General features: G+C 68.5%; 104 protein-coding genes, 1 pseudogene and 1 riboswitch (1 of these 106 cut by a window edge). Of the genes and pseudogenes, 63 read left to right on the top strand and 42 right to left on the bottom strand.

Annotated elements, in window-relative coordinates; translation table 11 throughout:
- Positions 1-130, bottom strand: partial view of an ABC transporter ATP-binding protein gene (locus J3S89_RS18270; RefSeq protein ID WP_238482047.1) — the 5' end (the start) only. 1,607 nt of this gene lie to the left of the window's left edge; the window shows 130 of its 1,737 coding nt (coding positions 1-130); it begins with the start codon at positions 128-130; its stop codon lies beyond the left edge, outside the window.
- Positions 131-287: 157 nt separating this feature from the next.
- Positions 288-1,118, bottom strand: a complete 831-nt coding sequence (locus J3S89_RS18265) for an enoyl-CoA hydratase (protein WP_217929335.1) — start codon at positions 1,116-1,118, stop codon at positions 288-290.
- A 180-nt stretch (positions 1,119-1,298) separates the two neighbouring features.
- Here J3S89_RS18265 and cysE point away from each other — a divergent pair, with 180 nt between their 5' ends.
- Together cysE and J3S89_RS18255 are read left to right on the top strand one after the other, a co-directional pair.
- A complete protein-coding gene (cysE, locus tag J3S89_RS18260; RefSeq protein ID WP_217929334.1) occupies positions 1,299-2,123 on the top strand; it encodes a serine O-acetyltransferase in 825 nt (274 codons plus the stop codon).
- A 307-nt stretch (positions 2,124-2,430) separates the two neighbouring features.
- A complete protein-coding gene (locus J3S89_RS18255; RefSeq protein ID WP_217929331.1) occupies positions 2,431-2,643 on the top strand; it encodes a DUF3126 family protein in 213 nt (70 codons plus the stop codon).
- Positions 2,644-2,677: 34 nt separating this feature from the next.
- Here the strand turns inward: J3S89_RS18255 and J3S89_RS18250 are convergent, their stop codons facing one another.
- Entirely contained in the window at positions 2,678-3,352 is a 675-nt protein-coding gene (locus tag J3S89_RS18250) for a hypothetical protein (protein WP_217929329.1), read from the bottom strand.
- A 141-nt stretch (positions 3,353-3,493) separates the two neighbouring features.
- Here J3S89_RS18250 and J3S89_RS18245 point away from each other — a divergent pair, with 141 nt between their 5' ends.
- From J3S89_RS18245 to J3S89_RS18235, 3 genes are all read left to right on the top strand, one after another.
- On the top strand, positions 3,494-3,823 hold the full coding sequence (locus J3S89_RS18245; protein WP_217929327.1) for a DUF6949 family protein: 330 nt from the start codon (positions 3,494-3,496) through the stop codon (positions 3,821-3,823).
- A 175-nt stretch (positions 3,824-3,998) separates the two neighbouring features.
- Positions 3,999-5,375 (top strand): methyl-accepting chemotaxis protein, encoded by a 1,377-nt coding sequence (locus J3S89_RS18240; protein ID WP_217929326.1) that lies wholly within the window; start codon positions 3,999-4,001, stop codon positions 5,373-5,375.
- A gap of 93 nt (positions 5,376-5,468) precedes the next feature.
- On the top strand, positions 5,469-5,996 hold the full coding sequence (locus J3S89_RS18235; protein ID WP_217929324.1) for a gamma carbonic anhydrase family protein: 528 nt from the start codon (positions 5,469-5,471) through the stop codon (positions 5,994-5,996).
- Between the two features lie 406 nt (positions 5,997-6,402).
- Here the strand turns inward: J3S89_RS18235 and J3S89_RS18230 are convergent, their stop codons facing one another.
- Positions 6,403-7,017 (bottom strand): PilZ domain-containing protein, encoded by a 615-nt coding sequence (locus tag J3S89_RS18230; RefSeq protein WP_217929322.1) that lies wholly within the window; start codon positions 7,015-7,017, stop codon positions 6,403-6,405.
- An 87-nt stretch (positions 7,018-7,104) separates the two neighbouring features.
- Positions 7,105-7,764, bottom strand: coding sequence for a PAS domain-containing protein (locus J3S89_RS18225; RefSeq protein WP_217929321.1), 660 nt, complete (start codon positions 7,762-7,764; stop codon positions 7,105-7,107).
- 300 nt (positions 7,765-8,064) lie between these two features.
- Between J3S89_RS18225 and J3S89_RS18220 the strand changes: the two genes are divergently transcribed.
- Positions 8,065-8,778 (top strand): rhomboid family intramembrane serine protease, encoded by a 714-nt coding sequence (locus tag J3S89_RS18220; RefSeq protein WP_217929320.1) that lies wholly within the window; start codon positions 8,065-8,067, stop codon positions 8,776-8,778.
- 197 nt (positions 8,779-8,975) lie between these two features.
- On the top strand, positions 8,976-9,407 hold the full coding sequence (locus J3S89_RS18215) for a CBS domain-containing protein (RefSeq protein ID WP_217929319.1): 432 nt from the start codon (positions 8,976-8,978) through the stop codon (positions 9,405-9,407).
- 97 nt (positions 9,408-9,504) lie between these two features.
- Here J3S89_RS18215 and J3S89_RS18210 read toward each other — a convergent pair whose 3' ends face one another.
- The 6 genes from J3S89_RS18210 to yidD all read right to left on the bottom strand — a co-directional run bounded on the left by J3S89_RS18210 (position 9,505) and on the right by yidD (position 15,502).
- On the bottom strand, positions 9,505-10,479 hold the full coding sequence (locus J3S89_RS18210) for a patatin-like phospholipase family protein (protein ID WP_217929318.1): 975 nt from the start codon (positions 10,477-10,479) through the stop codon (positions 9,505-9,507).
- Positions 10,480-10,571: 92 nt separating this feature from the next.
- Positions 10,572-11,744, bottom strand: a complete 1,173-nt coding sequence (locus J3S89_RS18205) for an alpha-D-ribose 1-methylphosphonate 5-triphosphate diphosphatase (RefSeq protein WP_217929317.1) — start codon at positions 11,742-11,744, stop codon at positions 10,572-10,574.
- A gap of 67 nt (positions 11,745-11,811) precedes the next feature.
- A complete protein-coding gene (hisI, locus tag J3S89_RS18200) occupies positions 11,812-12,315 on the bottom strand; it encodes a phosphoribosyl-AMP cyclohydrolase (RefSeq protein WP_217929316.1) in 504 nt (167 codons plus the stop codon).
- Positions 12,316-12,388: 73 nt separating this feature from the next.
- The gene (locus J3S89_RS18195; RefSeq protein ID WP_217929315.1) at positions 12,389-12,796 is read right to left on the bottom strand and encodes a NifB/NifX family molybdenum-iron cluster-binding protein; all 408 of its coding nucleotides are present in this window, start codon (positions 12,794-12,796) and stop codon (positions 12,389-12,391) included.
- 239 nt (positions 12,797-13,035) lie between these two features.
- Complete coding sequence (gene thrS / locus J3S89_RS18190) at positions 13,036-15,024, bottom strand: threonine--tRNA ligase (protein ID WP_217929313.1); 1,989 nt, start codon at positions 15,022-15,024, stop codon at positions 13,036-13,038.
- Between the two features lie 70 nt (positions 15,025-15,094).
- Positions 15,095-15,502, bottom strand: a complete 408-nt coding sequence (gene yidD / locus J3S89_RS23215) for a membrane protein insertion efficiency factor YidD (protein ID WP_217929312.1) — start codon at positions 15,500-15,502, stop codon at positions 15,095-15,097.
- Positions 15,503-15,610: 108 nt separating this feature from the next.
- On the opposite strand from yidD, the gene J3S89_RS18180 reads away from it, so the two are divergent.
- The 3 genes from J3S89_RS18180 to J3S89_RS18170 all read left to right on the top strand — a co-directional run bounded on the left by J3S89_RS18180 (position 15,611) and on the right by J3S89_RS18170 (position 19,018).
- Positions 15,611-16,213, top strand: a complete 603-nt coding sequence (locus J3S89_RS18180; RefSeq protein WP_217929311.1) for an HD domain-containing protein — start codon at positions 15,611-15,613, stop codon at positions 16,211-16,213.
- A 140-nt stretch (positions 16,214-16,353) separates the two neighbouring features.
- Positions 16,354-18,414 (top strand): DNA topoisomerase IV subunit B, encoded by a 2,061-nt coding sequence (gene parE / locus J3S89_RS18175; RefSeq protein WP_217929394.1) that lies wholly within the window; start codon positions 16,354-16,356, stop codon positions 18,412-18,414.
- Positions 18,415-18,772: 358 nt separating this feature from the next.
- Positions 18,773-19,018, top strand: a complete 246-nt coding sequence (locus J3S89_RS18170) for a hypothetical protein (RefSeq protein ID WP_217929310.1) — start codon at positions 18,773-18,775, stop codon at positions 19,016-19,018.
- A gap of 60 nt (positions 19,019-19,078) precedes the next feature.
- On the opposite strand, the gene J3S89_RS18165 is transcribed toward J3S89_RS18170, so the two are convergent.
- The gene (locus J3S89_RS18165; RefSeq protein WP_217929309.1) at positions 19,079-19,519 is read right to left on the bottom strand and encodes an iron-sulfur cluster assembly scaffold protein; all 441 of its coding nucleotides are present in this window, start codon (positions 19,517-19,519) and stop codon (positions 19,079-19,081) included.
- Between the two features lie 212 nt (positions 19,520-19,731).
- Here J3S89_RS18165 and folE point away from each other — a divergent pair, with 212 nt between their 5' ends.
- Entirely contained in the window at positions 19,732-20,361 is a 630-nt protein-coding gene (folE, locus tag J3S89_RS18160; protein WP_217929308.1) for a GTP cyclohydrolase I FolE, read from the top strand.
- A 106-nt stretch (positions 20,362-20,467) separates the two neighbouring features.
- On the opposite strand, the gene J3S89_RS18155 is transcribed toward folE, so the two are convergent.
- The 3 genes from J3S89_RS18155 to J3S89_RS18145 all read right to left on the bottom strand — a co-directional run bounded on the left by J3S89_RS18155 (position 20,468) and on the right by J3S89_RS18145 (position 23,529).
- Positions 20,468-21,922, bottom strand: a complete 1,455-nt coding sequence (locus J3S89_RS18155; protein WP_217929307.1) for a catalase — start codon at positions 21,920-21,922, stop codon at positions 20,468-20,470.
- A gap of 93 nt (positions 21,923-22,015) precedes the next feature.
- Complete coding sequence (locus tag J3S89_RS18150) at positions 22,016-22,588, bottom strand: hypothetical protein (protein ID WP_217929306.1); 573 nt, start codon at positions 22,586-22,588, stop codon at positions 22,016-22,018.
- A 134-nt stretch (positions 22,589-22,722) separates the two neighbouring features.
- Entirely contained in the window at positions 22,723-23,529 is an 807-nt protein-coding gene (locus J3S89_RS18145) for an enoyl-CoA hydratase (protein WP_217929304.1), read from the bottom strand.
- A gap of 101 nt (positions 23,530-23,630) precedes the next feature.
- On the opposite strand from J3S89_RS18145, the gene J3S89_RS18140 reads away from it, so the two are divergent.
- The 3 genes from J3S89_RS18140 to rpsI all read left to right on the top strand — a co-directional run bounded on the left by J3S89_RS18140 (position 23,631) and on the right by rpsI (position 25,265).
- Complete coding sequence (locus J3S89_RS18140; protein WP_217929302.1) at positions 23,631-24,092, top strand: PaaI family thioesterase; 462 nt, start codon at positions 23,631-23,633, stop codon at positions 24,090-24,092.
- A 223-nt stretch (positions 24,093-24,315) separates the two neighbouring features.
- On the top strand, positions 24,316-24,777 hold the full coding sequence (rplM, locus tag J3S89_RS18135) for a 50S ribosomal protein L13 (protein WP_217929300.1): 462 nt from the start codon (positions 24,316-24,318) through the stop codon (positions 24,775-24,777).
- A gap of 2 nt (positions 24,778-24,779) precedes the next feature.
- Positions 24,780-25,265, top strand: a complete 486-nt coding sequence (gene rpsI / locus J3S89_RS18130) for a 30S ribosomal protein S9 (protein WP_217929299.1) — start codon at positions 24,780-24,782, stop codon at positions 25,263-25,265.
- 100 nt (positions 25,266-25,365) lie between these two features.
- Here rpsI and J3S89_RS18125 read toward each other — a convergent pair whose 3' ends face one another.
- Positions 25,366-25,665, bottom strand: a complete 300-nt coding sequence (locus J3S89_RS18125; RefSeq protein WP_217929298.1) for an SH3 domain-containing protein — start codon at positions 25,663-25,665, stop codon at positions 25,366-25,368.
- A 135-nt stretch (positions 25,666-25,800) separates the two neighbouring features.
- Between J3S89_RS18125 and speB the strand changes: the two genes are divergently transcribed.
- The 4 genes from speB to bluB all read left to right on the top strand — a co-directional run bounded on the left by speB (position 25,801) and on the right by bluB (position 30,800).
- Positions 25,801-26,787, top strand: coding sequence for an agmatinase (gene speB, locus J3S89_RS18120; protein ID WP_217929297.1), 987 nt, complete (start codon positions 25,801-25,803; stop codon positions 26,785-26,787).
- Positions 26,788-26,858: 71 nt separating this feature from the next.
- A complete protein-coding gene (gene argC / locus J3S89_RS18115; protein WP_217929296.1) occupies positions 26,859-27,902 on the top strand; it encodes an N-acetyl-gamma-glutamyl-phosphate reductase in 1,044 nt (347 codons plus the stop codon).
- A gap of 350 nt (positions 27,903-28,252) precedes the next feature.
- Positions 28,253-29,584 carry a dicarboxylate/amino acid:cation symporter gene (locus J3S89_RS18110; protein ID WP_420801348.1) on the top strand — a complete coding sequence of 444 codons (1,332 nt, stop codon included), beginning with the start codon at positions 28,253-28,255 and terminating at the stop codon, positions 29,582-29,584.
- A 101-nt stretch (positions 29,585-29,685) separates the two neighbouring features.
- Positions 29,686-29,881: riboswitch (cobalamin riboswitch) on the top strand.
- A gap of 88 nt (positions 29,882-29,969) precedes the next feature.
- Positions 29,970-30,800, top strand: a complete 831-nt coding sequence (gene bluB / locus J3S89_RS18105) for a 5,6-dimethylbenzimidazole synthase (RefSeq protein WP_217929392.1) — start codon at positions 29,970-29,972, stop codon at positions 30,798-30,800.
- Here bluB and J3S89_RS18100 read toward each other — a convergent pair.
- Positions 30,699-32,177, bottom strand: coding sequence for a hypothetical protein (locus J3S89_RS18100; protein ID WP_217929295.1), 1,479 nt, complete (start codon positions 32,175-32,177; stop codon positions 30,699-30,701). The genes bluB and J3S89_RS18100 overlap by 102 nt on opposite strands.
- A gap of 222 nt (positions 32,178-32,399) precedes the next feature.
- Positions 32,400-34,202 (bottom strand): class I poly(R)-hydroxyalkanoic acid synthase, encoded by a 1,803-nt coding sequence (gene phaC, locus J3S89_RS18095; protein WP_217929294.1) that lies wholly within the window; start codon positions 34,200-34,202, stop codon positions 32,400-32,402.
- A gap of 275 nt (positions 34,203-34,477) precedes the next feature.
- On the opposite strand from phaC, the gene J3S89_RS18090 reads away from it, so the two are divergent.
- From J3S89_RS18090 to J3S89_RS18065, 6 genes are all read left to right on the top strand, one after another.
- Positions 34,478-34,804, top strand: a complete 327-nt coding sequence (locus J3S89_RS18090; RefSeq protein ID WP_217929293.1) for a hypothetical protein — start codon at positions 34,478-34,480, stop codon at positions 34,802-34,804.
- A gap of 257 nt (positions 34,805-35,061) precedes the next feature.
- Positions 35,062-36,279 carry an LL-diaminopimelate aminotransferase gene (locus tag J3S89_RS18085; RefSeq protein WP_217929292.1) on the top strand — a complete coding sequence of 406 codons (1,218 nt, stop codon included), beginning with the start codon at positions 35,062-35,064 and terminating at the stop codon, positions 36,277-36,279.
- 95 nt (positions 36,280-36,374) lie between these two features.
- A complete protein-coding gene (locus J3S89_RS18080) occupies positions 36,375-37,700 on the top strand; it encodes a homoserine dehydrogenase (RefSeq protein WP_217929290.1) in 1,326 nt (441 codons plus the stop codon).
- Positions 37,701-37,742: 42 nt separating this feature from the next.
- On the top strand, positions 37,743-38,750 hold the full coding sequence (gene glpX, locus J3S89_RS18075; protein ID WP_217929289.1) for a class II fructose-bisphosphatase: 1,008 nt from the start codon (positions 37,743-37,745) through the stop codon (positions 38,748-38,750).
- A 74-nt stretch (positions 38,751-38,824) separates the two neighbouring features.
- Positions 38,825-40,648, top strand: coding sequence for a single-stranded-DNA-specific exonuclease RecJ (gene recJ, locus J3S89_RS18070; protein ID WP_217929288.1), 1,824 nt, complete (start codon positions 38,825-38,827; stop codon positions 40,646-40,648).
- Positions 40,649-40,749: 101 nt separating this feature from the next.
- On the top strand, positions 40,750-40,911 hold the full coding sequence (locus J3S89_RS18065) for a hypothetical protein (protein WP_217929287.1): 162 nt from the start codon (positions 40,750-40,752) through the stop codon (positions 40,909-40,911).
- Between the two features lie 111 nt (positions 40,912-41,022).
- On the opposite strand, the gene J3S89_RS18060 is transcribed toward J3S89_RS18065, so the two are convergent.
- A complete protein-coding gene (locus J3S89_RS18060) occupies positions 41,023-42,411 on the bottom strand; it encodes an aspartate aminotransferase family protein (RefSeq protein WP_217929286.1) in 1,389 nt (462 codons plus the stop codon).
- A gap of 371 nt (positions 42,412-42,782) precedes the next feature.
- Here J3S89_RS18060 and fliK point away from each other — a divergent pair, with 371 nt between their 5' ends.
- Genes fliK through J3S89_RS23670 form a run of 3 tightly spaced genes read left to right on the top strand, consistent with a single transcriptional unit; the run spans position 42,783 to position 46,327 of the window.
- Positions 42,783-45,332 carry a flagellar hook-length control protein FliK gene (gene fliK / locus J3S89_RS18055; RefSeq protein ID WP_217929285.1) on the top strand — a complete coding sequence of 850 codons (2,550 nt, stop codon included), beginning with the start codon at positions 42,783-42,785 and terminating at the stop codon, positions 45,330-45,332.
- An 8-nt stretch (positions 45,333-45,340) separates the two neighbouring features.
- Entirely contained in the window at positions 45,341-45,610 is a 270-nt protein-coding gene (locus J3S89_RS18050; RefSeq protein WP_217929284.1) for an EscU/YscU/HrcU family type III secretion system export apparatus switch protein, read from the top strand.
- A 60-nt stretch (positions 45,611-45,670) separates the two neighbouring features.
- Positions 45,671-46,327: an Lcl domain-containing protein gene (locus J3S89_RS23670; protein WP_217929283.1), complete on the top strand. Its 657-nt coding sequence runs from the start codon at positions 45,671-45,673 to the stop codon at positions 46,325-46,327.
- On the opposite strand, the gene argE is transcribed toward J3S89_RS23670, so the two are convergent.
- Positions 46,234-47,388 (bottom strand): acetylornithine deacetylase, encoded by a 1,155-nt coding sequence (argE, locus tag J3S89_RS18040; protein WP_217929282.1) that lies wholly within the window; start codon positions 47,386-47,388, stop codon positions 46,234-46,236. The two genes, J3S89_RS23670 and argE, sit on opposite strands and share 94 nt — an antisense overlap.
- Before the next feature lie 71 nt (positions 47,389-47,459).
- On the opposite strand from argE, the gene J3S89_RS18035 reads away from it, so the two are divergent.
- A complete protein-coding gene (locus J3S89_RS18035) occupies positions 47,460-48,197 on the top strand; it encodes a hypothetical protein (protein ID WP_217929281.1) in 738 nt (245 codons plus the stop codon).
- Positions 48,198-48,345: 148 nt separating this feature from the next.
- On the opposite strand, the gene J3S89_RS18030 is transcribed toward J3S89_RS18035, so the two are convergent.
- Entirely contained in the window at positions 48,346-50,760 is a 2,415-nt protein-coding gene (locus J3S89_RS18030) for a YfhO family protein (RefSeq protein ID WP_230489227.1), read from the bottom strand.
- Positions 50,747-51,787 (bottom strand): glycosyltransferase family 2 protein, encoded by a 1,041-nt coding sequence (locus J3S89_RS18025; protein WP_217929277.1) that lies wholly within the window; start codon positions 51,785-51,787, stop codon positions 50,747-50,749. Before J3S89_RS18025 ends, J3S89_RS18030 begins: the two co-directional genes overlap by 14 nt.
- A gap of 156 nt (positions 51,788-51,943) precedes the next feature.
- On the opposite strand from J3S89_RS18025, the gene J3S89_RS18020 reads away from it, so the two are divergent.
- Complete coding sequence (locus tag J3S89_RS18020) at positions 51,944-52,798, top strand: ChbG/HpnK family deacetylase (protein WP_217929275.1); 855 nt, start codon at positions 51,944-51,946, stop codon at positions 52,796-52,798.
- Here the strand turns inward: J3S89_RS18020 and J3S89_RS18015 are convergent, their stop codons facing one another.
- From J3S89_RS18015 to J3S89_RS18005, 3 genes are all read right to left on the bottom strand, one after another.
- Positions 52,799-54,109: a diguanylate cyclase domain-containing protein gene (locus tag J3S89_RS18015; protein ID WP_217929274.1), complete on the bottom strand. Its 1,311-nt coding sequence runs from the start codon at positions 54,107-54,109 to the stop codon at positions 52,799-52,801. It abuts the gene before it with no gap.
- 83 nt (positions 54,110-54,192) lie between these two features.
- The gene (locus tag J3S89_RS18010) at positions 54,193-55,899 is read right to left on the bottom strand and encodes an AMP-binding protein (RefSeq protein WP_217929273.1); all 1,707 of its coding nucleotides are present in this window, start codon (positions 55,897-55,899) and stop codon (positions 54,193-54,195) included.
- Positions 55,896-57,803, bottom strand: coding sequence for an extracellular solute-binding protein (locus J3S89_RS18005; protein ID WP_238483868.1), 1,908 nt, complete (start codon positions 57,801-57,803; stop codon positions 55,896-55,898). The genes J3S89_RS18010 and J3S89_RS18005 overlap by 4 nt, the downstream gene beginning before the upstream one ends.
- A 358-nt stretch (positions 57,804-58,161) precedes the next feature.
- Between J3S89_RS18005 and J3S89_RS18000 the strand changes: the two genes are divergently transcribed.
- Positions 58,162-58,908, top strand: a complete 747-nt coding sequence (locus J3S89_RS18000; protein WP_217929272.1) for an invasion associated locus B family protein — start codon at positions 58,162-58,164, stop codon at positions 58,906-58,908.
- A gap of 212 nt (positions 58,909-59,120) precedes the next feature.
- Positions 59,121-59,627, top strand: a complete 507-nt coding sequence (locus tag J3S89_RS17995; protein WP_217929271.1) for a DUF4405 domain-containing protein — start codon at positions 59,121-59,123, stop codon at positions 59,625-59,627.
- Between the two features lie 46 nt (positions 59,628-59,673).
- Here the strand turns inward: J3S89_RS17995 and urtE are convergent, their stop codons facing one another.
- The 5 genes from urtE to urtA all read right to left on the bottom strand — a co-directional run bounded on the left by urtE (position 59,674) and on the right by urtA (position 65,692).
- Entirely contained in the window at positions 59,674-60,369 is a 696-nt protein-coding gene (gene urtE, locus J3S89_RS17990; protein WP_217929270.1) for an urea ABC transporter ATP-binding subunit UrtE, read from the bottom strand.
- A gap of 3 nt (positions 60,370-60,372) precedes the next feature.
- Positions 60,373-61,134 carry an urea ABC transporter ATP-binding protein UrtD gene (gene urtD, locus J3S89_RS17985; RefSeq protein WP_217929269.1) on the bottom strand — a complete coding sequence of 254 codons (762 nt, stop codon included), beginning with the start codon at positions 61,132-61,134 and terminating at the stop codon, positions 60,373-60,375.
- Positions 61,135-61,477: 343 nt separating this feature from the next.
- Complete coding sequence (gene urtC, locus J3S89_RS17980) at positions 61,478-62,617, bottom strand: urea ABC transporter permease subunit UrtC (RefSeq protein ID WP_217929268.1); 1,140 nt, start codon at positions 62,615-62,617, stop codon at positions 61,478-61,480.
- Entirely contained in the window at positions 62,614-64,227 is a 1,614-nt protein-coding gene (gene urtB, locus J3S89_RS17975; protein WP_217929266.1) for an urea ABC transporter permease subunit UrtB, read from the bottom strand. The genes urtC and urtB overlap by 4 nt, the downstream gene beginning before the upstream one ends.
- A gap of 181 nt (positions 64,228-64,408) precedes the next feature.
- Positions 64,409-65,692 carry an urea ABC transporter substrate-binding protein gene (gene urtA / locus J3S89_RS17970; protein WP_217929264.1) on the bottom strand — a complete coding sequence of 428 codons (1,284 nt, stop codon included), beginning with the start codon at positions 65,690-65,692 and terminating at the stop codon, positions 64,409-64,411.
- A gap of 311 nt (positions 65,693-66,003) precedes the next feature.
- On the opposite strand from urtA, the gene J3S89_RS17965 reads away from it, so the two are divergent.
- The 7 genes from J3S89_RS17965 (at position 66,004) to J3S89_RS17935 (ending at position 75,245) form a co-directional block, all read left to right on the top strand.
- The gene (locus tag J3S89_RS17965) at positions 66,004-66,387 is read left to right on the top strand and encodes a methylglyoxal synthase (protein ID WP_217929262.1); all 384 of its coding nucleotides are present in this window, start codon (positions 66,004-66,006) and stop codon (positions 66,385-66,387) included.
- A 3-nt stretch (positions 66,388-66,390) separates the two neighbouring features.
- The gene (locus J3S89_RS17960) at positions 66,391-69,786 is read left to right on the top strand and encodes a hybrid sensor histidine kinase/response regulator (protein ID WP_217929260.1); all 3,396 of its coding nucleotides are present in this window, start codon (positions 66,391-66,393) and stop codon (positions 69,784-69,786) included.
- On the top strand, positions 69,773-70,687 hold the full coding sequence (locus J3S89_RS17955; RefSeq protein ID WP_217929259.1) for a response regulator: 915 nt from the start codon (positions 69,773-69,775) through the stop codon (positions 70,685-70,687). The genes J3S89_RS17960 and J3S89_RS17955 overlap by 14 nt, the downstream gene beginning before the upstream one ends.
- A 126-nt stretch (positions 70,688-70,813) precedes the next feature.
- Positions 70,814-71,383, top strand: a complete 570-nt coding sequence (locus tag J3S89_RS17950; protein ID WP_217929256.1) for a ferritin family protein — start codon at positions 70,814-70,816, stop codon at positions 71,381-71,383.
- Entirely contained in the window at positions 71,380-72,507 is a 1,128-nt protein-coding gene (locus tag J3S89_RS17945; RefSeq protein WP_217929255.1) for an NAD(P)/FAD-dependent oxidoreductase, read from the top strand. The genes J3S89_RS17950 and J3S89_RS17945 overlap by 4 nt, the downstream gene beginning before the upstream one ends.
- Before the next feature lie 208 nt (positions 72,508-72,715).
- The gene (locus J3S89_RS17940; RefSeq protein ID WP_217929254.1) at positions 72,716-74,119 is read left to right on the top strand and encodes a chloride channel protein; all 1,404 of its coding nucleotides are present in this window, start codon (positions 72,716-72,718) and stop codon (positions 74,117-74,119) included.
- Positions 74,120-74,231: 112 nt separating this feature from the next.
- The gene (locus tag J3S89_RS17935; protein WP_217929253.1) at positions 74,232-75,245 is read left to right on the top strand and encodes an SLAC1 family transporter; all 1,014 of its coding nucleotides are present in this window, start codon (positions 74,232-74,234) and stop codon (positions 75,243-75,245) included.
- 99 nt (positions 75,246-75,344) lie between these two features.
- On the opposite strand, the gene hspQ is transcribed toward J3S89_RS17935, so the two are convergent.
- Together hspQ and J3S89_RS17925 are read right to left on the bottom strand one after the other, a co-directional pair.
- Positions 75,345-75,707: a heat shock protein HspQ gene (gene hspQ / locus J3S89_RS17930; RefSeq protein ID WP_217929252.1), complete on the bottom strand. Its 363-nt coding sequence runs from the start codon at positions 75,705-75,707 to the stop codon at positions 75,345-75,347.
- Between the two features lie 199 nt (positions 75,708-75,906).
- A complete protein-coding gene (locus J3S89_RS17925) occupies positions 75,907-76,959 on the bottom strand; it encodes an HpcH/HpaI aldolase/citrate lyase family protein (protein ID WP_217929251.1) in 1,053 nt (350 codons plus the stop codon).
- A gap of 239 nt (positions 76,960-77,198) precedes the next feature.
- On the opposite strand from J3S89_RS17925, the gene J3S89_RS17920 reads away from it, so the two are divergent.
- Positions 77,199-78,161: an AEC family transporter gene (locus tag J3S89_RS17920; protein ID WP_217929250.1), complete on the top strand. Its 963-nt coding sequence runs from the start codon at positions 77,199-77,201 to the stop codon at positions 78,159-78,161.
- Between the two features lie 37 nt (positions 78,162-78,198).
- Entirely contained in the window at positions 78,199-79,350 is a 1,152-nt protein-coding gene (locus J3S89_RS17915; protein WP_217929248.1) for a CaiB/BaiF CoA transferase family protein, read from the top strand.
- Here the strand turns inward: J3S89_RS17915 and J3S89_RS17910 are convergent, their stop codons facing one another.
- Complete coding sequence (locus J3S89_RS17910) at positions 79,351-80,580, bottom strand: UbiH/UbiF family hydroxylase (RefSeq protein WP_217929246.1); 1,230 nt, start codon at positions 80,578-80,580, stop codon at positions 79,351-79,353. It abuts the gene before it with no gap.
- Between the two features lie 333 nt (positions 80,581-80,913).
- Here J3S89_RS17910 and J3S89_RS17905 point away from each other — a divergent pair, with 333 nt between their 5' ends.
- The 3 genes from J3S89_RS17905 to J3S89_RS17895 all read left to right on the top strand — a co-directional run bounded on the left by J3S89_RS17905 (position 80,914) and on the right by J3S89_RS17895 (position 83,151).
- A complete protein-coding gene (locus tag J3S89_RS17905) occupies positions 80,914-81,339 on the top strand; it encodes a YybH family protein (RefSeq protein ID WP_217929244.1) in 426 nt (141 codons plus the stop codon).
- Between the two features lie 186 nt (positions 81,340-81,525).
- Positions 81,526-82,356: a DUF2182 domain-containing protein gene (locus J3S89_RS17900; RefSeq protein WP_217929242.1), complete on the top strand. Its 831-nt coding sequence runs from the start codon at positions 81,526-81,528 to the stop codon at positions 82,354-82,356.
- 39 nt (positions 82,357-82,395) lie between these two features.
- A complete protein-coding gene (locus tag J3S89_RS17895) occupies positions 82,396-83,151 on the top strand; it encodes a TerC family protein (RefSeq protein WP_217929240.1) in 756 nt (251 codons plus the stop codon).
- Positions 83,152-83,352: 201 nt separating this feature from the next.
- Here the strand turns inward: J3S89_RS17895 and J3S89_RS17890 are convergent, their stop codons facing one another.
- On the bottom strand, positions 83,353-84,948 hold the full coding sequence (locus J3S89_RS17890; protein WP_217929238.1) for a SulP family inorganic anion transporter: 1,596 nt from the start codon (positions 84,946-84,948) through the stop codon (positions 83,353-83,355).
- A gap of 132 nt (positions 84,949-85,080) precedes the next feature.
- Here J3S89_RS17890 and J3S89_RS17885 point away from each other — a divergent pair, with 132 nt between their 5' ends.
- From J3S89_RS17885 to J3S89_RS17870, 4 genes are all read left to right on the top strand, one after another.
- Entirely contained in the window at positions 85,081-86,058 is a 978-nt protein-coding gene (locus J3S89_RS17885) for a quinone oxidoreductase family protein (protein ID WP_217929237.1), read from the top strand.
- 90 nt (positions 86,059-86,148) lie between these two features.
- Positions 86,149-86,733, top strand: a complete 585-nt coding sequence (locus J3S89_RS17880; RefSeq protein ID WP_217929236.1) for a TMEM175 family protein — start codon at positions 86,149-86,151, stop codon at positions 86,731-86,733.
- Positions 86,730-87,467 carry a helix-turn-helix transcriptional regulator gene (locus J3S89_RS17875; protein ID WP_217929235.1) on the top strand — a complete coding sequence of 246 codons (738 nt, stop codon included), beginning with the start codon at positions 86,730-86,732 and terminating at the stop codon, positions 87,465-87,467. The genes J3S89_RS17880 and J3S89_RS17875 overlap by 4 nt, the downstream gene beginning before the upstream one ends.
- Before the next feature lie 68 nt (positions 87,468-87,535).
- Positions 87,536-87,760 carry a hypothetical protein gene (locus J3S89_RS17870; protein WP_217929234.1) on the top strand — a complete coding sequence of 75 codons (225 nt, stop codon included), beginning with the start codon at positions 87,536-87,538 and terminating at the stop codon, positions 87,758-87,760.
- 6 nt (positions 87,761-87,766) lie between these two features.
- On the opposite strand, the gene rimO is transcribed toward J3S89_RS17870, so the two are convergent.
- The 4 genes from rimO to J3S89_RS17850 form a co-directional block, all read right to left on the bottom strand.
- On the bottom strand, positions 87,767-89,092 hold the full coding sequence (rimO, locus tag J3S89_RS17865) for a 30S ribosomal protein S12 methylthiotransferase RimO (protein ID WP_217929233.1): 1,326 nt from the start codon (positions 89,090-89,092) through the stop codon (positions 87,767-87,769).
- Positions 89,093-89,147: 55 nt separating this feature from the next.
- Positions 89,148-89,906, bottom strand: coding sequence for a sirohydrochlorin chelatase (locus J3S89_RS17860; RefSeq protein ID WP_217929232.1), 759 nt, complete (start codon positions 89,904-89,906; stop codon positions 89,148-89,150).
- 94 nt (positions 89,907-90,000) lie between these two features.
- Positions 90,001-91,557: a hypothetical protein gene (locus tag J3S89_RS17855; RefSeq protein ID WP_217929231.1), complete on the bottom strand. Its 1,557-nt coding sequence runs from the start codon at positions 91,555-91,557 to the stop codon at positions 90,001-90,003.
- A gap of 689 nt (positions 91,558-92,246) precedes the next feature.
- Positions 92,247-92,684, bottom strand: coding sequence for an Lrp/AsnC family transcriptional regulator (locus J3S89_RS17850; RefSeq protein ID WP_217929230.1), 438 nt, complete (start codon positions 92,682-92,684; stop codon positions 92,247-92,249).
- A gap of 131 nt (positions 92,685-92,815) precedes the next feature.
- Between J3S89_RS17850 and J3S89_RS17845 the strand changes: the two genes are divergently transcribed.
- Both J3S89_RS17845 and ctlX read left to right on the top strand, forming a co-directional pair.
- Entirely contained in the window at positions 92,816-93,880 is a 1,065-nt protein-coding gene (locus tag J3S89_RS17845; protein ID WP_217929228.1) for an ornithine cyclodeaminase, read from the top strand.
- Positions 93,877-94,803, top strand: coding sequence for a citrulline utilization hydrolase CtlX (gene ctlX, locus J3S89_RS17840; RefSeq protein ID WP_217929226.1), 927 nt, complete (start codon positions 93,877-93,879; stop codon positions 94,801-94,803). The genes J3S89_RS17845 and ctlX overlap by 4 nt, the downstream gene beginning before the upstream one ends.
- A gap of 45 nt (positions 94,804-94,848) precedes the next feature.
- On the opposite strand, the gene J3S89_RS17835 is transcribed toward ctlX, so the two are convergent.
- The gene (locus tag J3S89_RS17835; protein ID WP_217929224.1) at positions 94,849-95,721 is read right to left on the bottom strand and encodes a LysR family transcriptional regulator; all 873 of its coding nucleotides are present in this window, start codon (positions 95,719-95,721) and stop codon (positions 94,849-94,851) included.
- Between the two features lie 103 nt (positions 95,722-95,824).
- Between J3S89_RS17835 and J3S89_RS17830 the strand changes: the two genes are divergently transcribed.
- From J3S89_RS17830 to J3S89_RS23540, 6 genes and pseudogenes are all read left to right on the top strand, one after another.
- Complete coding sequence (locus tag J3S89_RS17830; RefSeq protein ID WP_217929390.1) at positions 95,825-96,907, top strand: alkene reductase; 1,083 nt, start codon at positions 95,825-95,827, stop codon at positions 96,905-96,907.
- Positions 96,904-97,740, top strand: a complete 837-nt coding sequence (locus J3S89_RS17825) for a pirin family protein (RefSeq protein ID WP_230489231.1) — start codon at positions 96,904-96,906, stop codon at positions 97,738-97,740. The genes J3S89_RS17830 and J3S89_RS17825 overlap by 4 nt, the downstream gene beginning before the upstream one ends.
- 62 nt (positions 97,741-97,802) lie before the next feature.
- A complete protein-coding gene (locus tag J3S89_RS17820) occupies positions 97,803-98,387 on the top strand; it encodes an isochorismatase family protein (RefSeq protein WP_217929223.1) in 585 nt (194 codons plus the stop codon).
- A gap of 194 nt (positions 98,388-98,581) precedes the next feature.
- Positions 98,582-99,499, top strand: coding sequence for a DMT family transporter (locus J3S89_RS17815; protein ID WP_217929222.1), 918 nt, complete (start codon positions 98,582-98,584; stop codon positions 99,497-99,499).
- A 43-nt stretch (positions 99,500-99,542) separates the two neighbouring features.
- A complete protein-coding gene (locus tag J3S89_RS17810) occupies positions 99,543-100,448 on the top strand; it encodes a DsbA family protein (RefSeq protein ID WP_217929221.1) in 906 nt (301 codons plus the stop codon).
- Positions 100,436-100,591 (top strand): annotated as a pseudogene (locus J3S89_RS23540) (recombinase zinc beta ribbon domain-containing protein); the annotation flags it as partial. The gene J3S89_RS17810 and the pseudogene J3S89_RS23540, both read left to right, overlap by 13 nt.
- Positions 100,592-100,733: 142 nt before the next feature.
- Here J3S89_RS23540 and J3S89_RS23210 read toward each other — a convergent pair.
- Entirely contained in the window at positions 100,734-101,423 is a 690-nt protein-coding gene (locus J3S89_RS23210) for a hypothetical protein (RefSeq protein ID WP_230489232.1), read from the bottom strand.
- A gap of 205 nt (positions 101,424-101,628) precedes the next feature.
- Between J3S89_RS23210 and J3S89_RS17800 the strand changes: the two genes are divergently transcribed.
- From J3S89_RS17800 to J3S89_RS17775, 6 genes are all read left to right on the top strand, one after another.
- A complete protein-coding gene (locus J3S89_RS17800) occupies positions 101,629-103,122 on the top strand; it encodes a recombinase family protein (RefSeq protein WP_217929387.1) in 1,494 nt (497 codons plus the stop codon).
- Positions 103,119-104,018, top strand: a complete 900-nt coding sequence (locus tag J3S89_RS17795) for a plasmid partitioning protein RepB C-terminal domain-containing protein (RefSeq protein ID WP_230489233.1) — start codon at positions 103,119-103,121, stop codon at positions 104,016-104,018. The genes J3S89_RS17800 and J3S89_RS17795 overlap by 4 nt, the downstream gene beginning before the upstream one ends.
- Entirely contained in the window at positions 104,015-104,932 is a 918-nt protein-coding gene (locus J3S89_RS17790; protein ID WP_217929219.1) for a plasmid partitioning protein RepB C-terminal domain-containing protein, read from the top strand. Before J3S89_RS17795 ends, J3S89_RS17790 begins: the two co-directional genes overlap by 4 nt.
- A gap of 661 nt (positions 104,933-105,593) precedes the next feature.
- Positions 105,594-107,600: a ParB/RepB/Spo0J family partition protein gene (locus J3S89_RS17785; RefSeq protein WP_217929218.1), complete on the top strand. Its 2,007-nt coding sequence runs from the start codon at positions 105,594-105,596 to the stop codon at positions 107,598-107,600.
- A gap of 529 nt (positions 107,601-108,129) precedes the next feature.
- The gene (locus tag J3S89_RS17780; RefSeq protein ID WP_217929217.1) at positions 108,130-108,438 is read left to right on the top strand and encodes a DUF736 domain-containing protein; all 309 of its coding nucleotides are present in this window, start codon (positions 108,130-108,132) and stop codon (positions 108,436-108,438) included.
- A 62-nt stretch (positions 108,439-108,500) separates the two neighbouring features.
- A complete protein-coding gene (locus J3S89_RS17775) occupies positions 108,501-108,845 on the top strand; it encodes a DUF2958 domain-containing protein (RefSeq protein ID WP_217929216.1) in 345 nt (114 codons plus the stop codon).
- A gap of 36 nt (positions 108,846-108,881) precedes the next feature.
- On the opposite strand, the gene J3S89_RS17770 is transcribed toward J3S89_RS17775, so the two are convergent.
- Complete coding sequence (locus J3S89_RS17770; RefSeq protein ID WP_217929385.1) at positions 108,882-110,102, bottom strand: ATP-binding protein; 1,221 nt, start codon at positions 110,100-110,102, stop codon at positions 108,882-108,884.
- A 572-nt stretch (positions 110,103-110,674) separates the two neighbouring features.
- Here J3S89_RS17770 and J3S89_RS17765 point away from each other — a divergent pair.
- Complete coding sequence (locus J3S89_RS17765; RefSeq protein WP_217929214.1) at positions 110,675-111,595, top strand: ArdC family protein; 921 nt, start codon at positions 110,675-110,677, stop codon at positions 111,593-111,595.
- A 309-nt stretch (positions 111,596-111,904) separates the two neighbouring features.
- Here the strand turns inward: J3S89_RS17765 and J3S89_RS17760 are convergent, their stop codons facing one another.
- The gene (locus tag J3S89_RS17760) at positions 111,905-112,126 is read right to left on the bottom strand and encodes a helix-turn-helix domain-containing protein (protein ID WP_217929212.1); all 222 of its coding nucleotides are present in this window, start codon (positions 112,124-112,126) and stop codon (positions 111,905-111,907) included.
- A 150-nt stretch (positions 112,127-112,276) separates the two neighbouring features.
- Between J3S89_RS17760 and J3S89_RS17755 the strand changes: the two genes are divergently transcribed.
- The gene (locus tag J3S89_RS17755; protein WP_274383278.1) at positions 112,277-112,555 is read left to right on the top strand and encodes a DNA -binding domain-containing protein; all 279 of its coding nucleotides are present in this window, start codon (positions 112,277-112,279) and stop codon (positions 112,553-112,555) included.
- Positions 112,556-112,831 lie beyond the last annotated feature (276 nt).

The raw sequence follows: 112,831 nt of genomic DNA, 5'->3' as shown, positions 1-112,831 counted from the left end.
GCCAGGCGGCGAGCGAGGTGGAGCCGGCGATGGCCGCCATGCAGACGAAGGCGACGACGTAACCCTTCCAGTGCCGGAGGCCCTGGTCGGCGACGAGGCGGCGGACGAGGGCGACGGTGCCGCCGGTCATCAGGCTGCCGATCTTGGGTTTCGACACGGACGAACTCCACATGACCGCGCCGCTCTCCCGGCAGCGCGATTTCCGGCCCTCAATGGACAAGATCGGCCGCGAAAGCAAGGTTCGCGGGCCGACGAGGGGGCGGCGCCGGCGGGAGGGGGGGGCGCCTTCAGCGGCCGTGGAACTTCGCCTCGCGCTTCTCCAGGAAGGCGGTGCGGCCCTCGGCGAAGTCGGCGGAGGCGAAACAGGCGTCGGTCAGCGCCACCAGCGTCTCGCGGCGCGTGGGGAGGGCGCCGTCGACGACCGCGTCGATCGCGGCCTTGGCGGCGCGGAGCGTCAGCGGCGCGTTGTGGGCGATGACGGTGGCGAGGTCGATCGCCTCGTTCTCCAGCGCCTCGACCGAGTGGACGGCGGCGAGGAGGCCGATCTCGAGTGCCTCGGCGGCGGTCATGCGACGGGCGGTGAAGAACATCTCCTTGGCGCGCTGGGGGCCGACGGCGGCGACCACGTCGGCGATGCAGTCGGGCGGATAGCCGACGCCGAGGCGGGCGGCGGGGATGCCGAAGACGGCGTCGTCGGCGGCGATGCGGATGTCGCAGGCGACCGCGAGCCCCATGCCGCCGCCGAGACAGAAGCCGCGAATCATCGCGATGGTCGGCTTGGTCGCGTGGCGCAGCGCCGAGAAGGCTTCGGCGTTGGAGGCCTCGTAGGCGCGGGCCGAGGCGGCGTCCTTGCGGACGGTGGCGAATTCGGAGATGTCGGCGCCGGAGACGAAGGCGAGATCGCCGTCGCCGCGCACCACGATCACGCGGACGTCGGGATGGGCGACGAGGGCGGCGACGGCGCCGGGGATCGCCTGCCACATGGCGAGCGAGACCGCGTTGCGGCGCTCCGGATTGGCGACGACGAGACGACCGACGGCGCCCTCGACCTCGATGCGGATGCGCGGGTCGGCGCTCTCCAGAGTGACGACGGCGGGGGTTTCGGAGGTCGAGGTCATGGGGCTGTCTTTCGAAAGGACGGGCGGAGAGGCGGGCGACGGCGCGGGCCGGTGTCGTCGGTCGCGGGGGGCTCGGTGATCACGAGACCGTCAAACCGGGGGTGGCGTCAATTGGATGTTGACCGGATTCGCCCTATGTTCGTCCCCCGACGATCGATCGTCGTCCCCGAGGAACGAGACATGGCCAAGACACGCAACACTCCCACGCCCTTCGCCGGCAGCGTCGATCCCATCTGGGACCGCGTGCGCGCCGAGGCGGCGGCGATGGCGGCGAGCGAACCGGCGTTGGCGAGCTTCATCTGGGAGTCGGTGCTCAATCACTCCCGTCTCGAGGACGCGATCGTCCACCGGGTGGCGGAGCGGCTCGGCCATCCCACCGTCAAGGAGGCGTTGATTCGCCAGACCTACGAGGAGGCGCTCGCCGACGAACCGTCGATCGGGTCGATCTTCCGGGTCGATCTCCAGGCGGTCAACGACCGCGATCCGGCCTGCGAGCGGATGATCGAGCCGATTCTCTACTTCAAGGGGTTCCACGCCATCCAGACCCACCGGCTCGCCAACTGGCTGTGGCGCAACGGCCGGCGCGACTTCGCGCTCTATCTCCAGAGCCGCGCCTCGGAGGTCTTCCAGACCGACATTCATCCGCAGGTGCCGCTCGGACGCGGCCTCTTCTTCGACCACGCGACCGGCATCGTCATCGGCGCCACCGCGGTGATCGACGACGACGTCTCTATCCTCCAGGGCGTCACCCTCGGCGGCACCGGCAAGGAGAGCGGCGATCGCCATCCCAAGATCCGCCAGGGCGTGCTGATCGGCGCCGGCGCCAAGGTGCTCGGCAACATCGTCGTGGGCAAGTGCGCGCGCGTGGCGGCGGGATCGGTGGTGCTCGCCGAGGTGCCGCCGCGCACCACCGTCGCCGGGGTGCCGGCGCGGGTGGTCGGCGAGGTCGCGTGCTCGGAGCCGTCGCGGGCGATGGACCAGATGCTCGACGACGATCGCGGCTGAGAGCGCGTCTCGAGAGGTCGGACGGGTCGGCTCGGCGGGTCTCTTCGCGCCTCGCGGCGTCGGCCATCTCTCGGACGTCTCGACATCGGCATCGATTCCCTCCGCGCGAGGCACGAAAATCCGGCACCGCTCCTCCGCCGCCGACTTTCGGGAGACGCTCCGAGGCGACGTCCGTTTTCCCCAGAATCGGCGCGAAAGGCCGTGTCCGCCTTTGACGCGCGCCGGGGGGCGTGCCACAAGCGGCGCCGAAAACGGCGGCCGCACGCAAGGTCGCCGCTTCGTTCCTTCATCAACCGGAGCCAAGCTCGTGGACAAGACCGAACTCGCCAAGCTGCAGGCCTATCTCCAGCGCAAGTTCGAGCTCGACACCATCAAGGTCGTCGCCCGCCCGAAGAAGAAGGACTCCGCCGAGGTGTTCATCGGTGACGAATTCATCGCCGTGATCTATCGCGACGACGAGGACGGCGAAGTCTCCTGGAACCTCCAGATGGCCATCCTCGAGATGGATCTCGACGACTGAGATCCTGAACGGCGACGGCGCCGGGTCGGCGCCGTCACGGCTCGCCGCGCGGCGCGCCCAGCCCCCATTGCGCGAGACGGGCGTCGAGACCGTCGCGGATCTCGCGCCAGCGCGCCAGACGGGCGCGCGGGAAGCGGCGCCCGACCATGACGCCGTCGACGATCTCCTCGTTGAGACAGGTCGTGACCGGACCGTTCGGCGCGAGCGGCCAGCAGCGCGCGACGAAGGGGTGGACCACCCCCGGCTCGAACCACACTTCCTCCCCGACATAGCCCGCCTCGGGTGAGAGATGCCGCCCGACGAGGCCGAGATCGGCGTCCGCCTCGAGCGGATCGCCGACGAAGAGGCGCGCGTAGACGGTGGCGAGGCGCGCGGCCTGATCCATCTCGGCGCCGGCGGGCGCCAGCGTCACCCAGATCACGTCGGCGCCGCCGCCGGTCTCGTCGAAGCGGTCGGCGTCGGCGGGCGTGCGGCCGGTCCATTCCGGAAACAGCAGGGCGAGGTCGAGCCGCTCCTGGGGACCGGGACGGCGTTGGGCGGGGAAGCGGATCGCGTTCATCGGCAGTTCGAGCCTGTGCCCGGCGAGGTCGACGGCGACCGGCAGGGGCGAGGTCTCGGCCGTCTCGCGACCGCTGCCGTCCCGCCACAACACCAGCGCGACGGCGAGAGCGGCGGCGAGGGTGGCGAGGATCCAGGTCGTCTTCGGCATCGTCGGCGGCTCCTCGGCGACACCGCCTCGCGCCCGTTAACCATCGAGCGAGAGACGGCATCCGAATCCCCATCGAGGGGGCGACGGGACGAGGGGGGCGTGATAGAAGTTAACGAAGAGTTAACGGGGTGTGGGTGCGTCATGTTGTTCGAGTTGGCGATCGCGGCCTATGCGACCGCCTGCGGCTTCGTCGCCGCGGGGGTCCTGTCGTCCTTCTACACCTTGGTGACCAACCGTCCGGTGCGGTTTTCGGTCGAATTGAACACCTTGTGGCGCGGGGCCGTGGACCTCGTCCTGTGCGCCTTCACCGGGCCCTTCATCATCATGCGCAACGCCATTCGCGGGCGGGTGCAGGAGCAGCGCCCGGTCGGTTGGCTGGTCGCCTCGACGGCCATCGCCGCCGGGTGGAGCCTGTGCTCGGGCATCGTCATGGTGCAGCTGGTGCTGGCGATGCGGCACGGCCTGATGTGAGGCGTGGGCGCCGAGGGGGCGGCGGTCCGCGTGGGCGCTTCGGGACACGATTTGGAAATAGATATTTTCATTGAAACTTCAATCGGTTGTGGTTTTTTCGATTGACCTTGGGTCAATTCAGATCCTGTTAAGCATGGCGTGAACAGGGTGCACTCGTCCCATCGGAGTGCATGCAATGTCCATGTTCGTTCGCCCGCGCAGAGTGGAAAGCGTCGTCGAAATCCCGTCCGAGGCGTCGCTCGACGTCACGCGGCTCACCGCCGCTCTGGCGGCGGTGGCGGCGCGCCAGACCCTGCCCGATCTCGACGGGGTGCCGGCGATGGTGCGCGAGGCGGTTCTCGCGCTGGACGCGGTCATCGGCGGCCGCGACGTCGAGGCGCTCGACGCGGCGGTCGGCTTCTCCATGAAGTCGAGCGCGGCGATGGCGGCGTCGGCCCACATCACCGGCGAGATCCGTCATGCCGCCGCCCGGGGGCAGGGCATGGCCGCCGGCGTCGAAGAACTCACCGCGTCGATCCGTCAGATCGCCTCGGCGGCCGGCGTCGTCTCCACGGCGATGCACGAGGCGGCGGAGGCGAGCGCGATCGGGGTCGAGGCGAGCGAGGCGGCGGCGGCGGCGAGCCGGTCGATCGGCGCCTCCTTCGGCCGGATGAACGCGGCCTCCGAACAGCTCGTTTCGGCGACGGGGCAGATCTCGACCTTCGTCGCGACGATCGAGGCACTGGCCAAACAGACCAATCTGCTCGCGCTCAACGCCACCATCGAGGCGGCGCGGGCGGGCGAGGCCGGTCGCGGCTTCGCGGTGGTGGCCTCCGAGGTGAAGAACCTCTCCGCGCAGACCCAGCGGGCGACCGACGACATCCGCGCGCGGATCGCTCGGCTCGAGGAGCAGGTGCACGAGCTCGCCTCGAGCATCGAGGACGTCGCCGGCCTGGTGCAGGACAGCACCGCCTCGTCGGAGACGGCGCGCGGCCGCATCGAGGATCTGCGTCTGGTGGTGCAGGAGAGCGCCGGCCGGATGAACGAGATCTCCGGCGTGCTCAACGAGCAGACGGTGGCGGTGGACGAGATCTCCGCCGGCGTCCACGCCATGGAGCGCCACACCCATCGCGCCTCGGACCACACCGCCGACGTCAATCGGGCGATCTCCAGCTGCGAGGAGATGGTGCAGCGGCAATTCGCGCTCAGCGACGGGCGCAACATCCGCGACGCCATCCTCTATCGCGCCAAGTCCGACCATCTCATGTGGAAGAAGAGCCTCGCCGAGGTCATGGTCGGCCTGAAGACCGTCGACGCCGGGGCGCTCTCCGATCACCATCAGTGCGGCTTCGGCCGTTGGTACGACCGTGTCGAGGACGAGAGCCTGCGCCGTCATCCCGACTTCGTGGCGCTGCTCGGGCCGCACGAGGCGGTGCATCGCAACGGCCGGCGGGTGGCCGAGGCGGTGGCGAGCGGCGATCTCGACGGGGCGCACGCCGCCTTCGTGGAAATGGACGCGGCGTCGGAGCGGGTCGTCGAGCATCTCGATCGGCTGATCCGGCGGCGGGGCTGAGGAGCGCGGGCGCGGCCTTCGGCATTTCGTCCCTCTTGCCGAGGGCGGCGCGATGACGATTGATGGACGGCGAAGCGACGAGGGAGATCAGGCATGACGATGTGGAAGCTCGACGGCATCGCCCCGGAACTGCCGGCCGACGGCTCGGCCTTCGTGGCGCCGACCGCCGATCTGATCGGCCGGGTGCGGCTCGGATCGGGCGCGAGCGTGTGGTTCGGGGCGGTGCTGCGCGGCGACAACGAGTGGATCGAGATCGGTGATCGCTCCAACGTCCAGGATCTCTCGGTGTTGCATACCGACATGGGCAGCCCGCTGACGATCGGTCCGGACTGCACCATCGGTCACAAGGTGACGCTGCACGGCTGCACCATCGGCGCCAATACGCTGGTCGGCATGGGCGCGACGATCCTCAACGGCGCCCGGATCGGCGCCAATTCGCTGGTCGGGGCGGGCGCGCTCGTCACCGAGAACAAGGAATTTCCCGACAATTCGCTGATCGTCGGGGTTCCGGCCAAGGCGATCCGCACCCTCGACGCGGCGGCGGTCGAGCGTCTCCGGAAATCGGCCGAGGGCTATGTCCGCAACGGCGCGCGCTTCGCGGCGAGCCTCGAGCGGATGTGAGATCGGCTCTTCCGGTCGAGCGCCGGGTAGAAACGAAACGGGCCGGCATCGGAGCGATGCCGGCCCGTTCGATTCGGACCCGGTCGTCTGGGGACGGGGAGGGTGGGGACGTGACCAGGCCCGCAAAGGCGAAATCTTCTCCTCCCGTCTCGTCGCCGGCGCGTTCCCCGGAGGGCGGCGCTCGTTCGACGGGACGAGAATGCACCTCCCGGCTTGCGCCGGACTGAAGGAATTCACTCGAGTTCGTCACGAATTGTCGCGATCGCCGGGCAAACGCCGAAAAGGGCCTCTCGGCGGGCGTTCCCGCGCCTGAAAGGTCTTTCCGATCAGATGCTTGCTTCCTTCTCCGCGACGGCGGCGGCGTCGGCGAGGTGTCGCCGACGTGGTGAAGGAAGCGTGAAGGCGGTCAGGAGAAGAAGTTGCGCAGCGTCTCGATCTCGTGGACGACCGAGAATTCGATCGCGACGCCCTCGTCGAAGTTGCGCACGACCCGGCCGCGCATGACGCCGAGGATGACGGGGGTGCCGATCTCGAGACGGCGATCGATGTGGACGGCGGCGCCCGACGGCGACACGTCGATGATCCGGCACTTGATCTCGGCTCCGTCGGCGAGAACCAGCTTGGAGAAGGGGTTGCGCGGGCTGAAACGGTCGTGGCGCCGGTCCTCGGGGAGGTTGAGGATGTGGCGATTGGCGAGCCAGGTCAGCTGATTGGCGAGCTTGTCGCGCTTGCGCGTCGACATCGCCAGCGACATCGCGAAGCCGCCCTCGATCAGGCGGACGATGCGTCCCTCGATCCGGCCGATGTGGTCGATGTAGGCGACGACGCGCTCACCGAGGCGAGCGACGGCGGGAATCATCACCGCGGCGCCGCCCGGCGACATGTCGACGATCTGGCAGGCGAATTCGCGCCGGTCCTCCAGCATGCAACGCCCGAGCAGGTTCACCTTGACCCGCTGATGCATGCGGCGGTCGGTCGCCGACGCAGTGTCGTTGCGGACGGGGGTGGTGGTTGGACGCATGTCGGCCTCGGCATGATCGGTGCTTCCGAGATTCTAGGTCGGTGATGGTTAACCGCGCGTTGCGTCCGGCCGAAAAACACGGGGGGTTCACGCTCCCGTCGATTTTCCTCCCTCGAGGACCACGAGATGACCGACACGGCGCTCGCCGAGACCGGGGACGACCGACATCGGCGCGGGACGGAAGACCGAGGGCGGGCGATCGGCGGCGGGCTCGGGGGCGGGAGCGTCGCCACGGCGCAGGAAGCTCGGACGTTCGTCGGGCCAGATCAGCCGGAGGCTGGAGACCGTCTGGGTCATCAGGGGGTGAATGCCGATCCAATAGGGATCGTCCATCGGCGCGAGGGAGCCGAGGATGCGGGTCCAGCCCTCGCCCTTCTGGCGGATCGGCAGCAGCAGGACCTCGCAGGGCAGGGTGCGGCGATGGGCGGAGACGCCCTCGTAGCCGAAGACGGCGGCGGCGGCGTCCTGCGACACGGCCGCGAGGAGGGTCGCCACGGCCTCGCGATCCTTGCCCTGCCAGAAGGAGAGGAAGTCCTTCCCCTTCAATTCGCGGCCATAGAGCGCGCAGACGCGGGTGCCGGCGAGGCGGAAGCGATACTCGTGACGGGAGGTCGCCTCGAGGATGAAGGTGTCGCCGAGAATGCGCCGGAGGTCGGAGGGTTCGATCTCGGTGCGGTCGGGGGCGGGACGATCGCCGCGCAATCGCTGCCAGTAGTCGTAGAGTTCGCGCGTGGCGGCATGCTTCATGGTTCCAAGTCCCCCTGTCGTCCCCATCAAGGGACGGCGCCTCGTTTCGAGACTCCCGTCCCGAGACGGCCCATCGGGGCGAGCCCTGCCCCGGTGGCCGATTTCCGTGCCGCGCCGATCCTTCGTCTCGTCCCGGCGCCACGAGCCGTGCCGAAATGGGACGAATGAGCGCCGCGTGCGTTCACGTCTCGTCAACACTTGCGAAGGTCGTGCCGGTTTTCGCCGCCTCGAAACGAAACGCGGTTGCCGCCTTCGGGGATCGGCTCCATATGCGAGGACGCGAGACGAGAGGGACGAGCGATGGTCGGTGACGCGAACGAGGGGAACAGAGGGCCGGGACGGCGTGGCGAGCCGGTCTTTCTCCTGCCGCCCGTCATCACCGTGATGGTGGCGATCCCGATCGCGATCGTCTTCGTCAGGGGGCTGCTGCCGACCCAATTCGACGTGCCGATCGACTATCTCTTCGGCTTCGTCCCCGATCGCTACATCCTCGACGGCGGCGCGCCGATCTATCCGGGCGGGTGGGGTGCGCTGGTCTGGACCTTCCTCACCTACGCGCTGCTGCACGACGGCTGGTCGCACGTCCTGCTCAATTCGGCGATGTTCGCGGCGCTGGCGCGTCCGGTGTCGGCGCGGCTCGGAACCGGGCGTTTCCTCGCCTTCTGCGCGGCGGCGACGGTGGCGGGGGCGGTGGTGCATCTGGTCGTCGCATGGGGGTCGCAGGCGCCGATGATCGGGGCCTCCGGCACGGTCTCGGGGCTCCTCGGGGCGTTGCTGCGCTTCGTGTTTCGGTCGCCGTGGGCGGAGACCGGGGGGATCGGCGACTCGCTGCGCGAACCGCGCGTGCGCGGCGCCATCGCGGCGCTGGTGATCATGAACGTGGTGCTGGTCTTCCTCGGATCCGGCCCCTTCGGCGGCAACGGCGGATCGATCGCCTGGGGCGCCCATCTCGGCGGCTTCCTGGCGGGTTTCCTCGGCTATTCCGCCTTCGAGCGGCGCCGCTCGGGCTGGTGAGCGCGGCAAGAAGTCGCGCGACTCCTCGGCGTGAAATTCTCGGAACGGACCGTTCGAACGGCTTGCGCGGGCGTTCGGGTGGCAGCATCATGACCACTCGCTTCCGACAGAACCAAGGATGCCCCCCGGCAGAGGGCGGCGTCGGAACCCGATCTAATCGGTTCGTATCCGAGCCGGAGTCTCAGGAGGAAAGTGCCATGACCGTTGCCGCCATTCTTTCGCAAAAGGGCCGCCAGGTCGTCACCATGGGTCCGAAGCAGACGTTGCGCGAGGTCTGCGAGACGCTCGCCACCCACAAGATCGGCGCGGTGGTGCTGATCGACGGACAGGGGCGCATCGCCGGCATTCTCTCCGAGCGCGACATCGTGCGCGCGCTCGCCGGCGAGGGCGCCGCGGCGCTCGACCGCGCCGCCGAGAGCCACATGTCGACCAAGGTGATGACCTGTGTCGAGAGCGAGACCACCGACAAGGTGCTGGGGCGCATGACCGCCGGCCGCTTCCGCCACATGCCGGTGGTGCGCGAGGACCGCCTGATCGGGGTGATCTCGATCGGCGACGTGGTGGCGCGGCGGATCGAGCTGGCCGAGCAGGAGGCCGCGCAGATGCGCGCCTACATCGCCACGGCGTGAGCGACGCCCCTCGGCACCGAGCGAAGGGCCGAGATCGAACGAACGGGCGCGGCGGCGAGGGCTTCCGCGCCCGTGGTCGTCTTCGCGGGGCGGCGGCTCAGCGTGTCAGTTCGGCGATCAGGGTGGTCACGTCGGGCAGGGCGCGATCGGTGGCGGCGAGGCCGATGGCGATCGCCTCCTCGGCGCGGTGGAAGTCGAAGAGGCCGATGTGGGAGAGACGCGGCGCGATCATCACGTCGGGCGGATCGCCGGCGAGGCGGGAACGGGTGATGCGGTCCTGGATGATGTTGAAGCTCTCCATCATCACGCCGGAGAGGCCGGGCTTGTCGCCGGTCCCGCCGAGCAGGCGCCGGAACAGGCTGGGAGCGAAGCCCTCGCGCGGGTCGGGGGCGAGGTCCTCGGCCGGTTCGGCCGGCAGCGACTGGACCACCGTGCCGTGGCCGACGGCGTCGGCGGAGACGTTGACGGCGATCACCAGTTCGGCGCCGAGGGCGCGGCAGACCGAGACCGGCACCGGATTGACCAGGGCGCCGTCGACCAACAGGCGGCGGCCGAGCCGGACCGGCTCGAAGATGCCGGGCAGGGCATAGGAGGCGCGCAGGGCGTCGACCAGCCGACCGGAGTTCAGCCAGATCTCGTGGCCGGTGGCGAGTTCCGTCGCCACCGCCGTGAAGGGCCGGTCGAGGTCCTCGATGCGAATGTCGTCGAGGTGGGAGACGATCAGGCGGGCGAGCCGGTCGCCGCCGACGAAGCCGGATCCGCCGAGACGCAGATCGAGCAGGGCGAAGACCCGGCGCGGCGTCAGTTCGGCGGCGAAGGCCTCCAGCCGATCGAGGCGGCCGGCGAGATCGCAGGCCCCGACCACGGCGCCCATCGAGGTGCCGGCGACGACGTCGGGGACGATCCCGGATTCGCGCAGGCGTCGCAGCACGCCGATCGCCGCCCAGCCGCGCGCGGCGCCGCCGCCGACCGCCAGGCCGATCTTCGGCCGGCGCGGCGGCTCCACCGCCGGGCCGCCGCCGTGACCGTCGCCGGTCGTCCCGAACAGTCGCCGCGTCACACCTTCGAGCATGGGACCCTCCTTCGGATCACGACTCGATTTGGAGACTGAAACGATTTGATTCAAGAAGAGTGAACGTGCGGCGGAATTTCAGGGCGCATGCGTCAGCCGATGCGGGCGCCGTCGGCGCAATGGGCGAGGCGGCCTTCGACGAAGGTGGCGACGACGCGGGGCGGACGGCCGGGGCGGGCCTCGACGGCGATCACGTCGGCGCGCAGGCCGTCGTCGAGGCGGCCGCGATCGTCGAGGCCGAAGGCGCGGGCGGGGTTGGCCGAGACGAGGTCCCAGGCGGTCTCGATCGGGCGGACGCCGTCGGCGGCGAGGCGGAACGGGGCGGCGGCGAGGGCGGGGTAGAAATAGTCCGAGGCGAGGATGGCGCAGAGATCCTTCGCCACCATGTCGGCGGCGGCGGGGCAGCCGGTGTGGCTGCCGCCGCGCACCACGTTGGGGGCGCCGAAGACGGTCGCCTCGCCCATCGCCACGGCCTCGCGGGCGGTCGGCTCGTCGATCGGGAATTCGGCGACGGCGACGCCGAGGCCGCGATACCAGCGGCGCATGTCCGGCGACATGTCGTCGTGGGAGAGCATGGGGATCGAGGCTTCCCGGGCGGCGGCGGCGAGGCGCTCGACCGAGGGCGCGACGGCGGGCTCGCGGGCGTGGACGTCCTCGACCAGGGCGAGGAAATCGCGCGGGTCGAGGCCCGAGCGCTCGATCATTTTGGCGAGTTTCTCCGGCTTGCCGCGATATTTGGCCATGCCGGTGGTGTGGTCGTTGAAGGCGAGGCAGCCGATGCGGCGCGCGGCGATCCATTCGAGGATCTCGGCCTCGCCGTCGAGATTGTAGGTCTCGTGGCGCAGGTGATAGCGGGTGTCGACGAGGAGGTCGGGGCCTAGCGTTTCCAGGGCGTCGAGCAGGGCGCGGGCGTTCTCGGCGCCGCGCAGGCCCGGTTCCCACGACCAGGTGACGCCATGAAAGGCGGTGGTGATGCCGTTCGCCAGCATCTGGCGATCGGTGTCGAAGAGCGCGGTGGCGAGGTCGAAGCCGACACCGGGGCGCGGCATCAGCTGGCGTTCGAAGGCGTCGCCGTGGACGTCGACGATGCCGGGCAGCACCAGGAGGTCGGTCGCGTCGAAGCGGCGGTCGGTGGCGCCGGCTCCGTCGGCGATGCGGCCCTCGGCGAGGGTGAGCGTCGCCGCGTCGAGCCGGCCGTCGGCGAGGACGCGCCCGCCGGCGAGCGACCAGGAGGGACGGCGAGCGGCGGGGGGCTGAGGCGACATGGGAGGCTCCGGGTCGAAGGGAACGTTCCGTTTCCTCCGCGACGATGAAGCCCCGATGACGGTCGCCTCACGCCTCGTCGTCGCAGCCGCAGCCGGGGCCATGGGCGTGGCCGGAGGCGGTGCCGTAGACCGCCTTCGGATCGAAGGCGGGATCACTCTCGACGAAGGCGAGGGGGGCGCCGGGGTGGCCTACCGGCACCTCACGATAGAAGCAGGAATGAAAGCCGCGATGGCACGAGGCGCCGTGGCCCTCGACCGCGACCTCGAGCACGACCGCGTCCTGATCGCAGTCGACGCGCAGGCGCTTCACCAGTTGGCGGTTGCCGGAGGTCTCGCCCTTGACCCAGAGCGATTTCCGCGAGCGGCTCCAATAGGTGGCGACGCCGGTTTCGATGGTCTTCGCCAGCGCCTCGGCGGTCATGTGGGCGAGCATCACGACGTCGCGGGTCGCGACGTCGACGACGACCGCCGTGACGAGGCCGTCGGCGCCGAAACGCGGCATCAGGGTCGTGCCCATCTCGAGGGCGTCGGCATCGCCGGCGGGGGCGGGGAAGAAGGCGGTTTCGGTCATGGGAGTCGATTAGGCGCCGCTCCCGCGCGGGTCAAGGCCGTGGTCGGTGCACGAGAGGAGAACCTCGGCCGGGTCAGCCGTGGTCGTGTCCCCCGCAACAGCCCGTTTCGCCGCCGCCGCCACAGCTGCGGTTCCGGGCGAAGGCGGGCAGTTCACCGGCCGCGAAGGCACGCGCGGCGTCGTCGACGTCGGCGCAGTCCTCGGCGAAATAGGGATCGATCCCGGCGTCCAGGAAGCCCATCCGCGGACGAACGCCCATGCCGCCGGTGACGATCGCCGAGACGCCGGCCTCGGCGAGCGCCGCCACGGGCGCGAGGCAACCGCCGTGGTCGTGGTCGGGTGGGGCGAGAAGCGAGGTTCCGAGGATCCGCCCGTCGTCGATCTCGACCAGGGTGAAGACGTCGCAATGGCCGAAATGCGCGGAGATCGAAGCGGTGAGGCCGCCGGGGGCGTCGGAGGGTATGGCGATGGTCCGGGTCACGGTTCGGATCCTCTCTTCGTGGGGCACGCTCGCGACGCGGAAGGCGGGCGAGACGGCGGGTGGTCGACGCATTCGATGCGCCGCGCCCCTCGGACTGACGGACCTTTGAACATATATGACAAGTCGAACTTTTTCGACGTCGCGTCTCGGCTCATCCGCGCGGCAGCGGGGCGCGAGGCCACCCTCGGATGCGACGAAGGGCGCCATCGGCGCCCTTCGGTTGGTTCGGATCGTTCGCCTCAGGCGTCTGCGCGCTCGCGCTTCACGTCGGGCGGCACCGCTTCCTCGGTCAGCTCGACGATCACCTCGGCGAGGGGCTTCACCGTGTTGGCCTGGGAGCCGAGACGGCGCACCGCGACGGTGCCCTCCTCGGCCTCGCGCTTGCCGCAGACCAGGATGACCGGGATCTTGGCGAGCGAGTGTTCGCGGACCTTGTAGTTGATCTTCTCGTTCCGGAGATCGACCTCGGCGCGGAAGCCGGCCTTGCGCAGCTTCTTGTGGACCTCGGCCGCATAGGCGTCGGCGTCGGAGGTGATGGTGGTCACCATCACCTGGGTCGGCGCCAGCCACAGCGGGAAGTGGCCCGCGTAGTTCTCGATCAGGATGCCGAGGAAACGCTCCATCGAGCCGCAGATGGCGCGATGGATCATCACCGGGGCCTTCTTCGATCCGTCGGCGTCGACGTAGAAGGCGCCGAAGCGCTCCGGCAGGTTGAAGTCGACCTGGGTGGTGCCGCACTGCCATTCGCGGCCGATCGCGTCGCGCAGGGTGTATTCGAACTTCGGGCCGTAGAAGGCGCCCTCGCCGGGGTTGATCGCGGTCTTGATGCGTCCGCCGGACTGGGCCGCGATCTCCTCCAGCACCTTGCCCATGACCTCCTCGGCGTGATCCCACAGCGCGTCGGAGCCGACGCGCTTGTCGGGCCGGGTCGAGAGCTTGACGGTGATCTCGTCGAAGCCGAAGTCGGAATAGACCGAGAGGATCAGGTCGTTGATCTTCATGCATTCCTCGGCCATCTGAGCCTCGGTGCAGAAGATGTGGGCGTCGTCCTGGGTGAAGCCGCGCACGCGCATCAGCCCGTGCATGGCGCCGGAGGCCTCGTAGCGATGGACGAGGCCGAATTCGGCCAATCGCATCGGCAGTTCGCGGTAGGACTTCAAGCCGTGCTTGAAGATCTGGAGATGGCCGGGGCAGTTCATCGGCTTCAGCGCGAAGATGCGCTTGTCCTCGGTCTCGTCACCGGCGGACTCCACCTGGAACATGCTCTCCTTGTACCAGCCCCAGTGACCGGAGGTCTCCCAGAGGACCTTGTCGAGCACCTGGGGGGCGTTGACCTCCTGGTAGTCCTCGACGAGACGCCGGCGCATGTAGGCGGTGAGGCTCTGGAACAGCGACCAGCCCTTGGAATGCCAGAAGACGACGCCCGGTCCTTCCTCTTGGAAGTGGAAGAGGTCCATCTCGCGGCCGAGGCGGCGATGATCGCGCTTCTCGGCCTCCTCGAGCATGGTGAGATAGGCGGCGAGGTCCTTGTCGTTCAGCCAGGCGGTGCCGTAGATGCGCGACAGCATCGGATTGTTCGCATCGCCGCGCCAATAGGCGCCGGCCACCTTCATCAGCTTGAAGGAGGTGCCGATGAAGCCGGTCGAGGGCAGATGGGGGCCACGGCAGAGGTCGAACCACTGGCCCTGGGTATAGATCTTGATCGGCTCGTCGCCGGGGATGGCGTCGATCAGCTCGACCTTGAAGGTCTCGCCCATGGCGGCGAAGCGGCGCTTGGCCTCCTCGCGCGGCATCACCTCCTTGGTGAAGGCGGCGTTGCGGGCGATGATCTCGCGCATCTTGGCCTCGATCGCCGGGAGATCGTCGACCGCGAAGGGCTTCGGAGCGCCGTCGGCGTCGACCCGGTAGAAGTCGTAATAGAAGCCGTTCTCGATCGACGGGCCGATGGTCACCTGGGTGCCGGGGAAGAGCTCCTGGACCGCTTCCGCCATCACGTGGGCGGCGTCGTGGCGGATCAGCTCGAGCGCTTGCGCGGTGTCGTCCTTGGTGATGAAGCGCAGGCGCGCGTCGCGGCTGATCGGATCGGAGAGGTCGGTCTCGACACCGTCGACCTCCATCGCGAGGCACTTCTTGGCGAGCGACTTGGCGATCGATTCTGCGACTTCGCGGCCGGTGACGCCGGCTTCGAAGGATCGGGACGCGCCATCGGGGAAGGTGATCGAGATCATGGGGCAGCAGCTCCTCGTGGGCTCACTCCCGGCAACAACCCGGGTAAGCGAGGGGGGATGTGACGCCTCCTCAGAGGCGTGTGGTGATGTGGTCGCCGGTCCAGCGGCCGTAGCGCCAGGGCATATACCAGCGCGAATCGGGAGGCAATTGCTCCGGAATCGGGTCGAGGCCGTTCGGACCCCAGGGGTGGCATCTGAGAATCCGGGCGAGCCCGATCCAGAAGCCGGCCCACAGACCGTAGGTGGCGATCGCCTCCTCCGTATATTCCGAACAGGTGGGGAAATAACGGCAGGTGCGGCCCATGAAGGCGGAAAACGTCAGCCGATAGGCGCGCACGAGCAGGCGCGCCAGAAGCACGTGCGGCCGCTTCCACGAGGCGGCGAGCGGTTCGAGCGGGCGCCCGCGCGGGGTCGCCGCCGCGCCGGAACGCTCGTCGGGAGAGGCATATCGCAAGGGAATGCGGCAGCGGAGGCACATGGCGGTTGCGTGATCGGGCCGATCGGGTCAGTTTCCGGTGCGATGCACCATGAGACCGAGACTTATCCCAAGTTTCGGCGCGATGCAGCCGAAACCCGAGATCCGCCCATGACGCCGCGCCCGACGAGCCCCGTTCCTCACGCCATCGCGCGGCTGAGCCATGCCGCGCATTGGGCGGCGAGGGCGCACAAGGATCAGCAGCGCAAGGGCATCGACGCCGAGCCCTACGTCAATCATCTGCTCGAGGTCGCCGAACTGGTGGCCCATGCCGACGAACCCGGCCCGATCGAGGTGGTGATCGCGGCGCTCCTCCACGACACGGTCGAGGACGTCGGCGTCACCGAGGCGCAGCTGGTGACGGAATTCGGGCCGCGCGTCGCCGAGCTGGTGATGTACGTCACCGACGACAAGACGCTCTCCAAGGACCGTCGCAAGGCGGCGCAGATCGAGCACGCGCCGGGCCTGCCGCACGACGCCAAGCTGATCAAGCTCGCCGACAAGACCTCCAATCTCCGCGCGCTGGTGCGCACGCCGCCGGTCGGCTGGACCGAGGCGCGGCTCCTCGACTACGTCGACTGGGCGGCGGCGGTGGTCGAAGCCTGCGGGCCGGTCGATCCGGGTCTCGAGCGCGTGTTCTGGGAAGCGCATGCGATCGCCGCTCGGGCCTATGGCCGCGGACGGGCGGCGGAGGCGGACGAAGCGTTGCCGTGAGGATTTCCGGCCGGCATGGGGGTGGATATGTGGAGGACGGAGGGAACGAGTCGTGAACACGGGTTTTCGCGGCGCGGAATTCCGTGACATGATGCCGAGTGATTCGTGACGCGAGGCGCGCGAGAGGGTATTTGGGCAGAATGATGGGCGACGACGATCTCTTCGGGGGAGCGGTTCCGGTGGCGCCGAAGCGCGAGACGGCGACCTCCAAGGCGGTCGCGGTCAAGGCGGCGCTGGCGACGGCCGCCAAGCGCGCCACGCTCGGCGAGAGCGACTACGACGCCTCGCACATCGAGGTGCTGGAGGGGCTCGAGCCGGTGCGCCGGCGGCCGGGCATGTACATCGGCGGCACCGACGAGAAGGCGCTGCACCATCTCTTCGCCGAAGTGATCGACAATTCGATGGACGAGGCGGTGGCGGGGCATGCCTCCTACATCGACGTCCGGCTCGACGCCGACGGCACGCTGACGATCACCGACAACGGGCGCGGCATCCCGGTCGATCCGCACCCCAAGTTTCCGGGGAAATCGGCGCTCGAAGTCATCATGACGATGCTCCATTCGGGCGGCAAGTTCGACGGCAAGGCCTACGAGACCTCGGGCGGTCTGCACGGCGTCGGCGTGTCGGTGGTCAACGCGCTCTCCGATTTCCTCGAGGTCGAGGTCGCCAAGAACCGCCATCTGTGGCGCCAGCGCTTCTCGCGGGGACAGCCGCAGGGCCCGCTCGAGGATCTCGGCGAGGTGATGAACCGGCGCGGCACGACCGTGCGGTTCCGGCCGGACCCGCAGATCTTCGGCGAGGGCGCCCGCTTCAAGGCGGAGCGCATCTTCAAGATGGCGCGGTCGAAGGCCTATCTCTTCGGCGGCGTCGAGATCCGCTGGTCGTGCGCGGCCGAGTGCATCGCCGCGAGCGATCCGGTTCCCGACAAGGCGGTCTTCCATTTCCCCGGCGGGCTCAAGGACTTTCTCGCCGAGCGGCTGAAGGACGAGCGGCTGGTCGTCGACGACGTCTTCGCCGGCAAGACCGCCAAGACCTCCGGTCACGGCGCGGTCGAATGGGCGGTGGCCTGGTTCGCGGGCGACGGTTTCGTCTCGTCCTACTGCAACACGGTGCCGACGCCGGAGGGCGGGACGCACGAGGCGGGGCTTCGGCTCGCGTTGCTGCGCGGGCTCAAGTCCTATGCCGATCTCGTCGGCAACAAGCGCGCGGCGCAGCTCACCACCGACGACGTGATGACCTCGGCCGGGGCGATGCTCTCGGTCTTCATCCGCGAGCCGGAATTCGTCGGCCAGACCAAGGACAAGCTCGCCACCGCCGAGGCGACGCGCATCGTCGACACGGCGATCAAGGACGCCTTCGATCATTTCATCGCGGCCTCGCCGGCCAACGCGGCGAAACTGCTCGAATGGACCATCGAGCGCGCCGAGGAGCGGCTGAAGCGGCGCCAGGAGAAGGAAGTCCAGCGCAAGACGGCGGTGCGCAAACTGCGCCTGCCGGGCAAGCTCGCGGACTGCTCCAATTCGGCGGCGCAGGGGTCGGAACTCTTCATCGTCGAGGGCGATTCGGCCGGCGGCTCGGCGAAACAGGCGCGCGACCGCGCCAATCAGGCGGTGCTGCCGCTCCGCGGCAAGATCCTCAACGTCGCCTCGGCGACCCGCGACAAGCTCCAGGCCAACCAGCAACTCGCCGATCTCGTCCAGGCGCTCGGTTGTGGGATGCGGACGCAGTATCGCGACGAGGATCTGCGCTACGACAAGATCATCGTGATGACCGACGCCGACGTCGACGGGGCGCACATCGCCTCGCTGCTCGTCACCTTCTTCTGGCGCGAGATGCCCAATCTGATCCGCCACGGCCATCTCTTCCTGGCGGTGCCGCCGCTCTATCGGCTGACCCACGGCGCCAAGACGGTCTATGCCCGCGACGAGGCGCATCGCGACGAGCTGATGCGGACGATCTTCAAGAACAAGAAGCCCGAACTCGGCCGCTTCAAGGGCCTCGGCGAGATGATGCCCAATCAGCTCAAGGAGACGACCATGAATCCGAAGACGCGCACTCTTCTGCGCGTCGACATCCTCGACGCCGACGAGACGCCGACGATGGATTCGGTCGAGCGGCTGATGGGCAACAAGCCCGAGGCGCGGTTCTCGTTCATCCAGGAACGCGCCGCCTTCGCCGACGAGGCGGCGCTGGACATCTGATCGGCACGGGCGCGTGCTCCTGCTCCGGGAGACGCCGTCCTGTCCGGACCCCGGCCGGGACGCGGCGCGGTTCCGACGAACGATGGACCCGACGGGCCATCGGCGCCGATGGACAAGACGGCATACGGGATATGCCGTAAGTCATGATATACCGTAGGTCATGGACGTGGTGCGTGTCCCGTGACCGACTCTCGGAGACCATCGATCCGGACGTCACGGCCGATGGTGCGGGCAGACCGCATCGATTTCGTCACTTCTCTTCCGGGTCGCCGTCGACACCTCGGGGCACCGGCCTGCAAGACGCGTTCGAACCGAACCGAGGTTCGGAGGGACGTTCGCCATCGAGGAGGGAGTGAAGATGCGCACATGGGTCGCGACGCTGATGATCGCCGGGACGACGCTGGTTTCGGTCTCGAGCACCGCTTGGGCGGACCGCATCTATTCGTCGATGGAGAAGTGCAACCGCAAGTGCCACGGCGTCTGCTTCATGGAAGCGGAAGGCGCGCACTGCTATTGGGGCGCCCTCAAACAACCCGGCAAGAAAGTCGTCGAGCCGAAGATGAAGCCGGTCCGTCCCGGGGACATCAAACCACCGCGCAACTGACCCCCCAGCCTCGAGGCGGCCGGTTCGGCGGATGCGTAGCGGCGGGCGGCGCGACCGTCGTCACTCGGCCGCGCTCTTCGCCTCGATCTCCTCGATCGCCTCCACCGTCGCCTCGAAGGGGAGCAGCGTCGAGGTGTGGCGGGCCTTGTAGTCGCGGACCGGCTTGAGCAGGGCGAGGTCGGCGAAACGGCCGGTGGGGTGAGGGCCGTTCTCCTTCAACATCGCCTTCAGGGCGTCGCGCGCCTCGCGGATCTCGGCGGTGGTCGCACCGATGACGTGGCGCGCCAGGATCGAGGCGGAGGACTGACCGAGCGCGCAGGCCTTGACCTCGTGGGCGTAGTCGGCGACCCGGTCGCCGTCGAGGACGAGGTCGACGGTGATCCGCGAGCCGCACAGACGCGAATGGTGGGTGACGCTCGCCTGGGGATGCTCGAGCCGGCCGATGCGCGGAATGTCGAGGGCGAGGGCCAGAATCTGCTTGTTGTAGATGTCGTCGATCATCGAACACACCATTGTGGAAAGCCGCGACGCCGTGGCCCTGTCGAAACCGGATCGAGTTATTATATACTGGGAAACCGCGATCGCCGCATGATGCCCCGAAACGGGAGCAGGAGAGCGTCGACACGCGGAGAGGGATCCCAGATCCGGTGATCCGCGCAACATGTGGAACCGTAGATTTGGGTGAAGTGCTCCACCAACGGGAGATACCAACCATGGATGCCGTCGTCGATGCCCGCCGTGAGGCGGGCGCCGCGAAGTTCGCGCCGGTCACGAGACCCAGCCGCGAAGACGCCGAGGCTGCCGTGCGTACCCTGCTCCTCTGGGCGGGTGACGATCCGAGCCGCGAGGGTCTGATCGACACGCCCAAGCGGGTGGTCAAGGCTTACGAGGAACTCTATCGCGGATACACCGAGGATGCGGGCGAGGTTCTCGACCGTGTGTTCGAGGAGGTCGAGGGATACGGATCGATCGTGCTGGTGCGCGACATTCCGTTCTTCTCGCATTGCGAACACCACATGGTTCCCTTCGTCGGCAAGGCGCACATCGCCTATTATCCGTCCAAGGGGGTCGTGGGCCTGTCGAAGCTCGCCCGTCTGGTCGACGTCTATGCGCGCCGGCTGCAGACCCAGGAGAGCCTCACCGCGCAGATCGTCAACGCCATCGAGGACTATCTCGGTCCGCGCGGCGTGGCGATCATGATCGAGGCGGAGCACATGTGCATGTCGATGCGCGGCGTCCAAAAGGCGGGCGTGTCGACCCTGACCACCGAATTCACCGGGGTCTTCCGCGAGGATCCGGCCGAACAGGCCCGGTTCATGATGATGGTCAAGGGCGCGCGCTGATCGCGACCGTCCTTCCCGACGCATTCGAAGGCCGCGGAGCGATCCGCGGCCTTCGTCGTTTCGGGGCGGAGCCGTCCTCGTCGACGCTCGCGTGAGGCCGTCGACCTCACTCCGCGGCGATCGTCGCTACGAGGGCGGCGCGGACGCCGGCGGCATAGTCCGGGTGCACCTTCTCGAAATGGGCGAGCTGGCGCTCGACGATCTCGCGCGGCACCCCGCCCATGGCGGCGGCGATGTTCGCATAGAGCCGGGCCTTCTCGCCGGCGTCGAAGAGGTCGAACAGGGCGCGCGGCTGGACGTAGTCGTCGTTGCCGGCGCGGTGGTCGTGACGGCTCATGGGGCCGGTCACGGCGAGCGGCGGTTCGGCGACGGAGGGATCCTGCTTCGGCCCGCCGAAGGAATTCGGCTCGTAATAGGCGTCGGCATTGCCGGTCGTGGAGCCGAAGAAGCGCATGGCGCCGTCCTTGTGGTAGTGGTGGACCGGGCACTTCGGGGCGTTCACCGGCAGCGCCTCGTAATGGGTGCCGAGCCGGTAACGATGGGCGTCCGCATAGGAGAAGATGCGGGCCTGGAGCATGCGGTCGGGCGAGGCGCCGATGCCGGGCACCATGTTCGACGGCGAGAAGGCGGCCTGCTCGATCTCGGCGAAATAGTTCTCCGGATTGCGGTTCAGCTCGATCACGCCGACGTCGATCAACGGCGCCAAGGCATGCGGCCACACCTTGGTGAGGTCGAAGGGATCGAAATCGAAGCGGGCGATCTCGGCCTCGGGCACGATCTGCACCTGCATCTTCCAGCGCGGGAAGTCGCCCTTCTCGATGGCGCCGTGGAACTCCTCTTGGAAGCTCTCGCGCGAGCGGGCGACGACCTGCGCCGCCTCGTCGTTGGTCCAGTGGCGGTGGCCCTGCATCGTCTTGAAGTGGAACTTGACCCAGAAGCGTTCGCCGGCCGCGTTCCAGAACGAATAGGTGTGGGAGCCGTAGCCGTTCATGTACTGCGGCGCGACCGGCAGGCCGCGATCGGAGAACAGGATCGTCACCTGATGCAGGCTCTCCGGCGACAGCGACCAGAAGTCCCACATCGCCGTCGGCGAGCGCAGGTTGGTGCGCGGGTGGCGCTTCTGGGTGTGGATGAAGTCGGGGAACTTGAGGGGATCGCGGATGAAGAACACCGGCGTGTTGTTGCCGACCAGATCCCAGTTGCCCTCCTCGGTGTAGAACTTGATCGCGAAGCCGCGCACGTCGCGTTCGGCGTCGGCGGCGCCCATCTCGCCGGCCACCGTCGACATGCGCATCAGCACGTCTGTGGTCTTGCCGACGGCGCCGAAGATCGCGGCGCGGGTGTAGGCGGTGACGTCGTTCGTCACGGTGAAGGTGCCGAAGGCGCCCCAGCCCTTGGCATGGACCACGCGCTCGGGGATGCGCTCGCGGTTCTGATGCGCCAGCTTCTCGATCAGCTGCCAATCCTGCAGGGCGATCGGCCCGGGATGGCCCATGGTCAGGCTGTTCTGATTGTCGGCGACGGGCGCGCCGGCGGTGGTGGTCATACGCGTGTCGGTCATGGTCTCGTCCTCTCGGGTGTCACTGGAGGGGACGATAGGTGTCGACAGATCATCGGTCCAATCGATGATCTGAAAAAGTTCCATAGATCTCCTCTATGAAAGTTCCTCGGTCTCACCGGCCCGGGCGCGGCGCCTGATGTCGCGGGCATCGGCGACGTCGACCAGCCCGAGGCCGGCGACGAAGACGAGGAGGAGGATCCCCCAGACGACCATCGCGACGAGGGCGAGGAAGCCGTCGACGACCGGATCGAGGCTCAGGAGCGCTCCGGGGAGGGCGTGGCGGTCGCGGATCAGCACGTCGAGGAGCACGCCGTAGAAGGCGGTGGTGCCGAGGGCGATCACGGCGGTGGTGAGGTCGATCGCGAGGCGGCGTAGGCGCGGGTGGCGCGCGGCCGAGATCGCCATCAGCATCAGGCATTGAACGGTCGTGGCGAGGCCGACGACGGCGAAGCCGACCAGCGCGACGGCGGCGCGTTGCTCGTTCGGACGCACCTCGCGCCCGTAGAGGAGCATCAGCACAACTGCCAGCAGGATCGTCGCCCAGGGCAGCACCCACAAGGGGCGCAGATAGAGGCGGTCGTCGACGGGGCCGGTCCGGAGATCGTCGGCGGGGAGCGGCTCGGTCGCGTCGGTCGAGGGCAGTCGGGTCGGGGGGGCGCTGGTCACGGGCGGGTCTCGCGCGGCACGCACGCCGGGTGGTGGCGCCGATCACACCGACCATGACTCGATCGACGACCGCCGTCGAGCGGCCGGCGCGACTGCGGTGACGAGCGTTGCATTCCGGCCGCAGCCGGGGCCGATCAGCGACCTTCCCAGACCGGCGTCCGCTTCTCGACGAAGGCGGAGATGCCTTCCTCGGCGTCGCGGATCAGCATGTTCTCGACCATGACGCGAGCGGTCAGTTCATAGGCGTCGGCGAGGCCCATCTCGGCCTGGGCGTAGAAGGCCTCCTTGCCGATCTTCAGGGTGAGCGGGGATTTCGAGGCGATCGCCCGGGCGAGGGTCTCGGTCTCGGCCGTCAGGGCCTCGCGGGCGACGACGCGATTGACGAGGCCGAGGCGGGCGGCCTCGGCGGCGGAGACCGGGGCGCCGGTCAGGAGCATCTCCATGGCGTGTTTGCGCGAGAGGTTGCGCGACAGCGCCACCATCGGCGTCGAGCAGAAGAGGCCGATGTGGACGCCGGGCGTGGCGAAGCTCGCGCCCTCGGCGGCGACGGCGAGGTCGCAGGAGGCGACCAACTGGCAGCCGGCGGCGGTGGCGACACCGGCGACCTCGGCGATCACCGGCTTCGGGCAGCGCACGATCGACAGCATGAGGTTCGCGCAGGTGCGCATGGTGGTGGTGAAGAAGCCGCGGCCGCGGTCGGCGTCGGCGCGCGCCGCGGTCAGCTCCTTCAGGTCGTGGCCGGCCGAGAAGGCGGGGCCCTCGGCGGCGACGATCACCACGCGTACCGCCGGATCGGCGCCGGCCGCCGCGATCGCCTCGGTGAGGGCGGTCATCATGCGCATCGAGAGCGCGTTGCGGCGCTTGGCGTCGACCAGGGTGATGCGACGCAGGCCATCGCCGTCGACGATCGTGATCGGGGCGATTTCAGCGATTTCCGACATGGCACTTCCTCTCCAATAGGGCTTCTTCTTTTCCTATTCGTCACGTTATTCTAACCGAAGAAGAGCGTCGGTCGAAACGCGAATTGGGGGACGGGGACGAGATGACGGGTGGTGGACGCGCGCGCGCGGCGATGACGGCGGAGGAGGTCACGGCCTTCATCGCCCGGGAGTTCCCTCAGGTGAGCGGAGGCATGGGCGCGCCGATCGTGGAGGCGGCGGACGCGCGGCACACGCGCGTGCGGCTCGTGGTCGACGGCCGTCACCTCCGGCCCGGTGGGACGGTCTCCGGGCCGGTCCAGTTCTATCTCGTCGATCTCGCCGCCTTCATCGCGGTGCTGGTGGCTGTCGGGCCGGTCGGGCTCGCGGTCACGACCTCGGCCAACATCAACTTTCTGAAGAAACCGGCGCCCACCGATCTCATCGCCGAGACGCGGATCTTGAAGCGCGGCAAGCGGCTCGTGGTGATCGATTGTCTCGTCACCTCGGACGGCGACACCGACCCGGTGGCGCACGCCGTCCTGACCTATTCGATCCCGCAGGTCGAAAAATCTGCGGTATCATGATACCAAGTTCTTCTTATTATGTTACCGCATAAGTCAAGCCGTTGTTTTCGTGTGGTTTAATCCTTTTTGAAGTGTCGCCCCGGTGCTTGACAGGGGGGGCGAACTTGCGTATCTCCAGCCGCGAGACGGCGGCCCTCGGGCCGTCATCGTCGTTTCCGGTGTCGAGCGCCCGTCGGGTGTGGGTTTCGCCGGATCGTTTCGACCGGCACGAGGTACGAAGAAAATGAAGACTTTTTCTGCCAAGCCGGCGGAGGTCGAAAAGAAGTGGGTGCTCATCGACGCCAAGGGGCTCGTCGTCGGGCGTCTGGCTTCGCTGATCGCCATGCGTCTGCGTGGCAAGCATCTGCCGACCTTCACGCCGCACGTCGATCTCGGTGACAACGTCATCGTCGTCAACGCCGACAAGGTTGTCCTCACCGGCAACAAGTACAACGACAAGGTCTACTACTGGCACACCGGCTACCCGGGCGGCATCAAGGAGCGCACCGCGCGCAAGATCCTCGAGGGTCGTTTCCCGGAGCGCGTGCTCGAGAAGGCCGTGCAGCGCATGCTGCCGCGCGGGCCGCTCGCCCGTCAGCAGCTGACGCACCTCAAGATCTATGCCGGCGAGACTCATCCGCACGAGGCCCAGCAGCCGGCGGTCATCGACGTCGCTGCTCTCAACCGTAAGAACGCGAGGGTCTGATCATGGCCGATATTCAGTCCTTCGAGGAACTGGGCGCCGCCGTCGGTGCCGTCAAGGCCGAGGCGGTCGCCGCCCCGGTTCACGAGCGCAAGGTCGATTCCTTCGGCCGTGCCTATGCCACCGGCAAGCGCAAGAACGCGATCGCTCGCGTCTGGCTGACCCGCGGCACCGGCAAGATCACCGTCGACGGCAAGGACTTCAGCGCCTATTTCGCGCGCCCGGTGCTGCAGATGCTGATCCTCCAGCCGATCCTCGCCGCCGATCGCGACGGCCAGTTCGACATCGTCGCCACCTGTGAGGGCGGCGGTCTGTCGGGCCAGGCGGGCGCTCTGCGTCACGGCATCTCCAAGGCGCTCACCTATTTCGAGCCCGAGCTGCGCGGCGTGCTGAAGCCCTACGGCTTCCTGACCCGCGACAGCCGCGTCGTCGAGCGCAAGAAGTACGGCAAGCGCAAGGCTCGTCGGTCCTTCCAGTTCTCCAAGCGCTGATCTCGGCGTTTCGGCAGAGCCGAATTCGAGAAGGGCGGTCCCGGCGGGGCCGCCCTTTTTCGTCGTCCGGACGCTCTCTTCGTGGTCCGGGCGGGCGCGATCACAGGCACTTCAGATAGGCGTCGAAGACCCAGCCGAGCGGGTCGCCGATGGTGCCGGCCATGTCGGAATCGTGGATATAGGCCCAGCTCTTGCCGCGCGCGGTGGTGCGGGTGCGCACCCAGACCCAGACGCCGTTGGCGATGGTGCCGACGATGCGGCCGTTCGGTTCCTCGCGCACGTTGAGGAGCGTGCCGGTCGGGTCGGAGACGACGCAGACCCGGTCGCTCAATTGCGCTTCGGCCGGCGCGGCGAGGGCGCAGAGGGCGACGGCGAGGGCCAGGGCCGAGAGTGTCTTCATCGTCGTCTCTCCCGATGTGGCGCCGTCGCGGAGCGATCGCGGGCGCGGTGGCGGTCGGCGATGGTGGCAATTCCGGCCGCCTCGGCTATGGTCTCACGACCCGCGAGGGCGGGAAAGAGGAGAGGAAACACGACCATGGCAGCCGGCACGGGTGACCCCTTGCGTCCGCGTCCGACCGACAACGCGGTCTTCGGCCCCGCCACCGGCGGCGCGGCCGAGCCGACCTACGGCGGCGCGCTCTCCTTCATGCGGCGGCGGTATTCGCGCGACCTCGACGGCGTCGACGTCGCGATCCTCGGCATTCCCTTCGACGCGGCGGTCTCCAACCGGACGGGGAGCCGATTCGGGCCGCAGGCGATCCGCCGCGCCTCGGCGATCCTCGACGGGGATCCGCAATATCCGTTTCATCAGGATCCGTTCGAGGTCCTGAAGGTGGTCGACTGGGGCGACGTCTCCTGGGACTACGCCAAGCCGTGGTTGGCGCACGACTGCATCCATGCTCAGGCCTCCGACATTCTCGCCTCCGGCGCCAAGCTGTTCTCGCTCGGCGGCGATCATTCGGTGACCTATCCCTTGCTGGTGGCGCATGCCGAAAAGCACGGGCCGCTCGCCATCGTCCATTTCGACGCCCATCAGGACACTTGGGGCGACGAAGGCGAGGCCGGGCCCGGCCATTGGACCGATCACGGGGCGTTCGTGCGGCGCGGGGTCGAGGCCGGGGTGATCGACGCTTCCCGCTCGATCCAGATCGGCATCCGGACGCACGCGCCGCGCGACTGCGGTCTCGAAATCGTCTGGGGCTGGGAGATCGAGACGCGGGGCATTCGCGATGTGGTCGAGCGGATCTACGCCCGGGTCGGGGAGGCGAAGACCTACATGACCTTCGACATCGACTGTCTCGACCCGGCCTTCGCGCCGGGGACGGGGACGCCGGTCGCCGGCGGGCTCACCTCGCGCGAGGCGCTGTGTATCCTGCGCGATCTCGGCCGGATCGACTTCGTCGGCGGCGACGTGGTCGAGGTGGCGCCGCCCTACGATCACGCCGACCTCACGGCGATCGCCGGGGCGGCGGTGGCGCAGACCTGGCTCGGGCTCGAGGCGGAGAAGCGACGAGAACGATGAGCGGAGGGGGCGTCTTCCCCTCGTCGTCGAAATCCGTCATACCGCTCGTCTCGCTTTCCCGAGGATCGATCATGTCCGAGACCATCAACGTCGCCATTCTGGGTGCCTCCGGCTATACCGGCGCGGAACTGCTGCGCTTTCTGCTCAATCACCCGAAGGTGCGCATCGCGGCGCTGACCGCCGACCGTAAGGCCGGCTCGACCATCGCCGAGGCCTTCCCGCAGTTCTTCGGGATCGATCTGCCGCGTCTGATCACCATCGCCGAAGTCGATTGGGACGGGATCGATCTGGTCTTCTGCGCCCTGCCGCACGCGACCACGCAGGCGGTGCTGAAGGAGGTGCCGAAGCGGATCAAGATCGTCGATCTCTCGGCCGACTTCCGTCTGTCGGATCCGACGGCCTACGAATATTGGTATGGCGGCGCCCATCAGGCGCTCGAGCTGCAGGCGGAGGCCGTCTACGGCATCACCGAATTCGCCCGCGAGGCGGTGGCGAAGGCGCGGCTCGTGGCCAATCCGGGCTGCTACACGACCTGTTCGCAGCTGCCGGTGATCCCGCTCCTGGAGGCGCAAGCGATCGATCCGGACGAGATCGTCATCGACGCCAAGTCGGGCGTCTCCGGCGCCGGGCGCTCGGCCAAGGAGGCGAACCTCTTCACCGAGGTCTCCGAGGGCTTCCATGCCTATGGCGTCGGACGCCACCGCCACATGGCCGAACTCGAGGAAGGCTTCAGCCGCGCTGCCGGCCGGCCGGTGATCCCCGCCTTCACGCCGCATCTGGTGCCGATGAACCGGGGCATGCTGGCGACGATCTACGTCAAGCCGGTGGGGGAGGCGACGCCGCGCTCGCTCCACGCGATCCTCGAGGCGCGCTTCGCCGGCGAGACCTTCGTGAAGGTGCTGCCCTTCGGCACGGTGCCGCAGACCCGCCACGTGCGCGGCTCGAACCGGACCTACATCTCGGTCTTCGAGGATCGGCGGCCGGGTCGGGCGATCATCATGTGCGTCCTCGACAATCTGGTCAAGGGCGCCTCGGGGCAGGCGATCCAGAACATGAACGTGATGATGGGTTGGGACGAGGCGCTCGGGCTCGAGGCGGTCGGCGTCTTCCCCTGATCGGATCGAACGGAAGCCCATGGACGAGGGGTGGCGGAGACGCCGCCCCTTTTCTTTTTCGCGGTGCGAGGTCGATCCGCGCCGTCCGTAGGATTGCGGAGGTGGAAAACCGCAGGTCTCGGCCATCTGCCATCAAGTCTTTGAAATCATTCCATCCCCGGTGAGGCCCCGGCGACGGCTGCGGAAAACCGCAATTGCCGCGATGCCGTCCCATCCCTTAGCGGAAGGGTCCAGCGCGGCATGCGGAGCAGACCTCCTGAAATGCATGCGTCATCGATATCGCAGAGCGAGACGACGGGCCGATCGGGGAGATCGGCGCGAACGGGGGAGACTTATCCATGCACGTCCACATGCCCGATCACGTCCTGCCGGAGATGCCGGCCGAAGTGAAGAAGAGCTGGCACCAGATCCTCTATGTCCAGGTGCTGATCGCCATCGTGCTCGGCGCCGTGGTCGGCTGGCTGTTCCCGCAGTTCGCCACCAACGAGTGGGTCAAGGCGATGGGCGACGGCTTCATCAAGCTGATCAAGATGGTGATCGCGCCGATCATCTTCTGCACGGTGGTGTCGGGCATCGCCCATATCGACGACGCCAAGAAGGTCGGCCGGGTCGGCGTCAAGGCGCTGGCCTATTTCGAGATCGTCTCGACCTTCGCGCTGGCGATCGGTCTGATCATCGGCAATCTGGTCGGGCCGGGCCACGGCTTCCAGGGCCATGCCGACGCGGCGGCGGTGGCGAAATACGTGGCGCCGGACAAGCAGATCAAGAGCGTCGACTTCGTGCTGCACATCATCCCCGACAGCGTCGTGGGCGCCTTCGCCAACGGCGACGTGCTGCAGGTGCTCCTGTTCTCGATCCTGTTCGGCTTCGCGCTGATGATGCTGGGCGAGAAGGGCAAGCCGGTGCGCACCCTGGTCGACGACGTGGCGCAGGGCGTGTTCGGGGTGATCGGCATCGTCATGAAGGCGGCCCCGATCGGTGCCTTCGGCGCGATGGCCTATACGATCGGCAAGTTCGGGCCGCAGGCGCTCGGCAATCTCGCCGGTCTGATCGCCACCTTCTACGTCACCGCCGCGCTGTTCGTGTTCGTGGTGCTCGGCACGATCGCCAAGATCGCCGGCTTCTCGATCGTCCGCTTCCTCGCCTACATCAAGGACGAGCTTCTCGTCGTGCTCGGCACCTCCTCCTCGGAGAGCGCGTTGCCGCAGCTGATGGCCAAGCTCGAGCGGGCCGGCTGTTCCAAGCCGGTGGTGGGTCTGGTGGTTCCGACCGGCTATTCGTTCAACCTCGACGGCACCAACATCTACATGACCCTGGCGACGCTCTTCATCGCCCAGGCGCTCGGGTTCGATCTCTCCTTCCAGCAACAGATCACCATCCTGGTGGTGGCGATGCTGACCTCCAAGGGCGCCTCGGGCGTCACCGGCGCCGGCTTCGTGACGCTCGCCGCGACGCTCGCTGTGGTCGATCCGCGCCTCGTGCCGGGGATGGCGATCGTGCTCGGCATCGACAAGTTCATGTCGGAATGCCGCGCGCTCACCAATCTCGTCGGCAACGGCGTCGCCACCGTGGTGGTGGCGTGGTGGGAAGGCGAGCTCGACCGCGAGAAGCTCGACGCGGCGCTGCATCCGGTGACGGTCGAGGCGACCACCGCGATCGGCGAGGTCTCGCCGGCGGAGTGATCGCCGCGCGCCACGTCGATCTCGGCCCGACCCGCCCGGAGCGATCCGGGCGGGCTTTTCGTGTCGGCCGCGACGGCTCTTTCCGGCGGCGCCGGTTCGTGGCATCCAGGGGGTGGTTCGGTGCCCGCGCGAGCGGGAGAATCGGGAACGCGGTGGAAGTCCGCGACGTGCCCAACACCGTGAAGGGGGACTGCCCCGGCACCCGCAGGACGCGGGACGAGCCACCGGCCACGGCCGGGAAGGCGCCGGGGCGGGAGGATCCTCAGTCGGGAGACCGGCCGAACCGAACGGACGGCGCGTCTGGTCGACGCGCGGTCGTGCCGACACGAGGGGATCGTCGATGTCGCACTCCAGTCCCAGTCCCGCCGGCGCGGGCGGTTCGCGCATGCCTTCGTCCTCGGCCTCGTCGCCGCCCCTCGAGGGGCCGGCTCTCGACCGGGTGACGGTCACGCCCTTCGCCGAGGCGGATCGCGCGGCGGTCTATCGGGCGATCGAGACGCGGCGCGACGTGCGCGCCGAATTCCTGCCCGATCCGATCGATCCGGCGCTTCTCAGGCGGTTGCTCGAGGCGGCGCATCGCGCGCCCTCGGTCGGTTTCATGCAGCCGTGGAACTTCGTGGTGGTGCGCGATCCGGCGACGCGGAGCCGGGTGCATGCCGCCTTCACCTCGGCCCATGCGGCGGAGGCGGCGCTGTTTCAGGGCGATCGGGCGGCGCGCTATCGGGCCTTGAAGCTCGAGGGCCTGCGCGAGGCGCCGGTCCACGTGGTCGTCACCTGCGATCGGGATCGCTGCGGGCCGGTGGTGCTGGGGCGCAGCGCCGATCCGGCGACCGATCTCTACTCTTGCGTCTGCGCGGTGCAGAACCTGTGGCTGGCGGCGCGGGCGGAAGGGATCGGCGTCGGCTGGGTGTCGATCCTCGACAAGGGGCGGGCGCGGGCGATCCTGGGGATCCCCGAGGCGATCGAGATCGTCGCCTATCTCTGTCTCGGCAAGGTCGACCAGGCCTTTGCCTCGCCGGAACTCGAGCAGCGCGGGTGGCGGGCCCGGCTGCCGCTCGACGATCTGATCTTCGAGGACGGATGGGGTCGGCCGGCGCCGGTCCCGCTCGGGCGATCAGCGCGGAGTTCGGACGTGGACGACGGCGTCGCTGTCGGCGTAGAGGCGCCTCCAGCCGGGCGTGCGGTCGAGCAGGCCGACGATCGGCAGACCGGGTGAGAGCAGGGTCCATCCGATGCGCGGATCGGCGAGGAGGCGGTCGAAGGCGTCGACCGTCTGGAGATTGACGCCGTCGCGATAGAGCGCGACCCGGTCGCCGCCGTAGAGCTCGGTGCGGCCGTCGATATAGGTCGGCACACCCCGCGAGATCAGCCAACCACCGAAGCTGTAGCCGTTCATCACTTCGCCGGGGATCCCGGCGGCGCGCACGGCCGCGAGCGCGGCGGCGGGGGCGTGATCGGTCGGCAGGGCCGGCGGGCGGACGACGACCAGGGCGGCGGCGACCAGTCCGATCAGGCCCCACAGCGCACCGACGCCGCGGGAGAGGGCGAAACGCGTCCGCGTTCCCGGCCCGGCGACGCGCGCCAGGGGCTCGATCAGCACCAGCGGGCCGAGGAGGCCGAGCAGCGCGCCGTGGCGGACATGCGCCAGCGCCATGTGGAGGAGCATCAGCACCACCGCGAGGCGCACCGCCGAGATGCGGGTGCGGGTGGTCGCCAGAAGCGCGATTCCCCCGAGAAGGAGGAGTTCCAAAGGGCCGATCCGGGCGAAGCTCTGCGGCTGCCATTCCATGATCAGCGACTGGATCCCCTCGAGGCCGATCACCGAGACGGCGGCCCGCCACACGCCCCAGCCATAGGGGTGGATCAGGGTGGCGGCGACGGCGGCGACGAGGAACGCCGCCCAGCCGAAGCCGAGACGGAAGCGATCGGCCGGGGCCGCGCGCAGGATCGCCTCGACCGCGAAGGCGGGGACGAGGGCGAGGCCGAGCAGGAACGAGCCGTGCAGATTGGTCCAGACGACCATGGCGAGGAGGACGAGGAGGGGCGGGCGCCGGGCCGTCTCGGCGGCATGGATCAGCGCCAGCGTCCAAACCACCATCGGCACCCAGGCGAGCGTGTGCGGCCGGGCGAGGACGGCGCCGGCGGCGAGCGGGTAGGCGAGGGCGATCAGAAGTCCCGCCGCCAGCGGCGACAGACGGGCGAAGGCCTCGCGAGCGATCACCGCGAAGGCGAGGGCGGCGGCGGCGATGGTCGTCAGCGCCACGGCCGGCCAGCCGCCGAGCCGGAAGGCGCCGGCGAGGATCACCTGCGACAGCCATTCCTTGGCGATCCAGGGGGCACCCGTCACCGTCCAGGACAGGGTGTCGGTGGTGGGGAAGCGGCCGGTGTCGAGGATCGTCCCGCCGACGAAGACGTGCCAGGGCGTATCGCCGTCGCCGAGCGTCGCGCGGGCGTCGAGGGCGAGGAGTACGACGGCGGCGGCGAAGGCGGCGACGGCGACGTCGAAGCCGACGGCCCGGCTCGGCGCCGCCGGCGGCAGGGTCAGGAGCGATCGGAGATAGGTGATCGTCGGGGAGCGGGGGGAGAGGGACACGGGGCGCGCGGATCTCGGAGGGCGCGGGGCGCCTCGACGCCGCCCGGGAGACGGCCGACGCGGACGCTCCCGCTCGCGGAAGGGCTCGGCCCCATCCTGTCACGGCGGTGCTTGCGATAGTCTCAACGGCCGGCGCGGCCGGCCCGGAGGGCGTCGCCGGGGCAATCGTGAAAGAGGGGCGCGGGAGACCGCGCCCGCTCTCGGGCTCGGGTTCGTTCAGGCTCAGGCGCGCGCGCGGACGTAGGAGCCGGGGGCGTCCTCGATCGGCTTCAGCTTCTTGCCGCCGGGGACCCGGGCCTTGACCATCTCGGGGGCGAGCGAGAACAGCCAGTCGCGCCAATGGGGCCACCAGGTGCCGGGATGCTCGGTGGCGTGGGCGAACCAGTCCTCGAGCGTGCCCTCGGGCTTGCCGCCGGTCCAATACTGATATTTCGGCTTGCCGGCCGGATTGACGACGCCGGCGATGTGACCGGAGCCGCCGACCACGTATTGGACCTCGCCACCGAAATATTTGCAGCCCTCGAACACGGACTTCGCCGGGGCGATGTGGTCCTCGCGGGCGGCGAGATTGTAGATCGGGATCGTCACCTTCGAGAGGTCTAGCCGGACCCCGGCCAATTCCATGCGGCCCTGGCTCAGATTGTTCTCGAGATAGCAGTTGCGCAGATACTGGCTGTGGTTGGCGGCCGGCATCCGCGTCGAGTCGGAGTTCCAATAGAGCAGGTCGAAGGGGAAGGGTTCCTTGCCCTTGAGGTAATTGTTGATGAAATAGGGCCAGATCAGGTCGTTCGAGCGCAGCATGTTGAAGGCCGAGGCCATCGAGCGGCCCTCGAGGAAGCCGCGATCGCGCATCTTCTCCTCGACGATGCCGATCTGCTCCTCGTCGACGAAGACCAGGAGCTCGCCGGCGTATTTGAAGTCGACCTGGGTGGTGAAGAGAGTCGCCGACTTGATGCGGTCGTCGCCGGTCGCCGCGCACCATGCCAGCGTCACCGACAGGAGCGTGCCGCCGACGCAATAGCCGATCGTGTCGACCTCGCGCTCGCCGGTGGCCTTCTCGATCACGTCGATCGACTCGAGAATGCCTTCCTTCATGTAGTGCTCGAAGGACTTCTGGGCCTGACGCGCGTCGGGGTTGACCCAGGAGATCACGAAGACCGTCAGCCCCTGCTCGACCGCCCAGCGGATGAAGCTCTTCTCGGGGTTGAGATCGAGAATGTAGAACTTGTTGATCCACGGCGGCACGATCAGCAGCGGGCGCTTGCGGACCGTCTCGGTGGTCGGGGTGTATTGGATCAGCTGGCAGACGTCGTTCTGCCAGATCACCTTGCCCGGGGTCATGGCGAGGTTCTCGCCGACCTTGAAGCGGCTGGAATCCGACTGACGGATCTTGAGGTCGCCACCGCCGGCGGCGATGTCCTCGGCGAGCATCTTCATGCCGCGCACGAGATTGTCGCCATTGGAGGACATGGTCTCGCGCAGCAGTTCCGGATTGGTCAGCAGGAAGTTCGACGGCGACAGCGCCGAGGTGATCTGCTTGACCCAGAAATCGGCCTTGGCGCGGGTGCGGTCGTCGAGTTCGGCGTCCTTGACCATCCCGTCGGCCCAGCGCGACGTGATCAGGTAGAACTGCTTCAGGAAGTCGAAGAAGGCGTTCTCCTGCCATTCCGGATCGGCGAAGCGTTTGTCCTTCGGATCGGGCAGGGCGACCGGCTCGCTCGCCTCGCCGGAGACGCGCTTCATGGTGGAGGACCACAGATCCATCCAGCCGCCGATCAGGCGCTGCTGCGCCTGGATGGTGCGGGCGGGGTCGGCCAGCCACCATTCGCCGACATGGGCGATGGTCTTGGTGACGACGGCCAGTTCGTCGGCGACGTCGGATTTGGCGTCGCCGGTCTCGCGCGGCTTGAGATAGGCGGCGGCGGCCTTGCCGGCCTGCTCGAACGCGCGGGCGAGGTTGGTGGCGAACTCGTCCGGGTTGTTCACCAGATAACGCAGCAGAGGGTTCTGCTCGGTCTCGGCCATGAACGTCTCTTTCCCTTCCGGCGGAATGATTTGCTCCCCGTGGTGCGGCCGTCGGAACCCCTCGTTCACCACGCTCGGGCCTCTGCGACTACAGGTTCTGGTGACAAGCTCTCCAGAACGCGTATGATCCGCGCGACCCATGTTCTCAGGGATGCTCGCAGGTCGTGACGAAACGGGCAACGAAGAATCACATAGCACAAAGACGAGTGCCAACCCTTGCACCCGCATCGGTTCTGATCCTCGCTCTTCTCACGGCATGTTCGGGCAACGACTACGTGACCAGCGCTCCGCCGGCCGCGCGGACGAGCCCGGTCGCGTCCGCGCCGGCGACGGCCTCGCTGGTCCAGCCCGCGGCGACCGGCGCCGACGGCTATCCCAACATCAACGTCGACACCGCGCGCCGTCTCGGCGGACGGACCCGCTCGACGGCCGATCAGGACCGTCTCGAAGCGGAACTGTTGGCGCTCGGCGCGCGCCAGAAGGCCGGCGCGGACGCCTCCGCCCCGGCTTCGGTGATCGGCGAGTTGCAGGACCTCGGACGTCGCTCCAAGCGCGATGCCGAACAGTTGATCGAGTCCGGCGCGACGCCTTCGCAACCGTGAGGGTCCGCGCGCGATGCTCCTCGCGATCCGCGAGGGGGCGGGGCGCGCGAACGGCGGGTGTCAAGTCGAGAGACTTCTGCTAAAAGGCGATCCCCTCGCACGGCACGGAGCCGCGCGGGGCTGCGGCGAATCGCTGGTCGCCCGCGTCGATCGATCCTCGGATCGGGACGCGGGAGAGCGGCGTCCTCGTCCGCGACGACGTGACTTCGTCGTCCCCCTCGGGCTCGGGACGACGCCGACGAGAAGGTCAGGACCCCATGGACGAATTCCACAAGATCCGGCGGCTGCCGGTTTACGTCTTCGAACAGGTCAACCGACTCAAGGCGCAGGCTCGAGCCAACGGCGCGGACATCATCGATCTCGGCATGGGCAACCCCGATCTGCCGACGCCGCGCTTCATCGAGGAGAAGCTGATCGAGACGATCGGCAAGCCGCGCACCAACCGCTATTCGACCTCCAAGGGCATTCCCGGCCTGCGCCGGGCCCAGGCCTCCTATTACGAGCGCCGCTTCGGCGTGAAGCTCAATCCCGACACCCAGATCGTCGCGACGCTCGGGTCGAAGGAGGGCTTCGCCAACATGGCCCAGGCGATCACCGCCCCGGGCGACGTGGTGCTCTGCCCCAATCCGAGCTACCCGATCCATGCCTTCGGCTTTCTGATGGTCGGCGGCGTGATCCGCTCGATCCCGATAGAGCCGGGTCCGGAGTTCTTCCACGCGATGGAGCGGGCGGTCGCCCATTCGATCCCGAAGCCGATCGCGGTGATCCTGTGCTACCCGTCGAACCCGACGGCGGTCACGGCCGATCTCGACTTCTACAAGGACGTGGTCGCCTTCGCGAAGAAGCACGAGCTGTTCGTGCTCTCCGATCTCGCCTATTCGGAGATCTATTTCGACGACGTGCCGCCGCCCTCGGTGCTGCAGGTGCCGGGCGCGATGGACGTGGCGGTCGAGTTCACCTCGATGTCGAAGTCGTTCTCGATGCCGGGCTGGCGAATGGGCTTCGCGGTCGGCAACGAGCGGCTGATCGCCGCGCTCGCCCGGGTCAAGTCCTACCTCGACTACGGCGCCTACACGCCGATCCAGGTCGCGGCGAGCCACGCGCTGAATTCCGGCGACGCCTGCATCGCCGAGATCCGTGAGGTCTACAAGAAGCGGCGCGACGTGATGGTCGAGGCGTTCTCCCATTCCGGCTTCCCGATTCCGGCGCCGAAGGCGTCGATGTTCGCCTGGGCGCGGATCCCGGAGAAGTTCCGTCACCTCGGCTCGGTGGAATTCTCCAAGCTCCTGATCGAGAAGGCCGACGTGGCGGTGGCGCCGGGCATCGGCTTCGGCGAGCAGGGCGACGAATACGTGCGTCTGGCGCTGGTGGAGAACGAGCAGCGGCTGCGGCAGGCGGCGCGCAACATCCGGCGCTTCTTCGACACCGCCGACAAGACGCTCCACAACGTGATCCCGCTCTCCGCCAACGGCTGATCGCGCTCTCGTCTCGTCCGATCTCTCGCGGTTCGGGCGGGGCGCGCCGGGGTCCCCCCTCGCACCTCGCTCGCCGCCTTCGATGGAAGTTCCCCATGCAGTCCACCCTCCGTCTGGGCATCGCCGGTCTCGGCGTCGTCGGTGCCTCCGTCGTCCGTGTTCTCTTGAAACACGCGGACGATCTCTCTCAGCGCTGCGGTCGCAAGATCGTCGTGCGCGCGGTCTCGGCGCGCGATCGCACCAAGGACCGCGGCGTCGACCTCTCGAACGTCAACTGGTTCCAGGATCCGGTGAAGCTCGCCGAAAGCCCGGACATCGACGTCTTCGTCGAGCTGATGGGCGGCGCCGGCGGCGCGGCCGAGGCCTCGGTGCGGGCGGCGCTGGCGAACGGCAAGCACGTGGTGACCGCCAACAAGGCGCTGCTCGCCCGTCACGGCGTCGAACTCGCCCGTCTCGCCGAGCAGAAGGGCGTCAGCCTCAACTTCGAGGCGGCGGTGGCCGGCGGCATCCCGATCATCAAGACGCTGCGCGAGAGCCTCGCCGGCAACTCGGTCACCCGCGTCTTCGGCATCCTCAACGGCACCTGCAACTACATCCTCACCCGGATGCAGAACGAGCGTCTCTCCTTCGACGTCTGTCTGAAGGAGGCGCAGCGGCTCGGCTATGCCGAGGCCGATCCGACCTTCGACGTCGGCGGGTTCGACACCGCCCACAAGCTGGCGCTGCTGACCTCGCTCGCCTTCGGCAGCCAGATCGACGTCGACGCGATCCGGATCGAGGGGATCTCCGAGATCACCCTCGACGACATCGAGAAGGCCGACGAGCTCGGCTACAAGATCAAGCTGCTCGGCATCGCCGAGCGGGCGCCGGGCGGCGGCATCGAGCAGCGGGTCCATCCGACCATGGTGCCGAAGTCCTCGGCGATCGCCCGCATCGACGGCGTGCTCAACGCGGTCGCGGTGGAGGCGGATTTCGTCGGTCAGCTGATGCTGGTCGGCCCCGGCGCCGGTGGCGACGCGACCGCCTCGTCGGTCGTCTCCGACATCGCCGACATCGCCCGCGGCACCGCGCTCTCGACCATGGGCAAGCCGTCCGAGCACATGTCGCCCTATCTGAAGTCGAACGGCGCCGGCCACAGCGGCGGCTACTACGTGCGGCTGATGGTGCACGACCGGCCCGGCGCCTTCGCGGCGATCGCGGCGCGCATGGCCGAGCGCGAGATCTCGCTGGAATCGATCGTGCAGCGGGCCCGGCGCCCGTCGGCGGACGCGCCCGGCGAGGTCAGCCCGCACGAGCCGCAGCCGGTGATCATGCTCACCTATCAGACCACCGAGACGGCGATCCGCGCCGCCCTCGCGGAAGTGGAGAAGGATGGACACGTCGCGAGCGCGCCGCGTTTCATCCGCATAGAGACCTTCTGAAGAAGGCAGGGCCGCCGAAACGTGCGGCAGAGGAGGCGAACGATGTCGTCGGCTCGGGCGAGAGCCCCAAAGGTGGAAGAGGGCGCGGCCCTCGATCGTATCCTGACGCTCGAATTGGCGCGGACGACCGAACGCACGGCCGTCGCCGCCGCCCGCCTCAGGGGGCGGGGCGACGAGATGGCGGCCGATCGGGTCGCGGTCGACGCGATGCGTTCCGAGCTGAACCGCCTGCCGATCGACGGCACGGTGGTGATCGGCGAGGGCGAGCGCGACGAGGCGCCGATGCTGTGGATCGGCGAGAAGGTCGGCAGCGGCCGGGGGCCGGCGGTCGACATCGCCGTGGTGCCACTCGAGGGCACGACGATCTGCGCCAAGAACCTGCCGAATTCGATTTCGGTGGTGGCGATCGCCGAGGCCGGCAGCCTTCTGGTCGCGCCCGACGTCTACATGGACAAGATCGCCATCGGGCCGGGCTATCCGGCCGGGCTGGTCGGGCTCGACCGCTCGCCGGAGGACAATCTGAAGGCGCTGGCCGCGGCCAAGGGCGTGCCGATCGAGGAGATCACCGCCTGCATCCTCGACCGGCCGCGCCATGCCCGGCTGATCGAGGCGGTGCGCTCGACCGGCGCGTCGATCCGGCTGATCGGCGACGGCGACGTCACCGGGGTGATCCACACGACCGAGCCGGACGAGACCGGGATCGACATCTACCTCGGCCTCGGTGGCGCGCCGGAGGGCGTTCTGGCGGCGGCGGCGTTGCGCTGCATCGGCGGCCAGATGGAGGGGCGGCTGATGATCGACCGTCCCGACAAGATGGAGCGGGCGCGGGCCTTCGGCATCACCGATCCGCGCCGGGTCTACCGGCTCGAGGACATGGTGCGCGGCGACGTCCTGTTCGCGGCGACCGGCGTCACCGACGGCAATTTCCTGCAAGGGGTGAAGTTCGGCCGCAATCAGATCACCACCAACACGGTGGTGATGCGGTCGTCGACCGGAACGGTGCGCTGGATCCGGGCGCGACACACTCATCTCGACAAGTTCGAGGGGTGACCGGCGCGTCGGGCCTCGTACCATGACGGACGGGAGGCCCGGTGCCGCCCGATTCGAAACGACGAGGAGACGACATGCGCCCGACCGGGTTCGCCGAAGAGACCGAGGACCGCGCGGTGCTCGGGGTGACGTCGTCGGCGTCGGGGCGGGTGTGGCGCGATCGGCTCGACGCGGCCGGCGCGACCCGGGCGCTGGGGCTCGCCCAACGGCTGGATCTGCCGGACATCGTCGCTCGCGTGCTCGCCGCGCGCGGCGTCGACGCGGACGAGGCGGCCGGCTTCCTCGATCCGACCATCAAGGCCCTGATGCCCGATCCGTCGGTCGTCACCGCCATGGACGTCGGCGTCGCGCGGCTCGCCGACGCGGTGGTGAACCGCGAGCCGATCGCCCTCTTCGCCGACTACGACGTCGACGGGGCGACCTCGGCGGCGCTGATGCGGCGTCATCTGGTGCGGCTCGGCGCCGATCCGATCGTCTATATTCCGGACCGGCTGATCGAGGGCTACGGGCCCAATCCGGAAGCGATCGAGGGCCTGCGCGCGCGCGGCGCGTCGCTCCTCGTCACGCTCGACTGCGGTTCGACCAGTCACGAGGCGCTGGCGCACGCCCGCCGGCTCGGGCTCGACACGGTGGTGATCGATCATCACGGCTGCGGTCTCGAGCTGCCGCCGGCGGTGGCGGTGATCAACCCCAACCGCCACGACGACCTCTCCGGCCTCGGTCACCTCTGCGCCTGCGGCGTGGCCTTCGTGACGCTGGTGGCGCTCAATCGGGAACTGCGCCGGCGTGGATTTTTCCTAGGCGGCAAAGAACCCGATCTCCTGGCGATGCTCGACCTCGTCGCGCTGGGCACGGTCGCCGACGTGGTGCCGCTCACCGGGCTCAACCGGGCCTTCGTGGTCAAGGGGCTGCAGGTGGCGCGGCGGCGCGGCAATGCCGGGCTCGCGGCACTGGCGGCGGTGGCGCGCGTCTCCGGGCCGATGTCGCCCTATCACCTCGGCTTCCTGATCGGTCCGCGCATCAATGCCGGCGGGCGGATCGGCGACGCCGGGCTCGGTTCGCGCCTCCTCGCCACCGATGATCCGGTCGAGGCGGAGAAGATCGCCGCCGAACTCGACCGGCTCAACAAGGAGCGGCAGGTGATGGAGGCGGCGATGGTCGAGGAGGCCGACGCCCAGGTCGTCGCCCGCTTCGGCACCGATCCCGGCCCGATCGTGGTGACCGCCTCGCCCGATTGGCACCCCGGCGTGGTCGGTCTGATCGCCTCGAGGCTGAAGGAGCGGTGGCATCGGTCGGCCCTGGCGGTCGCCTTCGATCGCGGGCCGCTCGGCACCGGATCCGGCCGATCGGTCCCCGGCGTCGACCTCGGCGCGGCGGTGCGGGCGGCGGTGGAGGCGGGGCTCATCCCCAAGGGCGGCGGGCACGCGATGGCGGCAGGCCTGACGGTCGCCGAGGACCGGCTCGACGCGGTGCGCGACTTCCTCGCCGAGCGTCTGGCGGAGGGCGTGGGGGCGGCCACGGCGCGGCGCGAGTTGGCGATCGACGGGGCGATGACCGCGACCGGGGCGACCGTGTCGCTGGTGGAGACGCTGGAGCGGGCCGGGCCCTACGGCTCCGGTCAGCCCGAACCGCTCTTCGCCTTTCCGGCTCATCGCGTCGCCTTCGCCGACGAGGTCGGCCAGGGTCACGTGCGCCTCTCGCTCGCCTCCGGAGACGGCACGACGTTGAAGGCGATCGCCTTCCGGGCCGCGTCCGAGCCGATCGGGCGCACCATCCTCGAGGCGAGGGGGCGCTCGCTGCACGTGGTGGGTGCGCTGGGGCTGGACCATTGGCAAGGTGATGCAAGAGTGCAACTGCGTGTCGTCGATGTCGCCGAACCGAGGATCGGGGGCTTGTGACGCCGTGGAAATTCCCTTTTTTGGGGCCAACGATTCACGCTTCGGTAATGTGAAGGATTCGATGCTTCGTGCGCGTAGTTTCGAGTCATTCGGGGGATTGCATGTCTGTCATCGGGGATAGCGCCACCATCGTCGGGGGCTCGCAGGGAGAAGTGACCGTGCGGGTGTCGCGTCGCGATCGTCGTCTGGTTCGGGCCGCTCTGGCCATCATCGCGGTTCTCGCGGTCACCGACGCGGTTCTCTATCTGAGCCAGCTGATCTGAGATCGGCGCTTCGGCGCCCTGGTCCCGCCATCGACGCCGCCGGTTTCCGGCGGCGTTTTCGTCGCCCGCTTCCCGGGGGACGATTCCTCGGGTGACGCGGATCTCTCACGCTCAGGCGACGACTTCGCCGAGGATCGCGTCGACGGCGTCGACGAGACGATCGACGTCCGCCCGCGTGGTCGTGGGCGCGATCAACATCATGTTGTGGAAGGGCGTGATCACGACGCCGCGCCGGATGAGCGCGAGCCTCAGCGCGCCCTCGATCTCGGCGTCCCCGATCAGGGCCGCCTCGCCGCCGTTCGCCGGCCGCGTCGGCGACAGCATGAATTCGACCCGGGCGCCGACCGACGTCACCACCCAGGGCAGGCGGCGGCGGGCGACGACGGCCTCGAGCGCGGCGGCGAGCCGGTCGGCGAGCGCGATCATGTGCGCGTAGGCCGCGTCGGTCATCACCTCGGTCAGGTTGGCGCGCATGGCGGCGATGGCGAGGGCGTTGGCGGTGAGCGTCGTGCCCATGCCGGAATAGCCGGGAGTGGCCTCGCGCGCGGCGGTCATCGCCTTCGCGACCGCCTCGGTGAAGCCCCAGACGGCGGCGGGCAGACCGCCGGCGATCGGCTTTCCCAAGACGAAGAAATCGGGCTCGAGGCCATGCAGGCGGGTATAGCCGCCGGGGCCGGACGAGATCGTGTGGGTCTCGTCGTGGGCGAGAAGCGTTCCCGCCGCGCGGGTGAGCCGGCGCAGGCCCTCGAGGAAGCCGGGGGCGGGCTGGACCATGCCGATGTTGGTCATCACCGGCTCGGTCAGGACGAGCGCCACGGTGCCGTCGGCGAGCGCGGCCTCGACCGCCGCGAGATCGTTGAAGGGGACGACGCGGGTGTGCTCGCGCAGATCCCAGACCTGGCCCATCAGGCCGGGCCGGAGGATCGGCGCGCCGTCCTTCAGGCGGACGTGGGTGTCGTCGACCGCGCCGTGATAGGCGCCGTCGAAGATCAGGATGTTCGGCCGCCCGGTCGCGGCGCGGGCCCAGCGGATCACCGAGCGGTTGGCGTCCGAGGCGGTCATGGTGATCTGCCAGAACGGCAGGCCGAAGCGGGCGGCGAGGAGGCGGCCGACCTCGGGCACCAGGGCGGAGGGCATCATCGCGGTCATGCCGCGCTTCGCCTGCGCCTCGATCGCGGCGACGACCGGCGCGGGGGCGTGGCCGAACATCGAGCCGGTGTCGCCGAGGCAGAAGTCGACATGGGTGTGACCGTCGACGTCGATCAGGGTCGAGCCGTGCGCCTCGGCCACGAAGAGCGGGAAGGGCAGGCCCCAATCGGTCATCCAGTGGAGCGGTACGCCGTCGTGCCAATGGGCGCGCGCCTCTTCCGCCAGCGCGGCGGAGCGGGGTCGCTCGGCGGCATAGGCGGCGCGCTCGCGGGTGATCAGCCGGGAGAGCCGGCCGACGTCGATCCCGTGGCGGGCGGGAGCGGTGGCGACGGGCGGTGGCGACAGGGTCATGGAGTGTCCTCGGCGATCGATCGGCGAACTGTGCGATCGCTCGAGGAGGAAGGCAAGACGGGGGCGCTCGCGGCATGCCGGGCGGGGAGGGGCGCCACCTTCAACGCAGCATCAGCGCGGCGCCGGTGAGGGCGGCGAGGCAGACGAGCAGCGTGGCGTCGAAGCCGCCGAGCGCGGGGAGGCGGCCGAGGAGGCGAGCGAACACGGACATGGAGTGATCCGAGGAGGAGCCGCGCGAGATTGCGCCGGTCATCATCGCCACGGCGTCGATGACGGTGTCGTGACGGCGCGGCGATCTTCCACGCCCCGCCGTTTTGCGTCTCGGTCGTGTCCGGCGTAGCATCACGGGACGCCGCTCGAGGAGACGTCCCATGGTGGTGGAGTCCCCCCTGACGATCGCCCCGCCGAAGGCCGTTCCGGCGACCGGGTTCGATCTGACCACGCTGACGGCGGGCCGCATCGTCGAGGCCCGCGTCACCGCGCTCGCCGGGCAGATGGCGACGCTGGCGAGCCGTCACGGGCCGCTCGAGGTCGACCTCGGCACGGCGCGGGCGGCGGTCGGCGACGTGCTGCGTTTCGAGGTGCGCTCGATCGCCGGCGAGGACGGTCAGACCACGCTGCAACTGGCGCTGTCGTCGGGAAGCGGCGAGGCGAAGACGGCCGCCGCCCAGACCACGGCCGTGGCCGATCCGGTCCAGCAGGCGCTCGGCCGGGCGGTCGCCAAGGCGGTGGTGAACCAGAGTGGGCTCGCGCCGCTCTACGCGACGCTCGCCGGGCTCGCCTCGGCGCCGGCCGGCGACGTTCCCGAGCCGATCCGCGCCCTGATCGGCCAATTGATGGGCGCGCGCCTCGCCGCCTCCGGCCCGCCGACGGCCAGGACGGTGGCGACGGCCTTCCGCGCCTCGGGCCTCTTTTCCGAATCACAGGCCGCGACGCCCGACGGCGAGACCGGCACCACGGATCTGAAGGCGACGTTGGCGAGCCTGCGCGGCGCGCTGACCCAATGGGTCGGCCCGGCGCGGCCGGGCGTCGCCGCGCCGGCCGGGAGAGGAGCCGCCCCGGCGGCGAACGTCACCGGGAGCGCGGCGGGCGCCTCGACGGATGCGGCGCCGGAGAGCGGTGCCGGGCCGTCGAGCGCCAGCGGATTGGCGGTTCGCGCCGCCTATGGCGCGGCGGGGAGCGCGGGGCGTGCCTCGCCGATGGAGCCGGGAACCGAGAGCGGGGCCGCGCGTCTCGCCGCCTTCGCCTATGGCGGCGCGGCGCTCTCGCGGGCGCCCGGTGCCGCGAGCGGCGGGGCCGTGACGTCCGGGGCCGTGACGGCCGGGGCAGTGGCGTCCGGGGCGACGGCGGTCGGGACCATGACGGCCGGGGCCGATGCCTCCGTCGTGGCGACGAGGGCGGGGCCGAGCGGGAGCGAAGCGTCGTCGTCGTCCCCGTCCGTCGTCGCCGCGACGGGCACGGGGGCGGTCCCCACGGCGCCGCCGGCCGATCGCGCTTCTTCGACCAGTGGCGCGGCGACGGCGGGATCCCCCGCGCCCGCCCCGGCCACGACCGCGCCGTCGGGTGCTTCCGCGGCGCCTGCGGCGGCGGCACCGGCCGTCGGGGGGGCCTCTCCCGCTTCGGGAGCGGCGTCGACCGCCGCGTCGGCCGAAGCGCGAACGGTGGACGTTCCGACACGGGCGGCGGCGACACCGGCCGCGACCACGGTCACCGCGACACCGGCGGCGGCGACACCGGCGACGGTCATCGCCCCCGCGAGCACGGCAGCAGCGACGGCCACCGCGAGCGCGACGCCGACGACGGTGGCGACGGGCGTGCCGTCCGCCGCTCCGGCGCCGAGCGCGGCCGGGGCCGTTTCCCCATCCGCTCCGGCCGGCGCCGAGGGGGGGCCCGCGACGTCGCCGTCGGCTCGGGAGGCGGCTTCCGGCGCCGGTCCCGCCGGGCCCGGCGCCTCGTCCGCGACCTCTTCGGCCGGTGCGGTCGACCGGCCCGGCGCGGCGGTCGCCGGGCGTCCGGCTTCCTCCGACGTGACGTCCGCCGACGGTCGCGGACCCGCGACCGCGTCCGTCACGATCGGCTCGGCACCTCCGGCCTCGGCCATCGCGACCCCGGCCGGGCCGACGGATCCCGCGACGGTGGTGACGCGCGGCCCCGTGCCGGGCGCCGTGCCTCAAGGGCCGGCCGCGAGCGCGCCGGGAACGGTGGTGCCGCCGCCGCTCGGGCGCGGCGAGGCAGGGCTTCTTTCTGGCGCCGGGCTCGATCCGGCGCTCGCCGCCGAGACGGGCGAGGCGATGATCGTCGCCGGGCGCACCGCCGCCGCGCGCGAGCGGGGGGCGAAGCCGCCGCCGCCGCGCAAGGGGCAGGCGCCGGTGGCGCAGGCGGCGGCGCCGACGGAGACCGCGTCGAGCGACGGTGTCGAGGGCCTCGGGCGGCGGGCGCTGGAGCGCACCGAGGGGGCGTTGCAGCGCATCCTGCTCGAGCAATACGTCGCGCTCGACACCCATGGCGACGAGCTCGCCGCCGGGGCCGCGCGGGGCAATCGCGAGTGGGCGGCGGAACTGCCGATGGCGACGCCGAACGGCACCTCGATCGTGCAGATGACGGTGGAACGCGACGGCGGCGGGGCGGGCGAGCGCGAGGGCGCGACGGCCGGCTGGCGGGTGCGCTTCGCGCTCGACGTCGAGCCGATCGGGCCGGTCCATGCGCAGATCGGCCTTTCCGGGGATCATCTCTCGGTCGGGCTGTGGATCGAGCGGCCGGAGATGGCGGCGCGTCTCGCCGAGGAGGTCGGGCAACTGACGGCGGCGCTGGCCGATTCGGCGATGACGGTCGAGCCGGTGCGGGTGCAGGTCGGCGCGCCGCCGGTGGGCCGCGCCGAGGCGGGGTCGCCGTCCGGCCATTTCATCGACGTCAGTCTCTAGGGGATGCGATGAGCGACGAGGGCGCGGAGAAGAAGGTGGCGGTCGCCCTCAAATGGGAGGGGGTGGGCGTGCCCACCGTCGTCGCCAAGGGCGAGGGACAGGTCGCCGAGACGATCGTCGCGACGGCGCGCGAGGCCGGGGTCGCGGTGGAGGAGAACCCGCTGCTCGCCAAGGCGCTGTCGGCGGTCGAACTCGATCGCCAGATCCCCGAACCGCTGTTCAAGGCGGTCGCCGAGGTGATCTCCTTCGTGTTGCGGGCCTCCGGCAAGATGAGGTGAGCGCGGCCGCGCAATCGCCTCGAGCGTCGTCTCGGATGGCGCGGCAACGGAGACCCGCCCATGCCGCGTCGATCGATCCTCCTCGGCCTCGCCCTGGCGCCGCTCCTCGCGGCCTCGGCCGGGGCCGCCTGTCGCACGCTCGACGGAGCCCCGCGTTTCGAAATCGAGCAAGGGGTCACCTTCGATCGCGCGAGCGGGCTCGAGTGGCGGCGCTGCGCGCTCGGGGCGTCTTCGAGGCGGGGCGGTGCGTCGGCGAGCCGCTCTACGCCGGGCTCGACCGGGCCGAGGCGGAGGCGGCACGGCTCCGGCGAGGGCTGGCGTCTGCCGGACGTCAAGGAGCTCTGGGAGCTTCTCGACGAGGGATGCGGCGAGCCGCCGATCGACCGGGCGGTCTTTCCCGATCTCGAGGGCGGGCCGGAGGGCGAGGGCGCGGCCTGGACGACCACCCCGATGGGGATGGCGGATCTGGTATTTCGTCGACCTCGGTCGCGGCCTCGCCGACGGGCACAGCCGGTCCCATTCGCTCACGGCACGCGTCGTGCGGCCGCGCGTGGCGCGGTGAGCGGCGGCACCGTCCGCCGCTCCGCTTCGTCCTTCGAGGCGAAAACTCCCTCGCTCGGCAATCAGCCGCGGCAATGGTCGATCAGGCGATCGACGAAACGGCCGCATTTCTCGAGTTCCGACTTCTCGATGAACTCGTCGGGGATATGGGCCTGACCGATCGAGCCGGGGCCGACGACGACGGTCGGCATGCGCCCCATGGTCACGAACAGACCGGCCTCGGTGCCGTAGGCGACCTTGGTGTGGTCGTTGCGGCCGGCGAGGCGCTTGGCGAGGACGGTCGCGTCGGCCTCGGGGGGCGTGTCGAAGCCGGGGAAGCCGTTGGCGAGGCGGATGTCGATGCCGGTCTCGGGATGGCGGGCCTTCATCCAGGGCTCGATCTTCTCGCGGACGTGGGCGCGCAGGCGGTCCTCGAAGGGCTGATGATCGACGCCGGCGAGCATGCGGAATTCGAACTCGAAGGTGCAGTGCTCGGGCACGATGTTGAGCGCGGTGCCGCCGCGAATGGTGCCGACGTGGGAGGTCGAGAAGGGCACGTCGTAGAGCGGATCGCGCGGGCCCACCGCCTCGAAGTCGCGGCCGATGGCGCGGATCTCGGCGATCACCTCGGCCGCCGCCTCGATGGCGTTGACGCCGGAGGGGGCGAGCGAGGAATGGCAGGCGTGGCCGTGAACCTCGACGACATAGGACCATTTGGCCTTGTGGGCGACGACCACCGCCATGCTGGTCGGTTCGCCGACGAAGGCGGCGAGCGGGGTCACCGGCGCGAGCTCGTCGATGCGGGCGAGCGCGTTGCGCACGCCGATGCAGCCGACTTCCTCGTCGTGGCTGAGGCAGAGGTGGATCGGCTGCTTCAGCGGCTTTTCCACCATCGCCGGCAGGCGCGACAGGCAGACGGCGGCGAAACCCTTCATGTCCGAGGTGCCGCGTCCGTAGAGGCGCGAGCCGACCTCGGTCAGGGTGAAGGGATCGGTCGCCCAGACCTGATCGTCGACGGGGACGACGTCGGTGTGGCCGGAGAGCACGTAGCCGGCGACGTCCTTGGGGCCGATCGTCGCCCACAGGCACGCCTTGGTCCCGGTCGGGTCATAGACCCGCTCGTAGGTGACGTCGAACTGGTCGAGATAGGCCTCGACCCATTCGATCAGCGGCAAGTTGGAGTTGCGGCTGGTCGTGTCGAAAGCGACGAGGCGGGCGAGGATCTCGGTTGCGGACATGATCTATGCTCGTGATAGTTTCGAAAGGTCGTGAGGAGTCTCGATGCGATTCATACACGAGGTTCGGCCCGATGTCGTATCCGCGCGAAAGTGTGCAGAAGTCTCTCTTGCGTCACCTGAAGGATGCCTGGCTCGTTCTGGTCGTCGGCTTTTTCGCCATGTCGGTCTGCTACGAGTATTTTTATGGCATAGCCATTTCTTCTCCGGTGTTCTTGTATTTCTCGAGTGCGGATTTCATCAAGGAAATGATGTTGTGGCTGCCATCTTATGTGGTGATGGTGGCATCATTTCCCGTCTTCGTCACATATTTCTGTATGAATTACGTGAAGGTGCAGCGCGTCACACGGATGTTTCTATTGATATCCTATGTCGTCCTGATCGGTGCTGCCGTGTATTATCTTCGTGATTTTTTGAGTTATTTTGGACTCGTGAAAGTCGACAGAATCATCGAAACGATACGGTATGACTACATCTATATGTCGATCATAATATTCTCTTCGATTCTTCTGAGCATTCATATCGTCTGGATCGATGTCGGAGTCGCGGATGCGGCCGAACGGTTCGACGTTCAGCTCGTATTCTTGTTTCTGATGCTGTTTTCGATTTGCCTCTACGGTTATGTCGACGGTCGCAGAGACGCCCGGAAGGTCGCGCCCATCACCGACATCGATCTCGGCGAGAAGAGAATGATCCACTCGGTCGTCTTTCGAATCATCGAGCGAGGCGTCATTTTTCACGACAAGGGGGCCGGGAAGATCGTCTTCGCGCCGTGGGACGGCATCAAGAAGATCGAACGGCACGGGCCTTGATCGGAGGGCCGATCGGCACTGCCTCACGGGTCTTCATCCTGATGGACGGAATCGACGGGTTCCGACGGCGCGAGCCGGCGGTCGGAGCGGACCTCCGGCGCGCGGCGACGCTTCGCGCCGGGGTCGATCTCGCCGCACGGGCCTTCGTTCACTCCGCCAATGTGCGGACGAGACCGGGGAAGTCCTTCCAGGCGCCGACGAAGGGGTGGAAGCTGAAGCGCAGGCGATGGCGGCCTTCGGGCACCTTCACCGCGCGAAACAAGAGGTTCGCGCGCTTCAGATCGGCCGGCTTGCCGTCGATCTCGACCCGCCACCAACGATGCCAGGCATCGTTCAGGACCAGCCAGCCGGCGCGGTCCATGGTGGCGTCGATCACCACCTCGGAATTGAGGTAGGAGACGATCTCGGCGCGGCCGGGCGGGGTCTCGGCAGGGGCGGCGGCGTCGAGCCGGCCTTCGACGGCGCCGTCGCCCTCGGCGGCGAGCAGGACCTCGCGACGCGGGTCGAAGCCGTCCGGCCAACGGCCCTCGGCGAGGATCTCGTCGAAGGCGACGAGGCGGGCGCGATCGACGAGGAGCACGCGCGGCAGCGCGCGCGGGTTCTCGTAGATCCAGGTCTCCGGGCGGCCGGGGGCCGGGTAGATCCCGGGGATCGCGTCGAAATGGGCGACCTCGACGAGGCGGCCGGGCTTCAGGGCGTGATCGATCTTCTCGATCGGCAGCGACGAGGCGATCCAGCGCAGGCCCAGCATGTCGTCGAGGACCGAATCGTAGCTCGGGTTCAGCGCCGAGAAGGTCTTCTGCTCGGGGATGGCGATGTGGTCGATGGCGCCGGTCGCCCGGGCATAGTCGGCCATGCGCAACGGGTTGTAGCCGAGCGTGTGCTCGAGCTCGTGGAGCATGCCGAGGTTCGGCCAATGGAAGCCGATGCCGACCAGTTCGACCCGGTCGCGCCGGGCGCCGCGATCGTTCTCCTCGACCTTCTTCTTCAGGAAACCGACCACGGGATCCTTGGTGTTGGTGGCGAGGGCGTCGAAGGTCGCGCTCGGATAGGCGGTCGATTCGTTGGGGGCGTTGTTCCAGGCGAGATCGATCGTGGTGAAGAGCGCGAGCAGGCCGACCGCGATGGCGCCGCCCCGGCCCGATCCGTCGCGGACGAAGGCACGGGCGGCGAGCAGCACGAGCCCGGCGAGGCCGGCGAAGGCGAGGCTCGTCGCCAGCGGCTTCCAGACCAGCGCGAGACGGTCGGCGTGGAGGCCGAAGACGACCGGCAGCACCGCGAAGACCGTGACCAGGATCGCCGCCTGGATCGCCTTGACGCCGAGCGGGGACGGGCCGGGACGCGGCTCGGTGAGGAGCCGGTGGGTCAACCAGCCGCCGAGCACGGCGATCGAGAAGCCGATCATGAAGGTGGCGTCGGCGGGGCGGCGATAGAGATCGACGCCGGGCATCAGGTCGTAGAAGACGCGGAAGGCGGGGGTGTACCAGCCGATCGTGTAGAGCACGAAGAAGACGGCGGCGATCGTCTGCCAGCCGATCTCCTTGGCGAAGAGCCGGCCGCGGCCGATACCGGCGACGAGGATGGTCAGGATCGGGATCGCGCCCGCATAGACCGCGCCCATGTTCTGGGCGAGATAGACGTCGGTGTAGCCGAAGGCGGGGCTCGGCGGGCCCCAATAGTCGACCGCCTGATCGCCCTGGCCGAAGAGGTCGGCGATCACGGTCGAGATCAGCGCCTCGGGGGGGAGCGAGCCCTTGCCGGCGCCGATGAAGTCGATCTCCGGCCGATTGGAATGTTCGGCGAGGAGGAGCGTCATGGTCACCGGCACGGCGACGACCAGGAGGCCGCCGACGATCACCGCGAGGCCGGGCAGAATGGTCGCGCCGAGATGGCGGACCGGCTTCTCGTGGGTGAAGATCTCCCACAGCACGTGGCCGGTCAGGTAGTAGAGCGAGAGCAGCGCGATCTGGTCGCGGCCGAGCGCCAGGAGGCCGGCGGCGATGCCGGTCCACAGGCCCCACCAGATCGAGCGGCGGTCGACCATCCGCTGGACGCAGAAGAGCACCACCGGCAGGAGCGCGAAGCTCATCACCTGTCCGGTGTGCTGCAGGCGCCACGCGGCCGAGCCGCCGAAGGCGAAGGCGAGGGCGGCGATCACACCGCCGCCGGCGTGCCAGCCGCGATCGCGGAACCACAGCGCCAGCGCCAGACCGCCGAGGGCGAGCTGGACGAAGACGGCGGCGTCCATCGCCTGGGCGGAGGGATCGGGATCGATCAGCGCCAGAACGAAGAAGACCGGCACGAAGATCAGCGACTGCGGATCGGAGATCTGCGGCCAGCCGGTGAAGATCCAGGGGTTCCAGGTGATGCCGCGCCCCTCGTGCAGCGAATGGGCGAGGAAGCCCAGTTGGGCGCGGAAATGAGCCTCCGCGTCCCAGGGCACGGTGAGGCCGCCGAAGAGCCACGGCCGCGTCAGCCACAGCCAGGCGAGGGCGAGCACGATGAGGACGACCGCGAGCGCCGGTTCTCCGGCGCGGCGGGCGCGGGCGTCAGCGTCCGTCACGGTTCGCCTCCGGCGCTGCGGCGCCATGGTTGGGCGGCAGGATCGAGACGGGGCGGTCGAAGCCGATCGCCTCGCGCACGAAATAGAGCGGGCGGCGCTTCACCTCGGAGAAGACGTGGCCGAGATATTCGCCGATGATGCCGAGGCCGACCAGCTGAATGCCCGAGAAGAACAGGATCGCCACCATCAGCGACGGGAAGCCGGGCGTGTCGGCGCCGAAGATCAGGGTCTTCAGGATGACGAAGAGGCCATAGGCCAGCGCCGACAACGAGACGAAGGTGCCGATCACCGCCCAGATCTTCAAGGGCAGGGTGCCGAAGGAGGTGATCGCGGCGATCGCCAGACGCAGGAGCTTGAAGAAGCCCCATTGCGAGGTGCCGGTCTGACGCTCCTCCATGGTCACGGGGATGGTGGTGGTGCGGAAGCCGGCCCAGGCGAAGAGGCCGCGATTGAAGCGGTTGCGTTCGGGCATGGCGAGGAAGGCGTCGACCACCTTGCGGTCGAAGGCGCCGAAGTCGCCGGTCTCGCGGTCGACGCGGATCTCGCTCATGTAGTCGAAGGCCTTGTAGAAGGCGGTCGAGAAGGCGTTGCGCAGCGGCGAGCCGCGATCGAGGTCGACGCGCCGGGCATAGACCGCGTCGTAATGACCGCACTGCCATTCGGCGAGCAGCTGCGGGATCGCCTCGGGCGGATGCTGGAGGTCGCTGTCCATCACCACGACGACGTCGCCGGAGGTGCGGGCGAGGCCGGCGGTGACGGCGATCTCCTTGCCGAAGTTGCGGGAGAAGGTGACGATCTTGAGGTTCGGCACCGTGGCGCGGGCCACCTTGAGGCGCTCGAACGTGTCGTCGCGCGAGCCGTCGTCGACCGTGACGATCTCGAAGGGCACTCCCAGCCCCTGCAGCACCGGCACGAGGCGGGCGAACAGGCGGTCCAATCCGTCGCGCTCGTTGTGCATGGGAAGGACGACGCTGACCATCGATGCTCGCAGGGTGTCCTGCGTCGAGGTCTCCGGAGCGGTCGTCATGGCGTGGGTCCTTTCAGGAAGGGTAGGGGTCGTGTATCCAATACGCGAGCGCATCGCGGGAAGACTTCGCCGGGATTCGACGAAGCGTCAATGGCGAAGCGGCGCGTCGCTTCGGGATGATGAAGAGGCCGGTCGGGACGGCCGTCGGAGATCGGGATGAGCAGGGATCGCGCCATCGTCTTGTGCGCCGACGACTTCGGCCTGTCGCGGGGGATCGACGACGGCATTCTGGCGCTGGCGGCGCGCGGGCGCCTCACCGCGACCGGCTGCATGGTGGCGGGGCCGGCCTTCGCGGCGGACGCGGGCGCAGTGACGGCGTTGGCCGATCGGATCGACATCGGTCTGCACTTCGCTCTGACGGATCTGGCGCCGCTCGGCCCGATCCCCTCGCTCGACGCGGAGGGCCGGGCCGCCTCGCTCGGCCGCGTGTTGTCGCGGTCGCTGACGGGGCGGATCGACTACGAGGAGATCGCGGCGGAGATCGGGCGACAGCTCGATCGTTTCAGGGCGGTGATCGGCCGGGATCCCGACTTCATCGACGGTCATCAGCACGTCCACGTCCTGCCCGGGGTGCGCCGCGCCTTGTTCTCGCTCTACGATCGCGGCGTGCTCGACGGGCGGCGGACGTGGCTGCGCGATTGCCGCGAGGCGCCGGCGACGATCTGGGCGCGCGGGGTGGAGGCGCCGAAGACGCTCTTCATCGCGGCGCTGGCGGCCGGGTTCGGCCGGGCGGCGCGGGCGCGCGGGATCACCGTCAACGCCGGGTTCGGCGGCATCACCGCCTTCGATCCCGCCCGTTTCGCCGCGACCTTCCCGCATTTCCTCGAACGCCTCGGGACGCGACCCCTGGTGATGTGTCACCCCGCCGATCCGGCGGCGGCGGCCGATCCGAGCGACCCGATCGATCGGGCGCGGCGGGCGGAATATGCGCATCTGGCGAGCGAGGCCTTCGAGCGAGATCTCGCCGCCGCCGGGGTGCGGCTGGCGCGGATGGGCGAGATCGCCGCCTGATCAGCCGAAGGCGCGGGCGAGGAGGGCGGTCTCGTCCTCGACGCCGTCGAATTCGACCACGCCGACGTCGATCGTCACCCACATCGGGCCGGTGGCGCCGGGCAGCGAGAAGGCGGTGGTCTCGAGGATGCCGGCGATGCGGTGGGCGACCGGGCGGGCGCTCTCGGTATCGGTGTCGGGCAGGAGCAGGGCGAGGCGATCGCCGCCGGCGCGCGCCGCGAGATCCTCGCCGCGGATCAGCCGCGCAATCAGCCGGCCGACCTGGGCGAGCAGCCGATCGCCGGCGGCCCACCCCCATTCGGCGTTGATCTCGGCCAGTTCGGCGATGCGGAAGCCGATCACCGCGAGCGGCGCGTCGCCGGCGCGGGCATCGTCGATCAGGGCGCCGAGATGTTCCATCAGGAAGGCGCGGCGGTAGAGGCCGGTGACGGAATCGAGCGTCTCGTCGTGGCGGGTGTCGCCATAGGCGGCCTTGAGGGCGAGGCGCAGGCGATGTTCGGTCATCGCCTGTTCGACCCGCTCGGCGAAGAGGGCCTCGCCCTCCTCGGCGAAGACGAGATCGGTCGCGCCGGCGTCGCGGGTCGCCTCGATCAGGCGCGGATCGGCCTCGCCGGTCAGCACCACGGCGGGGAGCGCGTGGGTGTCCGGGTTGCGGCGCAGGATCTCGAGAAAGTCGATCGCGTCCTCGAGCGGCAGATTGACCACCACGGCGTCGAAGGGGCGGCGTTCCAGATAGTCGACGGCGGTGTCGATGGTGAAGGCGCCGATCAGGGTCGAGCGTTTGGCGAGCGCGCGTTCGATGGTGAAGTAGCGGATGCCGGCGCCGACCACGAGGACGTGGGCGTCGAGGAGGCTCGCGCCGGTGTCGGGCTCGGCGCGCGACAGGCCGAAGCGGGCGGCGGTCTCGAGCCGGCGCCGCATCTCGGCGCGCATGGTGGCGAGGCGGGCGAGCGAGCCGAGCCGGGCGGAGACGTGGCCGACCGACCAGGGCGCCCGCAACACGTCGGCGATCCCGGCGGGGCGGGCATCGGGACGGAGGGTCTCGTCGACGGCGACCACCGGAGGCCGGCGCGGCCCGCGCTCGGCCGCCATGCGCAGGGCGGCGTCGAGATAGCGGTCGCGGTCGTCGTCGCCCTCGGTGCCGGCGAAGTTCAAGACCACCACGTCGGGATGGACGGCGTCGTGCTCGAGCGAACGGGCGAGCGGAAGGGCGCGCACGTCCCAGCCGTCGGCGCGGATCCCCTCCCACAGACGGCGGGTCTCGGCGCGCGGCGTTTCTTCGATGACGAGGACGCGTCCACGATAGGACATGACGGCAGGATCTCCCGAACGGGGAATCCTACCGCCGGCGCCGTTAACGCCGGCTTGACGGGACCCGTCTCGGTCGGCGGCCCTCAGCCGCGCGCCATCAGATGTTGCGCCATGCCGGCCCGCAGCACCCGGCCGGAGGGGCCGCGCGCGATCGCCGGCACGGTGAAGACCCGGGTCGGGATCTCGGCGAGGCCGACACGGGTGGCGGCGACGGCCTCGCGGAAGCTCGCCTCGTCGATGCGGTGGCCGGCGGAGGGCACCACGGCGGCGGCGATGGCGGGGCCGGTGTCGCCGCCGTCGACTAGGATCGCGGCGGCGTCGGCGATGCCGTCGATCGAGCGATAGAGGCCGTCGAGGACGCCGAGGTCGTAGAGCGCCTGGCCGATGCGCACCGAATCGTCGACGCGGCCGGCGAGTTCGAAGGTCGGCGGCTGGGCGGAGACGATGCGCGCGCCGATGCCGGAGGCCATCCAGCCCTCGGGGTCGCGCGGGCGGTGCTTTCGCTCCTGCGCGGTGGTCGGCCAGTTGAAATGCGGCACCATGGCGCCGCGCAGCTGGATCTCGCCGGCGAGCGGGCGGCCGGCGATCATCTGGCCGGCGCGCTGGGGGACCGCCTTGAGGCGGGTCTCGAGCAGGATCGGCGCGGTCGCGGCGTCGGCCGGCGCGCCGCAGGACCCGACCGGCAGCGGACGGGCGACGACCGGATCGAGCCGGCGGCGCGCCACCAGACCGTAGGCGCCGAGCGGCACCACGTCGACGATCGCGACTCCCTTGGGCATCGGGCGATCGTGCGGCTCGTCGTCTGCGATCGCCAGCAGCGTCGTCTCGAGACGGCGGGCGGCGAGGCGGTCGGCGAGACGGGCGGCGAAGCGCACGGGGATCGCCACATGGGTGGCGCCGGTGCGCTCGGCCTCGGCGGCGAGGGCGTCGGTGGCGCGCGGCAGGCCGATCACCAGGGTCGCGCCGGCGATCAGCCAGGGCACCAGGGCGACGCCGGTGCCGACGGCGCCGGACAGCGCGAAGGGGGTGAGCAGCACCGAATCGGCGCCGATCCCCGCCTCGAGCAGGGTCATCAGGCCGGTCGCGACCCAATGATTGTGCGAGCGCGGCAGCGGCAGATCGCGCGCGCCCTCGCCGGTCGCGGCGGCGCCGGCGGGATCCTCCGGCAGGGTGGCGATCTCGACGGTGAGGGCGTGGTCGGCCGGATTGCCCTTGCGGGCGACCTCGGGCGCGGCGCCGAGCGAGGCGGCCTCCTCGAACACCAGCCTGAGGTCGACCAGTCCGTCGGGAAGATCTCCCCCGGCGCCGAAGACGAAGCGGATCTGGAAGAGATCGGCGGCGACGTCGCGCAGGCGCTCGCCGTGGGTCTCGGTCTCGGTGCGGGCGACGGTGACGATCGCGCGGGCGCCGAGACGCCGGCAATGTTCGGTGACTTCGGCCTCGCGGGCGCCGAGCGGCAGCGGCGCGACGATCAGGCCGGCGCGCGAGCAGGCGAGGAAGGTCACGACCGCGTCGACGGTCGGCGGCATCTGGAAGGCGACGACGGTGTCGGTCTGGAGGCCGACCGCGGCGAAGAAGGCGGCGAGCGCCTCGATCCGGGTGTTGAGATCCTTCCAGGTGAGGGTTTCGCCCGCGCCGCCGGTCCACTCGGGGCGATCGGCGAAGTCGATCAGCGCCGGGTGGTCGGGGCGCGTCTCGGCGTTGCGCGCGGCGATCTGGTCGAGGGTGACGCGACCCCAGGCGCCGGTCGCGGCATGAGCGCGGGATTCGTCCTCGCGTGCGACGATCATGGGGTCCCCCCCTCCTTCTTCTCGTCCGGCCGGACCCACCATGCGGGCAACGTCCAACCGGATCCGGGAGTGTTGGCCGGATGTTCGATTCGCGTCCAGTGGGCGAGCCACTGTCCGGGCAGATGATAGAGCGGAACGACGTAGAATCCCGCCATCAGAACGCGATCGAGCAGGCGCGCGGCGGCGACGAGGTCGTCGCGGCTGCGCGCGCCGATCAGCGCGGTGATGGCGGCGTCGGCGACCGGGTTCTTCACGCCGGGCAGATTGAACGAGCCCTCCTGATCGGCTGCGCCGGTACTCCAGCGGTGGATCTGCTCGTTGCCGGGCGAGGCGGAGGCCGCCCACACCCACAGGGTCACGTCGAAATCGAAGGTTCTGCGGCGCGATTCGTATTGAGCGGCGTCGACGGTGCGGATCCGGGCGTCGATGCCGAGGGCGGCGAGGGTGCGTTGCCAGCCCATGGCGAGGCGTTCCTGCTCGCGGGTCTGGGTCAGGATCTCGAAGGAGAAGGGCGCGCCCGTCTGCGAGACGAGGCGGGCGCCGTCGAGCCGCCAGCCGGCGGCCTTCAGGAGCTCGAAGGCGGCCTTCAGCGCGGCGCGGTCGCGGCCGGAGCCGTCGGTCGTCGGCATCCGCCAGGAGCCGTCGAGGAAGGCGGGCGCGATCGCCCCGGGGAAGGGGGCGAGGAGGGCGCGCTCTCGGTCGTCGGCCGGACGGGCGTAGGCGGAGAGTTCCGACCCGTCGAAATAGCCGTGCTGACGCTCGTAGAGACCCCAGAACAGGTTGCGGTTGGCCCATTCGAAGTCGAACAGACGGGCCAGCGCCTCGCGGACGCGGACGTCGGCGAAGAGCGGGCGGCGGGTGTTGAGGGCGAAGCCGGTCATGCCGCGCGGCACGTCGAGCGGGATCGTCTCCTTGACCACCAGACCCTCGCGGGCGGCGGGGAAATCATAGGCCGTCGACCAGCGGCCGGGGTCGCTCTCCGACGTCAGGTCGACGAGGCCCTTCTTGAAGGACTCGATCATCGAATTGCGGTCGCGGTAGTAGTCCCAGCGCAACTCGTCGGCATTGTAGAGGCCGCGCCGCACCGGCCGGTCCTTGGCCCAATAGTCGGGATCGCGGGTGAGCACGAGGCGGGCGCCGGGCTCCACGGTGGTGACGCGATAGGGGCCGGAGCCGATCGGCGGGTCGATCCGGGTCGCCTCGAAGTCGCGATCCTTCCAATCGTGCGCCGGCAGGATCGGCATCAGGCCGAGGATCAGCGGCAGCTCGCGGTTCTCCGCCGACTTCAGGCGAAAACGGACGGTGCGGTCGTCGACCTTCTCCACGCCTTCGACGTCGCGATAATTGGCGCGCATGTAGGGCAGGCCCTTCTCGCGCAGGGTCTCGAAGGAGAAGACCACGTCCTCGGGCGTGACGGGCGTGCGATCGGAGAAGCGGGCGGCGGGGTCGAGCCGGAAAGTGACGGTGGAGAGATCGTCGGCGACGTCGATCGTCTCGGCGAGGAGGCCGTAGAGGGTGAAGGGCTCGTCGAGGCCGCGATCCATCAGGCTCTCGAAGACGTTCGAGCCCTCGGCGCCGCCGCGCAGGCCCGCCGCCGGATTGCCGCGGAAGACGAAGGGATTGAGCTGGTCGAAGGAACCGACGACGCCGAGGGTGATGCGCCCGCCCTTGGGCGCGGCCGGATCGGCCCAGGGGACGTGATCCCAGCCGGGCGTCAGACGCGGGGCGCCGTGCATGGCGATGGCCGGGCGCGGCTCGGCGGCGGCGGGGACGATCGAGGCGAGGCCGCCGCCGAGCGCCACGGCGAGCGCGAGGCCGAGCGGCAGGGCCCGGCCGAGGCGGCGGCCGAGGTCGCGCGCCGCCGCCACGACGGCACGGCCGATGATCGAGCCGCGTATCGGCATCCGTCGTCGCAACGATCGGGTCTCCTGTCGTCCGTGTCGGGGCGAATCTCGGGTGCGATGCTAGCACGGGACGGCGCCGGGGCGATCGCCGCTCCCCGAGGCGGTTGCGCGTGTCCCGGCGGAAAGACCGAAGCGAGGCTGGAAATCCCGGCGGCGAGAGGCTATGGATCGATGCCGCGCGGACGATCATGGTTTCGCCCAGATCGGACGGCAAAGCGCGGTTCGAACCTTCGGTCGTCGTGATCGCGGTCACGGGCGATTCGAGGCGATGTCGGAATTTCGTCGCGGACTTCCGTCTGGGGACACGGGATGCCTGTCTCGGATCGACGACGCGGTCTACTTCGAGGATGTGGTTTTCATGGCTGACAGCTCCCTTCGCCCGATGCTTCCGACGATCGAGAGCGGTCTCGGCCGCACGCTCCTCGCCGCCGTCGCGGCGCTCGCCTTCGTCGCCGCGCCGGTGATCGCCCAGGCGCAGACGCCGGCTCCGACCCCGCCGGCCAAGGCCGCGCCGAAGCCCGCCGCCGCCGCCAAGCCGGCCCCGGCCAAGGAAGAGGCCGCCGCCGAGGATCCGCTGCCCTGGGTCAAGATCTGCTCCAAGGACGCGGACAAGAAGAACGTCTGTCTGGTCGCCAAGGAAGTGCGCTCGGCCGAGGGCCAGCTCGTCGCCTCGGTCGCACTGCGCGACATCGAGGGCGACGCCAAGAAGGTGCTGCTGATCGCCGTGCCGCCGGTGGTGCTGATCCAGCCGGGCATGCGCGTCCAGGTCGACAAGGGCAAGCAGCAGGAGGCGAAGTACACGATCTGCTTCCCCAACGCCTGCTACGCCGAAATGGAGATGTCGGACGCGACCGTCGCCGAGATGAAGAAGGGCAAGGCGCTGATCGTCACCTCGCTCAACATTCAGCAGAAGCCGATGTCGTTCCCGTTCCTGCTGTCGACCTTCAAGACGGCGGCGGAAGGCCCGGGCATCGATCCCAACGCCGGCCAGCAGAGCCAGGAGCAGCTTCAGCAGGAACTGCAGAAGCGCGCCGAGGAAGCCGCCAAGAAGCTCGGCGGCGAGGCTCCGGCGCCCGCGCCCGCCCCGGCGGCGCCCAAGCCCTGATCGGCTCCGCCCGAGGGCGGATTCCTCGCCTGCGACGATCGGACGCGCGCACGAGTGATCGGCGCGCGTTTTTCGTGGCCGAGCCGCCTCTCGAAAGTTCGACGCGACGGCTACCTTTCTCGGAGTTAACTTGAGCGGCCTGCGGGCCGGGCGCATGGCTCGGGGCGTCGCCGGAGGAATGTCGGCGACGAACGTACCGCTCGGGGGTTCTCATGTTTCGCGACATCGTCAATCGCTACGCCACGCCCTTCGTCACGGGGCTCTTCGTGATCTCGCTGATCTCGGGGCTCTCGCTGTTCTTCCACGTCGGCACGGCCGCCTTCCGCGGCATGCACGAGTGGCTCAGCCTGGTGCTGATCGTGCCCTTCGCGCTGCACATCTGGAAGAACTGGCTGCCGATGACGAGCTATTTCAAGCGCGGCTGGCTGATGTGGCCGCTCGGCGTCTCGCTGGTGGCGGCTCTGGCCTTCGCCGTTCCCGGCGTGATGGAGCTCGGCGGCATCGGCGGCAATCCGCAGGCGGCGATGTACCGGGCGATGGGCGACGCGCGCATCGCCGATCTGGCGCCGGTGCTCAAGGTTTCCGAGGCGGAGATCGACAAGCGCCTGGAGCGGGTCGGGCTCAAGGGCGTCAGCCACGACACCTCGCTCTCCGCCGCCGCCAAGGCGGGCGGAAAGGAGGAGCGTCACGTGATCTTCTCGGTGATCCTGCCGCATTGACGGCCGGACGAGGGCCGAGCCGGCTCGCTCGCGAGCCGGGCCGGGCTCACACCGCGATCTTGGCGCGGACGGCTTCCGGATCGACCGTGTCCTTCGAGCCCTCGATCACCACCTCGCCGCGATCGAGCACCGTGTAGTGGTCGGCGAGGTCACGGGCGAAGTCGAAATACTGCTCGACCAGCACGATCGCCATGGTGCCCTTGCCGCGCAGATATTCGAGCGCGCGGCCGATGTCCTTGATGATCGAGGGCTGGATGCCCTCGGTCGGCTCGTCGAGGACGAGGAGTCGGGGCCGGGTGACCAGCGCGCGGCCGATCGCCAACTGCTGTTGCTGACCGCCGGAGAGGTCGCCGCCGCGCCGCCGCATCATGTCGGCGAGGACGGGGAAGAGCTCGAAGACCTCGTCGGGGATGGTGCGCTCGCCGCGCGGCAGGCAGGCGAAGCCCGACTGGAGGTTCTCCTCGACCGTCAGGAGCGGGAAGATCTCGCGGCCCTGGGGCACGAAGGCGATGCCGGCGCGGGCGCGATCGTAAGGCGGCATCCGGCCGAGATCCTTGCCCTCCCAGGTGATCGTGCCGCTCGAAATCGGCTGTTGGCCGACGATGGCGCGCATCAGCGAGGTCTTGCCGACGCCGTTGCGGCCGAGCACGCAGGTGATCTCGCCGATCTCGGCTTTCGTGGAGACGCCGCGCAGGGCCTGGGCGGCGCCGTAGAAGAGATCGATCTCGTCGACTTTCAGCATGTCTCAGCGCCCCAGATAGACTTCGATGACCTTGGGATCGTTGGCGACGTGATCGATGGTGCCCTCCGAGAGCACGCCGCCCTCGTGCAGCACCGTCACCTTGACGCCGAGCTCGCGGACGAAGGCCATGTCGTGCTCGACCACCACCACCGACTTGCCGGAGGCGTGGATCTCGCGCAGCAGCGCCGCCGTCTGCATGGTCTCGGCGTCGGTCATGCCGGCGACCGGCTCGTCGACCAGGAGGAGCTTCGGCTCCTGCGCCAGCAGCATGCCGATCTCCAGCCACTGCTTCTGGCCATGGGAGAGGTTCTTGGCGAGTTCGGCGCGGCGATCGATCAGTTTGACGGTCGCCAGGATCTCGTCGATGCGCTCGGCCTCGATCGCGCTCAGGCGATGGAACAGCGAGGCGAAGGGGCGGCGATCGGCCTTCAGCGCCAGATAGATGTTGTCCTCGACGGTGTGGCTCTCGAAGACGGTCGGCTTCTGGAACTTGCGGCCGATGCCGAGTTCGGCGATCGCCGCCTCGTCGAGGGTGGTGAGGTCGATCGAGCCGCGCTCGAACAGGACCTCGCCCTCGTCGGGGCGGGTCTTGCCGGTGATGCAGTCCATCATGGTGGTCTTGCCGGCGCCGTTGGGGCCGATGATGGCGCGCATCTCGCCCGGCTCGATGACGAGGCTGAGGCCCTTCAGCGCCTTGAAACCGTCGAACGACACCTTGACGTCGTCGAGATAGAGCAGGGAGTTGGCGGCGATCTCGAGGTTCATGATCGGCGGCTCCTGGGAAGGGTGAGAGTGTCGATGGCGGGCGGACGTCCGTCGCGCGATGCCGTGATTTCAGGCTGGGTCCCCGAAAGAGCGAAGGGGAACGAGGCCCGAACGGCGGATCGCTGGGAAACGTGGCCCGAGGGGGTCTCTTCCCGTTCGGCTTCACCCTGAGGTGCCCGGCCGAAGGACGGGCGTCGAAGGGCAAAGCCTCGACGCGCGGTGCCACACGGCCCTTCGTCCTTCGAGGCTCGCTCTGCTCGCACCTCTGGATGAAGGACCTCCGCGCGAGGCAGCAGCACGAGAGAAGCCGTTCCGGGAGCGATCGCCGTCTCAGCCATGACCGTCACTCCGCCGGAACCGGCGCGGGCGTCGGGTCGGAGGGCGGGGCGGCCTTGCGCTTCGCCCGCCAGTCGCTCCAGGTGCCGACGATGCCCTTGGGCAGGAACAGCGTCACCAGCACGAACAGGGCGCCGAGCGCGAACAGCCACAGCTCGGGCAGGACGCCGGTGAACCAGGTCTTGCCCCAGTTGACGGCCACGGCGCCGACGATCGGCCCGACCAGGGTGCCGCGTCCGCCGACGGCGACCCAGATCACCGCCTCGATCGAATTGGCGGGCGAGAATTCGCCCGGGTTGATGATGCCGACCTGCGGCACGTAGAGGGCGCCGGCGATACCGGCGAGCATCGCCGAGACCACGAAGACGAAGGTCTTGTAGGTCGCGACGCGGTAGCCGATGAAGCGGGTGCGGCTCTCCGCGTCGCGGATCGCCACCAGCACCTTGCCGAGCTTGGAATTGACGATTCCGCCGGAGATCAGCAGGCCCGCCGCCACCGTCAGGCAGGAGAGCGAGAACAGGACCGCGCGGGTGCCGTCGGCCTGGACGTTGAAGCCGAGGATGTCCTTGAAGTCGGTCAGGCCGTTGTTGCCGCCGAAGCCCATGTCGTTGCGGAAGAAGGCGAGCAACAGGGCGTAGGTCATCGCCTGGGTGATGATCGACAGATAGACGCCGGTGACGCGCGAGCGGAAGGCGAGGCCGCCGAAGACGAGCGCGAGCAGGCCCGGCACCAGCACCACCATCACCGCCGCGAAGGCGAAATGGTCGAAGCCCCACCAGTACCAGGGCAGTTCCTTCCAGTTCAGGAACACCATGAAATCGGGCAGGACGGGATCGCCGTAGACGCCGCGCGTGCCGATCTGGCGCATCAGATACATGCCCATGGCGTAGCCGCCGAGCGCGAAGAAGGCGCCGTGGCCGAGCGACAGGATCCCGCAATAGCCCCACACCAGATCGAGCGCGAGGGCGAGCGCGGCATAGGTCGCGTATTTGCCGAAGAGCGTCAGCAGGTAGTTCGGCAGATGGAAGGGGGACCCTTCCGGCACCACCAGATTGAGCACCGGCACGAGCACCGCGACGGCGAGGATCAGGAGGAGCGCGAGCGAGACGCGGCGATCGAGGCCCTTGAGGAAGAAGTGTGTGATCATGCTTCCACCGACCGGCCCTTGAGGGCGAAGAGGCCCCGCGGACGCTTCTGAATGAAGAGGATGATGAAGACGAGCACCAGGATCTTGCCGAGAACCGCGCCGGCGAAGGGCTCCAGGAACTTGTTGACGACACCGAGCGTCAGCGCGCCGACCAGCGTGCCCCAGAGATTGCCGACGCCGCCGAAGACCACGACCATGAAGCTGTCGATGATGTAGCTCTGGCCGAGGTTCGGGGAGACGTTGTCGATCTGGGAGAGCGCCACTCCGGCGATACCGGCGATGCCGCAGCCCAGCCCGAAGGTGAGCGCGTCGACCCAGGGGGTGCGGATGCCCATCGCGCTCGCCATCGAGCGGTTCTGGGTGACGGCGCGCATCTGGAGACCGGCGGCGGTCTTCTTGAGGATCAGCATCAGACCGACGAAGACGCAGAGCGCGAAGACGATGATCCACATGCGCCCCGTCGTCAGCGTCAGGTGGCCGAGTTCGATCGAGCCGGACATCCAGGTGGGGGCGCCGACCTCGCGGTTGTTGGCGCCGAAGAGGGTGCGGACCAACTGCTGGAGGATCAGCGACAGGCCCCAGGTGGCGAGCAGGGTCTCGAGCGGGCGGCCGTAGAGCCAGCGGATGACGGTGCGCTCGATGGCGACGCCGACGGCGCCGGAGACCAGGAAGGCGAGCGGCAGGGCGATCGCCAAGGACCAGTCGAAGAGGCCGGGCACATGGGTGCGGATCACTTCCTGCACCATGAAGGTTGTGTAGGCGCCGAGCATCACCAGTTCGCCGTGGGCCATGTTGATGATGCCCATGACGCCGAAGGTGATGGCGAGGCCGATCGCCGCGAGCAGCAGCACCGAGCCGAGCGAGAGGCCGTAGAGGGCGTTCTGGGCGGAGTTCCACAGGGCGAGCGAGGTCTCGATCGACTTGGCGCCGGCCTGGGCGGCGTCGCGGATCGCGGCGGGCGTGTCGGCGGGGAGCGAGCGCAACAGCGAGACCGCGTCCTGATCGCCGCGTTCGCGGATGGTCCGGGCGGCGGCGAGGCGGTCGGCCTCGGAGGCGCCGGTCTTGGCGAGGACGAGGGCGGCGCGCGCGGTCTGCAGCGCGGTGCGGGCGGCGGCGTCCTTCTCCTTGGCGAGCGCCGCCTCGAGCGCGGGCAGGGCGTCCTGATCTCGCGACTTGAAGACCGCCTCGGCGGCCTCGCGGCGCTTGGCGGGGTCCGGCGACATCAGCGTCAGCGCGCCCATGGCGGCGGCGATGGCGGAGCGGACCCGGTTGTTGACGCGGACCGGCGAGAGGCCGGCGGGCGGGGCGGCGATCGTCTCGCCGGTGGCGGCATCGACCACGCCCGAGCCGGCGCGGATCGCCACGGTCTTGGTCGCGGCGTCGAATTCGAGGGTCTTGTCCTGGATCGCCTGGACGATGACCGCGGCGCGTGGGTGACCGGAGGTCGCGAGGTCGGCGATCGCCTCGCCGGTGTCGGCGTAGCTGTCGGCGGTCAGCTTGGTCAGGGCGCCGGAAATGTCCTGGGCGAGGGCCGGTCGGGCGAGGAGGCCGGCGACCAGGGCGAGGACGAGGAACAGGTGACGGGCGAGGCGACTTGCCGAGATCTGCATGTGGCTCGATCCGTTGGAGTGCGGGGGGCGGCCTGCGGGGCGACCCGCGGCGGCTTCCCTTCGGCCCCATGCGGGGGAAGGGGGACCGGGCTCGGCCCGGAGCGAAGGGCACCCGGGCGAGCCCGGGTGCCGGTGTCGTCGGGCCGGCGTGGGGAACGTCACGACGGCCGGGTGGCGGGGATCAGCCGCACTTCTTGGTGACGGTGTTGTAGTTGCCGCACTTCAGCGTGACCCAGTCGGCCTCGAGGTCCTTGGAGCCGGGCAGATAGTCGGTCCAGGCGTCGCCGGGGACGAGGTCCTTGGTCTTCCACACCACGTCGAACTGGCCGTCGGCCTTGATCTCGCCGATCAGAACCGGCTTGGTGATGTGATGGTTCGGCAGGATCTTGGCGATGCCGCCGGTGAGGTTCGGGGTCTCGATGCCCGGCAGGGTGTCGATGACCTTGTCGGTGTCGACGGTGCCGGCCTTCTCGACCGCCTTGACCCAGGCGTTGAAGCCGATCACCGAGGCCTCCATCGGGTCGTTGGTGACGCGCTTCGGGTTCTTGGTGAACTCGCGCCACTTGGCGATGAAGGCCTCGTTCTCGGGGGTCTTCACGCTCTGGAAGTAGTTCCACGCGGCGAGATGGCCGACCAGCGGCTTGGTGTCGATGCCGGCGAGCTCTTCCTCACCGACCGAGAAGGCGACGACCGGGATGTCGGTCGCCTTGATCCCCTGGTTGCCGAGCTCCTTGTAGAAGGGCACGTTGGCGTCGCCGTTGATGGTCGACACGACGGCGGTCTTCTTGCCGGCCGAGCCGAATTTCTTGATGTCGGAGACGATCGTCTGCCAATCGGAATGACCGAACGGCGTGTAGTTGATCATGATGTCCTCGGCGGCGACGCCTTTGGACTTCAGATAGGCCTCGAGGATCTTGTTGGTGGTGCGCGGATAGACGTAGTCGGTGCCGGCGAGCACCCAACGCTTCACGTCGCCGCCGTCCTTCGACATGAGGTAGTCGACGGCCGGGATCGCCTGCTGGTTCGGAGCGGCGCCGGTGTAGAACACGTTGCGCTCGGACTCCTCACCCTCGTACTGGACGGGGTAGAACAGGATCGAGTTCAGCTCCTTGAAGACCGGCAGGACCGACTTACGCGACACCGAGGTCCAGCAGCCGAACACCACCGAGACCTTGTCCTTGGCGATCAGCTCGCGCGCCTTCTCGGCGAAGAGCGGCCAGTTGGAGGCCGGGTCGACCACGACCGCCTCGAGTTTCTTGCCGAGGACGCCGCCCTTCTTGTTCTGTTCGTCGATCATGAACAGGATGGTGTCCTTCAGCGTCGTCTCGGAGATGGCCATGGTGCCGGAGAGCGAGTGCAGGACGCCGACCTTGATGGTGTCCGCGGCGTCGGCGGCGGTGGCGAAGGCACCAGCCGAAATGGCGGCGCCGATGATCGCGCCCAACAGCTTCTCGTTCAGGTTCATTGGATTTTCCCCCGGGAGTTCGACCCATCGATCACGAAGCCGGCCCTCGGCTCCGTTGCATGGAGTTGAACGCGGGAGGCGTTCCGGTCCCATACGTCATCCGACGTAGTTTCTGCCCTCGACGTGGACCTGCCCGATATTCGAGCAAACCTGGCTCGAGGAAGCGGCAACCGCGCTCGAAACGTGCGGTTTTCGGCCGGTTTTCGCTTTCCGAGGAGAGGGATGAGCGGTTCGCCTTGGCGGTTCGCCGCATTCGGGCTATCGGGGATCTCCGGATCGTCTCCGCCGCCGTCTTCCAACCGAGGGCTCGCATGTCGCTCACCATCGCCGTCATCGCCCATGACGAGAAGAAGTCGTCGCTGGTCGAGTGGGTCGTCGACAACGCCGCCGCCCTGCGCCGCCATCGTCTGATCGGCACCGCCACCACCGGCAGCCGGGTGAAGGCGGCACTGCCGGACTTCGATCTGGCGCTGGTCAAGTCGGGGCCGCTCGGCGGCGACCAGCAGATCGGAGCGATGATCGCGGAAGGGGTGATCGACCTTCTGATCTTCTTCCCCGATCCGCTGACGCCGATGCCGCACGACGTCGACGTCAAGGCGCTCCTGCGCCTCGCGCTCGTCTACGACGTGCCCTGCGCCTTCAATCCGGCGACGGCGGACCTCCTCGTCCATTCGGGGCTTCTCGATCGAGGGTGAGGCATGGCCGGACGGCAACGCATTCTTCCCGTTCGGCGCGAGTACAATCGCTGGGTCGCCGACCAGACGCTCGAGGACTACGCGCTGCGCTTCACGGCCAAGAGCGCCCGGCGCTGGTCGGCGCCGCGCGTCGCCCAGACGGCGATCGGGGCGATCTCGTTCCTGGCGCTCGAGGCGATCGGCGGGGCGATCACGCTCGCGCATGGTTTCGTCAACGCCGCCGCCGCGATCGTCGTGGTCTCGCTCATTCTGCTCGTCACCGGCTGGCCGATCGCCCGCTCGGCGGCGAAATACGGGGTCGACATCGACCTTCTGACGCGCGGCGCCGGTTTCGGCTACATCGGCTCGACGGTGACCTCGCTGATCTACGCGAGCTTCACCTTCATCCTCTTCGCGATCGAGGCGTCGATCATGTCGTCGGCGCTCGAACTCGCCTTCGGCTGGCCGCTGTGGCTCTCCTACATCCTCTCCGCGCTCGCGGTGATCCCGCTCGTCGTCTACGGCATCACCGCGATCTCGCGGTTCCAGCTTTGGACACAGCCGTTCTGGATCGTGCTCAACATCCTGCCCTTCGTCTTCATCGCCTGGAAGGATCCGTCGCAGTTCCAGGCGTGGTGGCAGTTCGGCGGCGTCGGCCACGGCGGCCAGCCGGGGACGTTCTGGGAGAGCTTCGATCTCGTCCGCTTCGGTCTCGCCTCGTCGGTGATCCTCGGGCTGATGCCGCAGATCGGCGAGCAGGTCGATTTCCTGCGCTTCATGCCGGAGCGGATCGAGGGGGCGGGGCGGGCGCACCGGATCGGCACCTTCTTCGCCGGTCCGGGTTGGGTGGTGCTCGGAGCGCCGAAGCTCTTCGCAGGGTCGCTCTTGGCGGTGATCGCGTTGCGCTGGGGTGTGCCGGCGGATCATGCCGGCGAACCGGCGCAGATGTACGACGTCGCCTTCCGCTACATGATCCCGTCGGAGAAGGCTGCGCTGGTGCTCACCGCCGCCTTCGTGGTGGTCAGCCAACTCAAGATCAACGTGATGAACGCCTATGCGGGATCGCTGGCGTGGTCGAACTTCTTCTCCCGCGTCACCCATTCCCACCCCGGCCGGGTGGTGTGGTTGGTCTTCAACGTGGCGATCGCGCTGCTCCTGATGGAGCTCGGCATCTACGAGGCGCTCGAGAAGACGCTCGGGCTCTTCGCCATCGTCGCGGTGGCGTGGCTCGGGACGATCTGCGCCGATCTCGGCATCGCCAAGCCGCTCGGCCTGTCGCCGCCGGGGATCGAGTTCAAGCGGGCCCATCTGTTCGACGTCAATCCGGTCGGGGTCGGGGCGATGGGGCTCGCGACCGCGCTGGCGCTGATCGCCGCGACCGGCCATTTCGGGGTGGTGGCACAGGCCTTCGCGCCCTTCGTGGCGCTCGCGACGGCGCTGGTCGCGGTGCCGATCATCGCCTGGGCGACCGACGGGCGGTGGTATCTGGCGCGCAAACCGAAGGCCGACTGGGCGAGGCTCTCGACCATCCGCTGTTCGGTCTGCGAGCACGATTTCGAGCCCGAGGACAGCGCCCATTGTCCGGCCTATGACGCGCCGATCTGTTCGCTGTGCTGTTCGCTCGACGCGCGCTGCCGCGACCAGTGCAAGCCGGAGGGGCGGATCTCGGCGCAGGCCAAGGCCTGGACCATGTCGCTGCTGCCGAAGGCCCTGGCGCGGCGACTGAGCCCGCGGCTCCTCGAATACGTGGCGATCCTGTCGCTCATCACCACGGCGATCGGGCTGGTGCTTCTGGTGATCCATTTCCAGTCGGATCCGCGTGATCCGGCGATCGAGGCGGCGCTGACGCGGGCGTTGTGGTCGGCGTTCTTCGTGCTCTTGATCGTCGCCGGGGTGGTGGCGTGGTTCTTCGTCCTCGCCCACGAGAGCCGGCGCGTGGCGGAGGAGGAATCGGCGCGTCAGACCGGCCTGCTCCTCGACGAGATCGCCGCGCACGAGCGCACCGACGCCGAACTGCAGAAGGCCAAGGAGGCGGCCGAATCGGCCAATTCCGCCAAGAGCCGCTATCTGGTGGGGCTCAGTCATGAACTCAGGACGCCGCTCAACGCGGTGCTCGGCTATGCTCAGGTGTTGGAGCGCGACAGCGGGCTGACCAACGGGCGGGCCCATTCGGTCAAGGTGATCCGCCGCTCGGCGGAACATCTTTCCGGGCTGATCGATGGGCTTCTCGACATTTCCAAGATCGAGGCGGGGCGGCTCGAACTCGCCCGCGACGAGATCCGCTTCGCCGACTTTCTCGACAGTCTCGTCGAGATGTTTCGGCCGCAGGCGGAGGCCAAGGGGCTCGCCTTCCGCTTCACCCGGCCGACCAAGCTGCCCGAGGTGGTGGCGACCGACGAGAAGCGGCTCAGGCAGGTTCTGGTCAATCTCCTCACCAACGCGGTCAAGTTCACCACCGCCGGCGAGGTCCATCTCGACGTCGGCATGCGGCACGAGATCGCCACCTTCACGGTCACCGACACCGGCGTGGGGATCGAGGCGAAGGACCTCGGCCGGATCTTCGAGCCGTTCGAGCGTGGCGAGAGCGCCCGGCGCAAGCCCGGGCTCGGGCTCGGCCTGACCATCACCAAGATGATCACCACGCTGATGGGCGGCGACGTCAGGGTCGACAGCCGGCCGGGGCAGGGCTCGCGGTTCCGAGTCCGGATGCATCTCTCCGTGGTGGCGCGGCCGGTGGTGCCGGCGCCGGTGCCGGAGGCGCGCGCCTACGAAGGGGCGCGGCGGCGGATCCTGGTGGTCGACGACAACGCCGATCATCGCGATCTGGTGCGCGCGGTGTTGGAGCCGATCGGCTTCCTCGTCGACGCGGCCGAGGACGGCGCGGCCTGCCTCGAGCGGGTCGCGGCCGAGGCGCCGGATCTCATCCTGCTCGATCTCTCGATGCCCGGGACGAGCGGCTGGGAGGTGGCGCAGAGCCTGCGCGAGCGCGGCTACGGCGGCAAGATCGTGATCCTCTCGGCCAACGTCGGCGACACCCGGCCGCCGGACATGGAGATCGCTGCCCACGACGACGTGGTCGCCAAGCCGTTCGAGGTGGCGCGCCTGCTCGAACGGCTCCAGGTTCACCTCGGGCTGACCTGGTGCGCGGCGCCGGAGGCGGGATCGGCGGCGCGCGAGGCGGCGGCGAAGCCGGCGCCGCCCGACGATCGGCCGACGCCGACGGAGGCGAACGATCTCTTGCAATGGGCGCGGATCGGCTATGTTCGAGGCGTCGCCCAACGGCTGGCGGCGATCGAGGCGGAGATCACGGCGGCGGGGGGCGAGGCCGGCGCCCGGCTGGTCGAGCTGATCCGCGCCGCCGAAGCCTACGACATGACGCGACTGGTCGCGCTCCTGGAGGGACCCGATGCCGACGCCTGACGCCGCCCGTTCGCGCGACATCGTCCTCGTCGTCGACGACAACCCCGACACGCTCGGTTTCCTCACCGAGACGCTGGAGGCGCAGGGCGCGATGGTGCTGGTGGCGACCGGGGGCGAGGCGGCGCTGGCGATCGCCGAGCGGATCACGCCGGACGTCATCCTGATGGACGCGGTGATGCCGGGGATCGACGGCTTCGAGACCTGTCGCCGGCTGAAGCGCCTCGCGGCGACCGCCGACGTGCCGATCCTGTTCATGACCGGGCTCTCGGAGACCGAGCACATCGTCGAGGGCTTCGCCGCCGGCGGGGTCGACTACGTGACGAAGCCGATCGTGCTCGACGAGCTGACGGCGCGAATCCGGGTTCATCTCGCCAATGCCCGGCGCGAACGGTCGGCGCGGATGGCGCTCGACACCGCCGGGCGCTTCCTGCTCGCCACCGACGCGCGCGGCCGCATCGCCTGGGCGACGCCGCAGGCGGCGAAACTCCTGGCCGAGGTCGAGGCGAGCGGCGAGGGCCTGCCCGAGGCGGTCAGCGCGCTTCTGGTCGAGGCGATGGCCAATCCCTCGTCGGGGCCGATCGTGGTCGGCGAGAGCGAGGCGCGGCGGATCCAATTGACCGCGCTCGGCCGGGCCGGCGAGGACGAATGGCTGTGGCGGATGATGTGCGACGAGGCCGGCGGCGAGGAGGCGGCGCTCAGGAAGCGCTTCGGCCTCACCGCGCGCGAGGCGGAGGTCTGCCTGTGGGTGGCGCGCGGCAAGTCGAACCGCGACATCGGCGAGATCCTCGGCCTCAGCCCCCGCACCGTCAACAAGCACCTCGAGACCGTGTTCATGAAGCTCGGCGTGGAGAACCGCGCCTCGGCGGCGGTCATGGCGCTGAAGGCGATCGAGGCCGGATGAGCGCCGAAAAGCGCGCTTCCACCCCATCTGCGACCAAACATACATTGACCATATAACTTCATGCGCGTATCTCTCGATCGTGGGGAGACGGCCGCGTGCCGTCCTCGCGAGCCGGGAGTGAGCGAGATGACGGGTCGATCGCACGAGATCGCCGACGGGGAGGAGACCTGGACCCGCGCGTCGTCGGGGGCGGATCGTCGCCGACGGCGAATCGGATGCGCGATCTCGACGCCGAGCCGGCCGAAGCCGCTGACGTCGGAGGCGCTGGCGGCGGTGGCGACGGCGCTCGAGCGCGAGCGGCAGTCCCATGAATTCCATGCCGCGGTGCTGGCGCGGTTTCCGGGCGCGATGCCGTTCCGGCTGACGGTGGAGGCGGAGGCGCGCCACGCGGCGGCGCTCGAGGCCTTGTTGCGGCGGCGGGGACTGGCGGTGCCGGAGGCGCCGTCGCCCGAGGGCGCGACGATCGACCACACGGTGCCGGCGACTCTCGGGGCGGCCTGCCTCGAGGCGGTCACGGCCAAGGAGGACCGTATCCGCATCTTCGAGCGGGTCCTGCTGCCGCTGGTGGCGGGCTATCCGGACGTGGAGCGAGTGTTCGCGCGGATCGTCGAGGCGGCGCGAGAGCGTCATCTGCCGGCGCTGCGCCATTGGGCCGGCGACCATCATCGCGACGGCGAGGGAGGAGAGCGGATTTGAGCAACGTCACGGTTCTGGGGTCGGGTTTCGGCGCTCTGAGCACGGTGCGCCAATTGCGGCGCGCCGGGCATGCCGGGGAGATCACGGTGATCTCGCCGCGCGATCACCTGCACTATCTGCCGAGCACGATCTGGATCCCGACGCATCTCAGGAAGGGCGAGGATCTGAAGATCCCGCTCGCCCATTTCTTTCGCGAGCAGAAGGTGACCTACGTCCAGGCCTCGGTGACCGGGCTCGCCGACGGCGGGCGGACGGTGCTGACCGACGCGGGCTCTCACGCCAACGACCAGTTGGTGATCGCCACCGGCGGCCGCTTCATCCGCAAGCTGCCGGGCATCGAACACGCGTTGATCCCGTGTGAAGGGATCGCAGTCGGCGAGGAGATCGAGCGCCGGCTCGACGCGCTCTCGGGCGGCACCATCGCCGTCGGCTTCGCCACCAATCCCAACGAGCAGGGCGCCATGCGTGGCGGCCCGATGTTCGAATTCCTGTTCATCATCGAGACTGTGCTCAGGAAGCAGGGGCGGCGCGACAAATTCGAGATCGTCTTCTTCAATCCGGCGACGCGGCCGGGGCAGCGACTCGGGCCGAAGGCGGTCGACGGGCTCCTGGCGGAAATGGCCAAGCGCGGCATCCGCACCCATCTCGGCCACAAGATGGTGCGGCTCGAGGCGAACAAGGTCGTCACCGAGGGCGGCGAGATCGCGGCCGATCTGATCCTCTTCATGCCCGGGCTGACCGGCCCGGCGTGGCTTTCGAACGCCGATCTGCCGCTGTCGCCCGGCGGGATGATCGTCGCGGATACGAAGTGCCGGGTCGAGGGACGGCCGGGCGTCTGGGTGGTCGGCGACGCCGGCTCCTTCCCCGGACCGGACTGGATGCCGAAACAGGCCCATCAGGCCGATCTCCAGGCCAAGGCAGCGGCCGTCAACGTGGTGGCGACGCTCGCGGGACGGGCGCCGAGCGTCGACTTCAAGCCGGAACTGATCTGCATCGTCGACACGCTCGACGCCGGCATGGTGGTGTTCCGCAACGAGACGTTCAATTTCGTCGGGCCGAAGTCGATCGTGTTCCATTGGCTGAAGCGGATCTTCGAGGGGTACTACCTGCGCACCTTCCGGTGAGGGCAGGGGCAACCGCGCGCGGCGCGCGCGGGTCGGGCGCCGCGTGCGACACGGGGCGGAGGAGCGGCACGCGTTTTGGGGTTCAACGCGAGGTCGATCCTGTTATGGTCGTGACTTCGTCCGTTCTCTCCCCTTTCCGACCGAGCCGCAGTCCCGCCGCCGAGACGCGTGTCTCCGTCGCTTCGTCACCGGAAGACGCCGCGAGCCCATGAGAGACCCGAAGATCAATCGTCGCCGGCTGTCGGCTCGTTTCTTGTCCAAGCTGATGTGGCAGCGCCGGCTGGTCTTCTGGTTGGGCGCGCTCTTCGTCGGGCTGGCGAGCGTCGGCTTCGCGATGCTCTCCAATGCCGGGCAGAATCTGTTCCTGTTCGAGGAAGCGAAGATCTGGTGGCTGCCGCTCCTGGTGACGCCGCTCGGCTTCGCGGCGATCCGCTGGGGCACGCGCGCCCAGGCGCCGGCGGCGGCCGGCAGCGGCATTCCCCAGGCGATCGCCGCGCGCGATCTCAAGTCGACCGACGATCGGCTGACGTTGCTGTCGCCCCGGGTGATCCTGGCGAAGATCGCCTTCACCACCCTGGGACTGGCGAGCGGGGCCTCGATCGGCCGCGAGGGACCGACGGTGCAGATCGGCGCCGGCGTGATGCTGCAATTCGGCATCTGGGGCGGGGTGCAGCGCGAGAAGGCGCTGATCCTCGCCGGCTCGGCCGCCGGGATCGCCGGCGCCTTCAACACGCCGCTCGCCGGGATCGTCTTCGCCATCGAGGAGATGAGCCGCGCCTTCGAGCAACGCACCAACGGTCTGGTGCTCTACACGGTGATCATCGCCGGCCTCGCCTCGATGGCGCTGCTCGGCGACTACACTTATTTCGGCTCGGCCGAGGGGCGGGTCGCCACGGTCCACGACTGGCTGATGGTGGCGGTGTGCGGCATCGTCGGCGGCATCGTCGGCGGGCTCTTCTCGCGCTGGATGCTCACGGGCTCGCGCTGGATCCGGCGGTGGTGCGCCCCGGTCGGTCTCAGGCGCGAGGTCGTCGTGGCGCTGATCTGCGGCTTGACCGTCGCGGTGATCGGCGTCGCCAGCGGCGGCGTCACCTTCGGCACCGGCTACGAGCAGGCGCGCGGCGTGATCGAGGGCGGCGAGGCGGCGCCACTGTTCTGGATCGGCAAATTCGTCTCGACGCTCGCCTCCGCCGTGTCGGGCATTCCCGGCGGCATCTTCGCGCCGTCGCTTTCGGTCGGGGCGGGGCTCGGCAGCTGGATCGGCTGGATCTTCCACAGCGACCAGGCCGGGCTCGTCGCGGTGCTGGGCATGGCCGCCTATTTCGCCGGCGTGGTGCAGTCGCCGATGACCGCCTTCGTCATCATCATGGAGATGACCGACAACCACGGCAACGTCATCCCGCTGATGATCGCCGCCATGCTCGGCTTCGGTCTGTCGCGCATGGTGGCGCCGGAGCCGCTCTATCGCAGCCTCGCCGACGATTTCCTGGTCGATCTCGGCCGCAAGACCGGCCGCCCGGCGACATCGGAGCGGGACGGCGACGACCGCGACGACGAGGGTGGCGCCGGGGCGCGCGAGCCCGACACACTGCCGCCGGTGCGGGTGCGCTGACGCGTCTCGGGGCGCCTCGCTCGATGCGTGCCGCGACGCGCGGGACGCTCCCCTCGACGCGAGGGATCTGATATCAGGTCCTTCGAATATGTTTCGTCAGTCGAGGTTCGCGATGTCCGACAAGGCGCCGTCCGCAGCACCCTCCGCCCCCTTCGTCGCCCGGATCCCCGCCGCCTTCTTCGGCATGGTGCTGGGTCTCGGCGGGCTCTCCAACGGCTGGCGGGTGGTGGCGCGGCTGTGGGGCTGGCCGTCGGCGATCGCCGACGGGCTGGCGCTTCTCGCCTTCGCGGTCTGGGTGGGGCTTCTGATCCTGTTCGTGGCCAAGTGGATCGTCGCGCGGCCGGCTGCGGTGGGCGAGGCGAAGAACCCGATCGCCGGCGGTTTCATCGCCCTGGTGCCGCTCTCCGGCATGATCGCCGCGCTGGCGGCGATGCCGCTTCTCGGCGCCGTCGCGCGCGGGCTCCTGTGGGTCGAGATCTTCGCCCAGATCGGTTTCGCGCTGTGGTTCGTCGGCCGGCTCTGGACCGGCGGGCGGGCGGTGGAGGCGACGACCCCGGTGCTCTATCTGCCGACCGTCGGCGGCTCCTTCGTCGCGGCGATGTCGCTCGCCGCGCTCGGGGTCGGCGATGCCGCGACCATGGCCTTCGGCGTCGGCGCGCTCTCGTGGATCGTCATCGAGGCGCTCCTGTGGACGCGCCTCCTGACCCAGGCGCCGCTGCCCCTGCCGATCCGCGCCACGCTCGGTATCCACATGGCGCCGCCGGCGGTCGGGTTGGTCGCGTGGCTGTCGGTGACCTCCGGGGCGCCCGACACGGTCGCGCTCGCGCTGTTCGGCTACGGTCTGCTGCAGGCGGCGATCCTGGCGCGGCTGATCCCGTGGCTCAGGGAACAGCCCTTCGGCGCGCCCTATTGGGCCTACAGCTTCGCCATCGCGGCGCTGCCGCTCGGCGCGCTCAGGATGGTCGAGCGCGGCGCCGGGGGCACCGTGGCGATGCTGGCGCCGGTCCTGTTCGTGCTCGCCAATCTGATCATCGCCGGCTTCCTCGCCGGAACGGTGATGCGGCTGGCGCAGGGCAAATACGTGCCGCCGCTTCAGGCGCCGGCCCCGGCCTCCCCCGCGCCGTGACGGCGCGGGCGTCGTCGCGACGTCCGCTCGGACGCGCATGAAAAAAGGCCCGGGATCGCTCCGGGCCTTCGGTGACGTTCGTGGCGCGCGACCGTTTCGTCAGTTCACCGCGTGGTGACGCGCCACCAGGGAGCCGTCGTCGGCCTCGAGGAAGGCTTCCTCGATCTGGGGATGGCGCAGCGGTTCGCCGGTGTCGTCGGGCAGCAGGTTCTGCTCGGAGACATAGGCGACGTATTCGTTCTCCGCGTTCTCGGCGTAGAGATGGTAGAAGGGCTGATCCTTGTTCGGACGGACGTCCTCGGGGATCGCCTCCCACCATTCCTCGGTGTTGGAGAAGACCGGATCGACGTCGAAGACGACGCCACGGAACGGATAGACGCGGTGGCGGACGACCTGACCGATGCCGTATCTGGCGGCGCGGATCCTCGACTCTTGCGTCAACGCCCCACTCCTCAACACCATCGGCGAAACTCCCGAGAGAGTCGCCACCGGGCCCAACCCATCGGTCCGAGACGACCACGACGGCACTGCGAGAGTCAAGTTCGCAATGCAGCAAAACGACGCCTCGAATCGGTTCGCGCGACGTCTTTTTCTCTGAAATCGTAAAGATGTGGCCCCGTTCGCGGTCGAACGGGGCCACATCTCGCGAAAAATACGATCGTCAGAGCGCGTAGGCGGCGGCGAGGTCGGGGTCCTTGGAGGCGACCAGACGGGCGAGGTCGACGATGACCTTGGCCTGTTTCCAGGTGGCGTCGTCCTGCATCTTGCCGTCGATCATGACGGCGCCGGTGCCGTCGGGCATGGCGTCGAGGATCTTCTTGGCGAAGGCCACTTCACCGGGATCGGGCGAGAACACGCGCTTGGCGATGTCGATCTGGGTCGGGTGCAGCGACCAGGCGCCGAGGCAGCCCATCAGGAAGGCGTTGCGGAACTGTGCCTCGCAGGCGGCGAGGTCGGCGAAGTCGCCGAAGGGGCCGTAGAAGGCCTTGATTCCGGCCGACTGGCAGGCGTCGACCATCTTGGCGACCGTGTAGTGCCAGAGGTCCTGCTGGAAGCGGGTGCGGGGCGCGTCACCGTTCGCGTCCTGGAGCACCTGATACTCGGGATGACCGCCGCCGACGCGGGTGGTCTTCATGCCGCGCGAGGCGGCGAGATCGGCCGGGCCCAGGCTCATGCCGTGCATGCGGGGGGAGGCGGTGGCGATCGCCTCGACGTTCTTGACGCCTTCGGCGGTCTCGAGGATGGCGTGGATGAGGATCGGCTTCGTCACGCCGTGCTTCGCCTCGAGTTGGGCGAGGAGCTGGTCGAGGAAGTGGATGTCCCAGGGACCCTCGACCTTCGGCAGCATGATCACGTCGAGCTTGTCGCCGAGTTCTGCGACGATCTCGGTCACGTCGTCGAGCACCCAGGGGGAGTTCAGGCAGTTGATGCGGGTCCACAGGCCGGTGCCGAGGCTCGCGAAGTCGGTCGCCTTGCCCATCTCGATGAAGCCCTTGCGGGCGTTGATCTTCTGATCCGCCGGGATGGCGTCCTCGAGATTGCCGAGCACGACGTCGACCTTGGCGGCGAGTTCCGGCACCTTGGCGCGGACCTTCTCCATGTGCGGCGGCACGAAGTGGATCATGCGCTCGAGCGTCACCGGCAGCTCGCGGAAGGGCTCCGGCGCGCCGATGGCGAGGGGCTTGAAGAAGGCCTTGGGGGTCTTGGTGGTCATGGGAACCTCCTGGGCGGCGAACCGGCTGAAACGGGTCTCGGCGCGCATTGCAAAACGGTTGAAAGCTCGTAGATCGCCGGGGTGCGGTGCACAAGTGTCTGAAAGTCTGATGCTCGCCCCACGCATGGGTCGCGAGGTACGCCTTCGTTGACAGGCCGGCGGCCTTCCCCCCATCGTCGCGGCTCGTTCCCGGGCGCGATCCGGGCCCTTTCGCCTCGCCGTCCATCGCCCGGAGCCCCATGGAACAGGTTCTCAACCTCGCGCTGCCGTTCTTCGGGCTGATCTTCATCGGCTGGGCCTGCGGCAAATGGCGCAAGCTGCCGGCCGAGGGGCTGGTGTGGCTCAACTTCTTCATCGTCTACGTCTCGCTGCCGGCGCTGTTCTTCCAGCTCCTGTCGAAGACGCCGATCGAGCAGTTGACCAATTGGGCCTATGTGGCGACCACCACCTTCTCCACCTATGCGATGTTCGCCCTCGCGCTGGTGGCGGGCCTGATCTTCAATCACGGGTCCCTGCGCCCGGCGACGATCACGGCGGTGGCCGGCGCCTATTCCAACATCGGCTACATGGGCCCGGGCCTGACGCTCGCCACCCTCGGGCCGGCGGCGACGGTGCCGACGGCGCTGGTCTTCTGTTTCGACAACGCGCTCCTCTTCACGCTGGTGCCGCTCCTGATGGCGCTCTCGGGCGAGCGGCAGAGCCCCGCCTCGACCGCGATCATCATCTTGAAGCGCATCTTCCTCCATCCCTTCATCCTGGCGACGATCGTCGGGGTGGCGGCGGCGGCGGTGCAGTTCCATCCGCCGGTGATGGTCGACAAGATGCTGACCTCGCTGATGCAGGCGGCGGCGCCTTGCGCGCTCTTCGCCATGGGCGTGACGGTCGGGCTCCGGCCGGTCGAGAAGATCACCGCCGAGGTGCCGGTGGTGCTGGCGATCAAGCTGATCGTCCACCCCATTCTCGTCTTCGCGCTGCTGACCTGGATCGGCGGCTTCGACAAGGTGTGGTTGATGACGGCGCTGATGATGGCCTGTCTGCCGCCGGCGCTGAACGTCTACGTGCTGGCGCAGCAGTATCACACCCATGTCGCCCAGGCCTCGACGATCGTGCTGATCGGCACGCTGGTGTCGGTCGCGACCGTCACCGGCTTCCTGTGGTTGATCACCCACGATCTGTTGCCGACCTTCGCCGTCGCCCCTTAAGCTCGCGGTTCAGAACAACGAACCGTGAGGAATCGCCATGCCCGTCCCGTCCGCCCCCCGTCCGCTCGACGGGGTCGTCGTCGTCGACTTCTCGACCCTGCTGCCGGGGCCCCTCGCCAGTCTGATGCTGGCCGAGGCCGGCGCCCGGGTGATCAAGATCGAGCGGCCGGGCGGCGAGGACATGCGTCGCCACGGGCCGATGATGGGCGAGGGCGTGGCGGCGGTCTCGGCCTGGTGGGGCATGCTCAATCGCGGCAAGGAGGTCGTGACGATCGATCTCAAGGCGCCCGACGCCTTCGATCGGCTGGCGCCGCTCCTCGCCCGCGCCGACGTGGTGATCGAGCAGTTTCGACCCGGGGTGATGGAGCGGCTCGGCTTCGGCTACGAGCGGCTCGCCGCGCTCAATCCGCGTCTCGTCCATTGCTCGATCAGCGGCTTCGGCCAGAGCGGGCCGCTCGCGCCGCTCGCCGGCCACGACCTCGACTATCAGGCGGTGACCGGGTCGCTGTCGATCGGGCGGAACGCGCCGGGCGAACCGCAGATGCCGGGGCTTCTCGCCGCCGACATCGCCGGGGGGAGTTTCCCGGCAGTGATCAACATTCTGCTGGCGCTCCTCCTGCGCGAGAAGACCGGGCGCGGCACGACGATCGACGTCGCCATGACCGACGCGATGTTCACCTTCTCCTTCTTCGCCCAGGCGCAAGGGGCGGTCGAGGGGCGCTTCCCGGCGCCGGGCGAGCCGGTCTTCGTCGGCTCGCTGCCGCGCTATTCGCTCTATCGCACCGGCGACGACCGGCTGCTCGCGGTCGGCGCCTTGGAAGAGAAGTTCTGGCAGGCGTTCTGCGATCTGATCGATCTGCCGAAGGCGCTGCGGCGCGATCACGCCACCCCGGCGGAGACGCGCGCGGCGGTGGCGGCGGCGGTGGCGGCGCGGACCCATGCCGAATGGGGCGCGGTGCTGGCGGGGACGGATTTCTGCGTGATGCCGGTGGCGAGCCTTTCGGAGGCGCTCGCCGACCCGCATTTCGTCGCGCGCGGGCTCTTCGATCGCCGGGTCGATCTCGGGGCGGGGCGGGAGATTCCGGCCTGTGTCGTGCCGATCGCGCCGGGGTTCCGCGACCCGGCGCCGGTGGTGGCGGCGCCCGGCGAGGGCGATCTCGCCGCGATCCTCGCCGATCTCGGCGCCTGATCAGCCGCGCGGGAGGTCGAGCCCGCGCATCAGGCGGGGCGCGGCGAGGCTCGGGGTCAGGCCCTCGCGCATGATCAGCCGGCGCAAGGGGCCGATCCGTTCGGCGAGGAAAAAGCCGAAGGCGCGCGCCACCTGGACCGGCAGGAGGTCGGAGAGGAGCGCGCGATTGGCGAGGTCGACCCCGCGCGTGCGAGTCTCGACGTCGAGCCGGCGGGCGCGCTCGTATTTCGCCAGTGTCGCGGCGCCGCCGATGTCGTCGTGGCGCCCGCGGGCCTCGGTGACGATCTCGGCGAGCGAGGCGACGTCGCGCAGCGTCAGGTTCAGGCCCTGCGCGCCGATCGGCGGGAAGGTGTGGGCGGTCTCGCCGATCAGCGCGATGCGGGCGCGGCCGTAGCATTTGGCGATCAGGCTGGAGAGCGGCCACACCTGCCGGCCCGGCTCCACCGTCATGCGACCGAGCAGCGAATGGGCCCGGCGCTCCAGTTCGAGGCCGAGATCGGCGTCGGGGAGGGCGCGCAGGCGCTCGGCCTCCTCCGGCGTCTCGATCAGCACCACCGACGAGCGGTTCCCCGGCAGCGGCACCAGGACATAGGGGCCGGTCGGGGTGTGGAACTCGGTGGAGACGTCGTGATGCGGCACGTCGTGGGCGAGGTTCAGCACCAGCGCCGACTGGGGATGGGCCCAGGTGGTGGTGTCGATGCCGGCGGCGTCGCGCAGGCGCGAGCCCTTGCCGTCGGCGGCGATCGCCAGACGGGCGGAGACGGTGGCGCCGCTCGCGGTGACGAGGTCGATGCGGTCGGCGAGGGGAGCGACGGTCTCGACCGGCTCGGCGATGCGGGTGATGCCGGGTTCGGCGGCGATGGCCTCGTCGAGGATGCGGGTCAGGTCGCGGTTTACGATGTTGATGCCGAAGGCGGCGAGGCCGATCTCGCGGGCATGGAAATTGGCTTCCGGCGCGCGGACGAGGCGGCGCGTCACGTCGACGAGGCGCATGGTGGCGAGCGGCGCGCCGGCCGCCTCGATCGCCTCGTAGACGCCGAGCTGCTTCAGGAAGGGCACGGAGCCGCCGAGGAGCGCTGTGGTGCGGACGTCGTCGGGCCTCGTCGGCGGCGCGATCAGGGCGGTCGTGAAGCCGGATCGCGCGATCTGCAACGCTGCTGCGAGGCCGGCCGGTCCGGCACCGACCACGGCGACGTCGAACGAGGAGGGCAGGGCGGCGGGCTCGGTCATGGCGGGTCTCCCGGCGCGCGCCTCCCGGGGCGGACGCCGATGTCTTCTTAGCAGCGCCGGCGGCGGGAGGCGAGGCGCCGAACGGAGACCCGGGCGGTCGCTCGAACCACGACGGCCCTGTGAGGGGGGGGAGGCGAAGCGAGGCGCCCGGGGGTACTTCCCTTCTCCCCTCACGGGAGAAGGAAGAGGCTCCCCGACGGGAGACGGGAGACGGCCTCTCCGGGTCGCCGAAGAGCCGTGGACGCGGTCGAGCGATCGTCGTGGAACGGAAACGCGGCTTGCCGTCATGTCGTGTTCTCTATATGTTCGATCGGGAACACGGGAGAGGCATCGATGACGGCGAGCGACCGGGGCGAGGGCGGACACCGCGACGTGGGCGAACGGCCCGGCGAGGGCGAGCATCCGATCGTCGCGCTGGAACGGGCGGCGCTCGAGCGCTGGTGCCGGGGGGACCCCTCGGGGTTTCTCGAGATCTCCGACACGGAGGTCGGTTATTTCGAGCCCTTCGTCGCCGATCGGCTCGACGGGCTCGACGCGCTCACCCGCCACTACGAGGCGCTGCGAGGCAAGATCTTCGCGGACGATTTCGAGATGATCGCGCCGCGCGTCGTCGCCTTCGGCGAGGCGGCGGTGCTCTCCTACGGCTTCCGGTCGCGTTCGGCGGGCGGCGGCGAGACGCGGTGGCAGGCGAGCGAGGTGTGGCGGCGGCGCGCGACGGGGTGGCGCATCGTCCATACGCATTGGTCGTTGCCGCGCTGATCGCCGGCGGAGGCGAGAAACTCGCGCGGCGGGGCTTGCGCGCGGGCATCGGATCGACCATCTCCAGGGGCGATGACGACGACGGGCGCGGACCAGGGTGGAGATCGAGACGGGGATGCGGGGGAGCCGACGGCTTCCGCGTGGAGGCGCCGTCTTCTCTCGCCGCATCTCGCCGTCGCGGTCTTCGTGGCGGTCGCCTTCGTGCTCGGATGGGCATGGATGGGGGCGATGATCGCCGGCATGGTCGCCCGCACCGACATGGCGACGCTCGGCCCGGGCATGGGCATCTTCAATCGCATCAACGGGCTCGACGGCCTCTCTGCGGAAACGCGGGCGGCGCTGACGGTGCTGTGCGGGCCGGTCGGCGAGGTCTGGAGCCTCTCCGACTGGGCGATCGTCTTCGCCATGTGGGTGGCGATGGTGATGGCGATGATGGTGCCGACGGCGGTGCCGGTCTTCCGCGCCTATGCCGATCTCGGCGCCGAACGGCAGCTCCGCGGCGAGACGATCGTCTCGCCGGTGGCGCTGGCGCTCGGCTATCTCGCGGTCTGGATCGCCTTCTCGGTGGTGGCGACGGCGGCGCAGGGGCTCCTGACCCAGGCGCGGCTCCTGACGCCGGCCGGACTGCCGGCGAGTCAGGTGCTGGCCGCGACGACGATGATCGCCGCCGGGCTCTATCAGTTCTCGCCGCTCAAATGGACGTGTCTGGCGCGTTGCCGGACGCCCCGTCCCTTCTTCGCCGACAGCTGGACCAACCGCGTCCTCGGCGTCTTCCGTCAGGGCATCGCCCAGGGGCTCGACTGCATGGGCTGCTGTTGGGCGCTGATGGTGGTGATGTTCGCGGTGGGCGTCATGAACGTCGTCTGGATCGCCGTCCTCGGGGCGATCATGACCATCGAGAAGCTCTCACCCTCGTTCTGGGTGAGCCGGGTGATCGGTCTCGTCTTCATCGCCTGGGGCGCGGCTCTGCTGTGGGGATCGCCCGCCGGCACCGCCCTCGAGGCGCGTTTCTTCTGATCGCAATTTCGAACGGGCCATCTCCCGAAAGGACACGACATGGATTTCGTCGCGCTTCTCTCCGATCCCGCGATATGGGCGTCGCTGGTGACCCTGACCGCGCTCGAGATCGTGCTCGGCATCGACAACGTGGTGTTCCTGTCGGTGGCGACCAGCCATCTGCCGCCGGCCCAGGCGCAGAGGGCGCGCCGGCTCGGCATGGGGCTGGCGCTCCTCTTCCGCATCGCGCTCCTCTTCGCGATCTCGTGGATCGTGTCGCTGAAGGATCCGATCACGACGATTCTCGGCCATCCGCTGTCGGTGAAGGATCTGATCCTGATCGGCGGCGGCGCCTTCCTGATCTACAAGGCGGTCAACCACATCCACGAGGAGATCGAGGAACACGTGCCGGAGGAGATGGCGCGGACGGCCTCGAACGCCTTCTCGATGGTGGTCGGCCAGATCATCCTGATCGACATCGTGTTCTCGCTCGATTCGATCATCACCGCCGTCGGCCTCGCCCAGCAGGTCGAGGTGATGATCGCGGCCGTGATCATCGCCGTCGGCGTGATGTACGTGGCGGCCGGGCCGGTCTCCGACTTCGTCTCGGAGCATCCGACCACCAAGGTTCTGGCGCTCGCCTTCCTTCTGCTGATCGGCGTGGCGCTGGTCGCCGACGGCATGGGCGTCCATATCGATCGTGGCTACATCTACGCGGCGATGGGCTTCGCCGGCGCGGTCGAGGCGCTCAACATCACCGCCAAGAAGCGCAAGGAGCGCTCCCGGCAGGCGGCCGAGGCGGCGAAGGTGGAGTGATCCCCGGGCCGTGATTTCCGGGGCGGGGCCTCGACGCCCCTCGTCAGCCGGCGCGCGCGGGTCGCGGGCGCGTTGATCGCCCGGCCGAGGAGGGTGTCGCGCCGGGCGCGCTCCAGGGCGACCTCGATCGAGGGGGTGGTGGCGCCGGGACCTCCGGCCGCTTGATGCCGCAGCGCACCATGGCGCGACGCAGGGGGCGGCTCATCGTGGTGAGGATGACGCCGGTATACCGTGCCGGCTCGCCTCGTCGATCACCGTCTTCAGCGCGGTCGCGCCGGTGGTGTCGACCAAGGGAACCCCGTCGAAATCGAGCACCAGGACGCGCGGCCGGTCGCCGATGCGGCCGAGCGTCTGCGCCCGGCGGTTGGCGGCGCCGAAGAAGCACGGCCCGTGGATGCGACAGACGACCACGTCCTCGTCGAGGGCGCGTTCGTAGGCGGGGCGTGGCCCGGGCTCGTCGGGCCGGTCGCGCTCGAGCAGGTCGCGCTCGGGCAGAGTGCCGCCGTCATGGGCCTCGACCTCGACCGCCTCGGCCATGTCGTGCATGAACAGGATCGCCGAGAGCACCACGCCGACCCGAATCGCGACGGTGAGGTCGACGAAGACGGTCAGGAGCAGAGTCGTCACCAGAACCAGCCGTTCGCCCCAGCCGGCATGGCCGAGGAGGTGGGAGAGGGCGTGCACCTCGCTCATGTTCCAGGCGACGATGGCGAGGTTCACCGCCAGCGAGGCGAGCGGCACCCTGGCGGCGAGCGGGGCGGCGGCGATCACGAAGGCGGCCAGGAACCGCGCGTGCAGGATGCCGGAGACCGGCCCATTCGATCCGGAGCGGATGTTGGTGGCGGCGCGGGCAATGGCGCCGGTGGCGGGCAGGCCGCCGAAGATCGGCGAGACCACGTTGGCGATGCCTTGGGCCACCAGTTCGCGATTGGAGCGATGGCGGCGGCCGGTCATGCCGTCGGCGATGACGGCGGAGAGGAGCGACTCGAGGCCGGCGTGCAGCGTGATCGTCACCGCGTCGGGCAGGATCGCGACGAGTTTCTCCCAGGTCGGGATCGCCAGCGCCGGGGCCGGCGGCGTGCGCGGGATGCCGCCGTATTTCGAGCCGATGGTGGCGACGTCGAGCTGCAACAGCGCGACCGCCGCCGCCGCCGCGACCACGGCGAAGAGTAGGCCCGGCAGGCGCGGCTTCCACCGGCGCAGGCCGAGGATGACGCCGAAGGAGAGGAGCGCGATCGCGATCGTCGAGGGATCGAAGGTCGGCAGCGCCGCCGCCAGGGCCTCGATCTTGTGGACGAACTCGCCCGGCAGCCTGCCCGTCTTCAGGCCGAGGAGGTCGGCGAGCTGGGAGACGAAGATGGTGATGCCGATGTCGGCGGTGAAGCCGATCGTCACGGGGTGGGGGATGTATTTGACGCAGGTGCCGAGCCGGAGGAAGCCGAGCGCGGTCAGCATCAGGCCGGCGAGGAAGGTGGCGAGCGCCAGACCGTCGTAGCCCTGGGTCTCGACCACCCGGTAGACCACGACGATGAAGGCGGCGGTGGGGCCGCCGATCTGGAAGCGCGAGCCGCCGAGCGCGGAGATGATGGACCCGGCGACGATCGCGGTGGTGAGCCCGCGTTCCGGCTCGACGCCGGAGGCGATGGCGATGCCCATGGCGAGCGGCGGCGCGACGATGGCGACGGTGAGGCCGGCGACGACGTCGTCCATCAACCGGCGCCGGTCGTAACCCTCGCGCAGGACGGTGATCGGCTTCGGGGTGAAGAGATCGGCGAAACGCTCGGTGGCGGGGTGCATCGAGGGCGGGCTCGGCGACGACGGCGGTGGGGACCCGTGAGGCCAGCATGCTTGATCCGGTCCCTGACAAGGGAAATAGTGCACCCCCTAGGCGAGGCGGCCGATCCGTTCGGCGAAGGAAGGGACGATCCCATGGTGAAGGCGATCCGCGTGCACGAGACCGGCGGCCCCGAGGTGCTTCGGCTCGACGAGATCGAGGTCGGGCAGCCGGGACCGGGCGAGGCGCGGGTGCGCCACGGCGCGATCGGGCTCAATTTCATCGACTGCTATTTCCGCTCCGGCCTCTATCGGGCGCCGGCGGGCCTGCCCTTCGTGCCCGGCAACGAGGGCGCCGGCACCGTGGTGGCGGTGGGCGAGGGGGTGACGAGCGTCGCGGTCGGCGACCGGGTCGCCTATGTCGGGCCGCTCGGGTCCTATGCCGAGGAACGGCTGGTGCCGGCCGACCGGCTGGTGGCGCTGCCGGAGGGGATCTCCTTCGAGATCGGCGCCGCCGCCATGCTGAAGGGCATGACGGCGCGCTATCTGCTGCGGCGGACCTTCCGGGTCGGACCGGGCACGACGCTGCTCTTCCACGCGGCGGCGGGTGGCGTCGGCCAGATCGCCGGGCAGTGGGCGAAACACCTCGGCGCCACCGTGATCGGCACCGCCGGCGGCGCGGAGAAGGTCGCGCTGGCGAGGACGCGCGGCTACGACCACGTCATCGACTACCGCAAGGACGACTTCGTCGCGGCGGTGAAGGAGATCACCGGCGGCAAGGGCGTCGACGTGGTCTACGATTCGATCGGCAAGGACACGTTCCCGAAGTCTCTCGACTGTCTGAAGCCGCTCGGCATGTTCGTCTCCTTCGGCAACGCCTCCGGGCCGGTGCCGCCCTTCGCGATGCAGGAACTGGCGTCGCGCGGCTCGCTGTTCGCGACCCGGGCGACGCTCTTCACCTATGTCGCGGCGCGGGCCGATCTCGAGGAGACGGCGGCGGATCTCTTCTCGGTGGTCGGGTCCGGCGCGGTCGAGATCCCCCTGTCGAAGGTGTGGAAGCTCGAGCAGGCGGCCGAGGCGCATCGCGCCCTCGAGGCGCGCGCCACCACGGGATCGATGGTGTTCGTGCCGTGAGCCGGCGCCGGGTGAACAACCCGTGATCGCTTCAAGGTTGCATTGCCGATGGCGTTGGGGCAGGCTCGGCCGCGACGGATGGGGGGTGGAATGCACAAGGGTCGTCTCGAGGCCTTCAGCGACGGCGTGCTCGCGATCATCATCACCATCATGGTGCTGGAGATGAAGGTGCCGCACGGCACCGATCTCGCCGCCGTGGCGGGGTTGTGGCCGGTGTTCGTGTCCTATGTGCTGTCCTTCGTCTATGTCGGGATCTACTGGAACAACCACCATCACATGCTCCAGGCGGTCCATCGGGTCGACGGGGCGGTGTTGTGGGCAAACCTGCATCTCCTCTTCTGGTTGTCATTGTTTCCCTTCGTCACCGGATGGATGGGCGAGAACCATTTCGCGCCGGTGCCCGTCGCCTTCTACGGCGGGGTGCTGTTCGCGGCGGCGGTCGCCTATGCGATCCTGGTGGTGGCGTTGAGACGGCTGCACGGGCCGGAGACGACCTTCGCCAAGGCGATCGGGCGCGATCGCAAGGGCCGGCTGTCGGTGGTGGCCTATCTGACGGCGATCCCCTTCGCCTTCCTGTTCGAGCCGGTCTCGATGCTGCTCTACGTCGGGGTGGCGGCGATGTGGCTGGTTCCGGATCGCCGTTTCGAGCGCCTCATGGGGGGAGTGCCGGAATGAACGAGAAGGCTCCCCTCGCTCGCGCGTGGCGCCATGGTGCCTCCGCTCGCCTGGGACGGGCGACGTCCTGGGCCGAGGTGGGCGAGCGTCTCAGGGCCTTCACCGACGACGGCGAGGTCGACCGGGTCGTGCATTTCTCGTTGCGACCGGAGCCGCAGGGGCACGGCGGGTTGCTCCAGATCACCACCCTGGGGCTCGACGGGCAGGATCTTCTGACCCGCGGCGAGGCGATCGCCTTCGACGATCCACTCGCCGAACTCTGCGAGGCGCGCCAGCCGATGCTCTGGGACGAGCACTCGCACGGCGCGCGGCTCGACGTGTTGCTCGATCGCCTCGGGGCGGTCGGCCGCGAGGCGCGCAGCGGCATGGCGGTGCCGATCCTCGGTCCGGGTCTCATGCGCGGGCTCTTCACAGTGACCTCGGCGGAGGACGGGGAGACCTGGCGCGAGCACGGCCGGCTGTTGCAGCCGTGGCTGCAGATGTTCGGTTGGGAGTTCCATCGTTCGGTCGCGGTCCTCCTGGCGGAGGCCGACGGCGGCGGGGTCACCGTGCCGCCGCGCGAGGTGGCGGTGCTGAAATCGGCGGCGGCCGGGCGCACCGCCCACGACACGGCGCGCCTGCTCGGGCTTTCGGTCGACACGGTCGAGAGCTACGTGCGCGACGCGATCCGCCGGCTCGGCTGCATCAACAAGACCCACGCGGTGGCGGTCGCCGTGCGGCGCGGGCTGATCTGAACGGGCGGCCGGCCGATTTCGGAACCGAACGGCGTCTCGACGAGTTGTCTCCGAAAGAGGAGACCGCCATGACCCGCGACGACCGCAGGCTCGCCATGATGATCCCCCCGTTCCCGAGCGCTCAGGGGCCGCGTCCCCCGGCGACCGATCCCGGCCCGCCGGTGATCGACGATCCGCCGACCCCGGTCGATCCCGATCCGGGCATCGGCCCGGACGTCGTCGAGCCGAAGGACGTGCCGGTGCCGCCGCCGATCGATCTGCCGCCGCTCGCGCCCGAACCCGTGCCGATATGACCGGGCTCAGCCGACCGCCGTGCCGGCGAGATCGTAGGCGTCGGTCGCCTCGATCTTGACCGTGACGATCTCGCCGACGCGCAGCGGCCGGCGCGAGGCGACGTGGACGGCGCCGTCGATCTCCGGCGCGTCCCACTTGGTACGGCCCTTGGCGACGGTCGGTCCGACCTCGTCGATCAGGACCGGCACGCGGCGGCCGACGCGACCCTTCTGGATCTTCAGCGCGATTTCCTGCTGATGCGCCATCAGCCGGTTCCAGCGCTCCTGCTTGATCTCTTCCGGCACCGCGCCGGCGAGTTCGTTGGCGGCGGCGCCCTTCACCGCCTCGTATTTGAAGGCGCCGGCGCGATCGAGCTTCGCCTCGGTCATCCAATCGAGAAGCGCCTGGAAATCGGCCTCGGTCTCGCCGGGGAAGCCGACGATGAAGCTCGAGCGGATGGCGAGATCGGGCACCAGGCGGCGCCAGGCGGCGAAGCGGTCGAGGGTCTTCTCCTGCGCGGCCGGGCGCTTCATCGCCTTCAGGACCGGGGTCGCGGCGTGCTGGAGGGGGATGTCGAGATAGGGAAGGATCTTGCCTTCCGCCATCAAGGGCAGCACCTCGTCGACGTGCGGATAGGGGTAGACGTAGTGGAGGCGCACCCAGACGCCCATGTCACCGAGCTCGCGCGAGATGTCGACGAATTTGGCGCGGACCTCGCGGTCCTTCCAAGGGCTCGCGGCGTAGCGCAGGTCCTGGCCGTAGGCGGAGGTGTCCTGCGAGATCACCAGGATCTCCTTGACGCCGGCCTTCACCAGCTTCTCCGCCTCGCGCAGCACCTCGTTCGCCGGACGCGAGACGAGATCGCCGCGCAGATGCGGGATGATGCAGAAGGAGCAGCGGTTGGAGCAGCCCTCGGAGATCTTGAGATAGGCGTAGTGGCGCGGGGTGAAGCGCACGCCCTGCGGCGGCACCAGATCGACGAAGGGATCGTGGGCCGGCGGCACGGCGGAATGGACCGCCTCGATCACGCTCTCGTAGGCCTGCGGCTTGGTGATGGCGAGGAGGTTCGGATATTGCGCCTCGATCTCGCCGGGCTCGGCGCCCATGCAGCCGGTCACGACCACCTTGCCGTTCTCGGCCATGGCCTTGCCGATCGCCTCCAGGCTCTCCGCCTTGGCGCTGTCGAGGAAGCCGCAGGTGTTGACCACGACGACGTCGGCGCCGGCGTGGGACTTGGTCAGCTCGTAGCCTTCGGAGCGCAGGTGCGTGACGATGCGCTCGCTGTCGACGAGGGCCTTGGGGCAGCCGAGGCTGACGAAGGAGATCTTCGGGGCAGTGGTGGTGTCGTTCATGGCTCGTGCTTGTGGCGGCGCGGCGCCGCGAATGCAAGGCGCGTCGCGCCGAAAGTCACTCGATGAAGGCGGATTCCGCGGCGATCGCCCGTTCGACGAGGTCGGCGACCCCGGCGTCGCGGCCGATGGCGTCGACGTGATGGCGCACCGACGGGATCCGCGCGACATGGGCGGCGACGTCGTCGAGGGCGTGGGTGCCGGCGGAGACGAAGAGGCCGACGACGATCCCGGCGCGTTTCTCGACGATGACCCGATCGAAGAACGGTTCCTCCTCGATGAAGCCGAGGTGGATGTCGGCGCCGAGGCGGGCGCGCAGGGTGGCGGCGATCGCCTCGCTCGCCAGCCGGCTGCCGGCGTCGCCCGAGGCCGAGCCGTGGGCGATGAGGGCGATCGTCAGATCGGCCGGGGTGCGGCCGCCCTGCATCGAGGCGACGGCGCGCAGGCGATGCTCGATGAGATCGACGAGACCGGGGTCGAGGCCGAAGACCGGCAACATCGCCGTCTCGGTGAAACCGTTCTCGGCGAGGAGCTTCGGCAGTTTCACCCGCACGAAGAAGCCTTCGGCCATGAACAAGGGGTAGATCAGCACCGGGCCGAGGCCGTCGTCGCCGGCGCGGCCGAGGGCGGCGGCGAGGCGGGCGCGGGCCTCGGCGAAGGTGACCGGGCGCTTCAGCGTCGCCCAGTCGACGGGGACGTCGAGGCGGCGGGCGAGGCGCTCGGCGAGGAGGCGCACCGTCTCGTCGCGTGGATCCGATCCGCCGTCGCCATGGGCGACGACGAGGAGCGGGCGCGGGAGCGGGGCGGCTGGCGTCATCGACGGGCCTCGACGAGAGGGCGAAGGGTTCGAACGCACTCAGATGGGGTGCGTTCGGTATTCGTCCAGGGGGGATCGTCGACGCGGGCGATCGTCACAGTTTCGTGCCGCCTCCCTCGGGCTTCGCCGGGCTCTCGCCGGGGCCGCCCTTCTTCTTCGGCGTCGCCCCCTCGACCAGGGTGTGGCCGTTGACCGAAACGGCGGTGCCGTCGAAGTCGAAGCGCCACCAGAGGGCGCCGTCGCGGGCCTCGGCGAGGCTGATCGCCTGTTCGATCTCGGCGGCGGCCTTGGCGGCCTCCGGCCCGGCCTTGGGGTCGCGCAGGGCGTTGGCGGCGGCGTCGAGGCCGACCGCGCGGATCGTGATCGAGCCCGTGGCGCCGATCTCGCCGGCCGTGAGGTGGCCGTCGAGGGTCATGTCCCAACTCGAGGCGTGGATGCGATTGCCGGAGAAGTCGATCTCGAAGGTGCCCTGCGGCAGCAGGAGATCGCGGATCTCGGCCGAAGCCTCGTCGGAGAGCGGCTTCTCGGCGGCGAAGTCGGCCTTCTCCAGGAAGGCGGCGAGGGCGTTCTTCGCGTTCCAGCCGGAGGCGGTGGCGTGCAGGGTGACGTCGGTCGGGATCAGGCGCGCGGCCCAACCGGGGATGAACAGCGAATGCAGTTCGACGCCGGTCAGCGCCAGAGTGAAGTCGACCTTGCCAATTTCCGTCGCGCCGGCGGTGTCGAGCGAGATCGAGGCGCGGCCGATCGAGCCGAAGCCGACCGGGGTCTCGAACTCGATGCCGTCGGCGCTCGCGGTCTCGTGGAGATGTTCGAAGAGCGGTCCGAGATCGGCGATGCGCGCCTTCAGCGCGGCCTGACCGGCCTTGAAGTCCTCGGGGGCGTGATGGGCGACGAGATGGCGCCACATCGCGAGGAAGGGGTCGGTGCGGAAGCCGTCGATGTTCGCCTCGATCCGGGTCGAGGCGACCTTCAGCGTCGCCTCCATGTCGGGGATGCCCTGGGCGAGGCCCTCGCTCAGCGAGAAGGTTTCGGCGGTGGAGCGCGTGGTCTGGACGACGGTGGCGTCGACGCCGGCGCCGGAGGCGGCGGGGGCGGCCGAGGCGGTCAGGCGCACGCCCTCGTCGGTCTTGGCGATGGCGATGCGCGGGGTCTCGCCCTCGGGCGGGACCGTCTGCTCGCTGGCGATCCGGTCGATCGTCATCGTCTGCGTGCGGAAGGCGGCGAGGGCGGGATCGAAGATGCCCTCGGCATGGTAGCCCTGGAAGGCGAGGCGCCCGGTCTGGCCGGCGGCGCTCCAGCTCCAGGGGTCGAACGTGTCGCCGCGCCAGGCCCAGGTGCCGTCGGACCGGCGGGTGAGGCGCGAGACGTTGCGGCCGAGGCGGGCGTCGAGGCCGAGCGCCTTCAGCGGCGCGGTGAGGCGGTCGAGATCGACGGCGATCTCGTAGTCCTCGCCGACTTGGGTGACGGCGACGGCACTCGGCTCGCCCGCGGCGGGGTGGCCGACATAGGATTCGAGCATCGTCTTCAGCCGGTCGACCTCGGCGGGGTCGGCGGCGGCGGGGCCGCCGGCGAAGGGCAGGAGCACCGCCGGGACGAGCGCGAGGCGGGCGAACCGGGGAAGAGCGGAGGGTCGCGGATGGTGCGAGCGCATGAAAAACCCCTGAGGCCGAGGACCGATCGGGCGAGGATAGCGGTTTGCGCGAACGGCGACGAGGCGGTCCGGTGATGTTTCGCGATCGTGGCGGGATTCGTAACGCCGGCGCGGGGCGGGAACGTGGGGGCCGAGCGATCGGGCCGGAAAACGGGCCCGAATGCGACGAGGGGCCCGACGACGGCCGTCGGACCCCTCGAAGGAAACTGGCTCGGCGGGGCCGATGAAGCCGAGAAATACGAATTCGCCATGGCGCTACGCGGGGACGCGCCACAGTCGCGCCAAATGCGAAAACGTGACCGAGACCGTGCAAGAGCACTACGTCTCGACGGAGGGCGACCACTATCGTTGCGGGATCGAGCGGTTGCGCTCGTACGAGAGCGGGGCGAGGTACGCACCCGCGATTTCACCGAGATTGGCATTCCACGATGCTATCTCTCCAAAATGTGCGAGGAGGGACTGCTGGCGAAGGTCGGCTACGGGCGTTATCGCGCCACTGCGTTGAGGGCCGTCTGATCCTTGAGCTGTGCCATGTTTGCCATAGGCTCGGGTCGCTTCGACGACCTCGCCAACCCGCCTTTCGTGACTGGCGTCGATCGGACGTCAGCCGAATACACACAGGCTGGAAGCTAGTGCTTTCTGTCTTTCGCCACGGGCTGACAGGCCGCGCAACTCCGCGCCGCCGGTCCTCAGACGGTGCTGAGCAGAAGGCTCGTCTCGCTGTTCGACACTCCCTCGATGGTGCGCACCTCGCGCAGGACCCGGTCGAAGTCCGACAGGCTCCCGGCGCGGATGTCGGCGACGAGATCCCATTTGCCGTTGGTGGTGTGCAACGACTGGATCTCCGGGATGCCGCGCAACCGGCGAATGACCTGGGTCGTCGACTTGCCCACCACCTCGACCATCATCACCGCCCGGACGGTGCGGTCGTCGTAGTCGTCGCGCACCCGGATGGTGAAGCCGAGAAGCGTGCCCGTTTCGACGAGCCGGTCCAGCCGGTTCTGCACGGTGCCGCGCGCCACCCCCATCGCCGCCGCCAGCTTGGCCAGCGACGCGCGCCCGTCGGTGCGCAGATGGCCGATGATCCGGCGATCGAGTTCGTCGGGGATGTATTTCACGATGTCCATGTCGGTCTCTGACGTAATGTATGGTCAAGCTATACGTTTAGTCCAATTCGATATGCGAATCAGCACTGTTTTGCGATTTCGGCGAGCATCCCCGCGCATGTAGGCTTCTCCCTCGACAGAGGAAGCCCAGCATGCCGCAAGCACCGTCCGACCGCGCCCTGATCCCCTTCGTCAGCGTCGAGAACATGATGCGTCTCGTCCATCACGTCGGCATCGAGCCGGCACTGGTCGAGTTGACCGACGCGATCGAAGCCGACTTCCGGCGCTGGGAGAGCTTCGACAAGACGCCACGCGTCGCCTCGTACTCGCGCGAAGGCGTGATCGAACTGATGCCGACCTCGGATGGCGAGATCTACGGCTTCAAGTATGTCAACGGTCACCCCCGGAACATGGCCGAGGGCCTGCAGACGGTCACCGCCTTCGGGCTGCTGGCCGACGTCGCGACCGGCTATCCGCTGTTGCTCACCGAAATGACCCTGCTCACCGCCCTGCGCACGGCGGCGACCTCGGCCATGGCGGCGCGCCATCTGGCGCCGAGGGGCGCTCGGGTCATGGCGATGATCGGCAACGGCGCCCAAGCCGAGTTCCAGGCGCTCGCCATGAAGGCCGTCGTCGGGATCGAAACGGTACGCCTGTGGGACATCGATCCGAAGGCGACCGCCAAGACCGCCCGCAATCTCGCGGGCTCCGGTCTCGACGTCGTGTGCTGCCCTTCGTCGCAAGCCGCCGTCGAGGGGGCCGAGATCATCACCATCTGCACCGCCGACAAACAATATGCGACGATCCTCACCGACAACATGATCGGCGACGGCGTCCACATCAACGCCATCGGCGGCGACTGCCCGGGCAAGACGGAACTGGCGCGCGACATTCTCCTGCGCTCCGACATCTTCGTCGAATATCCGCCGCAGACGCGCATCGAAGGCGAAATCCAGCAGCTGGATGCCGACCATCCGGTCACCGAGCTCTGGCGCGTGGTGCGCGGCGAAGCGGCCGGACGGCGGGACGCGCGTCGGATCACCCTGTTCGACAGCGTCGGCTTCGCCGTCGAAGACTTCTCGGCGCTGCGCTGGGTCCGCGATCGCCTGCCGGGGACGGGCTTCCACCAACCCATCGACATCATCGCCGATCCCGACGACCCCCGCGACCTCTTCGGCATGCTCCGGCGCGCCGGTGAACGAGGAACTCGCCCATGAGGAAACACGCCCGTTCGATCCAGGCGCCGGCCGCCGTGGTGATGGTCCGCCCCCACCATTTCACGGTGAACACCGAGACCGTCGCCGACAACCGCTTCCAGTCTCACGCCGATACGGGAGAGGATCTCGCGGCGATCGCGCGCGACGAGATCACGCGGGCGGCTGCGACGCTGGAGAGCCTCGGCGTCACCGTGCACCTGTTCGAGGACGAGGGGCGCGAGACGCCCGACTCCGTCTTTCCCAACAACTGGTTCTCGACCCACGCCGGCGGGCACGTGGCGGTCTATCCGATGAAGGCGGAAAGCCGCCGCCGCGAGCGGCGCAACGACGTCCTGGAGATGCTGAAGCAGCGTTACCGGGTCCAGGACGTCATCGACTATTCGGGCCTGGAGCCCGATGGGCTCTTTCTCGAGGGCACCGGCGCCATGGTGCTCGACCACATCGATCGGATCGCCTATGCGGCCCGCTCCGATCGCACCGACCCGATCGCGCTCGAGCGTTTCGCCACCCATTTCAACTTCGAGCCGATGGTCTTCGACGCCCGCGACGAGAGCGGGGCGCCGATCTATCACACCAACGTGCTGATGTGCGTGGCGACGGACTTCGCCCTGATCGGTCTCGACATGATCGCCGACGCGGGCCGGCGGGCGGAGATCGTCGCCCGGCTCGAACGTTCCGGCCGCGACGTCGTGGCGCTGACCAACGATCAGATCCGCGCCTTCGCCGGCAATGCGCTCGAGCTTCAGGGCCGCGACGGCCGCATTCTCGCGCTGTCGCAGACCGCCCACGCCGCCCTCACGCCGGAGCAGATCGCCGTGATCGAGGAGAGCGCCCTGCCGATGCCGCTCGACATCCCGACGATCGAGAAGGCCGGCGGTTCGGTGCGCTGCACGCTCGCCGGCATTCACCTGGCGCCTCGATAGGTCCGCGAGGATGTGGAGGTGTTCTCCAAGGTCGAGTGGATGATCTCATCCGAGGCTTTCTCGCAAAAATTCGATGAATCGCTGCGTCTTCGCCGGCAGTAGACGGGTTTCGGTCACCGCCCAGACCGGTGCCGGCGGACAGTGCCAATCCGGTAGAATACGCCGCAGATTGCCTTCGGCGACGTCCTTGGCAGCGATTTCATCCGCCAGCATGGCAATCCCGAGGTCGAAGATCGCGAGCCGCTCGATCATGCCGACATTGTTCAAAAGGAAGCGCCCGCCGACAGCCACTTCGACGATTTGAGGGCCGTGGTGAAGCGTCCACGTTTCGGTCGCCGTGCGCATCCGCAAGCACTCGTGCCCCGACAGATCCCGGGGGTGGACCGGCTCGCCGTGAAGTTCGAGGTATCGCGGCGAGGCATAGAGATGGATGGGGATCAGCGCCAACTGCCGAGCGATGAGGTTCGAGTCCGGTAGCTCGCCCATCCGGATCGCCACGTCGAAGGGCTCGGCGACGAGATCGACGCGTCTCGGCGTGAGATCGAAGTCGAAGCTGATCCCAGGAAAGCGCCTTGCGAACTCCGCCATGCGGGGGGCGAGAAAAATGGTGGCGAAGTCCACCGGCAGGGAAGCGCGGACGACGCCGCTCGGCTGAGCCAACAATTCGCCGAGTTGCTCATGGGCGAGCCTTGCCTCTTCGACGATGCGCTTGCTGCGCTCGAAATAGAGCTGCCCGGCTTCGGTCAACTCGATCCGACGTGTCGTGCGGTTGAGAAGGCGCAGGCCGATCACCTTCTCCAACTCGCTGATCCGGCGCGACAGTGTCGAGTTCGGCATGCCCATCGTCTCGGCCGCACCGCGGAAGCTCTTGGCCTTCACGACTTCGACGAACAACGCCATGTCGTTCAGCGGGTTCATGGTGATTGCTCCATTATCGGATCAATGTTTCCAATATCCATGGATTTATCCAAAAATGAAAGTGGCTCATCGTCCCCTTCGTCATCACCGAGGAGGTCTTTCCATGAGCCGTCTGTTCACGCCCGCCCGCATCGGTTCCGCCGAAATCCCCAACCGCTTCATCATGGCGCCGATGACACGTTCGCGCGCCGACGATGTCGGCGTGCCGAGCGATCTGGTCGCCACCTACTATGCTCAGCGGGCCGGCGCCGGGCTCATCATCAGCGAGGGCGTTTTCCCGTCGGCGATGGGCAAGGGCTATGTGCGGACGCCGGGTATCGAGACCGATGCCCAAGTCGCAGCGTGGAAGCAGGTGACGGAGGCCGTTCACGCCGACGGTGGCCGAATCTTCATGCAGATCATGCATTGCGGCCGCATCTCTCACCCCTCGCTGCTGCCCGAGGGTGCGCTTCCGGTCGCCCCTTCGGCGATCAAGCCGGCCGGTCAGACCTGGACGGCGACTGGTCAGGTGGACTTCGTCACGCCCCGCGCCCTGAGCCTAGCGGAAATCGCCGAGGTGATCGCCGATTATCGCGCGGCGACGCGCCGTGCGCTGGCCGCCGGCTTCGACGGCGTCGAACTGCATGCCGCATCCGGCTATCTCCCCGAACAGTTCCTCTCCTCCGGCAGCAACACGCGTGAGGATGCCTATGGCGGTTCGATCGAAGGCCGTGCCCGCTTCGTGCTCGAAGTGCTCGACGCGATGGTGGCCGAGGCCGGCACCGGCCGGGTCGGCATCAAGATCTCACCGGAGATGAACTACAACGACATCGTCGACGAGAACCCGCAGGAGACCTACGCCTATCTGGTCGACCACTTGGCCGGGCGGGGTCTCGCCTATCTCCATGTCGCGCTCTTCGGCACCAAGGTCGACTACCACGCGCTGCTGCGGGCGCGCTTCGAGGGCGTCTACCTGGCCGGCGGCGGCCTCGACGCTGCGTCGGCGGAAGCCATGCTCGAGGCTGCGCGCGCGGACGCCGTGGTCTTCGGCAGTTCCTTCCTCGCCAATCCGGATCTGCCGGAACGCATCCGTCAGGGTGCGCCGCTGAACGCTCCGGACCACACGACCTACTTCACGCCGGGCGAGAAGGGCTACGTCGACTACCCCTTCATGAGCGGGACCGATGGCTCGGGGCCTTCGTCGTGAGCGGGTTCGCGATCGCGCGGCTTCAGCGGTCCAATCGCGGAAGCCACTTTCGCGCCCTCGGCCTCCATCCCGGCGAGATGGCCGGCCTGATCGATCCGTTTCTCGGTGTCGATCATTCGTGGATCAGCGGCCCGACCTTTCCGCCTCATCCGCACGCCGGCTTCTCGGCCGTGTCCTATCTGTTCCTCGACGCCGAGACCGGCATCGACAACCGGGACTCGCTGGGAACCCGAAATCTCATCCGACCCGGCGGCCTCCATTGGACCGCCGCCGGACGTGGGGTGGTGCACGAGGAGGTTCCGGCCGGGATCGGCAAGACGACGCACATGATGCAGATCTTCGTCAATCTCCCGTCCGTACGACAGGGTGATGCCCCTTTCACCCTGAGTCTGGCGCCGGAAGACGTGCCTGTCGGCAGCCGACCCGGCGTCCGCGTGCGGGTCCCACTCGGCGAATTCGCCGGCGCCCGCTCACCGCTGACGCCACCTACCGATGTGACCCTGCTCGACGTCTCGCTGGAGGCGGACGCCGAACGGATCGTGCTGGTGGAAGCCGAGCGCAATGCCTTCGTCATGCCGGTCCACGGCACGGTGATGGTCGATGGTGAGCCCTTCGACGGCGACGCGCCAAGGCTCCCGATCTTTCCGGCCCTCACCGAACCGCGAGCGATCGCGCTGCGGGCGGTGCAGGGCAACGCGAAGGTCGCGGTGTTTACGGGGCGCCCGCTTCGCCAGCCGGTCCATTGGCGTGGGCCGATGGCGATGGCCTCCGCCGACGCGTTGGCAAGGGCTCTCACCGCCTATCAGAACGGAGACTTCGGCGCGCTCGAGTGAGCCGAAGTCGCAACCGAATGCGTCGAACACGTTCAATCACACCGAAAACAGAGGAGAATTCCATGTCTTACGAGAAATTCGGCGCTGAGAACGCCGCCATGCTGCTGATCGATCACCAGATCGGGACGATGGGCTGGGTGAAGTCGATCTCCTTCGACGAGATGAAGCGCAATGCGCTGATGCTGGCGGAGACCGCCCGCATCTTGAAGCTTCCCGTGGTGCTGACCTCCAGCATGGAGGAATATGCGCAGGGTCCGCTGTTGAGCGAACTGGAGACCATCCTTCCGATCGAGTTCGCCGCCCGCATCAAGCGCTTCGGCATCGTCAACGCGATGGACGACGAGCACTTCGCTGCGGCGGTGAAGGCGACGGGTCGCAAGAAGCTGATCGTCGCCGGCGTGACCAACGACGTCTGCACGGTCTATCCCGCCCTCAGTCTGGTGCGCGACGGCTTCGAAGTGCAGGTGGTCGCCGACGCGGGCGGCTCGCCCACCACGATGGCCGACGACATCGCTCTGCGCCGGATGGAGCGTGGTGGCGTCACCTTGACCAGCACCAACCAGCTGATCTCCGAACTCGCCGGAAGCTGGGTCACCCCGGAAGGCGGCCAGCTCGTGCAGCTTCTGATCAAGGCGCTTCAATCCTGACGCCTCACCCGCCGGTTCACCGTCCCGGCCCCTGAATGGGGCCGGGATCGTGGTGCGGCCGACGATGGTCGGGGCATGAACGGGGCTCTCTTCTGATCCCGTTCCTGCGACCCACTCCGACCTCAGTTCGTCGAGCACTCGGCACTGCTTTCCGATGCTTCTTGGCCTCTCGCGCGAGGCCGCAATGTTCGACGATGAACGAGATCGAGGTGCGAATGAACAGGTTCAGACTGTTGGCCGCAGCGGCCACGATCCTCTGGGGGTTCACCTATGTGATCTCCTCGACGATGCTCCCGCACACGCCGTGGTTCATCGGTGCCGTGCGCGCCGGGCTCGGCGCCATCCCCTTGTTGCTGATCGCTCGGGAATTCCCGCCGGCCGGGTATGGGCCCAAGCTCGTCGTCCTGGGCACGCTCAACACCGGACTCTTCTTCGGCCTGCTGTTCATCGGGGCCCTTCGCCTTCCGGGCGGTGTCGCCGGCATCTTCCAGGCCTTGGGGCCGCTCTTTTCGGTCCTCCTCGTTTGGCCTCTCTTGAACCACCGTCCGACCACGTTGAAGATCTCGAGCCTATTGGTCGGTCTTCTCGGTGTGATCCTCGTCGTCGCCAAGGGTGACACCGCGCTGGATGGGGTCGGCGTGCTCGCGGCGCTCGGTAGCGCCTTCTCGGTGGCGCTCGGCGGCGTGCTCGTCCAACGCTGGGGCAACCCGATGACCCTGACCGGCTTCACCGCTTGGCAGCTCGTGATCGCCACCGTCGAACTCGGTCTGGCGACGCTGGTGTTGGGAGATGCCCCGGTCACGATGACCAGCGTCAATCTGTTGGGTCTGGCGATCGTCGCCCTCGTTCTGACATCGCTCCCCTTCTTCCTCTGGTTCAAGGCGATCCACGGCGCAGGAGCGGCAAACGTGGCTCCGTTCTTCCTGCTGACCCCGATCGTCGCATTCGCGCTCGATGCCCTCGTCAGGGGGATCGTCCCGAACATGCAGCAGAGCCTCGGGATGGCTCTCGTCATCGGCGGCTTGGTCATGAACATCGCCGCGGCGCGAAGGACGACGCAAGAGGCCAAGGTCCAAGAGGTCGAACTTCCCGAGCAAGCCGTCGTCGACTGAACCGGCGTGCAGCCCCCTTGTTCCATCACCGAGGTCCTCGACAATGAGCGAACGACACACCCTGGAGCTCCTCGCCTTCACCGATCCCGTCTGCACCTGGTGCTGGGGTAGCGAGCCGGTCCTGCGGAAGCTGCAGGTCTGGTATGGCGATCAGATCCGCATCGTGCCGGTGATGGGCGGCCTCGTCGAGGACATCCGCGCCTTCTACGATCGCGCCAACGCCATCGGTGGCGATCCCGAGCAGGCGAACGCACAAATCGCGCGCCATTGGCGGGAAGCGTCGGCGCGGCACGGCATGCCGGTCGAGACCGAAGGCTTCCGCCTCTTCTCGGCTGAGACCGTATCCACCTACCCTCAGAACATCGCCTACAAGGCGGTGGAATTGGTTTCGCCCGAACTCGCCCCTCGATTCCTGCGCCGGATGCGGGAAGCCTCTGCTGCCGAAGCGCGGGAAACCGGCAAGCGGTCGGTGCTGATCGAGTTGGCGAACGAGGTCGGCGTCGACGTGGCCACCTTCATCGAACGGCTGAACGACGGTAGTGCAGAGCAGGCCTTCCTCTCTGATCGAGAACTGATCGGCCGCTATAGGGCGCGAGGCTTTCCCACCTTTTTGCTGCGCTGGAACAAAGGCGAACTGCTGTTGCGCGGTTACCAGACCTTCCGCCAGTTCCAAGCCGTCATCTCCACTTTGACCGAACTTTCTCTGGTCGGCACCGCTCCAGGGAAGACCACCGACGCACTCTTCGAGTTTTTGAAGACTTACGATCGAGCCGCCGAAGTGGAACTGATGGAGGTGTTCGATCTGACTCGGACCGAGTTGGCAGAACTTCTGACTGCACCTGGATTGAAAAATCGCATTCGGTTCATCCCGGCCGGCAATGGCGGTTTCTGGGAAGTGCGCGCCGAGACCGCGGTCTGCGACTCCAATGTCGGCCAATGCTCCGTGTGATCCGTGGGCCGGCCCTGAACCCCTCACTGAGCGCCGGGACACTCCTTGGCGGCGTGTGCTTCTGCGCGGAATGTGGTGGAGCGATGCCATTGGGGACGTCGGGCAAAGGCGCGCATCGGTATTACAACTGCCGCACGACCGCGCGGCAGGGCAAGCCTGGCGGCGCTCGACGGCGACTTCGACGGCTTCTATTCCGAGCCGGTCGCCGCTCGATCCCGCCCGAACATCTCCTGCTGGCGATGTTGCTGCAAATTTTCTACGCCAAGCACAGGGACGTCGATGCCCTCATTCGGTGGGTGGGTTCGATCGGACCAGGTACATTCCTGTTTTCCTTGGACCGACGAAGACGATCAGGCCCGTCGCCTGAAGGCCGGCGATATCCCGCTTGGCGGTCTTCGCTGCGACCTCCCATCGCACGACGATATCGGTGAAACGCAGCCGGCCTCGAACGGCCATTTCGCCGAGGAACCATCGTTGGCGATCGTTCAGGAGCGTGGGCCATGCGGAATTTCCAGGGTCATTTCCAGGGTCATTTATAGGGACCTTTCCAGGGACATTGGGCATGCCGTCGGCTGTTCTCAGCGCCTCACGGCTGGTGGTTGATCCGGGGCTTCGTCGGCTCGCTCCCCAGGGCTTGCCACCAGCCGTCGCCTTCTTGTCCAAGATCCCATTGCCTCCGACCGAAGGCGCTTCTCCGATGACGGTTCTATCGGCGGCATCGATGACGAGTTCAAAGACCAGGTTGGATTCCGCAATCAGACGAATGAGATAATGCCCTCTCGGACCGGCCGAGCCTTCGAGCCAGTTCTTGGCGGCTCGCTCACTGGCACCCGTCCACCTCATGATCGTCTTGACGGCCCGATGGGTATCGCCGAGCTCCGATTGCAGCGCTCTCGCGACGGCGTTGGCGAAGTCCGTCGGTGACCGGGCCGCCGCCGCATGACCCGGTAGAATCCTGCCCCTTTTCGGCAACATGTTGCCGGTCCTCCACATCTAGACTGCTGTCGATGCGGAGACGGCAGACCTCGCCCGAACCGCCTTGTTCTGTTCGGGGCTGCGCTGTTGGCGTCCTCGAGTGCAAGTGGGTCGGGGATGGCGTGTCGTGACGGATTGGAGCCGACATCGTGGAGATGAGACGATCGACCCGACGATCCGAGTTCGGGCGGCCGAATATGTCCGGATGTCGACGGAACATCAGAAGTACTCGACCGAGAACCAGGCCGACGCCATCCGTCAGTATGCAGCCACACGTGATATCGACATTGTCAGAACTTACGCCGATGAAGGTAAAAGCGGCCTTCGCATCGAAGGTCGTGACGGCCTGAAACTCCTGATCGACGATGTCGTGAGTGGTGGTACCGATTTTCGGGCCATTCTCGTCTATGACGTCAGCCGTTGGGGGCGCTTTCAGGATGCCGACGAGAGCGCCTATTACGAATACATCTGCAAGCGCGCCGGCATTGCCGTGCATTATTGCGCCGAGCAGTTCGAGAATGACGGGAGCCCGATCGCCACGGTCGTCAAAAGCGTCAAGCGAGCCATGGCCGGCGAATACAGTCGCGAATTGTCGACCAAGGTCTTTGCCGGCCAATGTCGTTTGATCGAGCATGGCTACCGGCAAGGTGGGCAGGCGGGATTTGGTCTGCGCCGGGTGCTCATCGATCAGGCCGGCGCCACCAAGGGTGAACTGACGCGCGGTGAACAGAAGAGCATCCAGACCGACCGCGTCGTGCTGCGACCAGGTCCGGTGGCCGAGCTTGCCCTAGTTGCGGAGATCTATAGGGCCTTCGTCACCGCTGACCGAACCGAGCGGCAGATTGCCGACGCTCTGAATGCTCGGGGGGCGATAACCGATCTCGGGCGTCCCTGGTCACGTGGAACCATCCATCAGATCCTCATCAACGAGAAGTACATCGGCAACAACGTGTGGAACCGCATGTCCTTCAAGCTGAAGAAGAAGCGGGTTCACAATGAGCCGTCGATGTGGATCCGGGCAGACGGCGCCTTTCCGGCGATCATCGATCGACCGCTCTTCGATGCGGCCCAGTCGATCATCCGAGCGCGGTCGTTTCGACTTTCGGACGAAGAAATGCTCCAGGCTCTCCATGCGCTGCTCCAGACGCAGGGAGTGCTGTCGGGTCTCGTCATCGACGAGGCGGAAGGGCTTCCGTCGAGTAGTGCCTACGGCTCTCGCTTCGGCAGCCTGCTGCGGGCCTATAGCCTCGTCGGCTACACGCCACGTCGGGACTACCGCTACGTCGAGATCAATCGCGCCCTGCGCGGCCTTCATCCCGAAGTGGTCGAGACCATCGTGGCCGGCCTCGGTGGCGTCGGCGCCACCGTGTTGCGGCACCCGGATTCGGACCTGATCATGATCAACGGCGAATTCTCGGTGTCCGTGGTGATTGCGCGCTGCCGGCAACTCCCGACCGGCGGGTTCCGTTGGCGCCTGCGGTTCGATGCCGGATTGGAGCCCGACATCACCGTGGCGGTGCGGATGGATGCCGGGAACCTGCGTCCCTTCGACTTCTATCTGCTCCCCCGGTTCGACATCGGCGGACGCAAGCTCAACCTCGCCGAAGACAATGGGTTGGGTCTCGATGCCTACCGGTTCGAGACGCTGGACCTCCTCTACGACTTGGCAACGCCGATGCGCGTCACGGAGGCCGCATGACTTCGACATCACGATCCCAGGCCATCGAGATGATCCCGATCGCCCTCATCCACGTGTTGAACCCACGTGCGCGCAACAAGAAACAACACCGTGAGATCGTAGACAACATCGAGGTCGTCGGCCTGAAGCGACCGATCACGGTGAGCCGGAAGGGAAATGGGGGATCGGTCCGCTACGAGCTCATCTGCGGCGAGGGGCGCCTCGAAGCTTTCCGCATGTTGGGCGCGACGGAGATCCCGGCAATCATCGTCGAAGTGTCGGAGAGAGACGGTCTGGTGATGAGCCTCGTCGAGAACATCGCTCGACGGCAACATCGGCCGATCGACATCATGCAGGAGATCGGAGCCCTGCACGAACGTGGATACAGCGACGGCGAGATCGCTCAGAAGATCGGCTGCACCCCGAGTTGGGTGAACATGATAGTCGTGTTGCTGGAGCGCGGCGAGGAGCGACTGGTCTCGGCGGTGGAAACGGGGCTCATTCCGATCAGTTTTGCGATCGACATTGCTCGTGCCGAGGATGCCGAGACCCAGGACATTCTCATCGACGCCTACGCGGCCGGCAAGATCAAGGGCAAGAAGCTGGCAACCGTCCGCCGAATGATCGACCAACGGTTGAAACGGAGCAAGACGGTTCCCGACAACGGGTTCGGGCCGAGAAATGCGCCACGGCGTGTGACGGCCGCCGATCTCGTCCGCGTCTACCAGCGCGAGACGGACAAGCAGCGCCTCCTGGTGAAGAGATCGAATTTTGCCCAGACCAAGCTTCTCTTCATGATCGAGGCGCTCAAGGACCTCTTGAACGACGAAGGGTTCAGCACACTGCTGCGCGCCGAGGACCTCGTGACCATGCCGCGCGCATTGGTCGCCCGCATTCCCGGGGAGATGGTCCGATGACCGAAGCAGGACATAACGGTCGCAACGTCAAACTGTCATTCGAGCGTCAGAGCATCGTCGTGGCGATCAGCCAGCTTGTGCCGCTCAAGGCCCTCCGGCCCGGGATGAAGGAGAGCCGAAAGTATGCCCAGATCTTGGGCTCGGTGCGAGCGATCGGTCTCGTCGAAGCACCAGCGGTCGCGCCCGACCCCAAACACCCCGGGCGGTATTTCCTGCTCGATGGGCATCTCAGGGTCGAGGCGCTGAAGGACCTCGGTATTCAGGAGGTCGAGTGTCTCGTTTCGACCGATGACGAGACCTACACCTACAACAAGCGGATCAATCGATTGGCGGCGGTGCAGGAGCATCGGATGATCACTCGGGCGATCGAACGCGGTGTGCCGGAGGAACGCATCGCCGAAGCCCTCGGGCTGGATGCGGTCTCGATCCGCCGCCGGGCGCGAATGTTGAAAGGGATATGTCCGGATGTCGTCGATCTATTGAAGGACAGTCCCTGTCCGATGTCGGTGTTCGACATGCTTCGCCGTATGGCACCGATCCGTCAGGTGGAGGCGGCAGAATTGATGATCGGCCAGAACAACTATACGGCCGTGTTTGCGAAGGTGCTGCTGGCAACCACTCCTGAGAAGCTCTTGGTCGTTCTCCGCAGGAAGAAAGTCGACAGCGTCACGGCTGAGCAGATTGCCCGGATGGAACGCGAGCTCCTGAGTCTGCAGACCCAAGTCAAGTCTGTGGAGGACAGCTACGGCCTCGACAACCTCCAACTGACGGTCACCTGTGGCTATGTGCGGAAATTGCTCGCCAATGGGCGGATCGTCCGTTGGCTGACGCAGCATCGCCCGGAGTATCTGTCGGAATTCCAATCGATCGCAGGGATCGAGAGTTTCGGCGACGCCAAGTCCGCCGCCGAGTGAGGACAATGGGGACCCGGACCCGACAAACGCGGGGACCGCGGGAGACGCCGCACGGTGAGGCGGATCGAGCGCGGCGATGGGGATGGCGGCGACCCCGCCCGGAGCCCATCAGGTCGACCGAGGTTTCGGTCCGCCGCGTGCTCGACGGTTCGTCGGGTGCGTCTCGAAGCGGGCGTGTCGATCGAGCCGGATCGCGGATCTCGACACGCCTGCCCCGCAACGGGGTTTCCATTTCCATGCGCAGCAAATGGGCGCCCGGCGTTCGACAGGGACAGCGACGGAGCGGCCCCGTGCAAGGGCAGAATATTCGACACGGCCCGATGGCGGTGTCTTCGTGCCTCCTCCGAGCATGACGAGATCGACGCATCCGAATGAAAGATGCGGCTGCCACTCGATCGGGCCGACCACCCGATCGGGGAGAACGGGGTCTGACCCCGCTCTCCCCCGCGAGTGCGGTCGCCGAGCGCGACAGGGCCGCTCGCTCGCAGGCCGCCCGAACGTGAGTACCTTCGCCGATCCCCTCGATCCGTCCTGCTCGGCTCGGCAGCCCGGTTCCGCGCGACCGCACTCGCCCCCCTCTCTCCCCGCGCGCTCACGCGCCCCCGGGACACATGCGCGGGGACCTCGCGCATGTGTCCGAGGACCACGAGGAGAGACCACCATGACCACGATGCTCAGAGAGATCCCGCTCGCCCGGCTGGTGCCGAGCGCCGCCAACGTGCGCAAGACCGGCCGCGATGCGCGGATCGACGAACTCGCCGCCTCGATCGCGGCGCACGGGCTCTTGCAGAACCTCACGGTGCGGCCGGTCGGTGGCGGCGAGGAGGAAGCGAGCCGTTTCGAAGTGGTGGCGGGCGGTCGACGTCTCGCCGCGTTGAAGCTGTTGGTGAAGGAAAAGCGTTTGCCGAAGTCCTTCGCGGTGCCCTGCAGGATGATGGCGGGGGAGGACGGCGAGGAGGTCAGTCTCGCCGAGAACATCACTCAGGCTCCGATGCACCCGGCCGACCAGTACGAGGCCTTCACCCGGCTCGTCGAGGCGGGAAGGGGCGTCGAGGAGATCGCCGCCCGCTTCGGCGTGAGTGCGACGGTGGTACGCCAACGGATGAAGCTCGGCGCGGTGTCACCGAAGCTGATGACCCTCTATCGCGAGGGCGAGGTCTCACTCGATCAGCTGATGGCCTTCGCGGTCACCGACGATCACGCCGCGCAGAGACGGGTGTGGGCGGAGCTCGGTTGGAACAAGAGCAAGGATGCCATCCGTCGCGCCCTGACGGCGGCGCATGTTCCGGCTGGGGATCGGCGCGTGCAGCTCGTTGGCGTCGAAGCCTATGAGGCGGCGGGAGGCGTCGTGGTGCGCGATCTCTTCGACGAGACCAGCGGCGGTTGGCTCGCCGATGTGGCGCTGCTCGATCGGCTCGTTCGCACACGGCTCGACGAGGAGGGCGCATGCGTTCTGGCCGAGGGTTGGAAGTGGGTCGAGGTCGATCCGGAATACCCGCATGCCCTCGTCGCCGGACTGCGGCGACTCTACCCCCGGACGCTCGAGGCGAGCGAGGAGACGGCGATGCGGATCGCCGAACTCGAGGTCGAGAAGGCCCGGCTCGCCGAGACCTCGGACGGCGAACTCTCCGACGAAGCGGAAGCGGCATGGCAGCGGATCGAGGACGAGATCGCGGCGTTGCGGCCACAGCCGGAGTTCGCGGCGGAGGATCGGTCGATCGCCGGGGCTTTCGTCTCGCTCGGGTGGGATGGTGCGGTGCGGATCGAGCGTGGCTTCGTGCGCGCCGAAGACGAGCCGGCGATCGTCACGCCCGAGATGGAAGAAGAAGGGGAGGGCGCCCCCGACACGGCTCACGAGAGCGAATCCGTCGGCGCGAGCGACGGTGAGGCCGAGGAGCCGGACGATGCCTCAACGCTGGCGATGCTCTCCGACAAGCTCACCGCCGAGCTTTCGGCGCATCGCACGCTCGCGCTTCGCGATGCGCTCACCGAGGCCCCGTGTATCGCCCAGCGCGCCGTCGTCCATGCGCTCGCGGCGCGGACGTTCTTTCGTTATGTCTCCGGTACCGCGCTCGAAATCGAGTCGAAGACGGTGGGACTCGTGGGTCACGCTCCGGGCATCGGCGACACCCCGACCGAACGCCGGATCGCCGCACGGCATGCCGCCTGGGCTTCGCGTCTGCCCACCGACGTCAGCGACCTCTGGTCTTTCGTCATGGGGCTCGACGAGACGGCGGTGCTCGATCTTCTCGCCCATTGCGCCGGGGTCACCGTCAACGCCGTACGCCTGCCATGGGATCGCCGCCCGAGCGCACTCACCCATGCCGATGGTCTGGCGGAAGCGCTCGGTCTCGACATGACGCGCTTCTGGGAGGCGACTGCCGCGAGCTACTTCTCACGCATCACCAAGGGGCGGATCGTCGAGGCGGTCGAAGAGGGAGCGGGTCGTGCGGCGGCTGAGCGGATCGTCGGCCTCAAGAAGGCGGAGATGGCGGTGGAAGCGGAGCGCCTGTTGCATCCGCTCGGTTGGTTGCCGCCGATGCTGCGAACCAAAGGGCGTCCCGCCTTCACGACGGTCGAGGTGGCGGTGAACAGTCCCGCCGACGCAGCGACGGATGCTTCCGTCTCTGAGGAGCGGGCCAGGGATCTGCCGATCCCCGCCGAGTGATCACCGTCGAACCAGCGCGTGCCGGTCGATCCGCAAGGGTCGGCCGGCTTTCGTGTGGGTGGAGCGTGGCGGTGAAGACGGGGAGGTCTTCGGCCACGCCACAGTCGGTGGCGACGAACGAAGGAGTGTGCCTCGTCGTCGCTCTATGCCGGCCGGAGGGCGCCTCGACGTTTGAGGGGTGTTGATCCTGCCGATCCCTCTATCTCGCTTCATCGCTCCTACCTATCGTCGAATTGTCTGTCTTCAGCTGTGATCGGTCCCGGCCCACGGCGTCCTCTCGTCTCTCGTGCCTGGCCGAGGTGCGGCCGGTTCCCGGCCCCTCGCATGTTCCACAACGGCGATTGCCGACTTCTCTTCCCCTGCCGGTCGGGCGAACCCGACGCGGCATTCCTCGCGACCCAAGACAAGTCGTTGCCCACCGTCCTTCGCTGGCGCTTCGGCCCCGAGGGTGCGGTCCGCTCGGCCTCGGCCTTCCCGTCGCCATCGAGGCCGCGATGGGCGCGGCCGAGACCAGACGAGGAACACGACAATGGCGACCATCGGCACCTTCACGAAGTCCGGCGCGGAATACACCGGCGCGGTCAAGACGCTCACCCTCAACGTCAAGGCTCGGTTCACCCCGGCCGAGAGCGACAGCGACAAGGCCCCCGACTACCGCATCTTCGCCGGCCAGACCGAATTCGGCGCGGCCTGGAAGAAGACCTCCCGCGACAACCGCGACTACCTCTCCGTCAAGCTCGACGACCCGAGTTTCCCCGCCCCGATCTACGCCTCGCTGGTCGAGCTCGAAGGTACCGACGGCTTCTCCCTCATCTGGTCGCGCCGCAACGGCGATTGAGGCGATCGGCGCCCCGCCTTCGGGCGGAGCGTTCTCCTCTTCCAACCAACGGAGACGACCTCATGACCCTCATTCCCCAGACCCTCCGCGACCGGCTCCTCGCCAATGGGGCGAAGTCCCGCGACACCGACGCCTTCGATCCCCGCCCGGTGGTGAAGCTCTTCACCCCCGACGCCGGGGCAACCTGGCTCCTCAGCGAACTCGACCCCGACGATCCCGACCTCGCCTTCGGGCTCTGCGACCTCGGTCTCGGCTGCCCCGAACTCGGCTATGTCCGGCTGTCGGAACTCGACGCCGTCCGAGGGCGGCTCGGGCTCCCGGTCGAACGAGATCTGCACTTCCGCGCCGACAAGTCGCTCGGCGACTATGCCGACGAGGCGCGGCGGAAGGGGCGGATCATCGCCTGATCACGAGGGCTCGGCCTTGGGCGGCCGAGCCCTCTCTCACTCCCAGAGGCAGGAGATCGGAACGGCAGCGAGTTTGGGTCCGAAGGGAACCACCGTGTCACCATCGTGGAGCACCGCTCCGAAGGCGAACCTGTCGCCGCAGCTTTCCGCGAGGGTTCGCAGGCCAGCGAAGTCCGAAGCCGCGACCGTCGCACTGGCCTTGACCTCCAACCCGATGAGACGCCCGTCGTCGCGTTCGAGCACCAGATCGACCTCGCGCTGGGCGTGATCGCGGAAGTGAAAGAGGTCGTACCGTTCGTCCGAGCCGTCGGTGAGCTTCGTCACCTCGGCGAAGACGAAGGTTTCGAGCAGGGACCCGAAGGCGCTACGATCCGTGGCGAGGCGATCGGCCGTCAGCCCGCGCAAGGTGGCGAGCAGCCCGGAATCGAGGAAATGCAGTTTGGGTGTCTTGACGATGCGTTTGATCGCGTTGGTCGCCCACGGTCGAAGGGACGCGATCAGGAAAATCTGTTCGAGCAGTCCGACGTAACGTTGACCCGTCTTGTAGTTCACGCCGATCGCTTTGCCGAATTCCGAATAGTTCACCAGTTGCCCGGCATGTTCGGCCAGCAGGCGGACGAATTTGGGCAGATCGGTCAAACGCTCGACCTCGGCGATGTCCCTGAGGTCGCGCATGAGCACGGCGTCGAGATAGGCGCGCGCCCAATCCTGGCGTCGCCGCTCGCTGGGGCGGGCCAGTGCCTCTGGAAAGCCTCCGGCGAGAACGAGATCGGTCAAACGCGAACCCAGTACCGGGCCGGTCGGGGATGTGGGGCGTCCAGCGAACAGGCGATCGAGAAAGTGCGACGGTCGTCCCCGGATCTCCGCCTGGGACAAGGGCAGCATCCGTACGGCCTCCATGCGGCCGGCGAGACTGTCGGCGACCCGCGGCAGCATCAGGACGTTGGCCGATCCGGTCAGGAGGAACCGTCCGGGCCGGTAGTCGTCGTCGACCGACTTCTTGATCGCCAGCATCAGTTCGGGGACGCGCTGAACCTCGTCGATGATCGCTCGGTCGAGACCGCGAACGAAGCCGACGGGATCGCTTTTGGCCGCATCGAGTACGGTCTGATCGTCGAGCGTCAAATACGTCATGCCGCCACCACCCAGCGACCGCGCAAGCGTCGTCTTGCCGACGCGACGGGGTCCGGTGATCAGGACGACCGGTGTGTCGGTCAGGGCGGTTCGGGTGTGGGCTTCGACGAATCGCGGATACATCGGGGAGATCTGTCCTGTGACCATCAGGATCATGGGCCTTGATGATTAGGAGTCAATGCCGAGACGATCAGTAGCCGACGTGCTGGCGAACAGCGTCGGGGCCGTCGGCGATCATCACCGATCAGGTCGACGTCTCCGCCGTGCATTCTGCTCGCCTCCGCCGCGCAGAGGCGCAAGCCCCTTGGCCAGCGAGGCCACCCGTCGTGTCGGTCACCACGTGACGTGGAGCCTGGGGCTGCCGGTGTCGGCACGGATCTCGACGACGGCAGGTGAGGCGCATCGGGCTCGATGAGTGATCCCCCTGAAACACGTTCATCGAGATGCCCGTTCGCGTTGGAGACCGCCAGCGGGCAGATCAGCGCCTCCGAGCTATCGGTTTCTCTCCCGGTGTCCGCTCGGGAAGGCCTCGTCTGATGGGCGGCGATCCTGGCCGAGGCGGGGACGGGTGCAACGGCGTTGCCGTCCTCCACTCGCGTTTCGGCCCTTCGGGTGCGCCCGTCCCCTGACGCCTCGGCCTCTCGGTCGCCGTGACGAAGCCACTTCCGGCGGTCACGACGAAGGAGATCCCGATCATGGCACCGAAGACCAACGCTTCCGCCCGCCCCGACATCCACGCCCGCGTCACCGATCGCATCCTCGCCGACCTCGAGAGCGGGGTCCCGACTTGGATCAAGCCCTGGTCGGCAGGCAACACCGAAGGCCGCATCGTTCGGCCGCTACGCCACAACGGCCAGCCCTATTCCGGCATCAACGTCCTGCTTTTGTGGTCCGAAGCGGTCGCGCGTGGCTTCTCTTCGCCGACCTGGATGACCTTCCGCCAGGCGCTTGAACTCGGTGGTCACGTCAGGAAGGGCGAGACCGGCTCCACCGTCGTCTACGCTGATCGTATCCGCCGCACCGAGACCGACGATTGCGGCGATGAAGTCGAGCGCGAGATCCCCTTCCTCAAAGCCTACACCGTCTTCTGCGTCGACCAGATCGATGGGCTGCCCGATCGGTTCCACGCGCCGGCCGCAGAGCCTCTCGATCCGATCACCCGCGACGCCCGCGCCGATGCCTTCTTCACCGCCACCGGCACCGACATTCGCCACGGCGGTGCCCAGGCCTATTACGCGGTCGGCTCCGACCACGTGCAGATGCCGCCCTTCGAGAGCTTCCGCGATCCCGTCTCCTACTACGCCACCCTCGGACACGAATGTGTTCACTGGACCCGGCATTCCTCTCGCCTCGACCGTAACTTCGGCCGCACCCGCTTCGGTGACGAGGGCTATGCCCGCGAGGAACTGGTCGCCGAACTCGGAGCTGCGTTCCTCGCCGCAGACCTCGGTCTCACTCCCGAGCCGCGCCTCGACCACGCCGCCTACATCGCCTCCTGGATCAAGGTCCTGAAGGACGACAAGCGCTTCGTCTTCACCGCCGCATCACATGCGAGCCGGGCGGTCGACTACCTGCACGGCCTTCAGCCGAAGCTCGCCGAGGAGCGGGCCGCATGACGCGACCCGTATTCCAGCGGAGCCGCTTCTACGATGTTCCACCGACCCTGAAAATGGGTCGGCGGGGTGCTTCTGGAAGCCTCGAAGATCGAGCCGGCAAAGGCCGGCTTCCACTGTTTCTTCGCCAAGACTTCGGGTCGTTACCGAAGGCGCGATCGGGGAGCCAGCGATTTTCACGTCCGACCGGCTATTGGAGATGCACCGCATCCACGGAACCGTCAGTTTGTGGGGAAACACCTTTCCTCAATTCAAGAAAATCGTATCTCAGGGTCTGTGGGAAAATCACGAATACGCTGGCGAAGCGTCTTCTCACTCCGCCTCGCCTTCGGGATGGAGAAGGTCGACGGGTGTGACACCAAGAGCCTCTGCGAGATGAAACAGGGTGACGACGGTCGGGTTGCGCTTTCCTCGTTCGAGATCACTCACGTACTGCTGCGACATACCGGATACCTCGGAGAAGCGCTCTTGGGTGAAGCCCTTCTCCTTCCTGATGCGCGCAAAATTTCGACCGACGAGCTTCCGCATGTCCATGCGCGGAAGCTGCGCCACTACACACCATGAGGTTTATCCTCTATAATATGTAACGATCGCGGTGATCTTGTTCGATCGCCTGGATTGGGATTTCTGTGGCGCTGCCGACGCGCTTCATTCTCGGTGTCCGGCGGCATCGTCCGCAACTCGATGGCCCTGCACATGTCCGTAGCAACGCGCTTTGCCGAGACCGCGCCGACCGATGCGGTCGTGACTGCATATGATCGAGACCACGCCGTCACTTATCTGCGCCTTCTCGACGCAGAAGCGGACGGAGCCGATTGGCGAGAGGTCGCCGAAATCATCTTCGGATTGGATCCGAGAACTGAACCGGAGCGCGCGAAGCGCATCCACGACAGCCATCTCGATCGGGCGCGCTGGATGACCCGAGAGGGCTATTGGGGGCTCCTCAAATCGCCCAACCATTGATCGAGATCGGTGGGTGATGCATCGCCTGCATCACATGATGCACTTTGCTGGACTTCTCATAGTTGAAAGAGGTCGGCACGATTTGCTTGTCCTCGGAGCCAACGACAACCGCTGGAGATGCCGCATGACGGGGCTCGACTGGCGGTCTGGGTCGTGTCCCCGGGCGTGGTGTAGCTGACCAGTGGCCAGCGCGGCTCGCCGATATGGGCGGGCGGGATCAGGGCGCCATGTTGGGCAGCGCGACGGCGTGATCATCGCCGATGGCGGCGATGGTTT

It is taken from the genome of Pinisolibacter aquiterrae (genome assembly GCF_019160155.1).
GTDB classification, from domain to species: domain Bacteria; phylum Pseudomonadota; class Alphaproteobacteria; order Rhizobiales; family Ancalomicrobiaceae; genus Pinisolibacter; species Pinisolibacter aquiterrae.
This window is presented reverse-complemented; position numbering and strand designations above follow the sequence as displayed.

Coding starts and splice junctions, on each gene's coding strand:
- J3S89_RS18265 (WP_217929335.1), bottom strand. CDS start 1,118: ATGACCTCGACCTCCGAAACCCCCGCCGTCGTCACTCTGGAGAGCGCC.
- cysE (WP_217929334.1), top strand. CDS start 1,299: ATGGCCAAGACACGCAACACTCCCACGCCCTTCGCCGGCAGCGTCGAT.
- J3S89_RS18250 (WP_217929329.1), bottom strand. CDS start 3,352: ATGCCGAAGACGACCTGGATCCTCGCCACCCTCGCCGCCGCTCTCGCC.
- J3S89_RS18245 (WP_217929327.1), top strand. CDS start 3,494: ATGTTGTTCGAGTTGGCGATCGCGGCCTATGCGACCGCCTGCGGCTTC.
- J3S89_RS18240 (WP_217929326.1), top strand. CDS start 3,999: ATGTCCATGTTCGTTCGCCCGCGCAGAGTGGAAAGCGTCGTCGAAATC.
- J3S89_RS18235 (WP_217929324.1), top strand. CDS start 5,469: ATGACGATGTGGAAGCTCGACGGCATCGCCCCGGAACTGCCGGCCGAC.
- J3S89_RS18230 (WP_217929322.1), bottom strand. CDS start 7,017: ATGCGTCCAACCACCACCCCCGTCCGCAACGACACTGCGTCGGCGACC.
- J3S89_RS18225 (WP_217929321.1), bottom strand. CDS start 7,764: ATGAAGCATGCCGCCACGCGCGAACTCTACGACTACTGGCAGCGATTG.
- J3S89_RS18220 (WP_217929320.1), top strand. CDS start 8,065: ATGGTCGGTGACGCGAACGAGGGGAACAGAGGGCCGGGACGGCGTGGC.
- J3S89_RS18215 (WP_217929319.1), top strand. CDS start 8,976: ATGACCGTTGCCGCCATTCTTTCGCAAAAGGGCCGCCAGGTCGTCACC.
- J3S89_RS18210 (WP_217929318.1), bottom strand. CDS start 10,479: ATGCTCGAAGGTGTGACGCGGCGACTGTTCGGGACGACCGGCGACGGT.
- J3S89_RS18205 (WP_217929317.1), bottom strand. CDS start 11,744: ATGTCGCCTCAGCCCCCCGCCGCTCGCCGTCCCTCCTGGTCGCTCGCC.
- hisI (WP_217929316.1), bottom strand. CDS start 12,315: ATGACCGAAACCGCCTTCTTCCCCGCCCCCGCCGGCGATGCCGACGCC.
- thrS (WP_217929313.1), bottom strand. CDS start 15,024: ATGATCTCGATCACCTTCCCCGATGGCGCGTCCCGATCCTTCGAAGCC.
- yidD (WP_217929312.1), bottom strand. CDS start 15,502: ATGTGCCTCCGCTGCCGCATTCCCTTGCGATATGCCTCTCCCGACGAG.
- J3S89_RS18180 (WP_217929311.1), top strand. CDS start 15,611: ATGACGCCGCGCCCGACGAGCCCCGTTCCTCACGCCATCGCGCGGCTG.
- parE (WP_217929394.1), top strand. CDS start 16,354: ATGATGGGCGACGACGATCTCTTCGGGGGAGCGGTTCCGGTGGCGCCG.
- J3S89_RS18170 (WP_217929310.1), top strand. CDS start 18,773: ATGCGCACATGGGTCGCGACGCTGATGATCGCCGGGACGACGCTGGTT.
- J3S89_RS18165 (WP_217929309.1), bottom strand. CDS start 19,519: ATGATCGACGACATCTACAACAAGCAGATTCTGGCCCTCGCCCTCGAC.
- folE (WP_217929308.1), top strand. CDS start 19,732: ATGGATGCCGTCGTCGATGCCCGCCGTGAGGCGGGCGCCGCGAAGTTC.
- J3S89_RS18155 (WP_217929307.1), bottom strand. CDS start 21,922: ATGACCGACACGCGTATGACCACCACCGCCGGCGCGCCCGTCGCCGAC.
- J3S89_RS18145 (WP_217929304.1), bottom strand. CDS start 23,529: ATGTCGGAAATCGCTGAAATCGCCCCGATCACGATCGTCGACGGCGAT.
- J3S89_RS18140 (WP_217929302.1), top strand. CDS start 23,631: ATGACGGGTGGTGGACGCGCGCGCGCGGCGATGACGGCGGAGGAGGTC.
- rplM (WP_217929300.1), top strand. CDS start 24,316: ATGAAGACTTTTTCTGCCAAGCCGGCGGAGGTCGAAAAGAAGTGGGTG.
- rpsI (WP_217929299.1), top strand. CDS start 24,780: ATGGCCGATATTCAGTCCTTCGAGGAACTGGGCGCCGCCGTCGGTGCC.
- J3S89_RS18125 (WP_217929298.1), bottom strand. CDS start 25,665: ATGAAGACACTCTCGGCCCTGGCCCTCGCCGTCGCCCTCTGCGCCCTC.
- speB (WP_217929297.1), top strand. CDS start 25,801: ATGGCAGCCGGCACGGGTGACCCCTTGCGTCCGCGTCCGACCGACAAC.
- argC (WP_217929296.1), top strand. CDS start 26,859: ATGTCCGAGACCATCAACGTCGCCATTCTGGGTGCCTCCGGCTATACC.
- J3S89_RS18110 (WP_420801348.1), top strand. CDS start 28,253: ATGCCCGATCACGTCCTGCCGGAGATGCCGGCCGAAGTGAAGAAGAGC.
- bluB (WP_217929392.1), top strand. CDS start 29,970: ATGCCTTCGTCCTCGGCCTCGTCGCCGCCCCTCGAGGGGCCGGCTCTC.
- phaC (WP_217929294.1), bottom strand. CDS start 34,202: ATGGCCGAGACCGAGCAGAACCCTCTGCTGCGTTATCTGGTGAACAAC.
- J3S89_RS18085 (WP_217929292.1), top strand. CDS start 35,062: ATGGACGAATTCCACAAGATCCGGCGGCTGCCGGTTTACGTCTTCGAA.
- J3S89_RS18080 (WP_217929290.1), top strand. CDS start 36,375: ATGCAGTCCACCCTCCGTCTGGGCATCGCCGGTCTCGGCGTCGTCGGT.
- glpX (WP_217929289.1), top strand. CDS start 37,743: ATGTCGTCGGCTCGGGCGAGAGCCCCAAAGGTGGAAGAGGGCGCGGCC.
- recJ (WP_217929288.1), top strand. CDS start 38,825: ATGCGCCCGACCGGGTTCGCCGAAGAGACCGAGGACCGCGCGGTGCTC.
- J3S89_RS18065 (WP_217929287.1), top strand. CDS start 40,750: ATGTCTGTCATCGGGGATAGCGCCACCATCGTCGGGGGCTCGCAGGGA.
- J3S89_RS18060 (WP_217929286.1), bottom strand. CDS start 42,411: ATGACCCTGTCGCCACCGCCCGTCGCCACCGCTCCCGCCCGCCACGGG.
- fliK (WP_217929285.1), top strand. CDS start 42,783: ATGGTGGTGGAGTCCCCCCTGACGATCGCCCCGCCGAAGGCCGTTCCG.
- J3S89_RS18050 (WP_217929284.1), top strand. CDS start 45,341: ATGAGCGACGAGGGCGCGGAGAAGAAGGTGGCGGTCGCCCTCAAATGG.
- J3S89_RS23670 (WP_217929283.1), top strand. CDS start 45,671: ATGCCGCGTCGATCGATCCTCCTCGGCCTCGCCCTGGCGCCGCTCCTC.
- argE (WP_217929282.1), bottom strand. CDS start 47,388: ATGTCCGCAACCGAGATCCTCGCCCGCCTCGTCGCTTTCGACACGACC.
- J3S89_RS18035 (WP_217929281.1), top strand. CDS start 47,460: ATGTCGTATCCGCGCGAAAGTGTGCAGAAGTCTCTCTTGCGTCACCTG.
- J3S89_RS18025 (WP_217929277.1), bottom strand. CDS start 51,787: ATGACGACCGCTCCGGAGACCTCGACGCAGGACACCCTGCGAGCATCG.
- J3S89_RS18020 (WP_217929275.1), top strand. CDS start 51,944: ATGAGCAGGGATCGCGCCATCGTCTTGTGCGCCGACGACTTCGGCCTG.
- J3S89_RS18015 (WP_217929274.1), bottom strand. CDS start 54,109: ATGTCCTATCGTGGACGCGTCCTCGTCATCGAAGAAACGCCGCGCGCC.
- J3S89_RS18010 (WP_217929273.1), bottom strand. CDS start 55,899: ATGATCGTCGCACGCGAGGACGAATCCCGCGCTCATGCCGCGACCGGC.
- J3S89_RS18005 (WP_238483868.1), bottom strand. CDS start 57,803: ATGCCGATACGCGGCTCGATCATCGGCCGTGCCGTCGTGGCGGCGGCG.
- J3S89_RS18000 (WP_217929272.1), top strand. CDS start 58,162: ATGGCTGACAGCTCCCTTCGCCCGATGCTTCCGACGATCGAGAGCGGT.
- J3S89_RS17995 (WP_217929271.1), top strand. CDS start 59,121: ATGTTTCGCGACATCGTCAATCGCTACGCCACGCCCTTCGTCACGGGG.
- urtE (WP_217929270.1), bottom strand. CDS start 60,369: ATGCTGAAAGTCGACGAGATCGATCTCTTCTACGGCGCCGCCCAGGCC.
- urtD (WP_217929269.1), bottom strand. CDS start 61,134: ATGAACCTCGAGATCGCCGCCAACTCCCTGCTCTATCTCGACGACGTC.
- urtC (WP_217929268.1), bottom strand. CDS start 62,617: ATGATCACACACTTCTTCCTCAAGGGCCTCGATCGCCGCGTCTCGCTC.
- urtB (WP_217929266.1), bottom strand. CDS start 64,227: ATGCAGATCTCGGCAAGTCGCCTCGCCCGTCACCTGTTCCTCGTCCTC.
- urtA (WP_217929264.1), bottom strand. CDS start 65,692: ATGAACCTGAACGAGAAGCTGTTGGGCGCGATCATCGGCGCCGCCATT.
- J3S89_RS17965 (WP_217929262.1), top strand. CDS start 66,004: ATGTCGCTCACCATCGCCGTCATCGCCCATGACGAGAAGAAGTCGTCG.
- J3S89_RS17960 (WP_217929260.1), top strand. CDS start 66,391: ATGGCCGGACGGCAACGCATTCTTCCCGTTCGGCGCGAGTACAATCGC.
- J3S89_RS17955 (WP_217929259.1), top strand. CDS start 69,773: ATGCCGACGCCTGACGCCGCCCGTTCGCGCGACATCGTCCTCGTCGTC.
- J3S89_RS17950 (WP_217929256.1), top strand. CDS start 70,814: ATGACGGGTCGATCGCACGAGATCGCCGACGGGGAGGAGACCTGGACC.
- J3S89_RS17940 (WP_217929254.1), top strand. CDS start 72,716: ATGAGAGACCCGAAGATCAATCGTCGCCGGCTGTCGGCTCGTTTCTTG.
- J3S89_RS17935 (WP_217929253.1), top strand. CDS start 74,232: ATGTCCGACAAGGCGCCGTCCGCAGCACCCTCCGCCCCCTTCGTCGCC.
- hspQ (WP_217929252.1), bottom strand. CDS start 75,707: ATGGTGTTGAGGAGTGGGGCGTTGACGCAAGAGTCGAGGATCCGCGCC.
- J3S89_RS17925 (WP_217929251.1), bottom strand. CDS start 76,959: ATGACCACCAAGACCCCCAAGGCCTTCTTCAAGCCCCTCGCCATCGGC.
- J3S89_RS17920 (WP_217929250.1), top strand. CDS start 77,199: ATGGAACAGGTTCTCAACCTCGCGCTGCCGTTCTTCGGGCTGATCTTC.
- J3S89_RS17915 (WP_217929248.1), top strand. CDS start 78,199: ATGCCCGTCCCGTCCGCCCCCCGTCCGCTCGACGGGGTCGTCGTCGTC.
- J3S89_RS17910 (WP_217929246.1), bottom strand. CDS start 80,580: ATGACCGAGCCCGCCGCCCTGCCCTCCTCGTTCGACGTCGCCGTGGTC.
- J3S89_RS17905 (WP_217929244.1), top strand. CDS start 80,914: ATGACGGCGAGCGACCGGGGCGAGGGCGGACACCGCGACGTGGGCGAA.
- J3S89_RS17895 (WP_217929240.1), top strand. CDS start 82,396: ATGGATTTCGTCGCGCTTCTCTCCGATCCCGCGATATGGGCGTCGCTG.
- J3S89_RS17890 (WP_217929238.1), bottom strand. CDS start 84,948: ATGCACCCCGCCACCGAGCGTTTCGCCGATCTCTTCACCCCGAAGCCG.
- J3S89_RS17885 (WP_217929237.1), top strand. CDS start 85,081: ATGGTGAAGGCGATCCGCGTGCACGAGACCGGCGGCCCCGAGGTGCTT.
- J3S89_RS17880 (WP_217929236.1), top strand. CDS start 86,149: ATGCACAAGGGTCGTCTCGAGGCCTTCAGCGACGGCGTGCTCGCGATC.
- J3S89_RS17875 (WP_217929235.1), top strand. CDS start 86,730: ATGAACGAGAAGGCTCCCCTCGCTCGCGCGTGGCGCCATGGTGCCTCC.
- J3S89_RS17870 (WP_217929234.1), top strand. CDS start 87,536: ATGACCCGCGACGACCGCAGGCTCGCCATGATGATCCCCCCGTTCCCG.
- rimO (WP_217929233.1), bottom strand. CDS start 89,092: ATGAACGACACCACCACTGCCCCGAAGATCTCCTTCGTCAGCCTCGGC.
- J3S89_RS17860 (WP_217929232.1), bottom strand. CDS start 89,906: ATGACGCCAGCCGCCCCGCTCCCGCGCCCGCTCCTCGTCGTCGCCCAT.
- J3S89_RS17855 (WP_217929231.1), bottom strand. CDS start 91,557: ATGCGCTCGCACCATCCGCGACCCTCCGCTCTTCCCCGGTTCGCCCGC.
- J3S89_RS17850 (WP_217929230.1), bottom strand. CDS start 92,684: ATGGACATCGTGAAATACATCCCCGACGAACTCGATCGCCGGATCATC.
- J3S89_RS17845 (WP_217929228.1), top strand. CDS start 92,816: ATGCCGCAAGCACCGTCCGACCGCGCCCTGATCCCCTTCGTCAGCGTC.
- ctlX (WP_217929226.1), top strand. CDS start 93,877: ATGAGGAAACACGCCCGTTCGATCCAGGCGCCGGCCGCCGTGGTGATG.
- J3S89_RS17835 (WP_217929224.1), bottom strand. CDS start 95,721: ATGAACCCGCTGAACGACATGGCGTTGTTCGTCGAAGTCGTGAAGGCC.
- J3S89_RS17830 (WP_217929390.1), top strand. CDS start 95,825: ATGAGCCGTCTGTTCACGCCCGCCCGCATCGGTTCCGCCGAAATCCCC.
- J3S89_RS17820 (WP_217929223.1), top strand. CDS start 97,803: ATGTCTTACGAGAAATTCGGCGCTGAGAACGCCGCCATGCTGCTGATC.
- J3S89_RS17815 (WP_217929222.1), top strand. CDS start 98,582: ATGAACGAGATCGAGGTGCGAATGAACAGGTTCAGACTGTTGGCCGCA.
- J3S89_RS17810 (WP_217929221.1), top strand. CDS start 99,543: ATGAGCGAACGACACACCCTGGAGCTCCTCGCCTTCACCGATCCCGTC.
- J3S89_RS23210 (WP_230489232.1), bottom strand. CDS start 101,423: ATGTTGCCGAAAAGGGGCAGGATTCTACCGGGTCATGCGGCGGCGGCC.
- J3S89_RS17800 (WP_217929387.1), top strand. CDS start 101,629: ATGTCGACGGAACATCAGAAGTACTCGACCGAGAACCAGGCCGACGCC.
- J3S89_RS17795 (WP_230489233.1), top strand. CDS start 103,119: ATGACTTCGACATCACGATCCCAGGCCATCGAGATGATCCCGATCGCC.
- J3S89_RS17790 (WP_217929219.1), top strand. CDS start 104,015: ATGACCGAAGCAGGACATAACGGTCGCAACGTCAAACTGTCATTCGAG.
- J3S89_RS17785 (WP_217929218.1), top strand. CDS start 105,594: ATGACCACGATGCTCAGAGAGATCCCGCTCGCCCGGCTGGTGCCGAGC.
- J3S89_RS17780 (WP_217929217.1), top strand. CDS start 108,130: ATGGCGACCATCGGCACCTTCACGAAGTCCGGCGCGGAATACACCGGC.
- J3S89_RS17775 (WP_217929216.1), top strand. CDS start 108,501: ATGACCCTCATTCCCCAGACCCTCCGCGACCGGCTCCTCGCCAATGGG.
- J3S89_RS17770 (WP_217929385.1), bottom strand. CDS start 110,102: ATGTATCCGCGATTCGTCGAAGCCCACACCCGAACCGCCCTGACCGAC.
- J3S89_RS17765 (WP_217929214.1), top strand. CDS start 110,675: ATGGCACCGAAGACCAACGCTTCCGCCCGCCCCGACATCCACGCCCGC.
- J3S89_RS17760 (WP_217929212.1), bottom strand. CDS start 112,126: ATGGACATGCGGAAGCTCGTCGGTCGAAATTTTGCGCGCATCAGGAAG.
- J3S89_RS17755 (WP_274383278.1), top strand. CDS start 112,277: ATGGCCCTGCACATGTCCGTAGCAACGCGCTTTGCCGAGACCGCGCCG.